Source organism: Rhodospirillaceae bacterium (assembly GCA_028819475.1).
Lineage (GTDB): Bacteria > Pseudomonadota > Alphaproteobacteria > Bin65 > Bin65 > Bin65.
The window spans coordinates 1-113,629 of record JAPPLJ010000019.1; the positions used below are offsets into that span (position 1 = coordinate 1).

Sequence of the window (113,629 nt, forward strand, 5' to 3'; positions counted from 1 at the left end):
ATTCCCCACTGCTGCCTCCCGTAGGAGTCTGGACCGTGTCTCAGTTCCAGTGTGGCTGATCATCCTCTCAGACCAGCTACGGATCGGAGCCTTGGTAGGCCGTTACCCTACCAACAAGCTAATCCGACGCGGGCCCGTCCCAAGGCGATAAATCTTTCCCCCGTAGGGCACATACGGTATTAGCAGCCGTTTCCAGCCGTTATTCCGTACCTCAGGGTAGGTTCCCACGCGTTACTCACCCGTGCGCCACTTTCCACCGCCCCGAAGGGCGGCTTCTCGTTCGACTTGCATGTGTTAGGCCTGCCGCCAGCGTTCGTTCTGAGCCAGGATCAAACTCTTAGGTTGAGTTTGAAGAACCGGGGAAAGGAAACCCCGGTCCATAAACTGACAAGAACCTGCTCAATTGAAGCGTCACATAGAGCGAGCATCTCCCGGCAGCGGACTGCCGGAAAATGTCGATCGTTCCTGGATGCACAATCGAGCGGTTCTCCCCATGCGGTCGCGAGCGCGCCCCGCGCCGAAGCGCCGGACAAGCCCGGACACGCGCCAGGGCCGATGAACCGCCGCCTGCGCATCCCTTTCCAATATCCACAATGTCAAAGAGCGCGCCGCCTCTCCGGCGGATCTTCCAAATCCACCGCTCACAAGATCAACTTGCGTAAGCGCGAGCGCACGGCCGGGCCTTCGGCCCAGCCGAGAACGCGGGTTATATGTGGCGCCGCGGCGCGGTGTCAAACGCTTTCGCCAAGTTTTTGCGGTTTCTTTTCGCTGTGGCGCGGATGCCGCACCTGCTGCCGCGGGATCGCCGCCCCGATAATTCATCCTCCGCGCCCGGCGGGGCTTTCGGCGCGGCCCGGGAGCGTTTGCCCCGCGGGAACCGGGCAATTTCGTCCGGCCGGGCCGAGGGTTGAGGCCGCTGAACGGGTTTCGTTGCCGGGACGGCGGCCATGGCGGCGCGGCGGGGGACACGCCGTCCGGCCGCCGTCGCGCCACGATTCCCCGCTTGACAATCCGGCACGGGTAAACCAGTAAATTCGAAACAAACAGCGGGCCGGCGCGGTTTGCGGAGCGTCGGCATTGCTTTTGGCGGTTGCGGTTGTCGTAGCCAGCCGGGGGCCGGTCGATCGAACGTCGACGATCCGGTCGGCGACATAGCGGGGTCGCTCCTGCCGGCAACTGCTTCGGAAACCGGGCAGTCTGGCTTTGGCATATTGGGGGAGATGCAGACGCGGAACGCCTTTGGAGGGCGTATGGTCGATCGTCGCATTTCTTATAGTTCTGGCAATTTTTCCTCGATTGAGCGGGGAGACGCCGGCCTACCGGAAACCGGGCCTGAACCCGAGCACACCGGAACGCCGGACCGCAGCGCAGACCTGAGGGATACCGGGCCGGGTACGACCGCCGGTCCGATCGGCCGGACGGGCCGGCGGCGTGCACGGATTCGCGATGTGGCCAATATGGGCGCCGCCCTGGGCGCGGCCAGAATGACGCCCGAGGAGCGCAAGCCGGTCGTCCCCGCGGCATCGGAGTCTCCGGATGCCGACCGTGGCGGACCGGCCGCGAACCCGCAAATTCCGGAAACCGAAGGGTCCCGCGGCGCGCCACCGAAAGCACCGCAGGGCGACCCTGCGGCGTCCGTCGTCGCGGCTGCGCTGGACGGCGCGGTTTCGGGCGGCGACGGCCCCGGTTCCGGCCCCGGCTCTGACCGCGGTGACGCCGGAACCGGCCGGGACTTTCCCCCGCCGGAGGACGCATCGCCGCCCGTCGTCGCCGAGCTCGACGAACCGTCGGGCAAGCAACTCGACCTGGCCGAATTCGTGATCCAGGCCGCAGTTTCGGGCGACGACGACGGGGCCGTCCAGATACCCTGGATGCCGGAGCCGGCCGACCGGGCAGGAAACCGGGCAGGAAGCCGGACAGGAAACGGCGCCATGACCGCCCGCGGCGGCCGATCCGGGGCTCCGGGCACCGGAGCGGGACAGGCGCCGAAATCCAGCGAAGCCGCGAGGGCCGGCCCGGACGCCGCCCGCTACGGGACCGGCGCCCTGGATGCCGGCGGCGGCGGAGTCGACGGGAACGGTTTTCCCGCCCGCCGCGACATGGACAATCGCAACGCCGGGCCCGCCAGGGGACCGGTTCCCTCCGGCAACGGCCCGGTCGACTACAGCAACGTCGGCCCTGATCTGAGCATCCCGATCGCCGGTGAGGAAGATATCCCGTCTGTTCGGGCCCACTACGAGGAAGAAACCACCGCCTGGGAGACCGGCCCCACGGAGTCCGGAATTGCGGGCTCGGGCGCGCCGGACGCGAAAACAGCCGCTGCGGGCGCGGAGTCGCTCCGGGCGCCGGAGCCGGCCGCGCCGGACGATGCGGCGCCAAAGTTTTTGAGGTCCAGGGAGCGGTCGGGATTTCGCCCGGGCCGGTCCCCGCTTCTCCGCTCGAAGAGGTCCGCGCCCGGCAGGGACGTACCTGCCACGGGGGCGTCCGCTCCGGCAGCTGACCGGGATCGGACGGCGGCGGCGAGCGCGCCCGAACCGGACCGGACAGCGCCCGAAGAGACGTCGGGCGCCGCGACCCGCCGGACCCGGAAGGCGCGCAAGACCGGGAAGGCCGTGGCGGCAGGCGACGACGGCGCGCTGCGCGGATGGAAACGGCTGGCGGCGCGGCCGGAAAGCGTCGAGGCCGACCGGCGGGCGAATATTCTAAGCGGCCTAGGGATCGCTGCCGCCCTCGGCGCGGTCGCGTGGTATGTCGCGACCCCGGGGCCACCGTCGACGCGGATTGTGGATGCCGGAAAGACCGACATTGCGGCGCCGAAAGCCGGCAAGAAAGCGGATGCGAAGACTCCCGGCAGCACCGCCGGCGCCGGCGGACTCCGGAAGCCCCTGATCTACCGGCCCGCGAAAAAAATCGAACTGGCGGCGGCGAGCGCTGTCGGCGATCTCGAATACCGGATAACCCCGAATACCGTCGACCGGATGGTCGTCTCCGCCCGCGGCGACAATTTCGGCAAAATGCTGCTGCGCGCCGGGGTCGGAGCCGAGGAGGCGGCGCGGGCGGTCCGGGCCCTGCGAAAGACCTACAATCCGCGCAGGCTGCCGATCGGTCTCGAACTCAAGGTGATTTTCGAGGCGCCCGGCGTCGGGAATCCCCGTTTCCTGGGCTACCGGTTCGATTCGTCGAGCGACCGGATGGTCCATGTCTCCCGGGAGGCGACCGGCGGCTTTACCGCAAGGAAGGTCGAGAAGATCGTCACGCACGTCTATTCCCGGGCAGACGGGCAGATCGAGACCAGCCTGTTCGGCGCCGGCGTCAAGGCCGGCGTCCCGCCGGGGATCATGCTCCAGATGGTCCGCCTGTTCAGTTTTGCCGTGGATTTCCAGCGCGACCTGCATGGCGGCGAGAAATTCCAGATTATGTACCGCTCGCAGAAGGACGAATCCGGCCGCATCGTCCGGCACAGCGACATCGTCTATACGTCGCTGACCGTCGGCGGGAACGCCCGGAAGCTGTACGTCTACGAGCCGCCGAAAGGCGCGGTGCAATATCTGAACGAACGCGGGCAAGGCAACCGCCGGACGCTCATGAAAACGCCGATCGACGGCGCCCGGCTGACGTCGCGGTTCGGTTATCGCAAGCATCCGCTTCTCGGATTTACGAAGCTGCACGCCGGTGTGGACTTCGGCGCCCGCCCCGGTACCCCGATCTATGCCGCCGGCAACGGCACCATCGTCAAGATCGGCTGGTTCGGCACATATGGACGCTACATCCGCATCCGGCATGGCAGCGTCTACCAGACCGCCTACGCCCATATGAGCCGGTTTCAGCGCGGTCTCAGGGTCGGCTCGCGGGTCAAGCAGGGCGATACGATCGGTTATGTCGGAAATAGCGGACGCTCGACCGGCCCGCACCTGCACTACGAGGTGATCCGCAACGGCCGGCAGGTGAACCCGATGAAGATCGCCCTGCCGGCGCGCAAGAACCTCAAGGGCCGTGAACTCAAGCGGTTTCTCGCCTATCGCAAGGAGGTCGACGCCCGCTACGCCGCCCTTGGCCTGGCCAATGAGCGCCTGCAGCAGGGCAAGGTGCAGACCGTCGGGTCGAAAGGGGCTCCCGGCTGCAAGACCGGCGCGAGCACTGACGGGCAGGGCGGCCGGGCCTGCAACTGAACTTCGGCGGTTCGACCGGTCGACGCCGGGGCCGGCACGGCAGCGACGCACCCCGCCGGCCCTAAGGCCAGCCGTATCGAATTCAGACGTGCTGGCCGCCGTTTATGTGGATCTCCGCACCGCTGACATAGGCCCCGACATCCGTCGCCAGCGCGTAGATCACCGACGCGACCTCGTCCGGCAGGCCGAGCCGCCGCATCGGAATTTCCCGTTCCACCAGGTCCTCGGTGCCCGGTGACAGGATCGCGGTGTCGATTTCGCCCGGCGCAATCGCGTTCACCCGGATGCCGAAGGGGCCGAAATCGTTGGCCATCTCGCGGGTCAGTGCGGCCAGCGCCGCCTTGGAGGTCGCATAGGCGGCGCCGGCGAAGGGATGCACGCGGCTGCCGGCGATCGAGGTGACGTTGACGATCGATCCCCTGCCGTCGCGCAGTTCCCGCATCAGGCCGCGCGCCAGCAAGAGCGGCGCAAAAAAGTTCACCGTCATCACCTCCTGCCACTGGGTCAGGCTCGTGTTGACAGTGCCCATGCGCTCGCCGTCCCGGCCCTTCGGCGAGATGCCGGCATTGTTGACCAGCGCGGTCAGCGGCCGGCCGGCCAGCTTGTGTTTCAGGACGGCGAGGCCTTCTGCCAGCGCCACAAGGTCCGACAGGTCGATCCGGACATGGTTGTCCGCGCCGTGCTCCCACGGGCAGGCCTTGTCGAAGGACTGGCGGGAAATGGTGATGACCCGCCAGCCGGCATCGTGGAACCGCTTGACCGTGGCGTGGCCGATGCCCCGGCTGGCGCCGGAGATGATCAGGGTGCGGTCGCTGTAGTCGGTCGCCGGGTCGAGCCTGGCGCCGGTTACCGGGCAGACCTGTTCCATCGGGGTCCGTCTCCTGCCCGGCCCGACCGATTCCGGACCATGTCCGGGCGGCAGCCTGCCGGGTGCGGGGTCGAACCGGGGATATAGCCCGGATTTCTCCCCGATGTCACGGCCTGCGTCGCGTCCTGTCAGGCCGGTGTCCCGTTGCGGCGGTAGCCCAGATAGGTGCAGCGACGGCCTTCCTTCAGCGCCTTGGCTTCATAGCGCGTCTGCGGCCAGTCCGCCGGCCGTTCCAGCCAGTCCGCGGCCCGCCGGGCGGTCCAGTCGAACCAGGGCTGCTCCCCCATGATCCGGAGCGTCCAGCCCAGAAAGACCGGGTGATCGGTCGCGATGCGCAGCGTGCCGCCCGGCGGCATCAGTTCGGCAAAGCGCCGGACCGTCGCGCTCTGGACGAAGCGGCGGCCGCGATGCCGGCGTTTCGGCCATGGGTCCGGGTGGAGCAGGAACAGCCGCTCGATCGTCGCCGGGGCCAGCGCCGTCAGGAGCAGCCTCGCGTCGTCATCGAATATCCGGATATTGGCGAGCGACCGTTCCTCGACATGGCGCAGCAGGGACGCCACGCCGTTGACGAAAGCCTCGCAGCCGAGGAAGCCGATTTCGGGATGGGTCTCGGCCTGCCAGGCCAGGTGTTCGCCGGCGCCGAAACCGATTTCCAGCCAGAAGGCCTTCCGGGGCGTCCCGAAAAGCGCCGGCAAGTCGAGCGTACCGTCCGCCGGCAGCCGGACCCGCAGTTGCGGCAGCAGGGTTTCGACCAGCGCAGCGCGGCCCTTGCGCAGGGGCCGGCCCCGGCGGCGGCCGTGGAACCGCTGCTCAGCGCTGCGGCCCGGATGCGATTCTTTGGGCCCCGCCGGCCCTTCGCCCGCTTCCGGACCCGGCCTAGAAGGCTCCTTTGAGGTCATCGACCAGATCGGTCCGTTCCCAGGAAAACCCGCCGTCGCCATCGGGCTCGCGGCCGAAATGCCCATAGGCGGCGGTGCGCGCGTAGATCGGCTTGTTGAGGCCAAGATGCTCGCGGATGCCGCGGGGCGACAGGTTCATCAACTCCTGCAGGACATCGGACAGCTTTTCCTCGTCAACCTGCCCGGTCCCTGCGAAATCGACATAGACCGAAAGGGGTCTGGCAACGGCGATCGCGTAGGCCAGCTGGATCACGCATTTTTCCGCCAGGCCTGCGGCCACGACATTCTTTGCGAGATAGCGCGCGGCATAGGCTGCCGAGCGGTCCACCTTGGTCGGATCCTTGCCGGAGAAGGCGCCGCCGCCGTGGGGCGCCGAGCCGCCATAGGTATCGACGATGATCTTGCGCCCGGTCAGGCCGGCGTCGCCGTCGGGGCCGCCGATCACGAAGCGGCCGGTCGGATTGACGTAGAATTCGTCCTCGTCGCACATCCAGCCGTCCGGCAGCACGTTGACGACATGGGGCCGCACGATCTCGCGCACGGCATCGGCGTCGATCTTTTCCGAATGCTGGGCGGAGACGACGACCGAAGCCGCGCCGACCGGCTTGCCGTTCTCGTAGCGCAGCGTCACCTGGCTCTTGGCGTCCGGGCCGAGCAAGGGCAGGGCGCCGGAATGGCGCGCTTCGGCGAGCGACATCAGAATCTGGTGCGAAAACTGGATCGGCGCCGGCATCAGCGCCTCGGTCTCGGTGCAGGCGTAGCCGAACATCAGGCCCTGGTCGCCGGCGCCCTCGTCCTTGTTGCCGGCCGCGTCCACACCCTGGGCGATGTCGCCGGACTGGCCGTGCAGATGCACGGCGACGTCAGCCTTCTGCCAGTGGAACCCCTCCTGCTCATAGCCGATGTCGCGCACGGCAGCCCGCGCGATCTCCGCGATGTGGCCCTTGTCGACGTTGCCCTCGGCATCGACCAGCGGCGCCGGGCCGCGGCATTCGCCGGCAATGACGACCCGGTTGGTCGTCGTCAGGGTCTCGCAGGCGACCCGGGCTTCCGGGTCGGCGCCCAGGAAGGCATCGACGACGGCGTCCGATATCCGGTCGCAGACCTTGTCCGGATGGCCTTCGGATACGGATTCGCTGGTGAACAGATAGTTTGCACTGGGCACAGATATTCTCCTCCCGATTGCCGCGGCCCGTCCTGGAACGCGGCACCGGGCCGGACATTAATGAGCGCGAACGGGCGGCGCAACCCGAGGGGCCGGCGTGGACGGCATGGCAGGCCGGCGTCCCCGTCCGGCGTTGTAGGGGAAGGCCTGAAACCCTCACCTACGGATCGGAGGGCGGGTGCGGTTCCGGCGTCGGACGGCACGGCGCGAGGCGGACGAGCGCCGCAACCGCCAGCAACAGCAGCAGGAATACGAAGTCACCGTAGCGCGCGTAGAGCGTCGGAGGGCGGGCTCTGGGCAGGTCGGCGTCGAGCACGCCGCGGGCGCCGAGCGGCAGGAGGCCGGTCACGCGGCCCCAGGGATCGACCACCGCCGAAATCCCGGTGTTGGCGGCGCGCACCATCGGCAGGCCCTGTTCGATCGTGCGCAGGCGCGCAGCGGCGAAGTGCTGGTATGGCCCGGCGCTGTTGCCGAACCAGGCGTCGTTGGTCAGGTTCAACAGCCAGCCGGGCCGGGTCGCGCCGACGGCTTCGGCCGGGAAGATCGCCTCGTAGCAGATCAGCGGGCTGGCGTCGGGTGCGCCGGGCACCGCGATGCTGCCCGGCCCCGGGCCGAAGGCGTAGTCCCGGCGCCCGTGGGCAATCTTCGTCACCCCGATCCGGCCGAGAAAGGCTCGCGCCGGCACATATTCGCCGAACGGGACCAAATGATGCTTGTCGTAGGTGCTGACCGGCTTCCCCGATTTATCGACGACATGGATGCTGTTCCAGGTGTCGGGCCCGGCGTCGCGGTTGGCGCCGGTGATCAGAACCCCGCGGTCCGGAACGGCGGCGAGCAGGAGTTTCCGGACATCGCCCTCGACGGACACGACCGCGTGGCGGGTCTGAAGCCGGTAGGGCAGCGCCGTTTCCGGCCAGACGACGTGGGTGATCCCGTCAAAGCCGTCCGACCGGGTGAGCGCCGCATAGCGCAGCAGGATCGGCCGGCGGGCGCCGGGCCGCCATTTCAGGCTCTGGGCGACGGCGCCCTGCACGATACGCAACCGGACGCCGGGCACCGCCTCGACCGCGGCCGGAATGGTAAAAAAACCGATGACGAGCACGGCGGCCGTTGCCGCCGTCAGGCCGCCCGTCCAGGCGAGCGTGCGCCGGTTCCGCGCCGCCTTGCCGATCAGTGCAGCCGGGAGCGCGGCCAGGGCGACGGTCACCAGGCTCAAGCCGAACGGCCCCCACCAGGCCAGGGACTGCGCCGCGCCGGGGAACTCGGCCCAGACCGCCGCGGCAAGATTCCAGGGAAACCCGGTGAGGATGACGCCGCGCACCCATTCCAGCGCCGCCCAGGCGGCGGCCAGCGCCAGCACGCGCCGGACGCCGCCGCCGGGCGCGGCCCGCCATGCGATGCCGGTCGCAACGGCGGTCGTCGCCGCGAGCACGGCGCCGAGCCCGAACACGTTGAACGGGATCATCCAGGTGAACCGGCCGGGCAGAACCGCGACGGCGAGCGCGATCCAGAGCGCCAGCACAAGGGCGGCGGCGACGGCGCCGACCCATCGACGGCCGATCCGCCTGCGGCCGGCCAGCCGCGCGCCGAGAGCGCCGGCCGCGATGGCCGCCGCCGGGAAACCGGCAAGCCCGGCGACGAGCAGCAGGTCCCTGTCAAAATCGCCGGGAACGTCGATCACCACCGGCAGGCCGAGCCAGTAGAGACCGGCCGAGAAATAGCCGATGCCGAACAGCCATCCCGCGGCCAGGGCCGGGCCGAGCCGGTCTATCGCCCCCAGCCGCAGGAACAGCAACCCGAACCCGATGAACAGCAGCGGCAGGAGATGCAGCGGCGGCTGGGCCAGGGCACAGAGCGCGCCGGCGACGATCGGCAGGACGGCGTCGCGCCAGCCCGTTCGCGGGATTGGCCGTCCGGCGCCGGGTTCGGCCGGTTCAGCGGTTTCCGTGCGGTCGGGCAGCACGGTTCCGGCGGGAAAAATCGGCGGGCGGCGGGGCCGTCAATGTGCGCTGCTGTCTTCCGCCCGCCGCGCCGGCAACCTGCGCAGCCGCACCCGATGGATGCGCCGCGGATCGGCCTGCAGCACCTCCAGCTCGATGCCGCTCGAATGGGAAATCAGTTCGCCGCGGGTCGGCACGCGGTTGGCGAGAAGAAAGACCAGCCCGCCGATGGTATCGATATCGTCGCGTTCCTCGTCGGTCAGCAGATCGCCATACAGCGCTTCCAGATCTTCGAGCCGGGCCCTGGCATCCGCCTCGGCGATCCCGGGGCGGACTTCCTCGATTTTCGGGCTTTCGGCGTCGTCGTGCTCGTCTTCGATCTCGCCGACAATTTCCTCGACCAGATCCTCGATGGTGACCAGCCCGTCGATCCCGCCATATTCGTCGACGACCAGCGCGAGATGAATCCGGGTGTCGCGCATCTCCGCCAGCAGATCGAGCACGCTCATCGACGGCGCCGCGAACAGCGGCTTGCGCACGATTTTCTCAAGCTTGAAACTGCGCCGCTTGCTCCAGTAGGGCAACACATCCTTGATGTGCACCATGCCGGCGATCTCGTCGAGCGTGCCGCGGTAGACCGGCAGGCGGGAATGGGTCTCGCTGCGCGCCAGTTCGATCAGCTCCGGCAGGCCGGTCGACAGGTCGACCGCCGTTATGTCCGCCCGGGGCACCATCACGTCGCGTACCGTCAGATCGTGCAATTGGAGGATATTGTGGATCAGCCGCCGTTCGTCGGCCGCCATGGGCGCCTGCGGGCCGCCGGCGTCATCGAGCAGTTCGCCGATCGTATCCCGGATCTGCTCGCCGTTGCGCGGCCGGCGCAGACTGCGCAGAAAGCGCTGGATTGGGCCGCGCGCCGGCCTGGACGACGCGCCGGCAGGCGCGGCCGGTTCGCGATGGCCGTTGCCGGCTACGGCGGGCAGGCCGGCCGCCGGAGCCGGCGCGGCGGGGCCTCCGGCGGTCCGGCCGGTGCTACTGTCAGAGGACGCGCTTTCCTGCGCGTCGCCCGAATCTTCAGGCATTTTCCAATTCCAGATGCTCCAGGGGAGGCCCTGCCTCGTGTGAACCAGCATAGGGATTGGCGACGCCCAATCCAGCCAGAATTGCGATCTCCATCTGCTCCATCCGCGCGGCCTCGGAGGCGGTGCCGTGATCGTAGCCCAGCAGATGCAGCATGCCGTGAACCGCGAGGTGGGTCAGATGATCGGCGGGCGTCCGCCCGAGGCTGTCGGCCTCGCGCAGCACGGTCTCGCCGGAGAGGACGATATCGCCCAGCAGGCCGCCGGGAGGGCGGTTCCGATCCGGGGCGTCGCCCCCCGGCGCCGGCATATCGAGGGGGAAGGACAGCACATTCGTCGGCCGGTCGAGTCCCCGGTGGTCCCGGTTGAGGGCGCGAATTGCCCGATCGTCGGTGATCGTGAGCCCGAGCTCCCATCCGGCCAGGTCCAGGCCGGGCAGCGCCGCGGCCGCGGCGCGGACCGCCCTCCGGCACAGGGCTTCGGCATCGCCGTCGGCAATCCGCCAGCAGTTCGGGGCGAGATCGAACGCAATCTGCGGGGCCGTCATCGCGCCGGCGCTTCCTCTTCCGGTTCCAGGTTCAGCCTGCCCTGGGCATTGTCCCTTGCGTCATAGGCCTGAACGATTCTCGAAACGAGATCGTGCCGTACGACATCGACATGGCCGAAATGGGCGAAGCCCACGCCGTCCATGCCGTCCATGATGTCCACGGCGTCGCGCAGGCCGGAACGGACGCCGCGCGGCAGGTCGACCTGGCTGAGGTCGCCGGTCACGACCATGCGCGAATTCTCGCCGAGGCGCGTCAGCAGCATCTTCATCTGCATCGGGGTGGTGTTCTGCGCCTCGTCGAGGATGATGAAGGCGTTGGACAGGGTCCGCCCGCGCATGAAGGCGAGCGGCGCCACCTCGATCTCGCCGCTCTCCAGCTTCTTCATGACGCGGTCGCCGGGCAGCATCTCGTAGAGCGCATCGTAGAGCGGCCGCAGATAGGGATCGACCTTTTCGCGCAGGTCGCCGGGCAGGAAGCCCAGGCGCTCGCCCGCCTCGACCGCCGGCCGCGACAGGATCAGCCGCTCGACCTGCCCGCTCTGCATCATGTTCACCGCGCAGGCGACCGCGAGATAGGTCTTGCCGGTGCCGGCCGGGCCGAGTCCGAACGTCATTTCATAGGCCCGCAGCGCCCGGACATAGGCGGCCTGACCGGGCGAGCGGGCGCTCACCGTCCGTTTCGGCGTCCGGATCGTGACGTCGGCGGCCTCCTCAGGGTCCGGCGGCTGTCCGGCCATACGGATGGCGGCGTCGACGTCCGGCTGGGCGACCGCGCCGCCGTTGCTCGCGGCCCTGTAGAGGGACTTCAGGGCGCTGACCGCCGTGACCTGGGCGTCTTCCGGCCCGGTGACCGTGAGGCGGTTGCCGCGGGCGTGGATGGTGACGCCGGTCTTTTGTTCCAGCCGGGCCAGGTTGGCGTCGTGAGCGCCGCACAGGGCCGACATCGACGCATTGTCCTCGAAGCGCAGACTCGTGCCGCCGTCACGCGCGCCGGCCAGAACCGTTCCGGTCGCCGTCTTGCGGCTCACGCGGCCCGAACCCCTTCGGACCGGTCCGCGCCGACAGGCGCGCGCGGCGGCGCGGCAGGCGCAGCCGCCAGATGCCCGGCAAGACTGTTGGCGGTCGTCCGGTCGATCGCGATATCGGCGATCCGGCCGAAGCGGTCCGGCGGCGCCATGACATGGACCGCCTGCATCCACGGGCTGCGCCCGACCATCTGGCCGGGCTTGCGGCCGGCGCGGTCGAGCAGCACGGGCATCGTCCGGCCGATGCAGGCATGGTTGAAAGCGGCCTGCTGGGCCTCGAGCAGCTGCTGGAGCGCGGCCAGCCGGGCGGCCTTCTCCGCTTCGGGCACCTGGCCGTCCGCCGTCGCCGCCGGCGTTCCGGGCCGGGCGCTGTATTTGAAGGAATAGGCCTGGGCGTAGCCGACTTCGGTGACCAGCTTCAGCGTGGCCGCGAAATCCTTGTCGGTCTCGCCGGGAAAGCCGACGATGAAATCCGACGACAGGGCCAGGTCGGGCCGAGCGGCGCGCAGCCGGTCGACCGTCCGCCGGTAGTCGGCCGCCGTGTGCTTCCGGTTCATCGCCGCCAGGATGCGGTCCGACCCGCTCTGCACCGGCAGATGCAGATACGGCATCAGGGCCGGCACGTCGGCGTGGGCGGCGATCAGGTCGTCGTCCATATCCCGGGGATGCGAGGTCGTGTAGCGGATCCGGTCGAGCTCCCCGACCTCCGCCAGTTCCCGGATCAGCCGGCCGAGGCCCCAGGCTCTGTTCTTGACCTCGCCGCCGGCCCCGCTCCCAATCCCGCCGGGCGCTTCCCCGGCATAAGCGTTGACGTTCTGGCCCAGCAGGGCGATCTCCCGCGCGCCCCCGGCGACCATGCGCCGGGCTTCGGCGAGGATGGCCGCGGCCGGGCGCGAATATTCGGCGCCGCGGGTGTAGGGCACGACGCAGAAGGTGCAGAACTTGTCGCAGCCTTCCTGCACGGTCAGGAAGGCCGACGGGCCCTGGGAGGCACTTTCCTCGGGCAGGGTATCGAACTTCTCGTCGGCCTCGAATTCCTGGCCGATGGCGCTGCCGGTCCGCCGGGCCTCGGCCAGCAAATCCGGCAGGCGGTGATAGCTTTGCGGGCCGAACACCAGATCGACCGCGGGCGCGCGCCGGCGTATTTCCGCGCCTTCGGCCTGGGCGACGCAGCCGGCGACGGCGATCGTCGCATCCTTGCCGGCAGCGCGGCGTTCGCGCTTGATCCGCTTCAGCCGCCCGAGTTCGGAATAGACCTTTTCGGCCGCTTTCTCGCGGATGTGGCAGGTGTTCAGGATGACGAGGTCGGCATCCTCCGGCGCTTCGGCCTGCCGGTATCCGCGGGGCGCCAGAACGTCCGCCATGCGGGCGGAATCGTACACATTCATCTGGCAGCCGTAGGTCTTGATATAGACCGATTTCTGCATGCGGGCGTTATTACCGGCGGCGGCGCAACGGCGGCGCCTTCGAGGCCCAATACGGTAAGCGCGGCAACGGGTGTGTCAAGCGGCGGCCTTTCCCGCCCGATCCGGCCCGGCGGACGGCGCGGCTCCCCCGGCGTCGGTACGGACCGCCGGCAGTGGCGGCCCGACGCCGACGGGCTGGTCCCGCCCGGTCAGCGACCGGGCGACTCCGGCAGCGATCACGGCGTGGCACCAGGCCGACAGGTCCTTGCGCGAGGCGAACCGGTCGATGTTCACCGGATCGTGGAACCGGACCTCGACCCGCGACCGGCCGATGCCCAGCAGCTGCCAGAGATGCCCGGCCATCTCCATGTCGCCGTACCAGGCGAAGAACGGCCGTAGATGCCGGCCCATCGGAATGCCGTCCAGATGGGTGTAGGCCACGGAGACCGGCTGGACGACGACCGGCCTGTCGCCGATCCGGATGGCGGCGGCGCTGAACAGGGCGCTGCGGAACGGCAGGACGAAATTGCCGTCGCTGCTGGTGCCCTCGGGAAACAGGACCAGGCTGTCGCCCGCGGTCAGCCGCTGCTTCAGCAGTTCGGACTGGCGGACGGCAAGGCGCGGGTTACGGTCGACGAATACGGTGCCGCTGATCTTCGCGCAGAGGCCGAACAGCGGCCAGCCGGCGACCTCCGCCTTGGCGACGAAGCAGGCTTCGAGCAGCGCGCCGAGCACCGGGATATCCGCATAGGACGTGTGGTTGACGACATAGAGCACGGGGCCCTTCTTCACCGGTTTGCCGGCGACCTTCAGCCCGATGCCGAGCAGGCGGTTGAACACGCGATAGACGGTGATGGGCCATTTCCGTGCAAATTTCCGGCCCAGCGCCAGGTTGACCGCCTGGACGGGAATCAGCACCGCAAACCAGGCCATACAGGCGATCAGGCGAACGGTGGCGCGGACATGGGAAATATAGAGCATGCCGCCGCCGGCCCTCAGCAACCGGAGGCCGCGCCGGTCGCGTCGCCCCCAGCGTCACCCCCAGCGTCACCGGGAGCGCGCCGGCCCGGAATGTCGAGTTCGCGCGTGTAATGCTTGTAGTACCGGTCGGAGACGGCGGCGACATCGACGACGACGCAAACGTCCACCGTATTGAATTCATGGTCGATCACCGCGCCGTCGCCGATTCCGCCGCCGAGACGCAGATATCCCTTGATCATCGGCGGCAGATCGCGCAACGCCGCTTTCCTGTCGATCCGGTCGGCGGGCAGCAGATTCATATCGACGTAGCGGTCATTGACCGCGACGGGCCGGTACCGCTCGGGCGCCAGGTGGTTGTGGTGCAGATAGGCGAGCGGCCGCGCGACCTCTTCGGGGTCGGTGCCGTGCAGGCTGGCGCAGCCGAACAGGAAGGCAATGTCGTTCGACAGGACGTAGGCCGATACGCCGCGCCAAAGGATCTGCATGGCCCGTCTTGTCCGGTGGGCGGCGTCGATGCAGGAACGGCCCATTTCGAGAATTTCGCCGGGCTCGGCCACCAGCCGGTCGATGTCGTACTCCGCTGCGGAGTAGAAGCCGCCGACCCGCTCCGCGCCGGCCCGGCGCAGCATGCGATAGGTGCCGACGACGCCTTCCGGCCCGACGCCCAGATCTTCGTCCAGCACGATCAGATGATCGCAATGGGCGTCGAAAGCGTCGAAATCGCGCTTGAGCCGCGCCATCTCTCCGGTCGGCCGGGCGGCCATTTCCTCGTAGAAGATCCGATACCGGAGCGCGAGGGCGGCATCGATTTCCGCTTCGGTCTCGGCCAGCCGGACCCGCAGCCGGCCGACGCGCTCGTCGATCTGGCGCGCGGCAAAACCCTCGGCGTCACGCGGGTCGGCGATGGGGAACGGCGTCATCGACGGACCGGGCTACGCCGCCGCCCGGTTCCGCCGCGCGCCGGGTGCAGCGCCGGCGCAATGCATCATGCGCCCTTCTTCTTGCGGGCGTAGAGTTCGAGCCGGTGGTCGACGATTTCATACCCGAGTTCCGCCGCGATCCGGTCCTGTAACTGCTCGATCTCGTCGTTGCGGAATTCGATGACCTCGCCGGTCTGCACATCGATCAGATGATCGTGATGCTCCTCGGGCGTTTCCTCATAGCGCGAGCGCCCGTCGCCGAAATCGTGACGGTGCAGGATATTGGCCTCCTCGAACAGGCGAACCGTCCGGTAGACGGTTGAAATGCTGATGTTCGGATCACGCTCGACGGCGCGCCGGTAGACCTGCTCGACATCGGGATGGTCTTCGCTCTCGGACAGGACGCGCGCGATCGTGCGGCGCTGTTCGGTCATGCGCAGGCCGCGTTCGTTACACAGCTTTTCGATCCGGTCGGGCATCGTCCACCGGCGTGGCCTCGGAGGCGGCGGGGCCGCGCCCCGCCGCCTCCGCCGGCGCTGCGACCCATAGCGGCGACAGATTATCGCGTCAGCGGTGGAGACACGAGTCCTGAAAGCGAATCCTGAAAGCGAATTCCGCGGCAGCAAATCGCCGCCCGGCGGCCCGGCCTATTCGTTGCGCCCGCCGCCCTGGCTGCGCCCGCTGGTGCCCAGACCGATCTGCTTGGCGAGCTGGCTGCGGCGCTTCGCGTAGTTCGGTGCGACCATCGGATAGTCCGAAGGCAGGTTCCAGCGTTCCCGGTATTCTTCCGGCGTCATGTCGTAGGCGGTTTTGAGGTGCCGCTTCAGCATCTTGAGCTGTTTGCCGTCTTCCAGACAGACGATGTAGTCGGGCTGGACCGATTTCTTGATCGGCACCGCAGGCCTCGGCCGCTCGGGATCGAGGGACGCGGCATCGCTGCCCTGAGCTTCGAGCGCAGCATACGTTTCTTCGATCAGCCGCGGCAGGTCGCTCAGCAGGACTGTATTATTCGAAACATAGGACGAGACGATATCCACCGTCTGCGACAGCAGGCTTGCATGTTCGGTATTGTCTTGGTCGGACATTGCCGGTTCCGCAGGAAAATGGGCTAAAGATGGGGCCATCATACGAATTTCGCGGTAAATTGCAACCTTCTCAAAATATAATTCTGGATATTTCAAATAATGGATCGGGTAATTTCGAACGGAATTCTTGATTTTTGTTCGGTACTTGGCGTTCGTTACAGAGATTCACACATGTAAAGGCTGTGTAAGCCGGAACCCGCCCGGATCGAAGACTTTAGCTGATGGGGGCATGTCGGGCTCCTGTCATTTGAGTTGCGCGTTGCGGCGGGCCTCCGGCAGCTGGGCTTGCGGCGGCCGGAGGTAGAGCGGCCGCGGCATGGCAAGGCCGGCCCTCCCGTCCTTGCCGAGGGCCTCGAAACGCCGGGCGATCAGCGATGCGAAGGCCGCAGCACGGGGCGGACCCGCCAGCGAACCGTCCGGGCCTCGGTCTCCTTCCGTGCCGGCGTCGCTTGCAGCCGAAAAGGGGAAATCCGTTACCATCGGAACGCCTTCCGCCCCTGCCAGAGCGATGGCTTCATCCGGCGCGAGAATTCCGGGATCGCCGGCCGCCGCGCCGCCCGGACCGAACAACTGGCAATAGAGATCGTTGCGTTTGGTGTCGATGGCGACCATGCAGCCTGCCGGCGCCCGGATCGCCAGCGCCTCGAAGGTCGAAATTCCGATTGCGGGAATGCTGCGGGCGAGGGCCAGTCCGCGCGCCGCCGCCAGGCCGATGCGAATCCCGGTAAAGGCGCCCGGTCCGCGCGTGACGCCGACGGCGTCCAGCCGGCCCCAGGCCATCCCGGCCTCGGCCAGGGCCTCTTCGATCATCGGCAGGAGCCGCTCCGCCTGTCCGCGCGGCATCGCCTCGTAGCGTTCGGCGATCGCGCGATCCCCCGACCAGACCGCGACGCTGCACGCGCCGCAACTGGTATCGAATATCAGGAGCCTGGCCATGACCGTGGCGAGAATGCCGGGCTAGAGGATTTCGCAGGCCTCGTCGAAAGACATGCGCGGCGCCTGTTCCTTGAGGGCGGACCGGTCGCCGTAGCCGAGGCAGCACAGGAAATTCGACTGGAGCCGGCCGTCAGGGAAGAACTCGGCGTCGACCACGGCATTGTCGAAGCCGGACATCGGCCCGCAATCCAGCCCGAGCGCCCGCGCGGCAATAAGGAAATAGGCGCCCTGGAGCGTGCCGTTGCGGAACGCGGTGATGCCGGCGTGGGGCTTACCCTCGAACCACGACCGGGCACCGGGCGCCTTGGGGAAATAGCGCGGCAGATGTTCGAAGAAGCGGGTGTCGTGCGCGACGATGGCGACGACCGGAGCGGCCAGGGTCTTTTCGAGATTGGTCGCGGACAGGGCCGGGCGAAGCCGCTCTTTCTGATCCTGCGATTTCAGGAACAGGATGCGCGCCGGCTGGCCGTTGGCGCTGGTCGGCCCCCATTTCGTCAGGTCCCACACGGCGGCCAGCGTTTCGTCGGACACCGGCCTGTCGGTGTAGCGGTCGAAGGATCGGGCGCCGCGCAGGATCAGGTCGAGCGTCGCCGGGTCGGCGGTCATCAATAGACCGCCCGGACTTCGTGCACCTCCGGCACATAGTGGCGCAGCATGTTCTCGATGCCCGCCTTGAGCGTCATCGTCGAACTCGGACAGCCCGAGCAGGCGCCCTGCATGGTGAGATAGACCACGCCGCTGTCGAAGCCGTGGAACTGGATGTCGCCGCCGTCCATTGCGACGGCCGGGCGGACCCGGGTATCGATCAGCTCGCGGATCTGCTGCACCACCGGATCGTCGTCGTCCGCGCCGGGCATCTCGTCGCCCGTTTCGGCCCGCTCCGGCGCCATGACCGGCCGGCCGGCCGTGAAATGCTCCATGATCACGCCGAGCACCGGCGGCTTGAGCAAGGGCCAGTCGGAGTGGCCGGCCTTGGTGACGGTGATGAAATCCGAGCCCAGGAACACGCCGGCGACGCCGTCGATGCCGAATAGCGCCTCGGCGAGCGGCGAGCGCCCGTCCGCCGCCTCCGCTGTCGGAAAGTCGGCGGTACCCTGCTCCAGCACCGTGCGGCCGGGCAGGAATTTCAGGGTCACCGGGTTCGGCGTTTCGGCGGTCTGGATGAACATCGCAATCTCTCGCGGTCGGAGGGCCGTGGCGAAACTGCCCCCGGGGAGAGGGAAGCGGCCGATCGGAAGCTGCCGGGAAAGTGGTACAGCGGGCGATTGGCGTCAAGCAGACCGGCCGCGGGAACCCGCAGCGGGCATCGTCGCTGCGTGCGGACGCTCCGGCGGAGATCAGAGAGTCTGTGCGATCCCGCCGAGGGTGTGCGGCCAGAACAGCGTATCGAGCACCAGCTCGCCGAGGCTGAGGTCGGCGGTGAAGACCAGCACGACCAGCGTCACCGCCGCGCCGAACAGGTAGCAGCGGATCAGCACAGTCAGCGCCTTGCGGGCGCGGCGGCGCGCCTCGGCGATTTCCGGCGCCCGGTCGTCCGCGCCGCCGTCGCCGCCGTTATCGTGGGGAGGCCGAGCCATGCGCGGCATCATCCGGCAAAATCGAACCGGGCCGCAAGCTCCAGATGCGGCGACCAGAGGAACTGATCGACCGGCCGCAGCCGGGTCAGCCGGTAGCCGCTTTCGACAAGGATCCGCGCGTCGCGCATGAAGGTGCCCGGGTCGCAGGACACCGCGACGACGACCGGCACCCCGGACGCCGCGATCTCCGCGGCCTGCGCCTTCGCCCCGGCGCGCGGCGGATCGAAGACGACGAGGTCGGCCTCTGCCAGTTCGCGCGCCGGGACCGGCCGGCGCATCAGGTTGCGCGGTTCGGCGTGCAGCTTCGCCAAGCCGGCGCGCCGCGCCGCCGCACCGAGATTGGCGATGGCCGCCTTGTCGATGTCGGCAGCCGAGACGGAACAGCCGCGCCCGGCCAGCGGCAGGGCGAAGGCGCCGGAACCGCAAAACAGGTCAAAGGCCGAGGCCGCGCCCTCCGCCGCTTCCACGACGAAGCCGGTCAGCGCGGCCTCGCCGTCCGCCGTGGCCTGGGCGAAGGCGCCGGGCGCCAACGCTACGGGAAAGCCGCCGTAGACCGCCCGCACCGGCCGGGCCTCTGCGAGCACCTCGGCGCCGTCCTGCTTCGGATGGGCGCGCGCCACCCGGGCCAGATTTTCGCGGGCCAGCAGCTCGACCAGAGCGTCCCGCCCCGCACCACCGAGCCGGGCAGAGGTACGAACGAGCAGGTCGAGGCCGCTGTCGGTCATGGCGACATGGGCGTTCGCCCTGTCGCCGGCTTTCAACGCCGCTGCCGCCCAAGCGCGCAGCGGTTCGATCAGGGCGGTGATTTCCGGCAGGACCACCGGACAGGCGGCAAGGTCGACGACGCGATGGCTGTGGCGCTCGTTGAAGCCGACGATGGCGTCGTCGCGCCGCCGCCGGATCGCGAAGGCGGCGCGCCGCCGGCTGCCCGGCGGGCTGGAATGCAGCGGTTCGACGGTCGCGCCCTCCAGCCCGTTGCGGGCGAGCAGGCTGCGCAGCAGGTCCGTCTTCCACGCGCCATAGGCCTCGGGCGCCAGATGCTGCAGGGCGCAGCCGCCGCAGTCGCCGAAATGCCGGCACGGCGGCTCCCGCCGGTCCGGGCCGGCCTCCAGCACCTCCAGCAGCCGGCCGCGAAACCGACCGGGACCGGCTTCGGTGAGCGCGACCGCGACCCGGTCCCCCGGCGCGGTGGCGGGGACGTGGACGACCCCGCCTTCCAGGGCGGCCACGCCGTCGCCGCGCCAGCCGATGCTCTCGATCGTCACTTCGGCCCGGAAGCCGGTCATGTCAGCCGGCGCTTCCGCCGTCGTATCCGGCGCAGATCAGGAATTCGCGGTTGCCCTCCGGCCCGGTCACCGGGCTTTCCTCGATGCCGGCGACCGACCAGCCGGGCTGTCCGTCGAGCCAGGACCGCACGTCATGGCACACCGCCTCATGCACATTCGGGTCGCGCACCACGCCGCCCCTGCCGACCTGCGCGCGCCCGGCCTGGAACTGGGGCTTGATCAGGGCGATCAGCCAGGCGCCGGGCGCGGCGAGCGCCATGCCGGCCGGCAGCACGGTTTTCAGCCCGATGAAGCTGGCGTCGCAGACGACGGCGCCGGGCGGGTCCGGCACGAGATCGCGGGTAAGGTGCCGGGCATTGGTCTTTTCCAGCACGACGACGCGCGGATCGGTGCGCAGTTTCCAGGCAAGCTGGCCGTGGCCGACATCGACGGCGTAGACCTTCGCCGCGCCGCGATGGAGCAGGACGTCGGTGAAGCCGCCGGTCGAGGCGCCGATATCGAGACAGGTCCGCCCGGCGGGATCGACGGCGAAGCGCTCGATGCCGTGCGCCAGCTTCAATCCGCCGCGCGAGACCCAGGGATGGTCCTGTCCGCGCACCGTCAGCGCACCGTCGTCCGGAACGCTTGCCCCCGGCTTGTCGATGCGCCGCTCGCCCTGGAACACGACTCCAGACATCACCAGTGCCTGTGCCCTGCTGCGCGACTCGGCCAGGCCGCGCTCCACCAGCAACTGGTCCACACGTTTTTTGACGGGTTTGGCGGCGCTCCGGGCCATGCGCCATTCTACGCCTGCGCCGCCGGCTCTGGCGAGAGAGTGCCGGACCGGGTCATCCGGTTGAAGCGGGTGACGAAGAACACCGCCGTTGACGCCAGCCCCAGCGCAAGGCCGATCCAGATACCGACGGCGCCCCAGCCGGCGGCGAAGCCCAGGGTCCAGCCGATGCCGAAGCCGATGATCCAGTATCCGACGGCGGCGGCGACCATCGGGATCCGCGTGTCGTTGAGCCCGCGCAGCGCGCCGGCGGCGATGGCCTGCATGCCGTCGACGATCTGGAAGGCCGCGGCGACGTAGAGCAGGCTCGCAGCGAGGGCCAGCACCTCCGCCGATCCGGCCATGCCCCGGTCGAGGAACAGGCCGGCGAGCGTGGCGGGAAACAGCGCGATCAGCAGGCTCATCGCAGACATGAAGACGATGCCGATCCCGAGGGCGGAAAATCCGGCCCGCCGGATCCCGGCCGGGTCCCGGCGGCCGAGCGCCTGGCCGACCCGCACGGTCGCCGCCTGGCCGATCCCCATAGGCACCATGAAGGTGACGGCGGCGACCTGGATCGCGATGTGATGGGCGGCGATGGCCGTGGCGCCGATCCAGCCCATCATCACCACGGCGAAGGCGAAGACGCCCATCTCGATGAGATAGATGCCGGCGATCGGCAGACCGATGGCGAAGATCCGGCGGAAGACCGCCCAGTCCGGGCGCCAGAACCGCATCAGGATGCGATAGTCGCGCAGGTCCCGGCTGCTTGTGCTGAACCAGAGCAACCCGAGGAACAGGAAGGTCTGGACGATGGTGGTCGCCAGCCCCGCCCCGGCCAGTTCCATACGCGGTGCGCCCAGCTCGCCGAAGATCAGCGCATAATCCAGCAGCGCATTGAGCGGTATGCCGGCCAGCATCATCCACAGCGCCGGCTTTGGCCGGTTGAGCGCCGCGCCGAAACAGCGCAGCACGACAAAGCCGACGATCATCGGCAGGCTCCAGGCGACCATGGCGAGATAGTCCCCGGCGCCACGGACCGCGACGGCCGGCTGGTCCATCCAGAGCAGCACCGGCTCCATCGCCAGCAGGGCGAACAGGCCGGGCACCGAGACCAGGGCGGTCACCCACAGGCCCTGGCGCGTTACCCGGCGCACGCCGACCGGGTCTTCCGCGCCGAAGGCCTGGGCGGCGAGCGGCGCGACCGCCGTGACCAGCCCCATCCCGGTGACCGACCACAGGAAGATCAGCGTGCTGCCCAGCGCCGCGCCGGCCAGTGCCTCCTTGCCCAGCCGCCCGATCATCAGGACGTCGACGGTCGACATGGCGATCTGGCTGAGTTGCATCAGCGCCAGCGGCACGGCAAGACGGATCGTCTGCCGCGCTTCCAAAATCCAGATTTCCGGCCGGGCTTCCGGTCGTGCCGCTGTCATGGTCTTCGAGTTTGCGTTCGGATTGTGCGCAGGGCGGGCGGATATGGTGTCGTTACGGCCCCGCCTTCAAGGACTGGGCCTTCAAGGTCTGGCACGGCAGGGCAGCTGTGCTATGACCCACGGACACCGCCTGCCGCGAGATTACCTGCTTAGGGCCCTGCGATGTTGAGCGAAACCGCCGCCCGGACTGCCGCCGAACTGCTGCTCAAGGCCCGCGGCGATCACCGGCGGCTGGACAGGCTGCCGCCGGACTGCACGCCGGAGACCGTCGAGGACGGCATGGCGATCCAGAACGCGCTGGCGGACCTCTGGGGCCTGGAGGTCGCCGGCTGGAAGGTCGGCGCGGCGAGCGCGGCGGCGATGGAAATGCTCGGCACCGATGCGCCCTTTCCGGGCCGGGTCTTCGCGCCCTACCTGCTGGACAGCCCGGCAGGCGTCGCCGCCGAGGCCCTGCACAAATGCGCGGTCGAATGCGAGTTCGCCTTCCGGCTCGGCCGCGATCTGCCGCCGCGCGACGCCGACTACGGAATGGACGAGATCCGCGACGCGGTAACGGACGCCTATCCGGCCATCGAACTGGTCAACGATTACTGGGTCGACGGCTTCGCGCTCGGCGTCGCGCATTTCGTCGCCGACAACGGCTCGAACGGCGGCCTCGTGCTCGGCCCTCCGATCGGCGACTGGCGCGAGCGCGACCTCGCCGCAGCCGCCGTAACGCTGACCGTCGACGGCGAGGAAGCCGCCGGCGGCACCGGCGCCAACGTGCTCGGCCATCCGCTCAACACGCTGGTCTGGCTCGCCAACGACCTGTCCCAGCGCGGCATCGGGCTGGACGAGGGCGCGGTCGTCACGACCGGCTCGATGACGGGCATGACACCCTGCCGCCCCGGCGCAACGGCGGTCGGAGACTATGGGCCGATGGGCACCGTGCAGGTGACGTTTGAACCGTAAGGCCGCGCCATGACTCCCGACGCCGCAAGACTGGCCGCCCGAACGCTGATCGACGCCCGCAACGCGGTGACGGCGCTGGAGGACCTGCCCGCAGGCTGCATTCCGGCGACCGACGACGACAGTCGCGCCATTCAGGAAGCCATGGTCGGCCTCTGCGGCTGGCCGCTCGCCGGCTACAAGATCGGCTGCACCACCGCCGCCGCCCAGGAGATGCTGAATACGGACAGGCCGTTTCCGGGCCGGGTCTTCCGCCCCTTCCTGTTCCGGTCGCCGGCGGTCGCACCGGCGGGAAACTTCATCCGGCAGGGCGTGGAAGGGGAATTCGCCTTCGAACTGGCGGCGGACATTCCGGCGCGGCCCGATCCCTGGACCCGCGCCGAAATCGCCGATCGGGTCGCCTGCCTCTTCCCGGCCATCGAGATCATCGATACCCGCTTCACCCGCTTTGCCGAGGCCGGCATTCTCAGGCTGACGGCGGACACCGGCGCTAATGGTGGGCTGGTCCTCGGCGAGGCCGTGGCCGACTGGGCGGCGGTCGATCTCGAAGAGGCCGAAATCGTCATGTCCATCGAGGGTGCTGAAACCGGCCGGGGCCGCGGCCGGGATGCCCTGGGCCACCCGCTGGAAGCACTGACTTGGCTGGCCAACGATCTTTCGCAGCGCGGCTACGGGATGCTGGCCGGACAGGTCGTGACGACCGGCACCTGCACCGGCATGCAATATGTTCCGGACGGCGGCACGGCGACGGCCGATTTCGGCAGCCTCGGCACGGTCAGCATCACCTTCTCCGCATGACCGCTCGCAAGAAACCGCCCGCTTCCGCCCCGTCCGCGCCGGTGCGCGCGGACTTGCAGGCGGTCTGGCGCGTGCGGCAGGGGGCGCTGGACCGGGCGCGGCCGGAGGCCACGGCGAAGCGACATGCGCGCGGGCAGATGACGGCGCGGGAGAGCCTCGCCGCCTTCCTCGACGCCGGCAGCTTCGTCGAATACGGCCGGGTGTCCAAGCCGGTGCGCGAGGATATGGCCGGCGCGGCCGACGGCGTCGTCATGGGTCACGGGCTGGCGGACGGCAGGCCGGTCGCCGTCATGGCCTACGACTACACCGTCCATGCCGGCACCCAAAGCTTCACCAACCACCGCAAGACCGACCGGATTTACGCGCTCGCCGAGGCCCAGCGCTGGCCGATGGTGAGCTGGCTGGAGGGCGGCGGCGCCCGGCCCCACGACATGATCGCCTCGACCCGCGGCGACACGCGGACCTTCGTCAACTTCGCCCGCCTGTCCGGCCTGGTGCCGACGATCGGCATCGTCGCCGGGCGCTGCTTCGCCGGCAACGCCAACCTCGCCGGCATGTGCGATATCCTGATCGCGACGGAACGGGCGGTGATCGGCATGGCCGGGCCGGCGCTGGTCCAGCAGGCGCTCGGCTACACGCCGACGCCGGAGGAGATCGGCCCGGTCGACGTCCACGTCCGGGCCGGCGCGGTCGATATCCTGTGCAAGGACGACGCCGAAGCCGCCGGGATGGCGCGGCGCGTGCTCGGTTATTTCCGGGGCGCGGCGGAACCGGGCCGTACGCCGGACGTGGGGAAGCTGCGCGATATCGTGCCGGAAGACCCGATGCAGGCCTACAATGTCCGCCGGGTGCTCGACCATCTGTTCGACATCGGCTCGGTCCAGGAACTGCGGCCGAAATTCGGCGGCGCGGCGCTCACCGCCTTCGCGCGGCTGGAGGGGATCCCGGTCGGCGTCATCGCCAGCCAGCCGACCTTCCTGGGCGGCGCCATCGACAGCCCGACCTCCGACAAGATCGCCCGTTTCATCCAGCTCTGCGACGCCCACGACATTCCCATCGTCATCCTGTGCGATACGCCGGGCCTGATGGTCGGCCCGGAGGTCGAGACGACCGGCCTGGTGCGCCACAGCGCGCGTATTCTGGTCGCGCTGGCCAATGCGACGGTTCCCTGCCTCACCGTCGTCATGCGCAAGGCCTACGGCCTCGGCTATTACGTCATGGGCTCGAAGGCACTGGACCCGGCCCTGCTCGTCGCCTGGCCGACCGCCGAGTTCGGCGGCATGGGGCTGGAGGGTGCGGCCCGGATCATCTGGAAGAAGGACTTCGAGGCGATCGAGGACGAAGCGGCGCGCGAAGCCGCGATCCGGGAGAAGACGGCGTGGCTGATGGAGCAGAACACGGCGCTGGAAGTCGGCGGCCGCTTCGAATACGACGATGTGATCGATCCCGCCGACACCCGCGACATACTCACGAAAACCCTGCGCGCCCTGCCCGCGCCGCCGCCCCGCGCCGGCCGCAAGCGCACCGTCGATGCCTGGTGACCGCCCCATGACCCGCACCAACCACGATATCCGCTCGCTGCTCGCCCAGGCCGGCCACTATCTCGACCCGGCGACCGGGGCCGTCGCGCCGCCGATCCACGCTTCGGTCACCTATGCCCGGGATGCCGATTACGAGCCGATGGGCGACTATTTCTACACCCGCTACGGCAATCCCAGTTTCACCCCGGTCGAGGACCTGCTGGCCAAGCTGGACGGCGGCGCCGGCGCCATGCTGTTCGCCTCCGGCCTCGCCGGCGTGGCCGCGCTGGTCGAACTGGTCGAAACCGGCCGGCATATCGCGGCGCCGGAGATCATGTATTTCGGCGCCCAGGCCTGGATGCAGCGCATCGCCCGGACCCGCGGCATCGGCCTCACCCTGTTCGACCAGGCGCAGCCCGGCGCGCTGGAAGCCGCCGTGCGGCCCGGCGAAACCGCGCTGGTCTGGATCGAGACCCCGGCCAACCCGACCTGGGACGTCATGGACATCGCCGCGGCGGCCGAGGCCTCGCACCGGGCCGGCGCGATGCTCGCCGTGGACAGCACGGTCGCGCCGGGCCTGACCCAGCGGCCGCTGGATCTCGGCGCCGACTACGTCTTCCATTCCTCGACCAAGTATCTGAACGGCCATTCCGACGCGACCGGCGGCGTGGTGGTGACGCGGGAGAAGGACGCGCGCTGGGAGGAACTGGACACGGTGCGCAAATATTCCGGCGGCGTGCCGGGGCCGTTCGAGGCCTGGCTGCTGCTGCGCGGCCTGCGCACGCTCGCCCTGCGCTGGGACAAGGCGTGCGAGAACGCGATGGCCGTCGCCCGGCATTTCCGCGGCCATCCGAAGGTCGAGCAAGTCGCCTATCCCGGGCTGGAGGACCATCCCGGCCACGCTATCGCAAAGAAGCAAATGACCGGCGGCTTCGGCGGCATGCTCTCGCTGCTGGTCGCCGGGGGTTACGACGGCGCGAACACGCTCGCCCGCTCGACCCGCCTGTTCGTCCCGGCCACTTCCCTCGGCGGGGTCGAGAGCCTGATCGAGCACCGGGCGGTCGTCGAAACGCCGGAGTCGAAGACGCCGAAGAACCTGGTGCGCCTGTCCTGCGGCATCGAGACCGCCGCCGACCTGATCGCCGATCTCGAACAGGCGCTGGAACAAATCTGACGGCCGGGCGCAGGAGCGGGGGCGAAGGGGAAGCCATGGCGCAACGACTGTCCGCTCAGCGCGTCACGCTGATTTCGCTCGGCGTCGCCGACCTCGAACGATCCGGCGCCTTCTACAAATCTCTCGGCTGGCAGCCGGCGCAGGAATTGCCGGAAGTGACGTTCTACCGCCTCAAGGGCCTGATGCTCGGCTTGATCGGCAGGGACGCGCTGGCGGCCGACCAGGGGCGGCCCGGGGCGGCGCTCGGCTCCGGCGCCATCGCGCTCGCGCAGAACTACGGCTCCCCGGCCGAGGTGGACGCGGCGTTCGCCGCAGCGGTCTCGGCCGGCGCGGCAGCCCTGAAGCAGCCGCAGAAGGCCGACTGGGGCGGCTATTCCGGCTGCTACGCCGATCCGGACGGCCATGTCTGGGAGGTCGCGCACAACCCCTTCTGGCCGCTCGACGCGGACGGGTATCTCGCCGAGTCCGACGACCGATGAACCTTTCCGCCCCGCATGGCAGCGTGCCTGCCGCATTGCGCGCACCGGCCGGATCGTGAACGGCGCCGACAACACCGACGGCCTCGCGATCACCCTCGGCGTCGAGGAAGAGTTCTTTCTTGTCGATCCGGACAGCCGCGACCTGCTGGCCGACCCGGACCCGGCCATATTCCGGACCTGCGAGGAAAACCGGGGGCCGCACAAGATCGTGCGCGAGTTGATGCGCTCCCAGATCGAAACCAATACCCGGGTGTGCCGGTCGGTGGCCGAACTGCACGACGCCCTGCGCGACACCCGGCGAATCGTCGTCGAGGCGGCCGGGCGGCATGGCGCGGCGGTGCTGGCGGCGTCCACCCACCCCTTCGCTTCCTGGCGGGCGCAGGCGCACACGCCGCAGGACCGATACGAACGATTTACCATGTCGTACCAGGACATCGTTCGCCGTTTCATGGTCGGCGGCATGCATGTTCATGCCGGCTTCGGCGACGCCGACAGCCGCATCCGGGTCATGACGGCGCTCCGGCGCTACCTCCCCTTCCTCCACGCCCTGTCCGGCTCCTCGCCGTTCAACGCCGGACGCGAGACGGGGTTCAAGTCCTGGCGGCTCACCGTGGTCGGCAGCCTGCCGCGTTCCGGCTTGCCCGGACCGCTGGCGTCGCGGGCCGAATACGACCGGCTGGTCGCCGAGTACCGGAAGATGAAATTCGTCGAAAAGGGCAGCGAATTGTGGTGGGACATCCGGCCCTCTCACGCCTATCCGACGGTGGAATTGCGGATATGCGACATCTGCACCCGCCTTGAGGATGCGGTAACGATCGCGGCGCTCTACGCCTGCCTGATACGGCGGCTGATGCGCCTCGACCGGGACGGCGCCCTGCGGCCCGAGCCGCTTACCGAGATCGTCGCCGAGAACCGCTGGATCGCCCAGCGTTACGGCGTGCTCGCCTTCCTGGGCGATCCGGCGCGCGCGGGCGGCCGGATCGATATCGACGATTACGCCGCCGAACTGATCGAGGCGATCGCCCCCGACGCCCGCGCGCTCGGGTGCGAAGCCGAGGTCGCGCGGTCTATCCGGATTATCCGCGAGGGCGCCGGCGCCGACCGGCAGATCGACCTCTACCGCCTGCGCCTTCTGGAAGGCGACGGCGAGGCCGAAGCTTTCCGCCGCGTTGTCGATCAGGCGCTCGCCGAAACGCGCGAGGGGATCGACGAAACGCTCGGCTGACCGGGCCGTATGTCCGTGCCGCTTGCTCCCCTGCACAACGCGCCATAAGTTTTTGCCATGCTGAACGGCAAGACCATCCTGCTGATCGTCACCGGCGGGATCGCGGCCTACAAGAGCCTGATCCTGATCCGCCGCCTGCGCGAGCGGGGCGCCACGGTGCGCACCATCCTGACCGCGGCCGGCGAAAAGTTCGTCACGCCGCTCAGCGTTTCGGCGCTCAGCCACGAGACGGTCTACACCGACCTGTTCTCGCTGACCGACGAGGCCGAGATGGGCCATTTGCGCCTGTCGCAGGAGGCTGACCTGATCGTCGTCGCGCCTGCGACCGCCGATATCCTGGCGAAGATGGCAAACGGCCTGGCCGACGACCTGGCGAGCACCGTGCTGCTCGCCGCCGACGCGCCGGTCCTGGTCGCGCCGGCGATGAACCACCGCATGTGGCAGCACCCGGCGACCGTGGCGAACATGGCGGCACTGGAAGCCCGCGGCGTCCTGCGCATCGGGCCGGAGGACGGGCCGCTCGCCGAGGACGAGAGCGGGCCCGGACGGATGGCGGAGCCGGAGGACATCCTTGCCGTCATCGAACACGCGCTCGGTGCCGCCGCGCACCGGCCCCTTGCCGGCCGCCGCGCCCTCGTGACCAGCGGCCCGACCTTCGAGGCCATCGACCCCGTGCGCTTCATCGGCAACCGTTCGTCGGGCAAGCAGGGCCACGCCCTCGCGGCGGCGCTTTCGGCTCTCGGAGCCGAAACGGTGCTCGTCACCGGCCCGGTCGCGATGGCCGATCCGCCGGGACTCGAGACGGTCCATGTCGAGAGCGCGCGCGAAATGCTGGCGGCCTGCGAGGCGGCGCTGCCGGCCGACATCGCGATCTGCGCCGCCGCGGTTTCGGACTGGCGCGCCGAACGGGCGGCTGACCGGAAGCTGAAAAAGGAAGGCAAGGCCCCGCCCGCGCTTTCGCTGACCGAAAACCCGGATATCCTGGCGACTTTGGCGCGGTCGGCGCGGCGGCCTGCGCTGGTCGTCGGCTTTGCGGCGGAGACTGAGAATGTCGTCGCCAATGCACAGGCCAAGCGCGCGAAGAAGGGCTGCGACTGGATCGTCGCCAACGACGTGTCGGCTGCGACCGGCACCTTCGGCGGCGATGCCAACCGGGTCCACCTGATCCGCGAGGATGGAGTCGAGGACTGGCCGCGCCTGGCGAAGGACGAGGTCGCGCGGCGCCTTGCGGAGCGGATCGCGCAGGCGCTGGAGTCCGACGACCGGGATTCCTTCCGGGCCGAAGCGGCGGAATGACCGGCGCGGCTGCGGGGTCGGTAACGGTCGCCATCCGCCGCCTGCCCCACGGCGCCGCCCTGCCCCTGCCCGGCTATGCCACGGCCGGCAGCGCCGGCGTCGACCTGATGGCGGCCATTGCAAAAACCCGAAACCTGGCGCCCGGCGCACGGGATGCGGTGCCGACGGGCATCGCCATCGCCCTGCCCACCGGCTTCGAAGCCCAGATTCGTCCCCGCTCCGGGCTCGCCCGAAGGCACGGCATCGGGATCGTCAACGCGCCGGGCACCATCGATTCGGACTATCGCGGCGAGATCGAGGTGCTGCTCGTCAATCTCGGCGACGCCGGATTCGCCGTCGAACCCGGCATGCGCATCGCCCAGTTGGTGATCGCGCCGGTGGCGCGGGCAGTCTGGCGCGAAGCCGATACGCTTGACGGAACCGGGCGCGGCGCGGGCGGTTTCGGCTCCACGGGCACCGCCGCGGAACCGGCCTGACCGCGCCATGGCCATCACCGACGCCCAGCTCGAGCGCTACGCCCGCCACATCATCCTCGACGAGGTCGGCGAGGAGGGGCAGGAGGCGCTGCTCGCCGCGCGGGTGCTCGTGGTCGGCGCCGGCGGCCTCGGCGCGCCGGTGCTCCAGTATCTCGCCGCGGCCGGCGTCGGCACCCTGGGCGTCGTCGACGATGACACCGTCGACCTGTCGAACCTGCAGCGCCAGATCGTCCATACGACCGGCCGGGTCGGACAGCCCAAGGTCGACAGCGCCGCGGCGAGCCTGGCCGCGATCAATCCCGAAGTCACCGTCGTACGGATCGGCGAGCGGCTGACCGCGGCGAACGCGAAACGGCTGGTCGCGGACCATGACATTGTGGTCGACGGCTCGGACAATTTCGCCACCCGCTACCTGCTCAACGACGCCTGCTTCTTCGCGCGCAAGCCGCTGGTCTCCGGCGCGCTGCTGCGCTTCGAGGGCCAGGTCGCGACCTTCCGGCCGTGGCGGGACGGCGACAGCAATCCCTGCTACCGCTGCCTGTTTCCCGAGCCGCCGCCGGCCGGCCTGATCCCGCGCTGCGAGGAGGTCGGCATCTTCGGCGCCGTCGCCGGGGTGATCGGCACGCTCCAGGCCGCTGAGGTGCTGAAGCTCGTCCTCGGGCTCGGCGAGCCGCTGACCGGCCGGATGCTGCTGTACGATGCGCTGGGCAGCGGCTTTCAGGAGCTGAAGGCCCGCAGCGACCCGGACTGCGCCCTGTGCGGCAACCAAGCCACGATCACGGACCTGTCGGGTCATGCGGGGTAGGGTTCGGCGTCCGCCTCATTCCTCCCGGAACCGGCGCGCCATCAGGCTGTCGACCATGGCCTGCACGGTCTCGCCGCGATGCAGGACCGCGTTGACGCCGGCGCAGATCGGCATTTCGACGTTCAGCTTTTGGGCCATTTCGATGACCGCGGCGGCGGTCCAGAAGCCTTCGGCGAGACTGTCGCGCGCTGCAAGAACGTCGTCCGGCGTCCAGCTCCGGTCCGGTTCGGCGCCGAGCGCTGCGCCGAGCGACATGTTCCGGCTCTGGAAGGAGTTGCAGGTCAGCATCATGTCGCCGATGCCCGACAGGCCGGCGAGCGTCTGCGCCCGGCCGCCCCTGGCGACGGCCAGGCGGACGGTCTCGGCGAGGCCGCGGGTGACGACGGCGGCGCGCGCATTCTCGCCCAGCCCCGCGCCGACGACGATGCCGCAGGCGATGGCGATGACGTTCTTGACCGCGCCGCCGATCTCGACCCCGACCGGATCGTCGGACAGGTAGATCCGGAAGCGCTGCGCGGCCAAGAGTCCGGCGGTCCGTTCCGCCAGCCGGCGATCCGCGCTGGCGACGGTCACAGCCGCGGGCAGGCCGGCCGCGACTTCGCCGGCAAAGGTCGGGCCGCTCAACACGGCAGTCGGATGGCCGGGCAAGGCCTCGGTCACAATTTCGGTCATGAGCCGGCCGCTCGCCCGCTCGATGCCCTTGGCGCAGATGACGAGCGGCGGGCAATCCGGCAGGGCAGCAAGCCGGGCGGCCACCGCGCCGACATGCTGGGCCGGCGCGACCAGCAGGGCAAGTTCGGCCCCGGCCGCCGCTTCCCCCAGGTCGCACGTCGGAAAGACATTATCGTCGACCGCATGGTCCGGCAGGAACGGGGCGTTGCGCCGGTCGCGCCGGATCGCCTCGACGACCTCCGGTTCGCGCGCCCACAGGCCGACCGTGCGGCCGGCGCGCGCCGCCGTCATGGCAAGCGCCGTACCCCAGGCACCGGCGCCGATCACCGCGATCCGGCTCATACCGCTCGCCTCACGCGGCGCGGCCGCCGGAAGGAGTCCGGGCCGCGTCTTCCAGGGACTCGAGCGGCCAGCGCGGCCGCGGCGCGAAATCGAGCGGTGAGGTCAGGCCGAGCGCCAGCCGCTCGGCCCCGGCCCAGGCGATCATCGCGGCGTTGTCGGTGCAATAGCGCTGCGGCGGCACGGACAGGTCCAGCCCTTCCCTTGCGCACAGATCCTCCAGCGCGCGGCGCAAACGCCGGTTCGCGGCGACTCCGCCGGCGACGACCAGACGCCGCAGGCCGGGTTCGCGCTCCCGCGCCATCGCGAGGCCGTTGCCGGCGCGCTCGGTGAGGACATCCGCGACGGCTTCCTGAAATGCTGCCGCCATGTCCGCCGCGTCGTGCGGATCCGGCGGAGTATCGAGCGCGTGCAGCCGGTGGAGCACGGCGGTCTTGAGGCCGGAGAAGGAGAAGTCGCAGCCGGGCCGGCCGCGCATCGGCCGCGGCAGGTCGAAGCGGGCCGGATCGCTCGCCCGCTCTGCGGCGGCCTCGACCGCCGGCCCGCCGGGATAGCCGAGGCCGAGCAGCCTGGCGACCTTGTCGAAGGCTTCGCCGACAGCGTCGTCGACGGTCGTCCCGAGCAGGCGATAGCGGCCGACGCCGCGCACCAGAAGGAGCTGGCAGTGACCGCCCGAAACGAGGAGCAGCAGGAAAGGGAACGCGGCCTGGCCGGTCATGCAGGCGCTCAGCGCGTGGCCTTCCAGGTGATTGACCGCGAGGAACGGCTTGCCCGCCGCCGCCGCGATCGCCTTGGCCATGGTGGCGCCGACCATGACGCCGCCGATCAGGCCGGGGCCTGCTGTCGCCGCCACGCCGTCGAGGTCGCAGAAATCCAGACCGGCCGACGCCATCGCCCGCCCGATCAGCCCGTCCAGATGATCGATATGCGCGCGCGCGGCGATCTCCGGCACAACACCCTCGTAGGGCCGGTGATCGGCGATCTGGGAGAGCAACGCCTCGGCCAGAATTTCCGGCGCGCCGTCGGATTCCCGCCGCACGACCGCCGCGGCGGTCTCGTCGCAACTGGTCTCGATGCCCAGGACCGTCAGCGGGCCGCCGGGTTCAGCGGTCATCGATTTCCTTCCGGGCCGCCATCCGCGCCGCCGGCCGCCGGTAGGCCCGGCCGCTCTCCACCCGGCCGCCGCCCAGGGCGCGGCGCAGGCGCCAGAACGGATCGCGCGACCGCACGACCTTCCTTGCCCCTTTCTTGCGCTTTCGCTTGATGGCCATCGGTGGGATTTCGGTTCGCGTTTCGATGTCTTCGGCCGGCACCCGATTCGGCCGGCACCCGGTTCGGACGGGCGGCTCCGGGCCGGCAGGTGTGAAGGCAGAAAGATAAGCGCCCCTCTGCGATGCGCCACCCCGCCGCCTTGCCGGGGCAACGCGCGCCGCTACCTCGCCGTTCATGTCCGGTTCGACGGCGCCGCCGCTGGAAGAACGATCCCTGCGCATCGGCACGCGGGGCAGCCCGCTGGCGCTCGCCCAGGCGCATCTGGTGTCCGAAGCCCTGGCCGCCGCCCATCCCTCCGCACCGCCTGCGGAAATCCTGCCCATCGTGACGACGGGCGACCGCATCGCGGACCGGCCGCTGGCGGATATCGGCGGCAAGGGCCTGTTCGCCAAGGAGATCGAGGCGGCGCTGCTGGCCGGCGCGATCGACTGCGCGGCCCATTCCGCGAAGGACCTCGAAACCCGCCTGCCCGACGGGCTGACCATCGCCGCCGCCTTGCCGCGCGAGGATCCGCGCGACGCCCTGATCTGCCCAGGCGCACGGACGCTGGCCGACGTGCCCCGGGGGGCACGCTTCGGCACGGCGTCGGCGCGGCGCCGGGCCCTGGTGCGCACGCTGCGGCCGGATCTGAACGTCGAACCGATCCGGGGCAACGTCGGCACCCGGCTCGGCAAGGTCGCGCGCGGCGAGTTCGACGCCACCCTGCTTGCGATGGCCGGCCTGATCCGGGCCGGATGCGTCGGCGACGCCGCGCCGCTTGCGGTGAACGACTTTCTCCCGTCGGCCGGCCAGGGGATCGTCGCGGTTCAGTGCCGGTCCGGCGACACCGCGGTCCGCGGCCATCTTGCCGCGATCGACCACGCGGTATCGATGGCGGCGCTGCGGGCCGAGCGGGCCGTGCTGGCGGTGCTCGACGGATCGTGCCGCACGCCGGTCGCCGCCCATGCCGAACAGGAGCGGGGCCGGATGACGGTCCGCGGCCTCGTCGCCGATCCCGATGGCGCTGGAATCTGGCGCCATTGCGAAACCGGCCCGGCCGGCGATTTTCTCGCACTGGGCCGGACGGTCGGGCAGGCGCTCAAGGCCGCGGCGCCGCCGGCGATCCTGGCGGCCTGAATGACGGCGCTGATCGTCCGCTCCGAACCGGGCGCCGGCGACTTCGTCCGGCGGCTTGCCCGGGAGGGGGTCCCGGCCGTCGCCTGTCCGGTCACGACGATGCATCCGCTCGATACCGCGTTCTCGGTTCCCGAAACGGCGCAGGGCGTGGCGTTCACCAGCGTCAACGCGGTCCGATTCTATGCCGGAAGGAGCGCGCGCACCGATCTCCCGGCCTATGCCGTCGGCGCCGCGACGGCGGCAGCCGCGAAGGCCGCCGGATTTACGGTCGTACACAGCGCCGATTCGGACGTACGCGGGCTGGGATCGCTGATCGCCGGGCGGTGCCGGCCGTCGAAGGGGGAACTGGTTTATCCGACCGGGCGCGACGTTGCGGGCGACCTGGGGCGATCCCTCGAATCGGTGGGCTTCGCGGTCTTGCAAACCGCCCTGTACGAGGCGCGGGGCGCGGAAAAACTCCCGGAACCGGCCGCAAACGCGTTGCATACGCGTACGGCAACTGCGATGGCTTTGTTTTCTGTACGCAATGGTTTAGAATTCGCCAGGTTGATCCTTGCAGCCGGCCGGGAAGATGCCGTTTCCGAACTGTCCGTCTGTTGCATCAGCGAATCGGTGGCGGCGGCGTTCGGGAACGAGCGCCGGTTGCCGGCCGCGCGGCGGACCGTCGTTGCCGCGTCGCCCGATGCCGACGCCGTGGCCACCGCGCTCGGGGCGTTGCGTCTCGCTTAGCGAAGCCAGCGCGGGCCGCGGCTGCGACGGGAAGCGAACCGGCAGGACGCAGGCCATGGCGGAACCAATACGATGAGCGATCCGGTCCCCAACGACGCCGCCCGCGTCATCGAAGCGTTCGGCGGCATCCGGCCGATGGCGAAGAAGCTCGGCGTCGCCGTGACGACCGTACAGGGGTGGAAGGAACGCAACGCCATTCCGATCCGGCGGCTGGACGAGCTCCGCGCCGCCGCGCAGCGCGAAGGAATCGACCTCGGCGCCCTGGCCGTCCCGACGAACGACGCGCCGGACGACCCGTCGGTCGGCGCGAGCGCAGCACCGTCCGGCCGGGAGGCGCCGCCCGCGGCTTATCCGGCCCGGGACAATCAGGCCCCCGATAAACCGGACCGGGATAATCAGGCCGATGCCGGCCCGGTCGAAGCCGAGCCGATGCGGGCCGAAAAGGTGGTGAATACGCCTTCGGGCGTGCGGGAATCGGCCGGCACTACAGCCGGGCCGACCGTGGATGCAGCGCCGGCACAGCCGGCAGGCCGGAACCGGGCGTTCGCTTTCGGCCTGGGATTTGCAGGAATGCTGGCGCTCGGCGCCCTGATCGGCTGGGCGGTCGCGGCCCAGTTCGGCGGAACGGGTCCGGACCGGGAGACGGCGGCAGCCTTGGAGCAACGGATTGCCGCGGCGGAGAATTCTGCCGCCGAGGCCCGCTCGGCCGCCACCGACGCCGGTTCGCAGGCCGCTGCGCTGGCGCAACGCCTCAAGGCGGCCGAGACGGCAGCCGAGGCGCTGGCCGGAAAGTTCGAGGCGCGGAACGACGGCGCGGCGCTGAAGGCGCTCGGCGATTCTGTCGCAGCGTTGAAGGCCGATCTTGAGGCGCTGCGCCGGACCGTTGCGGCGGTACAGGCGGACGAAAGGCCGGCGAAGCTTGCCGCCGACCTGGCCGGCCTCCGGGAGAGTGTCGCCGAACTCAGGAAGGCGGCGGCGGAAGCGGCCGGGCGGACGGCCGGGCGCGACGGCGAGGAAAAGGCGGTCAGAGCCGCGCTCGGCGACCTGTCGCAAGGGCTGGAGGCGCTGTCGGACCGGGTCGCAGCCCTCGACCCGAACCGGCTCGCGAATGCGGAAAAGGCGCTGTCGGGCCTCACCGCACGGCTCGCCGCTGCGGAAACCCGCATGGCCGCGCTGAAGGCCGGCGGCGGCGCGGCCGGAACCGTCGTCGCGCTCAGCCAACTGCGCGCTGCCGCGGCGTCCGGCCGTCCCTACGGCGCAGCCCTCGCGGTGGCGCGGACTCTGGCCGGCGGCAACGAGTCGGCGACCGCCATACTCAAGGCCCTGGAGCCGGCTGCGGCCGGCGGGGCACCGGTACTGCCGGTCCTGCAACGCGAGTTCGACGCGCTGTCCGCCCGCCTCGTCGCGGCAGCCGACCCGGCGCAGGGCGAAAGCTGGGCCGGCCGTGCCTGGAACAGGCTGAAATCGACGGTCGTCGTGCGCCGGACCGGCCGCCGCGTTACCGGCGACTCGATCCCGGCGCTGGTCGCACAGGCCGAAGTCAGACTGGCGGACGGCGACCTGCCCGGCGCAATCGCCCTTGTGCGCCGGGCGCCGGAAGCGGCGCAGAAAACCGCCGCCGAATGGCTGGCCGCCGCCGAGCGACGCGCCGGCGTCGACGCCGCGCTCGCCCGGCTGGACGCCCTGATGCCGGTGCTGTCCGGAACGGTTTCGGGCGCGAAGAGCGAATAGGCGGGGGCGGGCTGCGATGACCCTGTTCATCCGGGTATTCCTGGCGCTTGTCGCCCTCGCCGCCGTGGCGACGGTCGCGGCGTGGCTGGCCGAGACGCCGGGCGCGGTCACGCTGGCGTGGCGCGACTGGCGGGTCGACACGTCGGTGGCAATGCTGGCCCTCCTGGTCGTCCTGCTCTTCCTCGCGGGCGCCGGCATCTACCAGCTCTGGCGGCTGTTCCTGCGCGCACCGAAGGCCGTAATGGAAAACCGGGCGGCCCGGCGGCGCGAGAACGGCTATCTGGCGCTGACCCGGGGCATGGTCGCTGTGGCGGCGGGCGACGCGGCGGAAGCCCGGCGCCAGGCGAGGAAGGCGAGCGAAGTGCTCGGCCGCCCGCCGGGCGCGCTGCTCATCGGCGCCCAGGCGGCGCAGATGGACGGACGGCCCGACGTTGCGCGCAAATTCTACGAAGCGATGCTGGACACGCGCGAAACCGAACTGCTGGGACTCCGGGGCCTGTTGACGCTTGCGGAGCAGGCCGGCGACGACACCGCGGCATTGGAACTGGCGGAAAAGGCGCGCAGGCTCAACGCCCGGGCGCCCTGGGCGCTGACGCGATTGTTCCAGCTCCATATCAAGGGCCGGCGCTGGGAGGAGGCCGAGGCCACCCTGCGCGACGCGATGGCGGCCGAGGCGGTGTCGGCGACGGAAGGGCAGCCGCGCGACGCGGCCCTGCTGGTCCAGCTCAGCCTGATGGCGGAGCGGGCCGGCGATCGCCGTCTCGCGCTGGAGCGGGCGCGCAAGGCGCAGAAGACGGCGCCGGCGTTCCTGCCGGCCACCCTGCAACTGGTCGCCCTGCTGCACGCCGACGGCAAGAACCGCGCCGCCCGCAAGGCCGCCGAGCAGGCCTGGCAGGCCGAGCCCCATCCCGACCTCGCCCGCCTGTATCTCCAGGTCGAGGGCGGGGCCGATCCGACACGCCGGCTGAAGGCTGCCGAGGCGCTGGCGGCGCTGGCGCCGAAAGCGCGGGAAACCCAGCTGACCATGGCGCGCGCCCTGCTCGAGGCGAAACTGTGGGGCCAGGCGCGCCGCCATCTGGAAACCGCCGGCGGCGACCCCGATGCGGCGTTCTGCCGGCTGTTCGCCGAACTGGAGCAGGCGGAAAACGGCGACGCGGCCCTGGCGCGCGACTGGCTGTCCCGGGCATCCGACGCGCCGCGCGAACCGGCCTGGCTGTGCAGCAACTGTGGCGCGACGGCGCATGAATGGTCGGCGCTGTGCGGCCATTGCGGCGCCTTCGAGACCCTGCGCTGGACCACGCCGCCGCGGGTCGTGCCGCACGACGAGGCGGCGCAGGAGGGCAAGCCGGCCGAAACGGCGGTGGGCGTCGAGCCGGCGCCGGCCGGAGCAGGGCTAACCGTGGCCGGCGAACCGCTGGACGCGCAGCGCGCCTGAACGCCGGAAGGCGGAGCGGGACGGCGGGACGGTGCGGCGTCGCAGCCGGCCGTAGCCGGGGACGCTTCATTGACCGGCGCCGCCCGGACGGCTAAATGCCTGCGGTCTGCAGACCGGCGCGCAAGCCGGCGCGCACCGGGGCCGCAGACGCCGGATCGGGGCCGATGTAGCTCAGTCGGTAGAGCAACGCATTCGTAATGCGTGGGTCGGGGGTTCGAGTCCCTCCATCGGCACCAGTCTCCCGATTGTGTGACCCGCGATCGTGTCACCGGCGGCCCGGCGCGCCGGCTGCCCGATCTGCCCGGCAGGGCCGGGACGGCCGGCCGAGGACGAAACCGCCATGCGAATCTGGTATCAGAGCTTCACCCACGAGGACGAATCGAAAGCCTATCTGGACCGGCTGAAGGCCCATCTCGGGTCGGTCGCCGATCCGGACACCGAGATCGTCGTCCATACCCTGTATCCTTCGGCCACCAACGTGCATCCGATCACGGAGATGCGCCTCGGCGTGCAGGTGGTGAAGAATGCCGTGCGCGCGCAGGAAGAAGGCTATGACGCCTTCGCCGTCGGCCATTTTCAGGATTCCGGCCTGATGGAATCGAAATCGGTCGTCGATATCCCGGTGCTCGGTCTCGGCGAGACGACCATGCTCCACGCCTGCACCCTGGCCCGCAAGACCGGCCTGGTCACCATCCACCCGGTGTTCATCCCGTGGCACGAGGACCAGATCGCCGCCTACGGGCTGGGCAGCCGGATGACCGGCGTGCGCGCGATGACGACCTCGCCGCTCGATTACGTCGCCGCACTTTCCGACCGGTCGGTCTACGAAGGCATCCGCGACCAGTTCGTCGCCCAGGCGCAGCCCTTCGTCGACGAGGGCGTCGACGCCCTGATCCCGGCCGGCGGCCTGCCGATGCTGCTCCTGGCGTCCGAGCACGGCTTCAATGTCGGCGGAGCGCCGGTCCTGAACGGCATCAACATCCTGGTGAAGCAGATCGAAAGCGCGGTCAGGCTGAAGGCGATCGACGGTACGACGGTCAGCCGGCGGTCCAGCTTCGCCCGGCCGAGCGACGGCGCGATGAACGATTTTCTCGGGCAATGACCGACCCGACGGTCTACGGACTCTTCAGGGCCGCCGCCGCCGAGGCGCCGGACCGCGCGTTCCTGGTCATTCCGCCGTCCGCGTCCGGGGCCTATGCGCCCGGTGGCGTGACCCTGACCTATGCCGAGGGACTGGCACGCATCGAAGACAGGCGCGCGGCCTATGCCGCCGCGGGCTACGGCCACGGCCATCGTGTCGCGATCCTGCTGGAGAACCGGCCGGACTTCATCGTCCACTGGCTGGCGCTGAACGCGCTGGGCGTCTCGGTCGTCCCGGTCAATCCCTACTACCGCAGCGCGGAGCTGACCTACCTGCTCGACCACAGCGACTGCGTCCTGGCCGTCGGTGTGCCGGAGCGCGTCGCCGACCTCGAGACGGCCGCCGCGGCGGCCGGCCGTTGCCTCCCGGCGGTCCGCGCAGACGATCCGCCGCCGGAAGCGCCACCGCCGCCGCGCGGCGACGCGCCGACGGGGGCGAGCGAATGCGCCCTCATGTACACCTCCGGCACGACCGGCCGGCCCAAGGGCTGCATGCTTTCGAATGACTATTACGCCGGGGTCGGCCGCTGGTATGTCGACCAGGGCGGGCTGGCCGCGGTCGAATACGGCAGGGAACGGATGCTCACGCCGCTGCCGCTGTTCCACATGAATGCCATGGCCTGCTCCGTCGTCGCTATGCTGCTGGCGCGCGGCACGCTGATCCAGCTCGACCGGTTCCATCCTTCGACCTGGTGGTCGGACGTGCGCGATACCGGCGCGACCATCGTCCACTATCTCGGCGTCATGCCGGCCATCCTGCTCAACCTGCCCGAGAACCCGGCGGAGCGGGACAACCGGGTGAAGTTCGGCTTCGGCGCCAATGTCGATCCGGCCCAGCATATCCCCTTCGAGGAGCGCTTCGGCTTCCCCCTGATCGAGGGCTGGGCGATGACGGAAACCGGCGCCGGCGCGACCATCGTGGCCAACCGGCCGCCTCACGATCCGGGCAAGCGCTGTATCGGCCGGCCTGACGGCTGCGAGGCGCGCATCGTCGACGACGATGACAACGAAGTGCCCGACGGCACGCCCGGCAGCCTGATCGTCCGCAAGTCCGCGGACGATCCGCGCCGGCTGTTCTTCTCCGGCTACTACAAGGACGAGGCGACGACCGAGCGGGACTGGCGCGGCGGCTGGTTTCACACCGGCGACGTGGCGATGCGCGCGCCGGACGGCCGCTTCTATTTCGTCGACCGCGACAAGAACATCATCCGCCGGTCGGGCGAGAATATCGCGGCGCTGGAGGTCGACACGGAACTCGTCAAGCACCCGGCCGTGGCGCAGGTCGCGGTCATCGCGGCGCCGGACCCGGTGCGCGGCGAAGAGGTCATGGCCTGCGTCGTGCCCGCTGCCGGCCCTGAACGCGACGGGGAACGCGACGGGGAACGCGACGGGGAACGCGACGGGGAACGCGACGAAGCGACGGCCCGCAGCCTGGTCGAGTGGTGCCTCGCCCGGCTCGCCTACTACAAGGCGCCGGGATGGGTTCTGTTCCTGGACGAACTGCCGGTCACCGCGACCAACAAAATCAGGAAGGCCGACCTGAAGGATCTGGGCGGCGATCCGGCGAAGAACCCGGCCGCCATCGACCTGCGCAGCATGAAGAAGGCGCCGCGCCCGGCGGCGTGACGCAACGGCCGGCCGCCACCCGGGCTATACCGGCGCCAGATCGAGCAGCGATTTGCCCAGACGGGTCACGCTGACCAGCACGACGATCCCGAAACAGACGATCGCCACGCCGGAAATCCGGTTGATCGTCTGCATCCGCGCGTCGTTCAGGCCGGTCCGGAACAGGCTGGTGAGGGCTGCGAGGGTGAGCCACCACAGGGTCGACCCCGCAAAAACGCCGAGAATGAGCGTCCAGGCGCGCGGGAGATCGCCTTCCGGCACGATGGCGCCGAGGGCCGGAAACACGACGACAAGGCTGGCGATCGTCGCCGGGTTGGTGATGGTGAGCACAAAGGTGCCGACGAAATCGCCGAAGCTGCGGGTGACGGACAGGCGCGGCGTGGCGTCCGTCTTGACCGACTTGAGCGCCGTCAGCAGGCCGAGCAGGATCAGCAGGATGCCGCCGCCCAGGCGCAGGCTGGGCTCGATCTCGTGCAGGAAGGCGGCGACGAAGGTGATGCCGAAGGCGGCGATCGCCCCGAAGACGGTATCGGCCAGCGCGCCGCCCGCGCCGGCGATCAGCCCGGCCGGAATCCCTTTCGACAGGGTGCGCTGGGCGACCATGATCCCGACCGGGCCGACCGGCGCCGCAATGACGAATCCGGCGATCACGCCCTTGGCAAAAAGTATGAAATCCACAGGAGTCCGTCGTTATTCCGGTTTGTCGGCCCAGACGGGCACAGCGGCGAAACGTTCGCTCGGATCGACGATCTCCATTTGCGCCCGAACGAGCGCAAGGGAATCCCGGTTCAGCTTCTGCGTCGCCACAAATACGCCGTACATCGAGCTGACTGCCCGGTCGAGAGCGGCCCGGGCATCCTGCAGGTCGAAATAAGCGCCGAGGAACAGGGCGGCAAATGTGTCTCCCGCGCCATGGGACGGAATGTCGACCAGCGGCGTCGTTATCTTCCAAACCTGCCGGGCGGTGACCAGCAGCACGCTGATTTCGGTTTCGTGCCGCAGACCGGTAACGACAACGACCGACGGGCCGCGTTCCATGAGGGACGTTGCCGCACGCACCGCCGCTTCGTCATTTCCCGCCGCCTGGTCGGAAAGCAGGGAGAGTTCATACCGGTTCGGCAAGACGATATCCGCGCGTGCCAGGGCTTCGTCCCGGAAAAATTCGGCAATGCCGTCCGCGACATAGATGCCGCGCTCGGCATCGCCGATGACCGGATCCAGAACGTACAGCGCCTTCGGATTGGTGCGCTTGATCCTGTCGACCGCGCTGAGCAGCACCGGCCCGGTCGCCGCAGCGCCGAGGAAGCCGCTCAATATTGCGTCGCAGCGATGGAAGGCGCCGCGCCGTTCCAGCTCGTCCAGAATCTCCGCGACATCGCTGGCGTGGTAGACGCCGCCCCGGTAGCTGCCGAAACCCGGATGGTTGCTGTAGTTGACCGTGGCGACCGGCCACACCTCGTGGCCCAGCCGCTGCAGCGGAAACGTCGCCGCCGCGTTGCCGACATGGCCGTAGGCTACCGAGGACTGGATCGAAAGAACGTGCATTGCGCTCCGTGATCCGGGGCTGCGGCGAGGCCGTCCGGCCGCTCTCGCCCCACTAAAAAACGGCCGACGGTACGGCCGCGGGAAACACCAGCGGGCCGGTCGTGCGCCCGGCGTTCCGCTCCGGTCGCCGGACGAACGCGCCGTGCTGTGCGGCCTTGTGTCAACGTGCCGGGCCCGGCGGGCGGTCGCTAGATGGACACAGCTTTTCTTCGGGACCCTGCCGTCGTCAATGGATTTTACGCCCGCTCGCCGCGTTGTGAATAGGGCAAGGCCGCGCCGCTCGGCTCTCTACATGCCCGGCGCCAACGCCCGCGCTCTCGAAAAGGCGCAGAACCTTCCCGCCGACGTCCTGATTCTCGATCTGGAAGACGCCGTTGCGCCCGACGCCAAGGAGACGGCGCGCGCGCAGGTCTGCGCCGCCGTTTCCACCCGCCGGTACGGCGCGCGCGAAGTCGTCGTCCGGATCAACGGCCTCGATACCGGCTGGGGCCATGCCGACCTGCCGCCAGTCGCCGGCTGCGGCGCCGACGCCATCCTGCTGCCCAAGGTGGAAAGCGCCGAGCAGGTTCGGCATCTGGAGGCGCTGATGGCGGACTGCGGCGCGCCGGACGATATGGCGGTCATGTGCATGATCGAAACGCCGATGGGCGTGCTCCACGCCGAAGAGATCGCCGCGTCCGGCCCGCGCCTGAGCTGCCTGGTGATGGGCACGTCCGATCTGGCGAAGGACCTGCAGGCCCGGCATGTGCCGGGGCGCGAGCCGCTGCTGCCGAGCCTCGGCCTGGCGCTGCTCGCCGCGCGCGCCCACCGCCTGGCGATCCTCGACGGCGTATCGCTCGACCTGGGCGACGACGCGGCCCACGAAGCGGCCTGCCGGCAAGGCCGCGACCTGGGCTTCGACGGCAAGACGCTGATCCACCCGAAACAGATCGCCGCCGCGAACCGGGCCTTCGCGCCCGGCGACGCCGAGATCGCATGGTCGCGCCGGATCATCGCCGCCCATGGCGAAGCGGAAGCGGCCGGCGCCGGCGTCGTGCTGGTCGACGGCAAACTCATCGAGGCCCTCCATGTCGAAGAGGCGCACCGGACGGTCGCGCTCGCCGAAGCGATCGAACGCCTGGCGGCCTGACGGCCCGAACGGTCCCGAAAGCTCCGGCCGCGAAAGGCGCCGCCATGACGCTGGCTGAACCGGCCGTCCGCCTGCTGCGCCTGCTGCCGCCGGAAGCGGCTCACCGCTGGACGGTCCGCCTGCTGCGCGGCGCCGACGCGCTGCGGCTGCCCCTGGAAGGCGGCCCGCACCGCAGCGCGCCGCAGCGCGCGTTCGGCCTGGATTTTCCCAACCCGGTCGGCCTCGCCGCCGGCTTCGACAAGGACGCCGAGGCGGTGCGCGCAGCCTTTGCGCTCGGCTTCGGTTTCGTCGAGGTCGGCTCGGTGACGCCGCAACCCCAGCCCGGCAACCCGCGGCCGCGGGTGTTCCGCCTGCCGGAAGACAGCGCGGTCATCAACCGCTACGGCTTCAACAGCAAGGGGCTGGACCGCGCCGAGCGGCGGCTCGCCGGCCTGCGGCGGCGGCCGCTGCCGGGGCCGCTGGGCGTCAATTTGGGCGCGAACAGGGGGAGCGACGATCCGGCGGCCGACTATGCAACCGGCGCGCGCCGGCTGGCGCCCTACGCCGATTATCTCGTCGTCAACGTCTCCTCGCCCAACACGCCGGGCCTGCGTGCGCTCCAGGATGCGGCGGCGCTGCGCGGCCTGCTGGAGCCGATGCGGGCCGCCCTTGAGAATTCGGGGCCGGCACGGCGGCCGTTGCTGCTGAAGGTGGCGCCGGACCTGGAGCCGGCGGACATCGACGATATCGCCGGGATTGCGCAGACGCCGTTGCTCGACGGGCTGATCGTCAGCAACACGACCGTGGCCCGTCCGCCCGGTCTGCGCTCGCCCCTGGCGGGCGAGGCCGGCGGCCTGTCCGGCCGGCCGCTCATGGCGCTTTCGACCGCCGTGCTCGAGGCCTTCCGCGAGCGGGTCGGCCCGGACCTGCCGATCATCGGCGTCGGCGGCATCGCGAGCAGCGCGGACGCCGCCGCCAAGCGGGCCGCCGGCGCTACGCTGATCCAGCTCTATACCGGCTTGGTCTACGAAGGCCCCGCCCTGATCCGCGCCGCCGCCGAAGGGTTCCGCGACGCGGCGCCGCGAAACGGCGTGCCAAGCCCACCGCGGGAGCAGCCGGAACCGTAACGGCTATGGCGGTCCGACATCCGCCAAATCGGGTATCCCCTTCCGGTACCCGGACCGCAGCGCGCCGCCGTTGAGCCAATTCACGGCATCTTTCCGGACACGCCGCGCTCCGGTCCGGGACAAGGCCCGTTCACGATCGATGAGGTCGAGCCTGAGGTCGGCGCGAATGCCGGCATTGTCGGTCCGGCGGTAGGCGGCGTAGAGCCAGAAATAGGCCGCCGGCCCGGACCGATTCGCCGGGCTGCCGCTCAGACCGTATCGATAGCCCAGGTTGCGCATGGCGGCGACGTTCCTCCGGTCCGCCGCAGCCGCCAGAAAATAGGCTCTGGCGCGGCGCGTATCCTTGCCGACGCCGAGGCCGTTCAGATACATCACACCCAGATTGTTCAGGGCATGTCGTACGCCGGCCCGGTAGGATTTCCGGTACCAGTACAGCGCCCTGCGATAATCCTGTCTGACGCCCTTTCCGTGGCGGTACATCCAGCCCAGGTTGAGCATTGCGTCTTCGAATCCGAGGCGGGCGCTGCGGCGGTACCAGGCGATCGCTTTTGCCGTATCGCGCAGATCCGCAGGTCCTTCGTCATAGACGTATCCGGCCCTGAACATTCCAAAGGCATCGCCGGCTTCCGCGGCGCGGAGATACCATTTCAGGGCCTTCTCCCAGTTCCGCTCCACATATGTGCCGAACTGGCGATACATCCCGACCTTCACCATCCCTTCCGCGCAGCCCTGCCGGGCCGCCTTCAGGTAGAGGAAGTAGGCGGCGCCCTCGTCGGCCTGCCACACGATGCCCTCCTCGTAGGCGTATCCGAGCAGCACGACCGCATCCGGGCTTCCGGCGGCGACTGCCCGTTCGGCAAGCCTGACCAATTCCGGAAGTTTGTCCCGGCCGTTCCATGCGCGGTAAAGAAAATCGGCCCGTGAATAGAGGGCGAGCGGATCGTTCTCCAGATCCGGCGCGGACAGCAGCCGGCCGGCTTCTTCCCTTTTTCCTGCATTGAACAATACGGTCGCGATCGCAACCCGCAGCGAGGTGTTGCTCGGGTTTCGCCGGATGGCGGGCGCACAATTTTGCGCCGCTTCCTGGTACCGGGCAGGGTCGAGCGGCTTGAGCCGGTAGGTCCTGCCCCAGTGTTCCGCCGGCAGCGATTCCAGACAGCGATCCGGCAATGGGCGCGACGTACAGAGGCTGGCCCCAGCCTCGAACGTCGCCGTGAGCCACATGAGGCAGATCGGGGCAATGCAGATAAGGGTTCGGAGAAACACGGTGCACCGCCGGCCGGTGGCAGTTCGAACAAACCAGCAACTTATAGGCCGTTAAACGGATTGACGCAAGGCTTTTACCAGCGGCTACGAATGTCCTGGGGCGTTGCGCCGGGCACCGTCATTGCGCTCCGGCCCCTCGGCCGGCATACGCAAGCAAAAGCTGCCGCCTCTGCCGCACGACGCTCCGATTTATTGCCTGCGGCGCAATGTCCCCTCGCACAATCGGCAATTTTTCCCAGCGCATCGGCGTTCCGGAAGTATATTTCGGACACCGGCGAAAACGCGCAGAATTTTTCATATTTGCGCCGAACAATGGTAATTATATTTTTTTCGTTAGGCGGAGCTTACGAATTTCGACGGAAATATAGGAATTATTTATGCGCCGCGAGCCGAACGGCGATTCGGCGTGCCTCGACCGGCCGGCATTCCTCCGAACGGTTTCGCAGCCGCCGCCATTTCGGCCGCGGCAGACGCCCCGCCGAACCGTTTCGACGGGGCGCGCGCGACTTGACAGCACTATCGATTTAGTAAAGCATCCGCGCCGTGATCGCTCGCAGGCCCTGCTAGGTCGGGTCACCCGCTGAATAGAACAGCCTGATGCCCGACGCGGGATAGCTTCCTGCGTTCAGGCGAATAAGCGGGACATCTCTGCATTCTCTGCGAGTTGGTCACAATGGCCCGGCGCCCTCGGCCGGGCCCAGTCGGTTTGTGGCCTGGCTGGAGGGGATGTCTTGACCTATGTCAAGCGGAAGCCGTTTTTTCGCTTGATTTTGCGGGCGGCACCGGCGGTCGGCGCAATCGCGCTGACCGCCGTCTTATGCACGACTCCCGCCCGGGGCGAGGATTATCTCTGGCCGGTGACGCGGGTGATCGACGGCGATACGGTCGAGGTCAAGGTTCCGGGCCTGCCTCCCGAATTAGCCCACATCAGGGTGCGGCTGCGCAGCGCCGACACGCCAGGGATTGGCCGTTATGCAAAATGTCCGTCAGAGAAGAGGATCGGCCAGGCGGCCAGAGACTTTACCGAGATGCAAATTACCAAGGCTGAACGAATCCTCGTGCGGAATCCGGAATGGGAAGGAGGTAGGGGGCGCGTGAAAGCCGATCTGATCCTAAACGGAAAGACGCTCTCGGCTCTACTGATCGAAGCGGGCCACGGCAGACCGTATCGCCGCGGCCAGCGGCAGAACTGGTGCCCTGATTCAGAAGATTAACGGTCGACAGCAGGGCAGCCTGAAATTTCCGCCGCTCTAGTCGACCATCCACCCCAGCGTCTCCTCGGTAACCCGGCTCGGCACATATTCCGCGGCGCACCAGCCGTCGTAGCCGAGACGGTCGAGCGCGGCGAAGACCGCGGGAAAGTCGATCGCCCCGGTGCCGGGCTCGTGCCGGCCGGGATGGTCGGCGAACTGGATATGGCCGATGCGCGGCAGGATCTCTTCGAGCCGCGGGACCAGCCGGCCCTCCATGATCGCCATGTGATACAGGTCGTGCTCCAGCGCCAGGTTCGGATGGCCGGCCCGGTCGATGGCTTCGAGCGCCTGTTCGCTGGTCGACAGCAGGAAACCCGGCCGGTCGACGGTGTTGACGGCCTCGACGACGACGCCGATGCCGATCCCGCCCATGAGGTCCGCCGCGACGCGCAGATTCTCCGCCAGCGTCGCCAGGCAGCGCGCCCGCCCGAAACCGTGCAACTCGGGAAAACCGGCGAGCACGTTGACGTTGCGCGGCCGGAGCACCGCCGCGACGTCGCGCGCCGTCTCCGCCGCCCGGCGGAAGGCGGCCTGCCGGCCCGGCGTCGCGGCGAGGCCCGGCCCGCCGTCGAGCATGTCGCCGACCGGGACGTTGATGACCGAGACGGCGAGCCCCGCCGCCCCGATCGCCCGCTGCCAGTCTGCGGCCGGCCGGTCGTAGGGAAACTGGATCTCGACGGCCCCGAACCCCGCCGCAGCGGCGGCGGCCGGCCGGTCGAGCCAGTCGCATTCGGCGAACAGCATCGAAATGTTGGCGGAAAAACGGGGCATGGCGGGGTCTATGGCTTCGGCAAGAGGCGGTTACCGGCTTCCCAACCCAGGAAGCGGTGCAGGACGAGGCGGTTTTTGGGTGAACCTCGTCCGATGGCGTTCAGGGCGCGGGGACCGTCGACGCGGACGGGCGCGCTTCGGCTGGCGTTATCTTCTCAAGTTCGTTCTTCAACTCCCGTTCCGCCCGCCGCAGATCGTAATTCTGCTGCATCCTCAGCCAGAGTCCCGGACCGTTGCCGACGAGCCGGCCGACCCGCAGCGCCATTTCCACCGAGACGGGATGCGTACAGGACAGAATCCGGTGAAGGTGCTGGCGCGAAACCCCGAGCCGCCGCGCCGCCGCGCTGACCGACAGCCCCAGCGCCGGCAGGACATCCTCGCGCAGAACCTCTCCCGGATGGACTGCCGGACGCCGGAGCGGCCTTTCTACGCTGTGTTCCGTCATTCCTTCTCCTCCTCAATGATACTGCTCGAGATCGACGCGCAGCGCCTCGCCGTCCCGCCATTCGAAGGTGATGCACCAGGGGCCGTTGACATGGATGCTGAAGCGCCGGGGCGACCCGCGGAGACCGTGAAAATCGAATCCCGGCACGCGCAGGTCGGCCAGCGATTCGGCCTGGTCCAGAACTTCCAGCCGGCGCAGGCAGCGCGCATGGAGATCCTGCCGGACATGGCGGCTGCGGCCCCGTCCGAACAACTCGGAAAGACCCTTGTGCCGGAAACTCCGGATCATGTTGGATAGTAACACATTATGTTACATCGTCAAGACAGTTCCTTCGCTTGGGCCTGCCGGCGGCAGGGATGCAGAATCGGAGGCACGGCAAGGTCCGGCCCGGCTCCCTTCCAAACCCACCCCGCGCGCCCCTGCGTTGCGTTTTGGGCCCTTCCCGTGCGGTCGCCGGGCGGCTATGCCCGCGCCATGCTTATCGAGAATCCCTGGTTCTGGGCGGCGGCCGTCCCTGCTGTGCTGATCGTCGGCATATCGAAGGGCGGGGTCGGCGGCGGGCTGGGCACGGTCGGCGTGCCGATCCTCTCCCTGGTCGTCGACCCGCGCATCGCCGCCGCGGTGCTGCTGCCGGTGCTCTGCCTGATCGACCTGATGTCGCTGAAGGCCTACTGGGGCCGCTGGCACCGGCGCAACATGCGCATCCTGATCGCCGCCGCGATGATCGGCATTCTCGCCGGCGCGCTGACCTTCCGGCACCTGGACGCCGACGCCATCCGGGTGCTGATCGGCGTCATCGCGATCCTGTTCGCGCTGCGAACCTGGCTCGGCGCGCGGCGGTCCGGCCGGCCGGCGCGCGCGCCGAACGTCCTGCGCGGCGGCCTGTGGGGCGCGGTCGCCGGCTTCACCAGCTTCGTCTCCCACAACGGCGGGCCGCCGGTCGCGGTCTACCTGCTGCCGCAGAAGCTGGACAAGACGCTGTACCAGGCGACGACGGTCGTGTTCTTCGCCGCGATCAACTATGTCAAGCTGGTGCCCTACTGGCTGCTCGGGCAGTTCCCGGCGACCAATCTCACCGTATCGGCGGCCTTGTTCCCGCTGGCCGTGGCCGGGACGCTGCTCGGCGTCTGGCTGCACACCCGGATCTCCGACCGCCTTTTCTTCATTGCGGCCTATGTCCTGCTGTTCGGCATCGGCATCAAGCTGGTATATGACGGCACGACGGGCCTGCTGGCCTGACCGGAGGAGGAAAAACGCCATGGCGGAGAACGGAGCAGCGCGACGGGAAGAACGGGGCCGCGCCGTCGCGGCGGCGGTGGCGGACATCCGCGCCATCGAGCGCGACCATGGTGTCACGCGCGACGGGCTGGCCCGGATGAAACGGCTGCTGCTCGACCTTGCCGAACGGACGGACCTGTTCCCGGCGGAGGACTTCCCGCCGCCGGACGGGGATGTCGAATTTCCGGCCAACGTCTACCGGATCGCGGAGGACGACGACCATCGCTTCGCCCTCTACGTCCAGTCGGCGCGCGGCGCGCTCGATACGCCGGCGCACAACCACACGACCTGGGCGGTGATTGCCGGCATCCGCGGCGACGAGCTGAACCGCTTTTACGAGCGCACCGCGGACGGCGGCGTGGCGGAGACCGGCTGGCGGGTGGTGCGGCAGGGCACGGCGGTCGCCTTCCTGCCGGACGAACTGCACTCCATCCATGTCGGGACCGGTAACCGGGTCGTCAACTTCCACATGTATGGCCTGGCGCTGGACCGTCTCCACGAGCGGGAGTATTTCCGGGACGACGACGGCAGCTGGCGCAACTTCCCGGCCCAGGAGGGCATCATCGAGGCGCGCGGCGCCTGATTTCCCCCGGAAATTTTCCCGGAACGATCCCCCGGAACATGCCATGAGCCTCTACATCTCCCCGGCGGACCTGCACGCCGCCCTGCAGGACGGCGACGAACTCGCGCTGATCGACGTGCGCGAGCAGGGCGTCTTCTATCATTCCCACCTGTTCTGGGCAGTCTGCATTCCCCTGTCGCGCCTGGAGCTGCTGATCCTCGACCTCGTGCCGCGCAAGAGCGTGCGCATCGTACTGTGCGACGACGGGCCGTCCGGGATCGCCGGCGCGGCGATGGAGGTTCTGGACGCGCTCGGCTACGGCGATCTCCGCATCCTCGAAGGCGGCACGGCAGCCTGGGCGGAGGCCGGCTACGAACTCTATTCCGGCGTCAACGTACCGTCCAAGGCGTTCGGCGAATTCGTCGAACACGCCTACGACACGCCGCGCGTGCCGGCGCCGGAACTCGACGAACTGATCCGCTCGGGCCGGGACATGGTGATCCTGGACAGCCGGCCGGTCGAGGAATACCGGCGCATGAACATCCCCGGCGGCATCGACGTGCCGGGGGCGGAGCTGGTCTACCGGGTCCACGAGATCGCGCCCGAGCCGGAGACGCTGGTGATCGTCAACTGCGCCGGGCGGACGCGCAGCATCATCGGCGCCCAGAGCCTGATCAACGCCGGCATCCCCAACGAAGTCGCCGCCCTGAAGGACGGCACGATGGGCTGGGAACTGGCCGGATTTTCCTGCGAGCACGGTGCGGAGCGCTTCGGCCCCGATCCGTCGCCGGATGCCGTGGCGGTAGCGCAGGAGCGTGCCGCAGCGGTCGCCAAACGCTTCGGCGTCCGTTTCGCCGGCAAGGCCGCGGTCGAGGGCTGGCAGGCCGAACAGGGCGTACGTACGCTTTATCTGCTGGACGTACGTACGCCCGAGGAGTTTGCAGCCGGCCACGTCGCCGGCGCGCGCCACGCGCCGGGCGGGCAGCTGGTCCAGGCGACCGACGAGTATGTCGCGACCCGCAACGCCCGGATCGTCCTGTTCGACGACGAGCGGGTGCGTGCGGTGATGACCGCCTCCTGGCTGATTCAGCTCGGCTGGACGGACGTCCACGTCTATGGCGGCGCGATCGGGGACTGGCCGGTCGAGACCGGACCGCGCCCGCCGGCGGCGCCGGAGATCGAGCGGTGGGAGACGATCGGCCCGGACGACCTGGAGCCGGACGATCACATCCTCGACCTGTCCGACAGCCTGACCTACCGCCGCGGCCACATCCCCGGCGCCTGGTGGGGCCTGCGCAGCCGGCTCGACGAAGCGCTGCTGCCCGACGATGCGCGGATCGTGCTCTACGCCGACGACGACCGGATGGCCCATCTCGCGGCAACGACGCTGTCCGGCCTGGAGATCGAGGACGATTTCGCCGTGCTGGCCGGCGGGCTCGAGGCCTGGCGCGCAGCCGGCAAGCCGGTCGAGCCGGACGACGGCCGGATGACCCTGGCGACGACGGAGCCGAACGACGTCTGGTACAAGCCCTACGACACCGACGAGGAGGTCCGGGCGAAAATGGAGGAATATCTGGTGTGGGAGGTCGCGCTGGTCGAGCAGATGGCGCGCGACGGCACCGTGAGCTTCCGCACCTACCCGTGACGCCCCCACGATGATCCAGACCATGGAAGCCCGCGGCATGGACGCGGGCATGGATCCCTCGGACATATCCGCGCCGCTGCTGTCCGCCACCGTCCTGCTGCTGCGCGACGGCGCGCGCGGACTCGAAGTGTTCATGGTCGAGCGCAGCGGCCGGGTCGGCGCCTTCGCCGGCGCGATGGTGTTCCCCGGCGGCAAGGTCGCGCCCGAGGATTCGTCGGCCGAATTGCGCGCGCTGGCCGACAATGGCGGCGATCTGGACGACGCGGCCTTCGGCTTCGCCGTCTCCTCGGTGCGCGAGGCCTTCGAGGAATGCGGCGTCCTGCTGGCCCACCGAAACGGAGCCACGCTGACCGACGCCGAACTGGCGCCGCTTGCCGGGTTCCGGGACGCGATCGGCCGCAACCGGATTCCCTTCGCCCGCTTCCTTGCCGACCACGGCCTGCGCCTGGACATGGCCGGGCTGGCGCCCTTTTCCCGCTGGGTGACGCCGGTGTTCCGGCCCAAGCGGTTCGACACGATGTTCTTCCTCGCCGCCGTGCCGCCCGACCAGACGCTGAGCCACGACGGCAGCGAGACGGTGCACGGCCTGTGGACGCGGCCGCAGGACGTCATCGACGCCGCCGACCGGGACCGGAAATATTCGCTCTATTTCGCCACCCGGCTGAACCTGATGGACCTGGCGCTGAGCGGAACCGTGGCCGACGCGCTCGCCCGCGCCGCCGGGCGGACGCCGCCGCAGGCCATGCCGTGGCGCGAGATGACGCCGGACGGCCCGCGGCTGCGCATCGACGCCGATTCCGGCTATGCCCTGGTGCAGGCCAGCCTAGAGGTCGCCGGCGGCATCGCCCCCTTGCCGAACTGACGTTCGCCCTTATATTAGAATTACTCTAATCTAAAACGGAGCGGGCCGAAAATGAACGTGCTGACGCGCGCCGACATCATGGCGATGGCCGACTACGGGACGGTGCGCGCGGAAAAGCGCCGCGAGATCGCGCAGGTGAAGAGGAACCGGCGGGTCGAGGTCGGCCCCTTCGCGACATTCTACTTCGAGAACCGCGCCACCATGTGGCACCAGGTCCACGAGATGCTGTTCATCGAGAAGGGCGGCGAAGACCAGATCGCCGACGAGCTGGCGGCCTATAACCCGCTGATCCCGAACGGCCGCGAACTGGTCGCGACGGTGATGATCGAAATCGACGACGAGCGCCGGCGGCGCACCGTCCTGGGGCGGCTCGGCGGTTTTGAGGAAACCATGTTCATCCGATTCGGCGAATACGAGGTCGCCGGGATCCCCGAAGACGATATCGACCGCACGACGGCCGACGGCAAATCCTCTTCTGTCCAGTTCGTGCATTTCCCGTTCACCGATGCCCAAGCCGCCGCCTTCAAAGCGGGCACGTCCGGCGCGGGCGAGGCCATCGTCGGCGTCGGCCATCAGAACTACGCCCACATGGCCGTGATGCCGGCGGCGGTGCGGGAGTCGCTGGCGGCCGACCTGGATTAGCGCATGTTCGTAACCGACGGAAACGGGGTGTCGGCAGGCGGAGCGAGCGATGTCAGAGTCAGAGATCATTTTCGAAGTCAGCGAAGACGAACTCGACGGTGGCTATTCGGCGAGCGCGCTCGGCTTCGGCATCCACACCGAAGGCGACACACTGGATGAGCTTCGCCGAAACGTCCGGGAAGCCGTGGACTTCTACTTCGACGACAGCATGAACCGGCCGCGCCTGATTCGCCTTCGCTCCGCGGAGAGGAGAACGGAGCCCGCGACGGCAGAATCGTGATGAGTCGCGCCTGTCGCGACGCTCGCACCATCCCCAACCGTCATTTCGACCGTAGCCCCGGATTGAATCCGGGGCGAAGCGGAGAAATCTTTCTCGCACGGTGCTACGAACCCGGCTCCGTGGAAGAAAGATATCTCCGCTCCGCCGCCCATTCGGGCGGCTCCGGTCGATATGACGGGTGGTATTGCTGCAGGGCAGGCGTCGGTCTGAATGAGGATGCGGGGATATTGCGGGGCCTTGCCGCCGAGTTCGACCACCCGGTCAGCGGCCGCCCTCGTCCGCCTCCGCGTCGATCGTCCCGGCTGGCTTCGTGCGCACCTTGCCGCCGGTGGCGTTCGCGCCGGGGCGGATCGGTACGCTGCGCACGGCCTCCTCGACGGCGGGGCGTGCGAGATCGATGCCGAGTAGGCCGTTTTCGAGCGCGGCGCCCTCCACCTCGATCCCGTCGGCCAGCATGAAGGTGCGCTGGAACTGGCGCGCGGCGATACCGCGATGCAGGTAGACCCGGTCATCGCGCTCGGCCTGCCGGCCGCGGACGACGAGTTGGCGGCCTTCGACGGTGACGGCAAGATCGTCCATCGTGAAGCCGGCGACGGCCAGCACGATGCGCAGCGCATTCTCGCCGGTCTGCTCGATATTGTAGGGCGGATAGCCGTCGGCGGAGGCTTTCGCGATCCGGTCGACGGTCTGTTCGAACTCGTCGAAACCGAGCAGGAACGGGCTGTTGAACAGGGACAGGCGGGCCATGCGCACGCTCCCTTGCCGAAGCACCGGCCGGGGTGCCGGTTCCCGAAACTGGTGCCTGACCGGCGGCCGATCAAGGCGGCCCGGCGCGCGTTTGCCGCGGACCGCGCGCGCCGCCGCAACGCCGGGCCGCAAGCACCGATTCGCGCGTTGCCAACGGGGCGTTCCGCACCGAAGTAAGGCCGATGACCGACAACCGCTCCCCGGGCCGGCAATCCGCTCCTGCGGCGCAAATCGACCGCGGACCGTCCGAGGATCCGTTCGACAGGCCGTTCGGGCGGATAGCGGCGTGGCTGGAATTGCTGATCCTCGATCACGGTTTTCTGCGCCTCGCCTACCGCCACTGGCACGAAGTTGCGCCCGGCCTGTACCGCTCCAACCAGCCCGCGCCGTTCCAGGTCCGCCGTGCCGCTCGGTCCGGCATCCGCACCGTCGTCAACCTGCGCCGCGCCAACGCGAGCGGCCACTATCTCCTGGAGCGGGAAGCTGCCGCGAAAGCCGGGATCGCCCAGGTCGATTTCCATCTCTCGTCGCGGGGCGCGCCGCGCCGCCAGCAGCTTCTGGACGCCGCCGGGATGTTCGACCGGATCGACTATCCGGCGCTGATCCATTGCAAGTCCGGCATCGACCGGACCGGCCTGATGGGGGCGCTGTATATTCTCATGCGCGGCGGCGCGGCCGGCGACGCGCTGAAGCAGTTCGGCTGGCGCTACGGCTATATCGGCGCCGGGCCGACCGGCATCGGCAAGGCCCTCGTGCTGGAATACGGCCGGGCGCAGGCCGAAACCGGCGTCGATTTCCTGGCCTGGGTTACCGAGAGTTACGATCCGGTGGCGCTCGAAGCCGCTTTCCGGCCGCGGCCCCTCGCCACCGCCCTGGTCGATTTCGTGCTGCGCCGGGAGTAGCTGCGGCCCTTCGCGCGCGGCGCGGCGGCGATCCGGCGCTTTGGGACATAGGGACGCGCGCTCGCCGGCGATTCTGCGTCTGAGTGCGCCGACATGATAGAAAACCGCCCGATCGAAACCGTCAGGAGCCGCCGTTTGGCCGCCGGATCGAAATCCGCAGGGAGACTGCCGCTCGACGCCAGGACGCTGCCGATGGTGAAGCGGCTCGTCCGCGACTACCTGCTGCGCTACTGGCTGCGCATCGTACTGGCCTTTGCGCTGCTCGGCCTGGTTTCGGCCTGCACGGCAACGATTCCCTTCATCCTGAAGGAACTGCTGGACAGCGCCTTCAGCGGCGGCGCGGCGGTGGAGAGCGCCTGGCTGACCCGGGCGATCGACGGGCTGTTCTCGCCCGATCCGCGCTACAACCAGCTCTATTTCATTGCGCTGGCGACGGCGCTGGTGTTCGTCGTCAAGGGCGGAGCGGCCTACGGCGCGGTGACGATGATGGCCTATGTCGGGCACCGCTCGGTCGCCGACATCCAGGACACCATGTTCGCCCGCCTGATGCGCGCCGACCTGGGATTTTTCCACAACACGCCGACCGGCCGGCTGATCTCCGCCTTCACCAACGACGCCAGCGCGATGCGCAGCCTGTTCTCGGACACGGTGGTGAGCATCGGGCGGGACATCGTGACGGTGATCGCGCTGGTGGCGGCCATGTTCTGGATCGACTGGATCCTGTCCTGCATCACCTTCTTCGTGTTTCCGCTCGTCGCCCTGCCCGTGTACCGGATCGGCCAGCGCATGCGGAAGGTCTCCGCCAATACCCAGGCGGAGATGGCCCAGTTCACCACCCTGCAGGACGAGAGCTTCCAGGGCATTCGCCACGTCAAGGCCTATGGCATGGAGGATTACGAGACCGGGAGGGCGACATCCGTCATCCGGCGCATCTTCCGCCTGAACTACAAGGCCGAGAAGATCCGGGCGATTACCGAGCCTCTGCTCGAAGCGATCGCCGGCGTGGCGATCGCCGCCGTCCTGCTATATGGCGGCTACCAGGTGATCGCCGAGGCGCGCACGCCGGGCGACTTCGCCGGATTTCTCGCCGCCCTGCTGCTGGCTTACGATCCGGTGCGCCGGCTGGCACGGCTCAACGCCAATCTCCAGAAGGGGCTGGCCGCCGCCGAACGGGTGTTCGCCACGCTGGATATCGAGCCCGAAATCGTCGACCGGCCGGGCGCCGGTCCGCTGGTGTCCGGCGCGGGCGGCATCCGGCTCGACAATGTCGTGTTCGCCTACGACCGGAGAGGGAGCGTGGCGACGCCGGCCCTCGGGCGCGGCGGCGAGGGCGTGACGCTCGATGTGCCGGCCGGCAGGACGGTCGCGCTGGTCGGCCCGTCCGGCGCCGGCAAGACGACGGTCCTGAACCTGATCCCCCGCTTCTTCGATGTCGACAGCGGCACGGTGCTCATCGACGGACAGGACGTGCGCGACGTGACCCTGGCGTCCCTGCGCGCCCGGATCGGGCTGGTCAGCCAGGAAACCAGCCTGTTCGACGACACGATCCGCGCCAACATCGCCTATGGCAGACGGGGCGCTTCCGAAGAGGACATCGTCGCCGCCGCCACCGCCGCCGCGGCGCACGATTTCATCATGGAGTTGCCGCAGCGATACGACACCCGCGTCGGCGGCCTCGGGATTCAGGTGAGCGGTGGCCAGCGCCAGCGCATCTCGATCGCCCGCGCCATCCTGAAGGACGCGCCGATCCTGCTGCTCGACGAGGCAACCTCGGCGCTCGATACGGAATCGGAGCGCCAGGTGCAGGCCGCGCTGGATTCGCTGCGCCGGGGCCGGACGACAGTCGTCATCGCCCACCGGCTTTCCACCATCGCCGATGCCGACATCGTCTATGTGCTGGACGAGGGCCGGGTCGTGGAATTCGGCAGCCATAGCGACCTCGTGGCGGCCGGCGGCGCCTTCGCCCGCCTGCATGCCGAACAAACGACCGGGGGACAGATGGGCGGGGGGCAGATGAGCGGTACGGGGCAGACCTGAGCCATGCTGCTCGGCCTGTATCGCGGCCTCGGCCGGCTTGCGCCGCCGGTCGCCCGGCTCGTGCTGCTGCGCCGGCGCGCCCGCGGCAAGGAGCATCCGGAGCGGTATCGCGAGCGGATGGGCAATCCGCGCCGGAACCGGCCCGACGGCGCGCTGATCTGGCTTCACGCCGCGAGCGTCGGCGAGGCCCTGTCCGCGCTGCCGCTGATCGGGCGGCTGCTGACGCGCCTGCCTTCGGCGCATGTCATGGTCACCTCGGGCACCGTCACCTCGGCGAAACTGATGGACGAACGCCTGCCGGAGCGCGCCTTCCACCAGTTCGTCCCGGTCGATTGCCCGGCCTGGGTGGGGCGCTTCCTGGACCACTACCGGCCGGACCTCGCCCTGTGGGTGGAAAGCGAATTGTGGCCGGCCCTGCTTGCCGGAACGGTGGAGTCCGGCACGCCGGCGATCCTGCTGAACGGCCGCATGTCGGCGCGGTCGCTCCGGCGCTGGCGGCGCTTTCCGGGCGCGGCGCGCCGGCTGATCCGGTCGTTCGACGCGGTCCTGGCCCAGTCCGAAGCCGATGCCGGGCGTTTCCGCCGGCTCGGCGCCCGGCGCGTCGAGACGCCGGGCAACCTCAAGATGGCGGCCGCGCCGCTCCCGGCCGACCCGGCGGCGCTCGCCAGCCTGACAGATGCGGTTCGCGGGCGCCCGGTCTGGCTGGCGGCGAGCACCCATCCGGGCGAGGAAGCGGCGGTCGCCGAGGCGCACCGGGCGGTGCGCCGGCAGGTCGGCGGCGCGCTGCTCGTCATCGTTCCGCGCCACCCCGAGCGCGGCCCCGCCATCGCCGAGGCCCTGCGCCGCGCCGGTCACGCCGTCGGCCTGCGCAGCGCCGGCGACGCGCCGGATGCTGAAGCGGACATCTACATTGCCGACACGCTGGGCGAACTGGGCCTGTTCTACCGCGCTGCGCCGGTCGCCTTCGTCGGCGGCTCGCTGGCGCCCCATGGCGGCCAGAACCCGATCGAGCCGGCGCAGCTCGGCTGCGCGATCCTGCACGGCCCGCATGTCGGCAATTTCGCCGGCATCGCCGAGGCCCTGCGGGCGGCCGGCGCCAGCGAGACGGTCGATTCCTCCGGCGCGCTGGCGGCGGCTGTCGGCCGCCTGCTCGCCGATCCGGCCGAAGTCCGGGACAGGGCGGACCGGGCGGCCGTTGCCGCGGAGGACAGCGCCGGCATCCTCGACCGGGCGATGGCGCTTCTCGAACCCTGGCTCGCGGCCCTGCCCGGCGGCGTATCCGGCGCGGTATCCGGTTCTGCGCCGCCGGCCGGCCCGGACAGCACATGATGCGTGCGCCGGACGCCTGGTCGCGCAAGGGCGCGGTCTCGACCATGCTGCTGCCGGCGTCGTGGCTGTACGGACTCGGCACGGCCCTGCGGGTGGGCCGGGCGCCGCGCTATACGCCGCCCGTGCCAGCGCTCTGCATCGGCAACCTCACCGCCGGCGGCGCGGGCAAGACGCCGGTCGTCCTGTCGCTGGCGCGGCTGATGCGCGACCGGGGCCGGTGGCCGTTCGCTGTCAGCCGCGGCTATGGCGGCCGCCTGGCCGGGCCCGTGCGAGTCGATCCGGCGCTGCACACCGCCCGGGAAGTCGGCGACGAGCCGCTGCTGCTGGCCGGAGCCCTGCCGACCGTCGTCGCCCGCGACCGGGCCGCCGGCGCGCGGGCCGCCGTCGACGCCGGCGCGGATATCCTGCTGCTCGACGACGGCCACCAGAACCCGGCGGTCGCCAAGGCCCTGTCGCTGGTCGTCGTCGACGGCGGCTTCGGCTTCGGCAACGGCCGGATCATCCCGTCCGGCCCGTTGCGCGAGCCGGTCGGCCGCGGTCTGGCGCGGGCGGACGCCGCCGTCATCGTCGGCGCAGACAACACGGGCGCCGCCCACCGGTGCCGGCGGGAAGCCGGCGGACTGCCGCTGCTCGAAGCCCGCTTCGTGCCGGCCGAGGAGGCGATGGCGCTGCACGGCCGCAGGGTCGTCGCCTTCGCCGGCATCGGCCGGCCCGACAAGTTCTTCGACACGGTGAAGGAGATCGGCGCCGACCTGGCCGAGGCGATGGCCTACCCGGACCATTACCCGTTCCCGGAAACCGAAATCATGTTCATCTGCGAGCTGGCCCAGGAGCGCGGCGCGATCCCGGTCTGCACCGAAAAGGACTATATGCGCCTGCCGCCCGACGCCCGCCTCATGGTGACGCCCGTCCCCGTCGCCCTCGAATGGCGCGACCCCGATGCCCTGGACCGGCTGCTGGCGCCGGTGCTGGAAGGCGGATCGGGAAGGGAGCAACAAGGCTCCTGACCGTTTGCCGCCGGCCTCGGGCCTCGTGCGCGGCGCGGCCGACGCGAGGGGTGGTCGCTACACCCGCTTGGAAATCCAGATCGCGGTGCGGGAGATGTCCCTGATGGCGCGGGTGAGCAGCGGATAGGCCGGCGCGGCTTCGGCGTTGCGGGCGAGCGCAGTGTCCTTGTGGGCCAGCTCGTCGGCGCGGAATTCCTCGACTGTCTTCTTCAGTTCCGCCTCGCTGTCGTCGAGCCGCGCCGCCTGGTCGGCGTAATGTTCGTCGATCACCTCCTCGACCGCGACGGTGCAGGCCATCGCCGCCTCCCGGCCCATCAGCGCCGTCGCCGCGCCGAGCGCAAAGCCCGCGATATGCCAGACCGGCGTCATGACGGTCGGGCGGACCTGCCGCTCGGCGATCATCCGGTTGAAGGTATCGAGATGTTTCTGTTCCTGTTCCGCCATCTCGCGCAGCACCGGCCCGTCCTCGCCGTCGCCGAGCACGGCGAGCTGGCCGGCATAGATGCGCGCTGCGCCGTATTCCCCGGCCTGGTTGACCCGGATCATGCTGTGGATCAGCGCTTCGCCGGCCAGGTCGCCGGGCATCGGCCGGCCCGGTTTCCCGGGCGGTTTTTCGGATTCCTTCCCGGTCATTGCGCCGAATTCCGGAAAGCGCGCATGCCCGAAGTCAGTGCAAAAACCGCCATCGCCGCCGAGATCAGCGCGTTCCAGCCGGCCATGGAAATCCCGGCCAGAGACCAGGGGATGGCGTCGCAGCGCGCGGGCGCCGCTGCGCCGATCATGTCTTTCAGATTGCCGGCGGTAATCTTGCCTGCGTCGAACCCGCCGCCGCCGCTGCAGGTGCCGGGGCCGGTCCACCAGGCATATTCCACCCCGGCATGATAGACGCCGACCCCTGCCGTCACCGCGAGCGCCGCGGCGATCAGGAGCAGGAACAGCCCGGTTCCGCGCTCCCGCAGCACGAACAGCCCGAGCAGCGCCAGCGCGACGACGACCATGTGCGGCCAGCGCTGGACATGGCACATCGGGCAGGGTGTCAGGCCCTCGACATACTGGAATTCGAGGGCGGCGAGCAGCAGTCCGCCGCTGCCCAGCAGCAACAGGTAGAGGGAGATCCGGCCGGTCGTCATTGCCTCCGGGAAATAGGTTCGCCGCGCCATTCGTTCCGCACGCCGATCGCCGCATCGCGGTCTTCGGCCGACGGTCCGGCCGCCCTAGGCCGGATCGGGCGCGACGCGGATCATGCGTTTGCCGCGGTTGTCGCCGGCGAGCAGGCCGATCAGGCCCTTCGGCGCATTTTCCAGCCCGTCGAGAATATCCTCCTCGACGACCAGTTTCCCGTCGGCGAACCAGCGGCCCATGTCGCGTTCGGCCTCGGCGTCCCGGTCCGCGAAGTCCATGACGATGAAGCCCTCCATGCGCAGCCGCTTGAAGACATGGATGCCGGGCACGCCGCGCGGGCTGGTCGTCTCGGTCGTGTCGTACTGGCTGATCGCGCCGCAGCAGACGATCCGGCCGCGCAGCGCCATGTTGAACAGGGCTGCCTCCAGGACCGCGCCGCCGACATTGTCGAAATAGATGTCGACGCCGTCGGGCGCGAGTTCGGCGATGCGCTTGCGCAACGGCTCGGCCTTGTAGTCGATGCAGGCGTCGAAGCCGAGCGTATCCGTCACCCAGGCGGATTTCTCCGGCCCGCCGGCGATGCCGATCGCCCGGCAGCCGAGATTGTTCGCGATCTGGCCGACGAACATGCCGACCGAGCCGGCCGCGGCGGAGACCAGCACCGTCTCGCCCGCCTGCGGCCGGCCGACATGGACCAGGCCGTGATAAGCCGTCTTGCCGGCGATGCCGTAGAGCGAGATCAGGTGGCTGAGCGGGCGCGCGCCGCCCGGCAGCTTCTGCAGGCGTCGCGCCTTGTGCAAGGAGCAGTCCTGCCAGCCGAGCGCGCCGCCCACGATGTCGCCGGGCGCAAACCCCTCCGCCGCGCTCGCACTCACGACGCCGACGCCGTAGCCGTCCATGACGTCGCCGGCGCCGATTCCCTTGCGGTAGGTGTCGCCCTGCATCCAGGCCCGGTTGGCGGCGTCAAGCGAGAGCAGGATCGTTCGGACCTGCACCTGGCCAGCCTGCGGCGCGGAAGTTTCCCCGGACCTCATCTCGAAATGGCCTTCCTGCAACTTGCCGGCCGGCCGTTCGACAAGAATGATTTGGCGGTTCGGTTCGGGCATCGGGCGCTTCCTCCGTATTCGACGCGGCGCAAGGCTCCAGGCGAGATGCGCTTCGTCCGTACCCATACACGCTTCTTTTTTCACCGCCATCTTTCTTGTTACCCCGGACGGAGCGCAGCGACGATCCGGGGGCCAGAGTCGTCCGGCACGGTTTCGCCTCATGACCCCTTCGACAGGCTCAGGGCAGGCCCCTGGGCCCCGGATCGGGTCCGGGGCGGCAATTTGGGTTTTAGGATATCGACAGACCGGGCGCGAATTGACCGGGCGCGAATTGGCCGGGCGCGAATTGACCGGGCGGGCGTTTTCCGCTTGATCGCCGGCCCGTCCCGCTCTTTGACACGCCCTCATGGCCGACAAGACGCCCGATACGCAAGGGGACAAGCCCCTCTTCCGCAGGCTCTGGGTGCTGTGCCTGATCGTGTTCATCGACATGGTCGGCTTCGGCGTCATCATCCCGTCCCAGCCGTTCTGGACCAAATCCTTCGGCGCGACCGCCTTCGAGGTCGCACTGGTCATGTCGGTCTATTCCGCCTGCCAGTTCGTCTTCGCCTTTCCGCTCGGCTGGCTGTCCGACCGGGTCGGGCGCAAGCCGATCCTGCTGTTCAGCCTCCTGGGCTCGGTCGTCAGCTTTACCCTGGTCGGTCTCGCCGATACGCTGCTCATGATCGTGCTGGCGCGCGCGCTGGGCGGTGCGATGAGCGCCAACATCGCGGTCGCCTACGCCTATGTCGCCGACGTGACGGGCGGCGAAGAGCGCGCCCGCGCCATGGGCCTGCTCGGCGCCTCCATCGGCGCGGGCTTCGTGCTCGGCCCGTTCATCGGCGGGGTCGTGGCCGGCCCGGACCCGGCCAATCCGGGCCAGATCGCCTTCTTCGTCGGCGCCGCCATCAGCGCCTTCGCCCTAGTCGCCGCCATCCCACTGCTGAAAGAGCCGGAGAAACACCGTTCGAGCGCCGAGACCGGCGGGTTCCGGGCGCGGCTGCGCGGCTTCGGCCTCGCCCTGTCGATCCCGATCGTCCTGATCCCGATCGCCGTCGCCGGCATCGCCGGCCTCGCCATGGCCGGGCTGGAGGCGACCTACGCCCTGTGGGTCAACGAGGAACACGGCTGGGGCGCGCGCGAGACCGGCCTGTTCTTCGGCTATATCGGCGTGCTGCTGGTCATCGTGCAGGGCGGCCTGGTCGGGCCGGTGACCCGCGCGATCGGCGAGCGCGGCATGCTCTATCTCGGCCTCGCCTTCGTGACCGCGGGCATGGCGGTGGTCGCCGTGTCGGATACCATCCCGCTGGTCTTCGTCAACGGCGCGCTGATCGCCTGCGGCTACGGCTTCATCGACCCGGCGGTGAGCAGCCTGATCTCGCGCAACACGCCGGCGGGCCGGCAGGGCGCGATCATGGGCGTGCTGCAATCGGTCGGCAGCCTTGCCCGGATCGTCGGCCCGGCGGCGGCGGGCCTGCTGTTCCACGAGCTGGGCCATAACGCGCCCTACGTCGCCGGGGCCGGCGTGGTCGCCTTCGCGCTGGCCTTCGCCTGGCGGCGGCTCGCCGGCGTCGAGATGCCGCCCTCTCCGCGGGCGCGCACCCGGGCCGCGGCGGAGGCGCCGCCCGAACCGCAGGCGGAAGTACGGGCAGAGGCACAAAGCCCGCCGCGCTGACCGGGCGGCGGATTTTACTGGCGGGCGAATCGCGCTATGAACCCGCCCAGTACGATCAGGGGAACGATCAGGGGAACAGTTGGGAGGGAACCCGATGGATCTGAACGGACATTCGGCAATCGTGACCGGCGGCGGCTCCGGTCTGGGCGAATCGACGGCGCGCCTGTTGGCGGCCAAAGGCATGAAGGTCGCGATCTGGGACCTGAACCTGGACGGCGCGAACCGCGTCGCCGGCGAGATCGGCGGCGTGGCGGTCCAGTGCGAGGTGTCGGACGCGGGCGCGGCCGAAGCGGCGCTCGAGCAATCGCGCGCCGCCATCGGCACCGCCCGCGTGCTGGTCAATTGCGCCGGCATCGGCCCGGCCCGCACCATCGTCAGCCGCGACGGCGAGCCGATGCCGCTCGAAGCCTTCGCGAAGATCGTCCAGGTCAACCTGATCGGCACCTTCAACTGCCTGCGCCTCGCCGCGGCCGACATGTCGAAGGCGGAGCCCCTCGACGGCGGGGAGCGCGGCGTCATCATCAACACCGCCTCGGTCGCCGCCTTCGAGGGCCAGATCGGCCAGGCGGCCTACGGCGCGTCCAAGGGCGGCGTGGTCGGCCTGATGGTGCCGGCGATGCGCGAGCTCGGCCGCCACGGCATCCGGCTGATGACGATCGCGCCGGGCTATGTCGAGACGCCGCTGCTGGAGGCCGTGCCCAAGGATTTCCAGGAAAACCTGAAATCATCGCAGATCTTCCCGCGCACCCGCTTCGGCCAGCCGGAGGAGTATGCCGAACTCTGCGTCCATATCTGCGAGAACCAGCTGCTCAACGGCGACACCATCCGCCTCGACGCCGGCACAAGAATGCCGCCGCGGTAAAGGGTGGGAGCACCAGACTTACCCGTCATATCGACCGGAGCCCCGGATTCATCCGGGGCGGAGCGGAGAAATCTTTCACGCGCGGAACCGGGTCCGAAGCACTTTACCGGAAAGATTTCTCCACTACGCGGCTTCGCCGCTCCGGTCGAAATGACGGGTGGGGCCTGCTATAGACCGTATCTCGAAGCGCCGCGAAGGGCGGCCCCTTTCGCCGCGTTGCCATCGGCGGGTTCCCTGTTTATGTCCCACACGCCTGCGCGCCAGTAGCTCAGCCGGATAGAGCGTCGCCCTCCGGAGGCGAAGGTCAGGGGTTCGAATCCTCTCTGGCGCGCCACTTTCCCGCCGCTGCCGAACGCCCGAACCCGGCGCGCCGATTGCGCCCACAGCCCCTTTCGTGGCATGGTTTTGCCATGCAGCGGCGCGCTTCGCTCCGATGCCGGACGGCCCTGCCGCGCGACGGCCTTCGACACACGGGAAAGGAGAAGGCGGATGACCCAATCGACAGCGGCGGTAAACGGTGGCCATAAGGGCACGGCCATCGTGGTCGGCCCCGAAGAGGGCGACAGCTACTGGCAGCCCCTGCCCTCGACCGGGCATATCACCGCCAAGATCACGCCCTACACCGCGCCCTACGACGATTTCGCCTCCGGCATCCAGGTGCTGGAGCCCGGCGCGGCGATCCGCGAGCACGGCCACCAGCGCGCCCACGAGCTGATCTTCGTCTACCAGGGCACCGGCCACGCGATCATCGACGGCGAGCGCCATGAGCTCAAGCCGGAGACGCTGATCGTCGTCGGCCGGCGCGTGCTGCACTATCTGGAGAATGAGGGCGAGGACCAGATGCGCATGCTCTGGGTCATCTTCCCGCCCGGCCTGGAGGACTGGTTCCGCGCCATCGGCCGGCCGCGCACCCCCGGCGACGGCCCGCCCCCGGTGTTCGAGCGGCCGGACAATGTGCGCGACATCCAGGACCAGCAGAAGTTCCTGCGCCCGGAGGATGCGGCGGCGGGGTGAAGTCGCCAATTCTCAAGAAAGTCTCGTTCAACCCCGCCTTCCTGACGGACCGCCGCGCCGCCGAGGGCTTGTCCTGAGCCTGTCGAAGGGCCTGCCGGTCCGAGGCGCCGCGCCCGGGCCGGATAACGGTCTCAGCGCCGGGGGCCGATGAGGATTTCGCCGACCACGGAGATCGTGCCGTCGCGCCCGATCCCGAGCAGCAGAACCTCGCCCGAGGCGACGCCGAGGCCGGTGAGCGCCCGGATGTTCACATAATGGGTGACGAGGATGACGGTCTCTCCCGGCGGCAGGCCGGACAGGAACTGCTGCAAGCCGGCGGTCTGCCGGTCGGAACGGGCCGGGTTCCGGAAGAACGAGTTGAGCGCGGGCAGGTCCTCGACCGGGCCGAGGCCGAGGAGCCGGGCCGTGTCGCGGCAGCGGCACCACTGGCTGGTGAGGACCCGGTCGACGCGCACGCCGGCGGCCCGGATCGCCGCGCCGATCTCCCGCGCCTGTTCCCAGCCCCGCGCGCCGAGATTGCGCTGGGTGGCGCAGTCGTCGAGCGCGAACGAGGCGGAGTCCCCGGTTCCGGGCGCGTCGGCGTGGCGCATGATGGCGACGATGCCGGGCTCGGACAGGCGGGCGAAGCGCGCGTCGGCGGCGGCCGGCGCAGACGAGAGCAAGAGGGCCGCCAGAGAGGCGACGGCGAGAAGCCGGCGCGTCATCGGCAGGTGAAGGAGGCGAAGGGACATTCGGGTCTTTTACAGGATATCGCCGGCGATGCCGACCACGCCGCGCGCCGCCGGCGCCCGAGCCGGTCGGCGGCGGCGCCCGAGCCGGTCGTCGTCAGCCGGGACGCAGTTCCGCGATTCATCGCCTTGCGTTGCCTGGGGGTTGACGGGCGCGATAAAGAACATTAAATGAACAAAGGGCGGCACGGATCGGCCTGCCCGCCGGTCACGCCATGACGAATCATGACATTTCCTGACATCGCCGCACATCCCCTTCAAGGACCCCGTTCGAGTTCCCCCTCCCCTTGGGGGAGGGGGTTAGGGGGAGGGGTATGCGGCGGCGGGCAACCCCTCCCCCAAGGGGAGGGGGATTCGGTCAGCGCCCCTTTTGCAGAGGAATCCAACGCGCGGGCGTCGCCGGACCTGAGGCCCGGAATTTGGCCGGAAACGGAGAAACATGACGAATCATGACAAAACATGACACATCATGACACCCGCAGGCGGCTACCGCCCCTGTTGCCCCAGGTGGCGCAGCCAGTGGTCGGCGAGGACGCAGGCCATCATGGCCTCGCCGATCGGCACCGCGCGAATGCCGACGCAGGGATCGTGCCGGCCCTTCGTGACGGCGGTGGCGTCCTCGCCGGCGACCGTGACGGTGGGCCGCGGCAGGGGCAGCGACGAGGTCGGCTTGACGGCGAATCGCACGACCAGCGGTTCGCCGTTGGTGATGCCGCCCAGCGTGCCGCCGGCCCGGTTGCTGTCGAACACCATGGCGCCGTCTTCCATATGCATGGTGTCGTGGGCGTCCTCGCCGGGCAGCGCCGCGCCGGCGAAGCCGTCGCCGATCTCGACCGCCTTGACCGCGTTGATCGACATCATCGCCTTGGCGAGGTCGGCGTCCATCTTGTCGTAGACCGGCTCGCCCAGGCCGGCGGGCACGCCCTCGCCGTGGATTTCCAGCACCGCCCCGGCCGAGGAGCCGGCCTTGCGCACGTCGCTCAGGAAGCGCTCCCACTCGGGCACGGCCGCCGCGTCCGGGCACCAGAAGGGGTTGTCGGCGACGATGTCCCAGTCCCAGCGCGCGCGGTCGATGTCCAGCGATCCCATCTTCACCATCGCGCCGCGGATGCGGAAGGCGCCGCCCCAGGCCGCCTTCAGGACCTGCCGGGCGACCGCACCGGCGGCGACCCGCATGGCGGTTTCGCGCGCCGAGGCCCGGCCGCTGCCGCGATAGTCGCGGATGCCGTATTTCTTCCAGTAGGTGAAATCGGCGTGGCCGGGCCGGAACAGGTCCTTGACCTCGGCATAGTCCCGCGGGCGCTGGTCGACATTCTCGACGATCAGGCTGACCGGCGTGCCGGTGGTCAGCCCCTCGAAGGTGCCGGAGAGGATGCGCACCTTGTCCGGCTCCTTGCGCTGGGTGACGAATTTCGACCCGCCCGGCCGGCGCCTGTCGAGCCAGGGCTGGATATCGTCCTCGGTCAGCGGCAGGCGCGGCGGCACGCCGTCGACCACGCCGCCGATGGCGGGCCCGTGGCTCTCGCCCCAGGTGGTGAACCGGAACGCCGTGCCGAAGGCGTTGCCGGGCATGGTCAGTCCGTCCCGCGCGCTTCGGCGATCAGGTCGGGCGCGTCGATCGCCTTCATGCCGACGACGTGATAGCCGCTGTCGACATGATGGACCTCGCCGGTCACGCCGGTCGACAGGCCGGAAAGCAGATACAGGCCGGCGCCGCCGACCTGGTCGGTGGTCACGTTGCGGCGCAGCGGCGCGTTGTCGGCGTTCCATTTCAGGATATAGCGGAAGTCGCCAATGCCCGAGGCCGCCAGCGTCTTGATCGGCCCGGCCGAGATGGCGTTGACCCTGATGCCCCGGTCGCCGAGGTCGACGGCGAGATATTTCACGCTCGCCTCCAGCGCCGCCTTGGCGACGCCCATCACGTTGTAGTGCGGCATGACCCGCTCGGCGCCGTAGTAGGTCAGCGTGAGCAGGCTGCCGCCGTCGTTCATCATGGCGGCGGCGCGGCGGCAGACGTCGGTGAAGGAATAGCAGGAGACCAGCATCGAGCGGACGAAATTGTCCTTCGAGGTCTGGAGATACTTGCCCTTCAGCTCGTCCTTGTCGGCGTAGGCGATGGCGTGGACGACGAAATCGAGGCGGCCCCAGGCACGCTCGACCGCCGCGAAGGTCGAATCGAGGGACTCATCCTCGGTGACGTCGCAGGGCAGGACGAGCGTCGCGCCGACGCTTTCCGCGAGCGGGCGCACGCGGCGTTCGAGCGCCTCGCCCTGGAAGGTGAAGGCCAGTTCCGCGCCCTGGTCCGCCACGGCCCGGGCGATACCCCAGGCGATCGACCGGTCGTTGGCGACGCCCATAACGAGGCCGCGCCTGCCGGCCATAAGTCCCGCTTGTGCGGTCATGTAGCGAATTCGTCCATGCTGCCGAAAAGCGGGTGCATCCTACACCGCGCGGACCACCGGTCAATCGGAGGGCGGTCAATCAGAGGGCGGTCAATCAAAGGGCGGTCAATCGGAGGGCGTTCTATCGGCAGGCGCTCGATTGCGCGACACGGCCGGCGAAGCGGGGTATGGTCGCTTGCCGGTCCAATCGGGGAGAACCAGCGCGCCGGGCATGACGGAAGCCGGAGCCAGCAGCGAAAGCCGCAACGAAAACCGGGGCGCCGCCGCAGGGCGGGTGCTTCGGGCCGCGGGCGATTTCTGCGCCTATCTCTGCCTGCGTTTCTGGAAGGACCACAATTTCAGCGCAGCGGCCTCGCTCAGCTACACCACCCTGCTCGCCGTCGTGCCGCTGGCCGCCATCGGCTTCTCGATCCTGGCCGCCTTCCCGGTGTTCGACCGGATCCGGTCCGACCTGCTGGCCTTCATCCTCGAGATATTCCTGCCGCAGAATGTCGAGGCGGTGCGCGGCCAGTTCGACCTGTTCCTGCGCAACACGCGGGAGTTGACCGCGGTCGGCACAGTCGCGCTGGCGGTCACGGCGGTCATTCTGCTCGATACGGTCGATACCTGGTTCAACCGCATCTGGCGCCAGCCGGAGGTCCGGCCGCTGGTCCAGCGCATGACCATGTACTGGGCGGTGCTCACGGTCACGCCGCTGCTCGCCGGCGGCAGTATCGCGATCTCCACCTACCTGTTCGCGCAGGCCAATCTGGGCATCGCGGAGGGCAACTGGATCCAGAGCACCGCCGTCAGCTGGCTGCCGCCGCTGCTGCTCTTCGGGTCCTTCGCCGTGGCCTACATGGTCATTCCCTACCGCAAGGTCCGGCTTGGCTACGCCGCGCTCGGCGCGCTGGTCGCGCTGCTGCTCTACGACGGGCTGAAATGGGGCTTTTCCCTCTATTTCCGCGCTTTCCCGTCCTACGAAACGCTGTATGGCGCGCTGTCCTACATCCCGCTGCTGCTGATCTGGATGTATCTGGTGTGGTGCGCGGTCCTGTTCGGGGCGCAGACCGCAGCGGCGCTGCCCGAATGGCTGGCCCTGCAGCGCCACGGGCCGCCCGGCGAGGGCCGCATGACGCGACGGCTCGTCCAGGCGATGGTCATCCTGCACGGGCTCTACCGCGCCGGCGAGACCGGCCGGCCGGTCGATACCGAGACGCTGCTCGACCCGCTGCCCGATTCCGCCGAACTGCTGGAGCCGTTGCTCGAGCAGCTCGAAGCCCTGCACTACGTCGCGCGCTCCAACGAGGACGCCTGGATTCTGTCGCGGGATCCGGCCGCGCTGACCGTCTACGAGATCGCCCGCGACCTCGGAATCACCATCCGGCCCGGACTGGGCGAGCTGGAAGAAGAGGCAGTCTGGACGGACCGGCTGGACGGCCTGATTGCGCGCTCGGAAACGGCGCAACGGTCCGCGCTGGACGTATCGCTGCGCGATCTGTTCGGCGCCGGCGGAACCGGCGGGTCGAACGAGTCGGCGAAACCGGAAGGGCCCGGATAACCGGCTCCCGGCGGGCCGGGCGGCTATCGCGGCAAACGCACCCGGTTCAGGTGGCGACGACCGACCAGGGGCGTCCCTTCGTCCGGCAGCGGCGGCCTTCTACGGTTTCCGTCCGGCCGTCGGAGAGTTCCGTCGTCTCGGTGAAATTGCGGCAGCGCCAGACCCTGCCCCGGCGGTCCTTGAACCGGTACGGCGGCGAGGTCGGGGTGACGAACCCGCGGTTGCCCGAACGCTTGTTGCGCCAGCCATGCCGCCGGCCGGTCCTGCCCCGCTCCATCGCTTCCTGGGCGTTCGAATCCGCCATTTCGCGGTCCTTGCGGTCGAGCGCGGCGCCGATCCGGCTGCCGATAAAGCCGCCGACCAGTCCGCCGATCGCCGCGCCGGCCAGGCGGCCGCTCGTGTCGCCCTTGCGGGCCAGCGCCGCTCCGGCGAGTCCACCGATCACGGCGCCGCCCGCCGCCCCGGCCATTTCCTTGTTCGCCGTGCAGCCCGCAAGGACGAGGGCAGCGCTCAAACCAACGGCCAGAAACGTGTTGCGCACCGTTCGATCTCCCGTTTTCCAAGCGAATCCGGCAGGCTGCGCGAACCGCACGGCATCCGCGGTCCGCTGCCTGTTTGATTTGCTGTACGCAGGAAGCGCCGATAACCGTCGCCGGAAAACACGCGGGAGGCAGTCACCCGTCCGCCGCGGCGTTCCCCGGGCTTTCCCACCGGTATCCCCGGAGGTGCGGATCGGCCTATAGTATCCGCCATGAGCATCGAGCCGACCGACGAACCGATCGACCTGTTCCACGCCTGGTTTGCCGAAGCGGGCGAAACGGAGCCGAACGACGCCAATGCGATGGCGCTGGCCACCGTCGGCGCGGACGGCATGCCGTCGGTCCGGATGGTGCTGCTGAAGGGCGCGGATATCGGCGGCTTCGTCTTCTACACCAATTTCGAGAGCCGCAAGGGCGCCGAGCTGCTGGCCCATCCCCAGGCCGCGCTGTGCTTCCACTGGAAGTCGCTGCGCCGCCAGGTCCGAGTCGAAGGGACGGTCGAGACCGTGAGCGACGAGGAAGCCGACGCCTATTTCGCCAGCCGGGCCCGGGGCAGCCAGATCGGCGCCTGGGCCTCGCAGCAATCGCGACCGATGGCGGGCAAGGCCGAGTTGCTGAAGCGGGTCGGCGCCTTCACCGCGAAATTTGCCGTCGGCAAGGTCGCCCGGCCGCCCCACTGGAGCGGGTTCCGGCTGGTTCCGCGCTGTTTCGAGTTCTGGAAAGACGGGCAGTTCCGCCTGCACGACCGCCTGGTTTACCGCCGCGAGGGCAAAAGCTGGCGCACGGACGTGCTCTATCCCTGAGACGATCCCGGCTCAGCGCCGATCAGCCTTCCTTCTCGGGCTTCTCGACATGCTCCATGACCTCGTCTAGGTCGGATTCGTCCTCGCCCAGGTCCGACGCATCCTCAAGAACGTCATCGTCGTCGTCCCCGTCGCCGTCGACACTGACATCTTCGAGTTCTTCCGGCAGCGTCACTTCGTCGTCGCCCGCTTCACTGTCGCCAGCCGGCTTTTCGGCGTCCTTCTCCTTGGTGTCTTCCTGCGTCGGCGGCTTCCGGTTGCGGCCGCGTATCAGGTCGTCCGGGTTGAACACCGCGCCGCAATAGGGGCACTCTGCCGGCACTTTCAAGAGATCGTAGAATTTGCCGCTGCACGAAGGGCAGGCGCGTTTCTGTCCGAGGTCGGCGTCAGCCAAGGCAGGTCTCCGGGTCGTGGCGAGAATCCTGTGCGCATTCTTTCGGCAGGAGTGCCGGGCGGCGGCAACCTGCGCCGTGCGAAATTCTGGTGAGGCGGCTATGTGGTAGAGAGGCGCCCGCCGTCAAGACCCGAATTGCCCGTCCAATACGGCCCGGCCGCTTCACCGGCCCGGCCAAATGTCCAACCGCACCGCCCACCGAGCCCCCGCCCGATCGCCACCCGATGTCCGCTGCCCCGCCCGAATATTCCGACAGTGCGGCCCGCCCGGCCATCGCCCGGCCCGCCGCGCGGCTCGACGGCGTGGCGGCGCTGCCCGGCGACAAGTCGATCTCGCACCGCGCCCTGATGCTTGGCGCACTTGCCGTCGGCCGGACGCGGGTCACCGGCCTGCTGGAAGGCGCGGATGTGCTGGCCACAGCGAACGCCCTGCACCATCTGGGCGTGACGGTGGCGCGGCAGCCGGACGGCGCCTGGACAATCGACGGCGTCGGCATCGGCGGGCTGGTTGCGCCGGATTCGGTCCTGGACATGGGCAACGCGGGCACCGCAGCTCGGTTGCTGCTCGGCATACTTGCGAGCCACGACCTGCGCGCCGTGATGACCGGCGACACCTCGCTGTGCCGGCGGCCGATGGCGCGGGTGACCGAACCGCTGTCGCAAGTGGGCGCGCGTTTCGACTGCGCCGAAGGCGGCAGGTTGCCGCTGACTGTCTGGGGCGCGCGGGCGCCGGTTCCCATCGTGTACGCCCTGCCCGTCGCGTCGGCCCAGGTCAGCTCGGCCGTGCTGTTGGCCGGCCTCAACACAATGGGCGAGACTTCGGTGATCGAAACCGCGCCGACGCGCGACCATACCTTCCGCATGATGCGCCATTTCGGCTGCAGGATATCCTCGGCGCACGGAAGAACCGGAACGCGCTATACGGTCGACGGCTGGCAGGAATATTCCGCCGCCGATCTTCGGGTGCCGGCCGATCCGTCGTCGGCCGCCTACCCGTTGGTCGCGGCCCTGCTGGCAGGCAGCGGCGCCGTAACCGTTCGCGGCGTTTGCCTCAATCCGCTGCGCGCCGGCCTGTACGATACCCTTGCCGAGATGGGTGCCAACCTTGCCATCGAGAACCGGCGCGAGGTTTCCGGCGAGCCGGTCGGCGACCTTGTGGCGGAGGCGGGCGCGCTGAACGCCGCCGCGGTGCCGGAGGGGCGCGCGGCCTCGATGATCGATGAATATCCGGTCCTTGCCGTGGCGGCCGCGCTGGCGAACGGCACCAGCCGGTTCGACGGGATCGGCGAGTTGCGCGTCAAGGAAAGCGACCGCCTGGCCGCTACCGCGGACGGCCTCGCCCGCTGCGGCGTATCCGTGCGGAGCGGCGACGACTGGATGGAGATCGACGGCTCCGGTGGACGGCCCGTCGCCGGCACCGGCCCGGACAATCCGGTCGCCACGATGCACGACCACCGCATCGCCATGAGTTTCCTGGTTCTCGGCCTCGCCAGCAGGGATGGCGTGGCCGTGGACGATACGGCTATGATCGGCACCAGCTTTCCAGGCTTCGTTCCGCTGATGCAGTCGCTGGGCGCGCCGATCGAAGACCTTGGAGATCCGGCTGACCGCCCGACCGGAGAATGAGCATGACCACCGTTACGGCCATCCGCCCCTTCGGCAACGTCCGCAACCGGGTATCCGACGAGGAATGGGCCGTTCGCGTCGATCTTGCCGCCGCCTATCGGCTGGTCGCCCATTACGGTTGGGACGACCTGATCTACACCCATATCTCCGCCCGGGTACCCGGTCCGGAACATTATTTCCTGATCAACCCCTACGGGATGATGTTCGAGGAGATCACCGCCTCCAGCCTGATCAAGATCGACATGGACGGCGAGCTTGTCATGGAGAGCGACTACGGCGTCAACAAGGCCGGATTCACCATCCACAGCGCGGTCCACGAGGCGCGGGAGGATGCCCGCTGCGTCATCCATCTCCACACGCTGGACGGCATGGCGGTGTCGACCGACAGCCGCGGCCTGCTGCCGCTCAACCAGACTGCGCTGCTGATCCGCGACCTGATCGCCTGGCACGAATATGAAGGCGTCGCGGTCGATCTCGACGAACGGCCGCGCCTGCAAAAGGACCTGGGCGACCGGAACTACATGCTGCTGTGGAATCACGGAACGCTGACCTGTGGCGCAACCGTCGCCGAAGCGTTCCAGCGCATGTATTTCCTCGAGCGTGCCTGTTCGATGCAGGTGCGGACGCTTTCGACCGGCGCCGAGATCCACCCGCCAAGTGAGGAAATTATCGAAAGGACCGCGCGTCAGGGGGACAATGACGAGTATTTCGCCATGCTTTCCAACACCATGGCCTGGCCGGCGCTGCTGCGTATGCTCGACCGGCGCGATCCGTCCTTCCGGGAGTAGGGGAAGACAGTTCCGCCGCGACGCCGCTGTAACGGTTCCATAGAGAGGTCCGGTCCCGGACCGGGAGGAGTCTCGTGGGCGTTATAACCAATGTGATCCTGCCGCTGGCGCTGGCGCTGATCATGTTCGCCATGGGGCTGGGCCTGACGGGACGCGATTTCGCCCGGGTGTTCGCCCAGCCGAAGGACTTCCTCGCGGGCGCCGGGCTGCAGCTGATCGTGCTGCCGGCGGCCGCCTTCGCACTGGCGTCGGTCTGGCCGATGGCCGCGATCCTGGCGGTTGGCCTGATGATCCTCGCGTCCTGCCCGGGCGGGACGACCTCCAATCTGATGACCCTGATCGCCCGGGGCGACGTTGCGCTCTCGATCTCGCTCACCGCGGTAATCAGCCTGCTCGCCGTCCTGACCGTGCCGCTCATCGTCGGCAACAGCCTGACCCATTTCCTGGGACAGGACGCACCGCCCCTGCCGGTACTGGAGACCGTGCTGAAGATCACCGCCATCGTCGTGGTGCCGACGGCCCTCGGCATGCGGGTGCGCCGGCTCGCGCCGGCCTTCGCCGAATGGGCCGGAGGCCACACCCGGTTGCTGTCGACTGTTGTGTTCATCCTGGTCGTGATCGCCGGCCTGATCTCGTCGCGCGAAGACATCCTTCCCTTCTTCGCCCAGGCCGGGCTGGTCTGCCTGGTCTTCAACCTGCTGATGCTGGCGATCGCCCACGGCATCGCGACCGGCCTGCGCCTCAAAAGGCCGCAGCGGATCGCCGTCACCATCGAATGCGGCTTCCAGAATGCGACGCTGGGCATCGTCGTCGGGACCACACTGCTCAACGATGTCCGCTTCGCCATCCCAAGCGCCGTTTACGGCCTCATCATGCTGTTCACCGGCCTGGGCTACAGCATTCTGGTCGCACGCCGCAGCGCGGCCGAAGACGCCGGACAGGACAGGACCGGCTCTTGACCCACGAACCGACGGGCCGTGCCCCCGGGAAACCCGCTACGGCGCTCGGCGCGGCAACTGACGCCCTGTTGCGCGACCATGCGGTGTTCCGTCTGGTCTTCAACCGGTTCCATCGCGTGTCGCCGCGCCTGTTCCGTTCCGGCCAGCCGACGCCGGCCCAGTTGCGCCGCTGGACCCGCCGCCACGGGCTCAGGACGGTGATCAACTTGCGCGGCCGGCATCCCTTTTCCACCTACGGCCAGGAAATCGCCGTATGCCGGGAGCTCGGTCTCGCCCACATCGATTTCCGGCTCGACTCCCGCGGCGCGCCGCCCAGGGACCGGCTGCTGCAACTGCTCGATATGGCCGGCGGGCTGGACTACCCGATTCTCGCTCACTGCAAGACCGGGGCCGACCGGGCCGGCCTGTTCGCCGCCGCCTTCCTGCACGGCGTCGAAGAGCAGCCGATCGGGCTGGCGCAACGGCAGCTCAGCCTGCGCCACGGGCATTTCCGCCAGGCCAAGACCGGCATTCTGGATTTCTTCTTCGAGCGCTATGTCCGGGACACCGGCGGGCAGGGGTTCCGCCGCTGGATCGAGGAAGATTACGATCCCGCCGCCCTGAAGGCCGATTTCATGAGCCAGTGGTGGGCGAGCCTCCTGGTCGACCGGATTCTGCGCCGCGAATAGCGCATCGCGCTGCCGTCGGACAGGCGTTCGGCAGGCGCCCGGAGGCCGTGCCAGCGCCGCGTGCCATCCCTTGCACGCACCCCGCCGCCGCACCACTTTCCCGCCATGCCCGACGCTTCCTCCGCCGCGGCCGCGCTGCCGGACGACATCGTACCCGCCGTCCGGGTCCGCGGCCTCGCCAAGACCTATTGCGGCTCGAAGAATTTCGCCCCGAGCCGGGCGCTGAAGGGAATCGACCTCGATATTCCCAAAGGGTCCGTCTTCGGACTGCTCGGGCCGAACGGGGCCGGCAAATCGACCCTGATCAACATCCTGGCAGGCCTGGTCAACAAGACCGCCGGATCGGCTTCGATCTGGGGCATCGATATCGACCGCCATCCGCGCCGGTCGCGCGCCGCGATCGGCGTGGTGCCGCAGGAGTTGAACATCGACGCCTTTTTCACGCCGCGCGAACTGCTGGATTTCCAGGCCGGTCTCTACGGGGTGCCGGCGCGCGAACGGATAACCGAGGAATTGCTCGCGGCCGTCCAGCTGAGCGACAAGGCCGAAAACTACTCGCGCACCCTTTCCGGCGGCATGCGGCGGCGGCTTATGGTCGCCAAGGCAATGGTCCACAAGCCGCCGGTGCTGGTGCTGGATGAACCGACCGCCGGCGTCGACGTCGAATTGCGCCAGCAGTTGTGGAGCCAGATCCGGGCCCTGAACCGGTCGGGCACGACCATTCTGCTGACGACCCATTATCTCGCGGAAGCGCAGGAACTGTGCGACCGGATCGCCTTTATCAATCATGGCGAGGTCATCGCCTGCGACACCACAGAGGCGCTGCTCGAGCGGGTGGACCGCAAGGAAGTCACGTTCCTGTTGGGCGAGCGGCTAAGCGAGCTGCCGGCGGGGCTGGCGCATTACAGTGCCGAACTCATCCCGCCGCGCCGGCTGATCATCCGCTACCGCCCGAGCCGGACGCGGTTTCGCGATCTTATCAACGACGTGCGCGAGAACGGCCTCACTATCGTCGATCTGTCGACCCACGAAAGCGATCTCGAAGACCTGTTCCTGCAGCTGACCGCTGCGCCGGCCGAGGGCGCCGCCGGCGAAGGCGGCCCGGCCCGGTCCCGCTGAGGCTGCCGCGCCGCCGGATCAAGCGCCCCAGCCGGCTCCGCACACCTTGCCGAAATGGCGGCCTTCGGGGAAGGCGCGCAGGGCCTCGGCGACATCCTCGAAGGCAAATCCGTGCGCTTCGTCCACCGCCGGCCGCGTGCCGAACAGGGCGAGTGCCCGGTTCATCGCCTCGAACATGGTCCGGCTGCCGACCGTCACGCCCTGGAGCCGGACATTCTGGGTGACGACCGGACCGAGATTGAGCGTGCCCGCCGCGCCCGAAAGCACGCCGATCAGGCTGATCGTGCCGCCCGGCCGCACCGCCCGCAGCGACTGCTCCAACGTGCCGCCGCCGCCGACCTCGACGATATGGTCGACGCCGCGGCCCAGCATCGACCGCGCCGCCTTCCCCCAATCCGGCGTTCTGCGGTAGTTGATCAGGTAATCGGCGCCCAGCGCCTCCGCTTTCGACAGCTTGTCGTCGCTCGAAGAGGTCGCGACCACTTCCGCCCCGTGCATCTTGGCGAACTGCAGGGCGAACAGGGAAACGCCGCCGGTACCCTGGACCAGAACGGCATCGCCGGCCCTGACCTGCCCTTGTTCGACAACGGCGTTCCACGCGGTCACGGCGGCACACGGCAGCGTCGCCGCCTCAACCGCCGTCATGTGCGCCGGCGCCTTGACGACGCCGTTCTCGGAGAGGAGCATCTTCTCCTGCACGGTGCCGTCGTTGGGGCCGCCCAGCGTGCCGCCCCAGCATTCTTCCCGGAACGTGCCGTCGATCCAGTTCTGGCCGAAGATCGGGCAGACCAGATCGCCGAGCGCGACCCGGCCGACGCCCTCGCCGACCGCTTCGACCGTCCCCGCACCGTCGGACAACGGCACCAGAGGCAGCTCGCCGGAGCGACGGCCGTAGCCGCGGTTGACCATGACCGTATCGCGGTAGTTGATGGACACCGCCTGCATCCGCACGACGATCTCGCCCGGACCGGGCACCGGATCGGGCCGTTCGGCCAGCCGGATATTGTCGAGGCCCCAGTCCCCCTCGATCTGCATGACGCGCATGGCGGTTGTCCCCCGGTTTGGAAATTGTCATTCGAGGCGGACCTTAGCGGCCGCACACGGCGGGTCAACCGGCCTGCGAACCGGACAGGATAAACGAATAAATTGCCGTTCCAGGGCCGCTCTGCTATCGCCGGTTCATGGTTGCGCGGGTTAAAACGATTGCCTTTCACGGAATCGACGTGCTGGACATCGATGTCCAGGTGCAGATTTCCAGCGGCATGGTCGCCTACAAGATCGTCGGGCTGCCGGACAAGGCCGTGGGCGAATCCCAGGAACGGGTGCGCAGTGCGCTGAGCGCGCTGGGTCTTGCGCTCCCGGCCAAGCGGATCACCGTGAACCTGGCGCCGGCCGACGTGCTGAAGGAAGGCAGCCATTTCGACCTGCCGATCGCAGTCGGCATGCTGATGGCGATGGGCGCCCTGCCGGCCGATGCGCTGGACGGCTACACGGTGGTCGGCGAACTGGCGCTGGACGGCCAGATCGCCCCGGTCGCCGGTGTATTGCCTGCGGCGATGGCGGCGGTCGGCGAGGGACGGCGCGGCATCGTCTGCCCGGCGGCCTGCGGCGGCGAGGCGGCCTGGGCCGGCGATCTGGATGTGCTCGCACCGCGTTCGCTGATCGCCCTGGTTAACCATTTCAAGGGCACCCAGGTGCTGAGTCCGCCCGCGCCGGCGCTGGCAGACGACGACGGCCGCTATCCGGACCTTGCCGATATCAAGGGGCAGGAGACCGCCAAGCGTGCGCTGGAAATCGCTGCGGCGGGCGGCCACAACCTGCTGATGATCGGCCCGCCCGGCTCCGGCAAGTCGATGCTGGCGGCGCGCCTGCCCGGCATCCTGCCGCCGCTCGACGCCGCCGAGGCGCTCGAGGTCAGCATGATCCACTCGGTCGCCGGCATGCTGGAGAACGGCCGCATCACAAGGCGCCGGCCGTTCCGCGACCCGCACCATTCGGCGTCGCTGCCCGCCCTGGTCGGCGGCGGCCTGCGCGCCAGGCCGGGCGAAGCCTCGCTCGCCCATCTCGGCGTGCTGTTCCTCGACGAACTGCCGGAATTCAACCGCCAGACCCTGGAGGCGCTGCGCCAGCCGGTCGAATCGGGCCGGGCGGTCGTGGCGCGCGCCAACCATCATGTCACCTATCCGGCGCGCTTCCAGCTCATAGCCGCGATGAACCCCTGCCGTTGCGGCCACCTCGACGATCCGGCGCTTGCCTGTTCGCGCGCGCCGCGCTGCGCCCGGGAATACCAGACGCGGATCTCCGGCCCGATGTTCGACCGGATCGACCTGCATGTCGACGTTCCGGCGGTGAGCGCCGCCGATCTGTCTCTGCCGCCGCCGCGCGAGAGCAGCACGGACGTGGCGCAGCGGGTGGCTGCCGCGCGCGCTGGCCAGAAGGCGCGTTATGCCGGGCAGGGCATCCGGACCAATGCCGAAGCCGACGGCGACCTGCTGGAGGAGGCTGCCGGGCTGGATGCAAGTGGCCGGGCCTTACTCACGGAGGCGGCCGGGAAACTGCGGCTCAGCGCCCGCGGCTATCACCGGGTCCTGCGCGTCGCGCGAACTCTGGCGGATATGGACGGGGCCGGCGCCGTCGGTCGCCTCCACATCGCCGAGGCCCTGAGCTACCGCCGCATCGCGCCGGGCGCGGGATAATACCCCTTGACCCCCCGACGGTTCTCCCAGTCGGGGACGGAACCCGGAACAGGCACCCGCAGCGGCAAATCGGTTTCCGGCTCGACAAGGTCGAAACGGGGTCGCGACCTGCCCGCCCAATGTGCCGGTCGAAATCGCTAACCCTGTGCCGGCGCACCCGCCCTCTGCCCGGCCGGGCCATCGCTCTCGTCGAACAGGGCGGCGAAGCGGCGGCGGGTCCAGGCGCTGGTCGGGCGGCGTTCGGCGCGCTCGGCGATCAGCGCCTTCGCCCGCGCCGTCCGTCCCGCGCGGATCGTAGCCTCGATCTGCATCTGGACGAACAGGTCGCGCTGGGCGTGGCTGCCGCCGATCCGCCGCAGCTCGTAGCGCACGCCGTCCAGCAGGTCGGCAGCGCGGCCGTAGTCGCCGGTGTAGTAAGCCGCCGCAGCCTCGCACAAAGGAGCCGCGACATCCCGGTAGACCGGCGCCTGGCTGCCGTCGGCCCGGGCCGCTTCTCCGATACCCGCCCGATGGGCCGCCACCGCTGTGCTGTCGCCGGTCCGGGCGATGGCGACGGCATAGTGGGCATCGACGAAGGCGAGCAGCAGGTCGGTCGCGTGCTCGGCGCAGTGGCCCGCCACTTCGGCCCAGCGGTCGCCGACATCGACGCCCTCCGATTCGAGGCGCCACAACAGCGCCACCGCGTTGGTCAGGTCGAGATAGTCGGCCGATTCCTCCTCGCGCACGCCGCGGTCGTAAAGGTCGAGCACCGCGTCGAAGTCGCCGAGTTCGAAATGGAACAGCGCCCGGTGCCACCAGAGGTGGAAGCGGAAATTCTGGACCTGGCTCCAGTGCGGTTCGAGGCCCGACAGCCAGGCGATGCCTTCGGCCTGCCGGCCTTGCATCTCCATGACATGGGCAACGGCATGGGTGCCCCAGGGATCGTCCGGGTTGATGCCGACGGCCTCCCGGCCGCGCTGCTCGGCGCGGGCATAGTCGCCGTCCTCTTCCAGCGCGAAAGCGTAGCAGCCGGCGACGAAGCCGTAGTCCGGCACCGTCGGGTCCCAGGCATGCATGATCCGGGCGAGCGAATCGCGCATGGCGGTGCTGTCGCCGCTGTAGAAATGCGTGTAGTGCGCCAGCCGCATCGCGAGAAGATCGAGCGGATGGTCGGTCAGGATGCCGTCCCACAGGGCAGTCGCGCCCGCCATGTCGCCGTCGGCCCAGCGTTCGAGCGCCGCGATATGGGCGGATTCGCGCCCGGTGACCGGGCGGTCGGCCGCGGCCTGCTGCGCTTTCGCCAGGGATTTGCGTCCGGCCGACCAGCGGCCCGCCTCGCTGAACAGCAGCATGAAATAGCCGCGCAGGCAGTGCGCCATCGCCATGTCGGCATCGGCGGCGTAGGCCTCCTTCAGCCGGTCGCCGGTGTCGCGCCGCATGCCGAGATAGCTGCGCACCGTGCGGTCCCATGCCTCGACCGCCTCGGGCGATGCGGCCGTCAGCGCAAGGCCACGGCAATCGCGATGAATATCCGCCATTCCTGTCTCCTTGCCGGTTTTCCAGCCGGGACCGACGCACCCGCGCTCAGGAGAGCGGCAGCATGATGTGTTTCCGGAAGGCCGGGCGTTTCTCTAGCCGGTCCATCCAGTCGGCGATATGGAGCAGTTCGGGCCGCTCGATATGCAGGTTGAGATAGCGCCAGGTTGCCGCCCCGATCGGGATATCGCCCATGGTGAAACGGCTGCCGGCAATATAGTCCCGGCGCGCCAGAGCGGCATCGAGAATCTGGAAGACGTGGCCGGACTCGATGGCTTTCTCGGTGATCAGGCCCATGTCGCGCTGGTCCGGCGGCGTGCGCACCAGCCCGAAGAACACCGGGATCAACGCCCCGATGACGGTGGTCTGCATCCAGTCCATCCACATGTCCGCCGCCGCCCGCTCGGCGAGGTCGGTCGGCCACAGGTCGCCCTCGCTCCATTTCGCGGCCACGTAGCGCACGACGGCGTTCGATTCCCAGACAACGGTATCGCCGTCGATCAGGGTCGGAACGCGGCGGTTGGGATTGAGCCGGCCGTAACTCTCCGTATCGAGCTGGCCGAACTCGAGGCCGGCGTCGATCCGGTCGAACGGCACGCCCGCTTCGTCGAGCGCCCAGATCGCCTTCTGCACATTGAGCGAATTCTTGCGGCCCCACACAGTGACCATGCCGCGGTCTCCTCCCTGAAACGACGTTGTCCCACGACGATAGCGCCGCTGCCTCCGCCGCCCAAGGGAAATACTGACTCGAAACACGGACCTGCATAACGGGTTTGACCTGCCGCACCGGCACCGGGCATGGTCGGATGCGATTGCAGACCGTCGACAGCGCCTTATTGGGAAAGCCGGAACCTTGGACTTCTGCCTGTTTCACCTGCCGACCTGGCGCAGCGCCTATCCGGTGACGCTGAACCGGTTCTACGAGGAGTTGATCGGCTCGGTGAAGCTGGCGGACGATCTCGGCTGGCGCAGCTACCGGACGACCGAACACCACTTCCACTATTACGGCGGTGCGGTGCCCAACCCGGCGCTCTACCTGACTGCCCTCGCCCGCGAGACAAGGCAGATTCGGCTGGGCACGGCCGTCTCTCTGCTGCCGCTGCGCCATCCGCTCCAGGTCGCCGAAGACCTGGCCTCGCTCGACCAGTTTTCCGGCGGCCGGGCCGAGATCGGCCTGTCCCGCGGCTTCGTGCCCCACGAATTCGCAGCCTTCGGCGTGACAAGGGAGGAAAGCGCCGAGCGGATGTACGAGGGCCTGGAGGTCATCGAGAAATTCTGGGCCAGAGAGCCTTTCGCACACGCCGGCCGCTTCTGGTCGTTCGACACGGTCGAGCCTTGGCCGGCGCCGGTTCAGCCCGCGCCTTCGGTGTGGATCGCGGCGTCGAACGACCGCAACAGTTTCGAGGCGGCCGGCCGGCGCGGCTACAACCTGATGATGAACCAGTATCCGATGAGCCTGGAGAGCCTGACGCAGAAATTGCGCTGGTACCGCAACGCGCTCGCCGGCGCGGGCCATCCCGACGTGAGCCCCGGACCGGGCGGGCGCAAGGCCATGGTCGCCCTGCTGACCGTGATTGCCGATACCGAGGAGGAGGCCGTGGCGATCGGCCAGCCCGCGGTGCAGGAGCATGTCGCCGCCTTCGGCAAGGTGCTGGCGGGCGACACCTGGAACCGGGATTTCGCCGCCAGCGAGGCGGCGCTCACCGGCAGCACCGGGATCGACGACCTGACCACCCTGTTCCGCGAACGCTGCCTCATGACGACGGCGGACCGGGCGGCGGAAAAGATCGCCGCCTATCGCGATCTGGGCTTCACCGAAACCGCCTTCATCGCGCGCTTCACGAGCATATCCGCCGAACGGGAGCGCGAGACCGTCGAGCGGCTGACCCGGGACGTGTTGCCCCTGCTGGGCGTGGAGGCCGCAGCGGCCTGATGCCGGCCGCACCGCGGCGCGGTCCCTTCCTGCTGACCTGCCGGTTCCCTGCTTCCCTCCCCCGTCATTTCGACCGGAATGGCCCGCAAGGGCCATGAAGCGGAGAAATCTTTCCGCTATGGCGCCCTGGTCCTTGCGTTCCGCGTGAGAGATTTCTCCACTCCGCCCCGGATCAAGTCCGGGGCTACGGTCGAAATGACGGGGTTGGGTAGTTCCGGGCACAGCGTTCAAAACGGGAGACCACCGGCGGTTCGCATTTGTTGACGCCTCGGCCCGCGCTTCCTACGCTCGTTTGAACCGGGCCTGAGAGGAAGGGAAGTTCATGCCGCTCGATAGCGCACATCCTGCCGCCGGAACCGCAACGGCGCCGGCCGCCGGCGCGGTCGCGACCGTCCGCTCCGCCTGCCCCCACGATTGCCCGAGCGCCTGCGCCCTGGAAGTCGAGCGCCTGTCGCCGACGCGCATCGGCCGGATCAGGGGCAACAAGGAATTGCCCTACACGGCCGGCGTCGTGTGCGAGAAGGTCTCGCGCTACGCCGAGCGCGTCCACCACCCGGACCGGCTGGGCCGGCCGCTGCGCCGCACCGGCACCAAGGGCGAGGGCAATTTCGCCCCGATTTCCTGGGACGACGCCCTGGACGAGATCGCCGAGGCCTTTCTGCGCGCCGAGGCCCGCTACGGCAGCGAGACGGTCTGGCCCTATCATTCCGGCGGCACCCTGGGCCTCGTCAGCCGCTGGGGCCTCGACCGGCTGCGCAACGCCAAGCGCTATTCGAAACAGCGCTCGACCATTTGCGTCGGCCCGTCGTCCTCGGGCTGGAAGGCCGGCGTCGGCATGCTGACCGGCCCCGACCCGGCCGAGGCGACGAAATCCGACCTGGTCGTCGTGTGGGGCGGCAATCCGGTCGCCACCCATGTCAACCTGATGAGCCACATCCGGCGCGCCCGCAAGGAGCGCGGCGCCGAGTTCGTGGTAGTCGACGTCTACGACACGCCGACGGTGCAGGCGGCCGACCGGGCGCTGATCCTGCGCCCGGGCACCGACGGCGCGCTGGCGCTGGCCATGATGCAGGTGATCCTGGCCGAAGGGCTGGCAGACCGGGCCTATCTCGCCCGGCTGACCGACTTCGACCCGGAAGTCGAGCGCCATATCCTCAGCCGGACGCCGGCCTGGGCGGCAGAGATTACCGGCCTGCCGGAGCAGGACATTATCGATTTCGCCCGCCTGTACGGCCGGACCAGGCGGAGCTTCCTGCGCCTCGGCCTCGGCTTCACCCGGTCGCGCAACGGCGCCGTCGCCATGCACGCCGTGAGCTGCCTGCCGGCCCTCACCGGCGCGTGGCAGGAGGAGGGCGGCGGCGCCTTCTATGCCCGGCTGGAGGACTGGGGCCTGGATCTCACCCTTGCCCACGGCCTCGATCTTGCCGATCCGGCGATCCGCTCGCTCGACCAGTCGCGCATCGGCCCGGTGCTGACCGGCGCGCCCGGCGCGCTGGAAGGTGGTCCGCCGGTCACGGCGATGCTGATCCAGAACGCCAATTCCGCCGAGGTGGCGCCGGACAGCCGCGCGGTGCGCGCCGGGCTGGCGCGGAACGACCTGTTCCTGTGCGTCCACGAGCAGTTCATGACGGCGACCGCCCGCTACGCCGATATCGTGCTGCCGGCGACCACCTTCCTGGAGTGCGACGACTTCTACATGGGCTGGGGCCATTCGGCGTTGACCATCGGCAAGCGGGTGCTGGAGCCTTTCGCCGAAACCCGCAGCAACCACGACGTCGTGTGCGGGCTGGCCAAACGGCTGGGTGCCGAAAGCCCGGCCTTCGACATGAGCGCTTGGGAGCTGGTAGACGCCACGCTGCAACGCTCGGGCAAAGGCAGCGCCGACGCCGCGGCGGCCAAAGGCTGGATCGACTGCAACCATCCGTTCGAGGACGCGCATTTCCTGAACGGCTTCCCGACCGCGGACGGCAAGTTCCACTTCAGGCCGGACTGGGCGGCCGTCGGCCCCTACCATGCCGGGATGCCGGCGCTGCCCGACCATTGGGCGGTCACCGAGGCGGCCGACGACGCCCGGCCCTTCCGCATGGTGGCGCCGCCGGCCCGGACCTTCCTGAATTCCAGCTTCACCGAGACGCGGGGCTCGCAGCGGCGGGAAGGTGCGCCGACCGTCCTGATCCTTGCCGACGACGCCGCGGCCCACGGCATCGCCGACGGCGCCCGCGTGCGGGTCGGCAACGGCCGGGGCGCGGTCACGCTGACGGCGCGTATCGCTGACGGCCTGTTGCCCGGCACGGCGATCGTCGAAGGCATCTGGCCGGGCGACAGCTTCAGCGATCCGGCGGACGAAGGCATGGGCATCAACCAGCTTGTCTCGGCCGAGGCGGTCGGTCCGGTCGGCGGCGTGGCGTTCCACGACACGGCGGTCTGGATCGAGCCGGTAGAGCGCGAGGCCACCGGGACGGCCTGACGCGCCGGCCCGGATCCTGCGTATCGTGCGGCAGATCGGGGCTTGCGCCGCTCCGGGCCGCGCGACATCTGAAGAGCCCCGGTCGCCAACAGCCTTCCCGCCCGCTCGCCCGCCATGTCCGACGCCGCCCCGAAACCGCCGATCCAGGCGGTGATGATTCCGGTCACGCCGTTCCAGCAGAACTGCTCGCTGCTCTGGTGCACCGAGACCATGCGCGGCGCGGTGACCGATCCCGGCGGCGACCTGGAGCTGATCGAGCACGCGATCGCCGAGCGCTCCGTCACGGTCGAGAAGATCCTCGTCACCCACGGCCATCTGGACCATGCCGGCGGCACGAAAGACCTGGCCGAGCGCCTGAAGGTGCCGGTGGAAGGCCCGCACGAAGCCGACATGTTCTGGATCGGCCAAATGGAGGAGCAGGGCCGCATGTTCGGCCTCGCCGGCGCCCGGGAATTCGAGCCGGACCGCTGGCTGAACGACGGCGATACGGTCAGCTTCGGCAACGTCACGATGGACGTGATCCACTGCCCCGGCCACACGCCCGGCCATGTCGTCTTCGTCCATCGCGCGGCCGGCTTCGCCGTGGTCGGCGACGTGCTGTTCCAGGGCTCGATCGGCCGGACCGACTTCCCGATGGGCAATCACGACGACCTGATCGCCAGCATCCGCAACAAGCTGTTCCCGCTCGGCGACGACATCGCCTTCATCCCCGGCCACGGCCCGCCGTCCACCTTCGGGCAGGAACGGCAGACCAACCCCTTCGTCTCCGACATCGCGCTCGGCCTGGCCTGACGCCGTTCGCCGGATCGAGCCGGACCCATCGACCCGCTCCGCCTGGCCGGGATGACGGATGGGCGGCAGGAGAGGGGTTCGCGGATGTCATGATGTGTCAGGAAATGTCATGATTCGTCATGTTTCTCCGTTTCCGGCCAATTCCAGGCCTCAGGTCCGGCAGTCCCTTCCCCATGGATTCCTCTGCAAAATGGGCACCGACCGAATCCCCCTCCCGTTGGCGGCGGGGACTCGAACGGGGCCGTGAGGGGGGATGTGCGGCGATGTCATGAAATGTCATGATTCGTCATGATCGCCTCCCTCCTCGCCCTCTCCCGTCATTCCGACCGGAGCAGTCCGCAGGACTGCGGAGTGGAGGAATCCCGGCGCCGAACTCCGGGTTCCTGTCGGATAGATCGAGCTGAGTTCCCTCCACTCGCTGGCGCTCGGTCGGGATGACGGGAAGGGGAGCGGCCGGTCGGGACGACGGTTCGGGTCCGGGCGGCTGCCGGTGCCTCGCAGGGTGTCATGAAATGTCATGGCACATGGCGTTCGCGTTTCTATAATTTATTCCTATTTTGTCATTAATCTGTTGAATTTTAGACATTTTATATTGAGAATTCAGACCCAACTAATTGTTTCTTGCATTTGCGTAATCGTCTCGCAAGCAGATTCTTTCAAACCGGAGAGCATAGTAGCGCATGGCTGTCCATCAATCCGCCCGTAAAGGCACGACCGAGCAGTAGGTGGCCGATAGACTTTAGCCATCGGGCGGGTTCGATTCCAATCCTTTCGGAAGATCCGGTGCTCAGCGGTCTTTTTTGACTCACCAACACAAAGGGACTGGGATAGGCACAGTGCCTGGCCTGGAGGTCGCGCAACGAGCCTGTGCCGAGGCGGCGGCGGAGTACAATCGCATCGCTGTGCACAATTCGCCGTCAGGAGCGGCGATTGGAGAACGGGGATCGGACACATCACATCCAGAAAATCGTAGGTTCAAACCCTGCCCGCCCAACCACCGAGACCGAATTTCCGGATGAGGGGGTGTCGGTCTCTGTCGTTTCGGGCCCTTTCCGACCTAGCCTAGGATCTTCTTGATGTCAGCCCCGGTTGGCCTCGACCTCTTGACGTCGACCGGCTCGCATTCGGCGAAGTCAGGCACGTGGCTGCGTCGACCGGCAGAAGACGATGAATTTGTACAATACCTGCGGCTGTTTCGACCAGTTACACCGTGCAATGGCGAACGTCGTCCTGCAGGCGTATAGCCTTGAAAACAAGAATTCGGAGGCGGGTTCATCGGGGATGAAGAACCGGACCTCCTGACCCGCGACCTGGACCTCGTGACGCGCCACCCGACCGCCCTGCCGGTGGTTTCTGGTCATGGTGTTCGCGGTCTTCCGGATCGTCGTCTTCCCCGATACCGTGATGTTCCTGCCCGACAGCATGGCCGGTCCGCTGCGGTGACACCGGCGGCACTGCCGCGGCAGCTTCGTGGCGAAAACTGCTTTAACGATGGTCGAGGGTCGTCGCGGAATTCGTGTGGGCGAGTGTCGCGGCCGCCAGGTCTGCAAGCGCGGTTCCGGTGGCCTTGAACAGCGTGATTTCCCGCCCGGCGGTTCGGCCGGCGGCAGTTCCCCGGCACAGGCCGAACAGATCGCCGGCAATCTCCTCCTCGGTCAGGGCACCGGACCGGATCGGCGCGATGAGATCTCCGCTCTCCTTCAAAGCCGCTTCCGTATCGATGTAGACGCGCGCGCGGCGTATCGCGTCGTCGTCGGCTTCGCGCATGCCGGGCGTGAAGCTGCCGATCAGATCGAGATGTTGTCCCGCCTTCAGCCAGGCACCCCGGATCAGCGGCTTGGTCGCCAGTGTCGCGCAACTGACGATATCAGCGTCTGCGACCGCGGCCTCGAGGTTCGTCGCGGCCGAAGCGCGAAACCCCGCGCCGGTGAGCCTTTTCGTCAGCGTTTCGGCCAATCCCGCATCGATGTCCCAGATGACGACGTCCTCGATCGGGCACACCGCCCGAAAGGCCTCGGGCAGGTTGCCGGCGACGCGGCCGGCCCCGACCACGAGGAGCCGGCGCGCATCCGCGGGGGCCAGGTAGCTCGCAGCCAGAGCCGCGGCAGCGGCTGTCCGCCGGTTGGTGATCTCGCCACCGTCCAGCATTGCCAGATGCCGGCCGGTCTGCGCATCGAACAGCAGGTAGGATGCGGAGACTGCGGGCATTCCGGCAGCCGCATTTCCCGGGTTGACGTTCACGAACTTGACTCCGCCCAGCCCCTCCGGGTTCCACGCGGGCATCAGGAGCAGCGTCGCGTCGGGCTGTGCGCCGAGCGGAATGGTGTGGTGTTGGCGCAAGGGTGCGGTCGCTCGGGCCCTGAACATCTCCCGAAGGGCTTCGACAAGCGCGCTGAACGGCAGCAGGTCTCGGGTTTCTGCGGCACTGAAGATGCGCATCGTTCCGTTCCTCGTTCACGTTGCAGGCGATCCGACATTCGTGGTCGCGGGGACCGCCACCCGGGCGCCGTCGTCCGCCAATTTCTCGCAGTACAGCACCCCGGCATCGCCGCGATAGAGGCACCCGTCGATATGGCCCGACACGATGGGAACCAGCCGATCCGCCCCCATCATCCGGGTCGTCTCGACGACGAACTCCATCGCCATTCGCTCGCCCCCGGTTCCGTTGGCACCGGAGAGAACGCGCCGTTCGTGATCGCTCAGGTTCATGGCCGGCCTCGGGTTGCTCGGTTCAGTGTGCGGCCCGCGCCCCGTTCACGGCCGATCGCCGAGCGCGAGGAGAGCGGCGTTGCCGCCGGCAGCCGTAGTGTCGGTCGAGACCGTGCGCTCGACGGCAAAGCGGTGCAGGTAGCGGGGACCGCCGGCCTTCGGACCGGTCCCGGAGAGTCCCTCGCCGCCGAACGGCTGGCTGCCGACGACGGCGCCGATCATGTTGCGGTTGACGTAGATGTTGCCGACACGGGCGCGCCCGGCGATGCGGCGGGCCAGCGAATCGATCCGGGTATGGATACCGAGCGTCAGGCCGTAACCGGTCGCCTCGATCTCGTCGATCAGCGCGTTCAGCCGGTCGCGCCGGAACCGCAGGACGTGGAGTACCGGGCCGAATACTTCGCGCTCCAGCACCGACATGCGGTCGATCTCGACCAGGGCGGGCGCGACGAAGGTGCCGTGTCGGGTGCCGTCGTCGAGCTCGCAGCGGTACAGGATGCGTGCCTCCCCCGCCATTCTCGTCATGTGGTCCTCGATCGTACGCCGCGCGTCCTCGTCGATCACCGGGCCGACATCGGTCTCGATGAAGGCGGGATCGCCAATGCTGAGTTCCGCCATAGCGCCGGTGAGCATTGCGATGACCCGCTCGGCGATCTCCTCCTGCAGGCACAGCACGCGCAGCGCCGAGCAGCGCTGGCCCGCGCTGGCGATCCCGGAGCGGATGACGTCCGCCGTCACCTGTTCCGGCAGCGCCGTCGAATCGACGATCATGGCGTTCTGGCCGCCGGTCTCGGCAATGAGCGGCACGATTGGGCCCTGTCGGTTGGCGAGGATGCGGTTGATGGCCCGGGCGGTTTCCGTCGAGCCTGTAAAGGCGACTCCGGCAAGGCGCGGGTCGGCGACCAGCCGGGCACCGACTTCTTCCCTGGTCCCGGGCAGGAGTTGCACGACGTCGGGCGGAACCCCGGACCGGTGCAACAGCCTCACCGCGAACGCCGCCATCAGCGGCGTCTGCTCGGCCGGCTTGGCGATCACCGCGTTGCCGGCGGCCAGTGCGGCGGCGACCTGGCCGCAGAAGATCGCGAGCGGAAAATTCCAGGGCGAGATGCAGGCGAAGACGCCCCGGCCGTGCAACGCGATGCGGTTCGTCTCGCCGGTCGGCCCCGGAAGATCGGCCGGATCGGCGAAGTCCGCGCGCGCCCGTTTTGCATAATAGCGGCAGAAATCCACCGCCTCGCGGACCTCGGCGACTCCGTCGGCGAGGGTCTTGCCGGCCTCGAGGACCGCAATCGCCATGGCCTGCGCCATGTTCGCCTCGAGGAGGTTGGCGGCGCGTTCCAGGCAGACGGCCCGTTCGCCGGCCGGCGTCGCCGACCATCCGGGCGCGGCCTGCCGTGCGGCCTCGAGCGCGGCCTCGACATGGCCGGCCTCCGCTTCGACCACCTCGCCGACGACCTTGCGCCGGTCAGCCGGATTCACGATGCTGCGGACCCGTCCGCCCGGCGCACCGCTGCCGGGCGCCGCGCGCCAGGGCATGCCCGCGGCGGCCTCCGCCATCTCGCCGGCAAGCCGGCCAAGCGTATCCGGGTCTTCGAGATCGAGGCCCTCCGAATTGCGGCGCGAGGGACCGAACAGCGCCGCTGGCGACGCGATGCCCGGATGTGGCCCCGCATCCGCCGCCGCGACGGCGTCGACCGGGTTCTCGACCAGTGCGTCGATCGGCAGGGCGTCGTCGGTGATGCGGTTGACGAACGAGGTGTTGGCGCCGTTCTCCAGGAGCCGGCGGACCAGGTAGGAGAGCAGGTCTTCGTGGCTCCCGACCGGCGCGTAGACGCGGCAGAAGACGCCGCGGCCCACATCGGCGGCCGCCTCGCGGTAGAGCGCCTCGCCCATGCCGTTCAGGCGCTGGAACTCGAAACCCTCGCGTTCGTCGCCTGCCACCACCAGCATCGTCGCCAGGGTCTGGGCGTTGTGCGTTGCGAACTGAGGGTAGAAGGAGGCCGGCCGCGCCAGCAGCCGGCGGGCGCAGGCGATGTAGGACACGTCCGTCGACGCCTTGCGGGTGAATACCGGAAACCCGTCGAGGCCGCGCTCCTGGGCGCGCTTGATCTCCGTGTCCCAGTAGGCGCCCTTGACCAGGCGAACCGGGATCCGCCGGCCGGTGTCCCGCGCCAGTTCGTCGAGCCACGCGATGACGTGGACGGCACGCTTCTGGTAGGCCTGCACCGCGAGGCCAAGCCCGTTCCATCCGGCGAGCGACGGCGTACGGGCGGCGGCCTCGAAGACATCGAGCGACAGGTCGAGGCGGTCGGCCTCCTCGGCGTCCATCGTGAGCGCGACGCCGGCGGCGCGGGCGCACTCGGCGAGATCGACAAATCGCGGAACCAGCTCGCAGCGTACCCGATCGCGTTGCGCCGTCTCGCAGCGCGGATGCAGGGCGGAGAGCTTGACCGACACGCCTGGCCCGGAAAGCGGGCCGCTCGTCTGCGCGGCCTTTCCGACACGGTCGATTGCATGGCGGTAGGCCTCGAAATAGCGCGCCGCGTCACTTGCGGTCAGCGCGGCCTCACCGAGCATGTCGAACGAGTATCGCTCACCCTGCACCCGAGATTTGTGCGCGCGCTCGAGCGCCTCTTCGATCGTGCGCCCCATCACGAACTGCTGCCCGACGATCCGCATGGCGTGGATCATCGCCTCGCGGATAACCGGCTCGCCAAGGCGGCTGACCAGGCGGCCGATCAGCCCGCCCGCGCCATCGCCCCATTCGGAGTCGGGGCGGACGATCTGCCCGGTCAGCATCAATCCCCAGGTCGACGCGTTAACGAACAGCGAATCGCTGTCGCCGAGATGACGCTTCCAGTCCGCCAGGCCGATCTTGTCCCCGATCAGCCGCTCCGCGGTCTCCGGGTCAGGAACCCGGAGCAGGGCTTCGGCTAGGCACATCAGCGCCACGCCCTCCTTGGTCGAAAGGTCGTAGGCATGCAGGAAAGCGTCGATGCCGCCGGCGGTCCTGCGCGCCGCCCGGACCTGGGCGACAAGCCCGCGCGCCAGCTGCTCCACCCGGTCCACGTCCGTTGGTGGGAGTGCTGCTTCGATCAGCAGCGGCCGCACCGCGTCGGACTCGTCGCCGCGGCAGGCGGCGCGGACGCGCGCGCGCAGCGCACTCACCTCTTCGTCAGCTTCGCGAAAGACGAATCGCATGCCCCGAAGCCTTTGTTCCGGTCGACCCGGCAACGTTTGGTCTTCCGCGGCGCTTTCCTGCGGCGCTTCGGTCGCCGGTGTCCCCGCCGTTTACGCGATGCTGCCCTCGGAGGTGTCGGGGCGGGGGCTGAACAGGCCGGTCTGCATGTAGATGATGCCGATGACCGGCGCCGTCCAGCAGGCGAAGGCCAGCAAAATGCGAAGCAGGACGTTGCGCCCCCGTCCGCTAGGCTCAGCCCGAGCGCCCCCATCGCAAAAGCGCCGCCGGCGCTCCAGGGCGCCAGCGGAGACATCAGGGTGCCGCCTTCCTCGATGGCGTGCGAGGGATAGACATCGCCGGACGCGACATTGGCCGCGAACGAGCTGACGATGGCGTTGGTCTGCAGGCCCCCGAACCCTTTGATCATCCGCATGATGGCGTCGACGATGGATTCGAGGCAGCGGATACGCTCCAGCTGCATCTCTCAATAGGTTGTCCATCCGGGACTGACCTGGGAAGCTGATGGGTGACGAATGCCTGTCAGCGAACCGAGAAGAGAGCCCCGGGTGAACGTCCACAAGAATGCAAAACTCAGGCCGTGCAGTCGAGCCGAGATCGTGCGGCGGGTCGGGACCGGAAAAGGCGTCGTCGAGATAATGCATGATGATGCTCGCTTCGACGAACACCCGTCCGTCATGAACATGCATCGGCATCACGCCTTGCGGATTGAGGGCGCGGTAGGCCGGCGTGTTCAGCGCTCCGGCGTCGCGGTCGAGCACCCGCGAAAGATAGTCGACGCCCTTCTCCTCGGCGGCGAGACGCGCCTTGAGACTGCAGGTCGCCGTTGGGAAAACAGTAGAGTTCGAGTATTTTCCTTCCTGATGTAGCTGCGGTGCGCCCCTTGCAGAAATGGGGCCGTCTGCACATGACAGCGCCGCTATACCGACGCCTTCGTTCTTCGACGTCTCAAGCGGTCTTCCCAGGCCAACATGAGTCTCGAGGTCGCATAAGTCAGAGCGAAATACATGAAGGCGACAACGGTATACACCTCGATCGGGCGGTAGGTTCGGGTGTTGAGCTCGTCGCCCCGACGCATGAGCTCATCTACGGCGATTACCGAAACGAGGGAGGAATCCTTGATGAGGGAAATGAAGATGTTGCCGAGGGCAGGCAGGATAATCACGATGGCCTGCGGCAGGATGACTCGGCGCATGACTGTGAAACGAGACATCGCGACCGAAAGGCCCGCCTCTATATGCCCGACGGGGACCGCCTGTATTCCGGCGCGAAAAACTTCTGACAGGAATGCGCCGGCGTTGAGTCCGAGCGCTATTGTGCACGAGACCTCGCCGGGAATTTGCACGCCGAGCAGGATCGGCATGCCAAAAAAAAACCACATGATCTGCACGAGCGGGGGCGTGCCGCGGAAGAACTCCACATATCCGACCAGGACCGGTGTCAGGATTGGCACCTTGGCCAAGCGGATGATCGCCGTAATTAGTCCGATTACGACTCCCATGCTCAAGGCAAGACTGGTGATGATCAAGGTGAGCCGTACCCCTTCCAACAAGAAGGAGAAATTCGAGAAAACAACATCGAAGCGAAAGTCGTACATGCACGCCTCCACACAAGGGCCTGCGGCCCGGCACACCCGTTTGGGCGTCCGGGCCGCATACAAGTCCATCTTCTATGTCAGTTGTCTCCCCAGCCCCTTACCAGAATGGTCTCGGGCAAGCCGTACTTCGCGGCGAGCCGCTTATACACGCCGGTGTTCTTCATCTTTGTGACGAAGAGGTTGAGCCAGTTCAGGAACTCGATGTCGCCTTTTGCCACGGCGTAGCCGTTGCCTTCGCCGTGCGTTGCAAACGGCACTGAAATGATCGTCAAACCGGCTTCCGGATGCGCCTTGGCGAACATCGATGTGCTCACAACGTCTTCTATCCACGCGGTCGCCTGGCCGCCGATCACCGACTGCCCGCAAAGAGTAAGCTCCTTCAGCGGCAATACTTTGGCGCGCTTGATGGAGTCGGCATGGTCCCGGGTAAGGGCTAAGTGCGCCGCGCCGCCCAACACGCTGCAGATCACTGCACCGTCCTTGTCCAGATCGGCCCATGCCTTGATGTTGTCGCTCTTTCGCACCAGGGCATGCTCGGTCAGCGATACGTAGGGCTCGGTGAAATTCACGGCCATTGCGCGCTGGAGCGTGCGCTTGCTGCCGCTCATCACGACGTCGTACTTGTTGGCATGCAACCCGGCGAAGAGGGTCGCCCAGGTGCCTTCAACAATCTCGAGTTTGACATCGAGCTCTTTCGCGAGCCGCGCCGCCATCTCGACTTCGAGCCCCTCGAGCTTGTTCGTGCTCGGGTTCTTCGAAACGAAGGGCGAAAATTGTGCCATGCCCACGCGAACCTTACCGGCTTTCTGGATCTGTTCTAATTTGCCTCCGGAATCTTGGGCATGAGTGGCATTCATCCCCGCACCAGACCATCCCAAGCCAACCGCTGCGATTAAGGCAAGCAATCCGGCCTTAACTGTCTTGCGTGTCATTTTCTTTCTCCTCGCTTTCGATTGAGTCAGATTTTTCTGACCGTTTTGAGCCAATCGCGTTTTGAAGCTATGGCTCTGAAGCACAAACCTTCATGTGTCATACCTCCCTTTCGTAATATCCACGAACCGCTACCCAAGTATTCTGGACAGGAATTGCTTTGTCCGTTCATGTTCGGGGTTACGGATCACCTTATCGGGCGGGCCCTCTTCCAAAATGATACCGTCTTCCATGAAAAGGATCCGGTCGGACACCTCCCGTGCGAATTCCATGAGGTGCGTAACGATAATCATCGTCATGCCCTCATTGGCGAGGACTTTCATCGCGTCCAGCACTTCGCCGGTTAACTCGGGGTCAAGCGCCGAAGTCGGTTCGTCGAACAGCATGACCTTCGGAGACATTGCCAGGGCGCGTGCGATCGCGACACGTTGCTGCTGCCCGCCGGAGAGCCGCTCCGGATATTCGTGAAGTTTGTCCGACAATCCGACTTTGTCGAGCAGCGCCTCGCCGATTTCGACAGCTTCCTGGCGACTCATCCCCTTTACCATGCGTGGCGCTTCGATCACGTTCTCCAGCGCCGTCCTGTGCGGCCACAAATTGAACAGCTGGAACACCATGCCGACCTTCTGCCGCATCGCGTAGATCTCCTTGCGCGGCGAACGCACAAGGCTCCCGTCCGGGGTCTCCCGGTAACCGAGGAGTTGTCCTCCGATGTAAATTCGGCCTTCGGTCGGTTCTTCGAGAAAATTCAGACACCGCAGGAGCGTGCTCTTGCCGGAGCCGCTCGAGCCAATCAGCGACACGACCTCCTGGCGCGCGATCCGCATGTCGATGCCCTTTAGAACCTCCAGAGCGCCGAAGTGCTTATGCAAATTGACGACGCGAACAATGGCCGAATTCTCATCTCGAGTGGCGCGGGTTGTGCTTGCCATCACGATGCACCGAGCTCAATTTCAGGGGCGCGGCACCAGATTTCCGCACGCTGCCGCGCGATCGCATGACACTTTCTTTCGTCGCCAGTACTTCTTTGCGTCTCGGTTCTCATAATCTCGCGCACGATAGCCGAGTGCGATCGATCGTTACCTGGTGTGGCGGCCCGCATCCTCGGGTGCCCGGTGCCGTTCCGGGGCAAGTTGGTTCATCGAGTCTTGCGCGCGTCGAGCGGGAGATCGTGAGGCCGAATCGCCAAAACCGCCGCCGCCAGCCGTCGCCAGATAGAGCTTGCTGCCGCGTTTTACGTGGCGCGTTACCTTCGGGGGCAGGGCGAACTGCCGGCCGCCAGGCAGGGTGAGGAGGCATTGTGCGGCTCCGCCCGGACCTCCGCCGAACAAACCCCAGGGGCGAACCACGTGGCGGTCGGAGACGATGCTGATCGTGGAGTCCGCCTCGAAGGCAATCTCTCTGAGCAGACCGAGGCCGCCACGGAACTCGCCGGCGCCACCGGAGCCGTCGACCAAGCCATAACGGAGAACGCGTAGCGGATAATATCGTTCGATGACCTCGGCCGGGGCATTGCGTGTATTGCTCGTTGTGCTCTGCATCCCATCCATTCCGTCATGGCCCTGTGCGGCCCCCTGACCGCCGCCATAGGCCTCGATGTAGGCGAATGGCTCGCCGCGCCGAGGGTCATGGCCGCCGATGGTCACCACGTTCATGGTCCCGGACGATGCGGCGGTCACACGGCTTGGAAAGATCTCGCTTAGTGCGCCGAACAGCACATCCACGATGCGCAAGCCAAGAATGGAGGAATTGTTCGACATCGCTGCAGGGAAGCGCGCATCCACGATCGAGCCCGGCCTGGTGATCACATTGAACGGCCTGAAAATGCCTTCGTTCGCCGGCACGGAGGGATCGAGGATCGCCTTCGCCGCAAACCCGACGCAGGCGAGCGTGAAAGGGCGCGCCGCATTTATGGGACCGCGCACCTGACGGCTCGAGCGACTGAAGTCAAAACTCAATCGGCCGGGCCCGGCCGATACGGTGACACGGATGGGGATGCGTCGCCGCGTTATGCCGTCGCCTTCCAGAACGTCCTCGAATGAGCTGGCTGCAACGGGAAGCGCCGCCATGGCCGCGCGCATGCGCCGCTCGGCGTAGGCGATCACATGACGCATGTAGGCGACCAGCGTTTCGGCGCCATAGCGCGCGATCAAGTCGCGGATCTTCTGTTCACCGGCGTTCAATGCGGCAATCTGGGCGTAGCAGTCGCCGCGGTTTTCTCGCTCGGTGCGCGTATTGGACAGCAGAAAATTCAATATATCTTCGTTCACCTGTCCCTTCCGGACGATCCGAACAGGCGGAATCCGTATGCCCTCCTGGAACGCCTCTTGGGCGCCGCTATAGAGGCTGCCCGGGGCGAACCCGCCGACATCGACATGATGGGCGAGATTCGCCACGATCCCGACTAGGCTGGATCCGCAAAATACGGGCTTGACCATCAGGATGTCGGGGAAATGCGCCCCGGTTACCTGTGTGTCATTGACCATGAATATGGTGTCAGGCTCGAGTGCATCCGCCGGCAGGCACGCAAGCAGATTCTTGATGCCCCACGACAGTTGACCCAAATGCAGGGGAATGTGTTCGGCCTGCGCAACCAGCGAGCCATCGGCCGCGTAGACGGCGCAGGAAAAGTCCAACCGGTCCTTTATGTTGGTGGAGTAAGCCGTCCGCTGGAGAGCCGTTCCCATTTCTTCCGCGACCGTGGCAAATGCATTCTGCATGACCTCGAGGAGAATCGGGTCGGGCCCGTCGACGCGGGAGTCGGCCTGAGCGGACACTGCGGTCATCCTACGTTTCCCTGTCATTGAGCGTGATCAGCAGAGCGCCGGCGCGGTCGGTTCGACAGGTTGCCCCGGCCGGAATCAGCGTTGTCGAATCCTCGCCCTCGATGATGGCTGGCCCTTGCACGTCCGCCTCACACGGCAGTCGATCCCGGGCAAAGACTCCGGCGATTTCATCTCCGGATTCGAATCGAACCGGCCGCTCATCGGTCTGCGCTGCCTTCACGTCGATCGCGGCGTGCCCCGGCCGCGAGTACTGGAACTCCGACATACCGCCCCTTGCCGTCACGCCGATGTTGACGAGCTCGACGGCTTCCTCGCGCATTGCGAATCCGTAACGGCGCTCGTGCGTATCGTGGAAGGCTTCGCCGAGCGCCAATTCAGGGCTGTTCAGCAGTCGATCGTCGACCGGCCTGATAGCCAGCTCGAATCCCTGGCCCCGGTACCGCATCTCGATCCAGCGCTCCATGGCAACGTCGTCGGGTCTAAAACCCTCCCGTTCCATCACGCGCAGCGCCTCGTCCTCGACCGACGCAAAATCTTGCCGAATGCCGTCTGCGGTGAGATCGGCCGCAAGCGCGATCCGCGTTCGAACGAAATCGTGCTTGATGGCCGTCGTCAGCATGCCCAGCGCCGAGAGTACACCGGCGGCCGGCGGAACCAGGACCTTCCCGATGCCAAGGGATCGCGCCAGCGCGACAGCGTGAAGGGGACCGGCACCGCCCAGGGCAATGAGGGCGAAGTCTTTCGGGTCCAGGCCCCGCTGAACGGTGAGGACGCGAATTGCGCGCAGCATGATGGCGTTGGCAACGTCAAGAATGCCGGACGCCGCATTGGCAAGCGGCAAATTCAACGGGGTCGCGATTTCCGCAAGAATGCCATCTGCGGCGGCTTCGGCGTCCAGCGCCACGCAGCCACCGAGAGCGGCTTCCGCGCCTATGTTTCCCAAGACCACATGCGCGTCGGTCAGCGTCGGCTCCGATCCGCCGCGGCCGTAACAGATCGGCCCCGGATCTGCGCCGGCACTATGGGGCCCGACACGCAATGCGCGGCCGCTATCGATCCAGGCAACGCTGCCGCCTCCGGCGCCGACCGAATGGATTTCAAGGAGCGGCACGCGGATCGGCAACCCGCCAATGAAACCATCGCGGGCCTCCTCGAGACGCTGCCCCACGATGACTCCGACGTCGGCACTGGTTCCACCGACGTCCAGCGTCACGGAATTCTCCAGACCGGCCCGTCGAGCAAAGTATTGCGCTCCGATCAGGCCGCCCGCCGGCCCGGAATACATCGTGTGAACGCTCTTTTTTGCGGCAACCTCCGGTCCCATGGCACCGCCATTGGATTGCATGATGTAAATCTGGCATCCGCCCCGAAAACTTTGGAATTCGCGCTTGAGCCCGGAGACGTAGCGTACAACCAGTGGCATGACGCTGGCGTTCACGACCGTGGTGCTGGCGCGCTCGTATTCTCCAATCTCGGGACAGATTTCAGAGGACAGGCAAACCGGCAAATCCGGAAGCAATCTCGCCAAAGCGTCCCGGATCGCGATTTCATGGGCCGGGTTCACATAGGCGTGGATTAGGCAGATGGCAGCTGATTCCACCGCTTCGGATTTCAGGCGGCGCGCAATTTCCCCAACCTCATCCGGCGCAACGGGTTTCTCAACCTCTCCGGACCATGCGATGCGTTCGTCAAGCTCGAAGGTCAGGTGTCTGGGCGCCAGCGGCGCAGGGTGCCGGGCGCCGAGATCATAAAGGCTGGGTCGCGCCTGCCGACCAACGTAAAGTATATCCTTGAATCCCTTGGTAACGATCAGCGCTGTTTTGGCCGTCTTGCGCTCGAGCACGGCGTTTGTGGCGATCGTCGTGCCATGGCGCAGCGAAGCCACATCTTTCAGGCCGTACCCGCTTTCGCGGAGCGCGATCCGGATCCCCTCAAGCACACCAAGCGAGGGTGCCTCGGGCGTCGACAGAGTCTTGGCTATTGCGGTGCGGCCATCGGAAGTACTGTGCGCAACAACATCGGTGAAGGTGCCACCGACGTCGACAGCGACCTGAACCCCGTCGCTCATAAATGCACCTTTTTCCTTCGCAACATTCGAGCGCCTCAACTAGACCGTCCGGCCGTCGCTGCAGTCTGCGCAGTCCGGGAGCGCTTCACGTCTCATTGACCGCCCGTCCAGCGCAGCGAGGTGATCTCGCGTTCGATGCCGCTTTCTCGAATGAAGGTCCGCATAACTTCTTGTGTCGCCGAGATAAGGTCGGTCTCATCGACAGTCGTCACACAACCTTCGGCAACCACGCGCCGGCCGTCGACATAGACATCAGAGACGTCATGCCCGGTGGCCGAATAGATAAGGTGGTTGATCACGGTCGGACGAGGCCGGTCGAGCAGCGGCACGAAATGGGCGCCATCGAGCCGAATCGTTATGACGTCTGCTTTCTTGCCCACCTCCAGAGAACCGATCACGTCATCCATCCCGAGCGCGCGGGCCGGAAGGCAGGTTATCATCTCCAGCGCCTGTTCCGCCGGCAGGATCTCTGCGTCGAAGGGGTAGACCACCTTTTGCAGCACCGCTCCCAATTTCGCTTCTCGGAACAGATCGGCCGAATTGTTGACGCAGGTGGCGTCGATAGCCGTGGCGACGCATACGCCATCGGCAAGCAAGCGGGCCACCGGCGGGATACCGTCGGCCATTTTCGTCTCTGAGGACGGACAGTAGCTGACCGCGACATCGCGCTTCTTTATGACGGCAATGTCACGTTCGTTCACCCAGCAACAATGGGCTGCAACGACACGGTTATTCTCGAGCAGGCCACAGCTCTCGACGTATTCCAGGACAGACTTGCCATGGATCCGTTTGACGAGATTACACCCCTCGAGGGTTTCCCCCAGATGGATCTGGACTCCCGCATCCCATTCCCGTGCCAGGTCGCCCGATCGGCGCAACAGTTCAGGTCCCGCTGAGAGATCGGTAAAAGGCGCGGGCCAGACGGCAATTCGGTCGTTTCCCGCACCGTGCCACCCTTCTCGCAGTTCCTTGACCTCTTCTATCGCCTCGTCTGTAGTCGTGATGACCGGCCGTTCCTCGCCGCCGAGCCATGTGTCCATCATGGCCGGTGAAACGATGCCCCGGATTCCGCTGTCGACCATTGCCTTGGCCGTGGCCTGGGGCAGCAGGTAGGCGTCGGCGACTGTCGTCACGCCGTTTTTCAGCAGTTCCAGGCATGAGAGAAGTGACGCGTAGTACACATTCTCCGGGTTCATCGCCCGCTGGCCGGGGAACAGGAAACGCACGTCGTGTTCGAGGAGCGGCAAATCGTCAATGTAGCCACGGAACAGACTGCACGACAGGTGCATGTGGCTGTTGACGAGACCCGGCAACACGGCAAGGTGCGTGCCGCCCGACTCCGAGATGCCTGGGAAACGCTTGCGTATCGATTCGATCGAATCGACCGCGACGATCTCGGATCCTTCCAGAACAACGCCGGCGTCCTGAAGGATCTGCCGTTCTCCATCCATCGTCAGCAGGTATCGTCCCCACACAGCTTCCATAGCGACTCCTCTCTCTTCTTCTGACGGACTTGATTTTCGACCTGTCCAGGCCACGCAATGCAATCGTGGTCGATTAGGGTTCCGTCCCGGGATGCGTGCTGTCTCTACTGACGATGTGCGCCGGTCTCCATACTTACGCGAGCGAACCTGATTTCGTGGCCGGCAGTTCGGCCATCTTATCCGTCCGCGATATCTCGGAATAGAGTTCCGGCCGACGGCGCCGGGCCAAAGAGAAGGTGGATTCGACGCGATGCCGGAGTGAGAGGTCGATCTCGCCAACGAGAAGTTGCCGCGCGTCCGGCCCCCATCCCCCCTGCGCGATCACCTGCCCGAGCGGCGAAATGATGCGGCTGCCGCCGAAGAATTCGATGCCCCCCTGTTTCCCCGCCGAATTCACCGCCAACCAGTAGACATTGTTGTCGACTGCCCGGGTCGGAGAAGCGCTGCAATGGTTCCAGATGCGCTCGGCGAGATCGTCGCCGTCGACCTGCCAGGGCGAGCGAAAATCGCCGGAACTCACACACACGATTTCTGCGCCCCTCAATGCCAGCACGCGGGCCGGCTCGGGACAGGTCGCGTCCGCGCATATGAGAAGGCCGAAACTGCCGAGGGCGGTCGGGACGACTTCATGCCCGTTGCCCCGCGCCAACCCACGGGTCTCCAGTCCCGGCGTCAGCATGGTCTTCCGGTGCCGCAGAAGCAGCGAACCATCGGGGCCGATCAGCATCGACGCGTTGTAGATTCGGCCCGACTCGTCGTCCTTTTCCAGCTGCGTGAAGACAACATGGACAGCGTGTGATTTCGCCATCCTGCAAGCTTCGTCGCTGATGGGACCCGGTATCGGTTGCGCGGAATCACGAAACGCCGGCAACACTTGGCGGTCGCCGCGCCAGCCGCTCAACAACTTGTGAAAGCCCGGAAAGAACAGCTCCGGAAATACAACAAGGTCTGCGCCCCGAGACGCGGCGCGTGCAATCCAGTCCGCCACCTCTTCGCAAATCTCGTCAGCTTGCGGCGAGGGCGAGCTCTGGACCAGGGCGACGCGAACTCGTGCCATGGGAACAGAAACCTCCCGATACTGGGCGTCAAATCCTGAAAGACGTACGAAGGGCGAAAGAGGCCTGCCGCAGGAAATCCGTCAATCGATGACGCGCATACGACTTTTTGAGTGAAACGGTATGTTTAAGTCCGTGGGTTGTCAACTAAAATATATAATGATATATCTTTTGTTATGCGACAACCGTTCTACCGTAATATCGCCCATCAGATCGAAGCGAGAATCGCTGCCGGCGATTACGCTCCGGGTACGTCGCTTCCGTCGGAAGCACGATTGGAGCGAGAGTTCCACGTAAGCCGGATCACGATCCGCAAGGCCCTCGGCCTCTTGAAGCACCGCGGGATCCTGTACTCGCGGTCAGGCGCGGGGACCCATGTCCGGGCCTCAATCTCCGACCCCACGTCCATGCGCGCCACCGGCTCGCTGGAAGATCTCTCCTACTATGCGGCGGAAACCGCATACCAGGCCGTAGATCGCCGGCTGGTCGTGCCGCCTTCCGAGATAGCAGCGACATTGGATATCCCGGAGGACGAACATGTCCTCTGTTTTCGTGGGATTCGAAGCAAGGGCGACACAACCAAGATCGCATTCGAGGAAATCTACGTGCCCGAACCCTTGGGTAGGGCGATCGATAACGCAGGTCTCGGCAGCCGGACGCTCTTCAGCATCATCGAAGAGGTGAATTGTCTTGCGATTGCGGAGGCTCGCCAGACGATCACCGCGGTCACGGTGCCTGCAGCCGTCGCGCGGCACTTGGGGATTGCGCGTCGAACGCCGATGCTTCGGGTCACGCGCGCCTACATGGTCGCGAGCGGGCAAACCGTCGAAGTTGCCGTCAGCTACTACAATGCTGCAATGTTCCAGTATGTGATGACGCTTTTTCCGGCTTGAGTTTAAGTCATGCGTCGGGTGACCGTGAATTCGTCCATCCATACCTCTGAGGACAGAAGCGGGGGAAAGACATGGAAACCATGACCGTGCTGGCGCCAACCGGGACACTCGGTTACGGCTTCGACCCTGATGCCCTCGCTCGCGGCATGACCCTCGAGCCGGCGCTCATCGTGGTCGACGCCGGGTCCACCGACCCCGGTCCCCACTATCTCGGCACCGGTGAGTCTCTGGTCCCGAGGATTTCGATCGAGCGGGAGCTCGAACTGCTGTTGGCCGCGGCGCTCGACCGCGGAATCCCGCTTGTCGTCGGAAGCTGCGGCGGCAGCGGACGCAACGATCAGGTCACCGAGACGGCCAAAGTGGTGCGTGATCTGGCTCACAGACACGGCTGGCATTTTCGTATGGCAACCATTGAGGCGGAGATTCCCAATCGGGTTGTCCTTGAGGCCTTACGGGACGGACGGGTCTTCGATTTCGAGGCAGGCGCCTTGCCGAGCGAGGCCGAGGTGGAGGCGAGCACGACGATCGTCGCCCAAATGGGCCCTGAACCGATCATGGCCGCCATCGAGGCTGGAGCCCGGGTCGTGCTGGCCGGACGGGCCTGCGACGATGCCTTGATTGCCGCGGTTCCAATTCTCAAGGGTTATGACCGTGGCTCGGCGATACACATGGGCAAGATCCTGGAGTGCGGCGCATTCTGTGCGGACCCCTTTGCCATGGATGTGATCCTCGGCACATTGGATGACGAAGGCTTTACGCTCGAACCGGGAAGCCTCGGGCGACGCTGCACGGTCGCCACCGTTGCCGGACATTCGCTCTACGAGCGTGAAGACCCGTACATACAGGTTGGGCCCGGGGGCCGCGTCGACATGACGAAGACGCGGTTCAGCCAACTGGACGATCGGCGCGTGCGCGTGACGGGGACGCGGTTCGTACCCGAGGACCGTTACTGCATAAAACTCGAAGGCGCGCGCCGGGTCGGCTATCGGACCATTTCCATTGCCGGGGTTCGCTGTCCGACGATGATCGAAAGGATCGATCCAATACTCGAGGATGTCCGCCGGAGAATTGAAGATTATTTCTCGGATGAAACCTCATTTACCCTCCTTTTCCATCAGTACGGCAGGGACGCGGTAATGGGGCAGCTGGAGCAAAATCGTAACTGGCTTCCTCACGAGCTCGGACTAGTGACCGAAGCAATCGCGCCCACGCAAGATCTGGCCCACGCGATCTGCCATGTGACGACGGGAACCCTGCTGCATTACAGCTACGATGGTCAGAAGAACAACGCCGGGAATCTCGCCTTTCTCCACTCTCCGTCGGAAGTCGATGCTGGACCCACCTACGAGTTTTCGCTTTACCACTTGATGGAGGTTTCCGATCCCACGGAATTTTTCCCAGTCGAGATCGAGGACATCTGATGTCGACGCGCACCCTGGGCGAACTCGCCCAGATCATCCGCAGCAAGAACGCAAAGCCCTTCCGCCTAACTTTCGACATCGTGTTCAGCGATGCGGCCACCTACGAGCGGGTCAAAGGTGCGCGGGTGTTGACGCGCGCATCGATCGCCAGACTATACGGGGTCGATCCTGACGAGATCATGTCCGTGCACGAATTCGATCCCGGCCTTGCCATCAAGTTCACGTTGAAGCGGCGAATCCGCCAAGGCAATGCCGGGGACACCGACATCTACGGCTGTCAGCAGCACGCGCCGTTGCTAGAAATCGAAGTTCCCTGGACCTGACCTTGCTTTGCCGTGCAGACGGACGAGCAAGACGGGTGCGCACGTCCGTGCCGTCAACTGCCACTACGTTATCTCCACTAGTACATAAATCGACTGTGCGGCATTGAGGTTTATTTTATTGCATTATTTCAATAGATTAGACAACGATAAGTTAGCAATTTCCTAGCGTCGCTATTTCCTGGTACCGGATAGGTACCGCTTTGATTCCAATTCCTGCACATCCCCGCACGGGAGGCTCTGCCGTCATCCGGCATACCGGTCGGATCGCCAACTTCTTGACGGTGCCCGACGCTAGGGTGTCAGGAGCAGATACGCAGCGACAGCCCTATGCCGGGAAGGAAAGTGCCGAGAGGAGCCGAGCGCATGCCCGATCCGCATGGTGAAACCGGATCGCGACAGCATAAGGACTCTGGTCTGGATTCGATCCAAGCCGGACGACGGGGTGCTGACGCGGAGGCCGCACATCGAGGGTTATGCCGGGCGATCGCCGACGCGAAACCCGCAATCGCAACGCCGGGCGGTGGCAGCGATTCAGTTTCCAACTGGCACTGGTAGTCCCGTTAACGGGCATCGGGACGACCCAAAATACGCCATCGCCAGCGAGGTGTTGGACAATATGAGGGTGCAGGTGAGCGGTCAATACCAAGCTGGTGTGACAACGGACCCGACGTCAAGCGGCATAACCTCATGAATGGCCACACGCAGTCTGGAGTCTGAACGCAACTGCTTCCGGCATGATGACGGGCGTCCGCGCCTGTTTTCGCGAGTGAACGAAGAATCAAGAAATTCCGCAGAGTTGAGCGGGCACTCTAGGCGCCAGATCGCGGCACCTTACATGACCCGCATATGCCGGTGTCGGGTTGGGATCGGCCTGTTGTTCGGCACATGCGTTGCACGCTGATCGGCGTGCCAAACGATTGAGGTGCTACAGTCTCGTGGGGTCAAAGGCCTGCGCGGAACAACAGATGCGAATTCAGCCTTTTTGGCGCTCGCGACAGACTTTCAATCTCAGTCACGCGGGCACCAGAGAATACCAGGTGCAACGCACGATACGGATCGGCCGAAGCTTCCCCGCATGTCACGGTTTGGACCGAACGCCATCGGAACAGTCCGGCTATGCCGAAAAATTGGCGCGTAACGTCCATACCTGTTGGCGGCGCCGCGCTTCATCGCCACCGCAGGAAGTAGCGTTCTGCCGAAGCCGTGGCCCAGAATACGAGGAGGCCAAGCATCATGCTCACGATGATCGTTGCCCATAAGAGTTCGAGCTCTCTGAGGGAAGCGGTGTCAAGAATGAGATAACCGAGACCATGGTTGCCCGTCAGCCACTCGGACAACATGGCCCCGAGGACGGCGATCGGGGCGGCCGTGCGCAAGCCTGAAAAGATATACGGAAAGGCGAAAGGAAAGCGGAGGAGGTAAAGCATCTGCCATCGGCTCGCGCCGTAGAGGTGCATGAGTTCGACATGGGCCTGGCGGGCTCCGAGAAACCCTCTGAGGCTGGTCACCAGAATGGGAAAGAAGGACGCGATAACGACTACGGTCACCCCGGTCCAGAAACCGCGACCGACGATCAGCGTGATGATCGGCGCGATGGCCACGACAGGAACGCTGCGCATCGAAATGGCGAAGGGGAAGGTCGCCTGGGCCGCGGCCGGCGAAACGACGAACACGCCAGCTGTGCCCACCGCCAATACCGTGCTGATCGCAAGGCCGCAGACTCCCTCTCCCAGCGTGAACAGCAGGTGGCCGAAGATCATGGAACGATTGAGTATCAGCGATTCGATCGCTGCCTGGGGCAACGGCATCAGATACGGTTTGATGTCCTGCAGAACCACGAAACCGTGCCAGAAGGACAGGAACAACAGCGCAAAGATCGCAAAGGATACGAAGGGCCGTGCAGCGGCGTTCGACCAGACGGACCGCCACGCATCGGTAAACCAGAGCCTGTCTCTTCCAACGACCACTGAGCTATGCTCCCGACGTCCGGTTCGCTCTTCTTTCCCGCCTGAACCCTAATCAGCTATCATCTCGGCAGGCCGCTCCCAGTGGACGACCCATTTCTCGACGAGGCCGACGAGCGAGTACGCCAGTATGGCGCTGACGATCGAGACGATGAGCGTGAGCCACACCAGCGCCACGTTGAACGAGAAAAGGGCGTAGGCCATCATAAGGCCGAGACCTTTCTCCGCACCCACCCATTCCGAAATGATGGCGCCCAGGAGCGCGCTGGCGGCTGAGATCTTAAGGCCGGCGAAAAGGTAGGGCAGCGCGCTCGGCAGGGCCAGAAGCCGGAACTCCTGCAGCTTGGAGGCCGAGAGGCAGTGAAAGAGTTCCGCAGCCTGCCGGTCGACGGCGCGGAGACCCTGGATCGCGCCGACCAGGACGGGAAAGAAGCCGGCAATCGCGGCGATGATGATCCGGACCGTCGAGCCGACACCGAACCACATGACCAGGATCGGCGCCGACGCAATGAGGGGAATGCTGTATATGACGACGGCGAAGTTGTAGACGATTCCTTCCGAGCGTTTGACGAGAACCGCAAGCATCGCGAGCGCCATCGCCGTGGTGCACGCGAAGAAATAGCCGACGACCGTCGCCCACAGGGTCGGCTTGAGATGGAACCACAGATCGTCGGCGTGGGCGACAAAAGTCGCGTAGATCTCGCTTGGCGCGGCGATGGAAATGGGGAACACGCCCAAGGCCCGCATCAGCTCGACGAAGCCGAGAAATACGACGAAGACGCCGCTGGCAAAGGCAAAGCGAAGCAGCGAACGTACGGAACTTCGCTTTCCCGCCAGTGTCCCATGAAGCGCGCGCATGCCCCGAAGCCGTTCGTCTAGCCTTGCGGCAAGCCGGATTCGGACGGCGACTCGTCGGAGTAGAGCGCGTCGCGCACGAAGTTGACCGTCTCGAAAAAGGGTTGCGAGCGCATCATGTCGAGCGTTCTTGGGCGGGTCAGCCGCACGTGTCTTTCCGCCTTGATCTGCCCGGGTCCCGCGGTCAGCACGAACACCCGGTCCGCCATGAAAACGGCTTCGGCGATGCTGTGCGTCACCAGAAGGGCCGAGGTCTGGCTCTCCGCCCAGATGCGCAGAAGCTCCAGATTCATTCGCTGGCGCGTAATCTCGTCGAGCGCCCCGAAAGGTTCGTCGAGCAGCAAAACCTGGGGATTGAGAACCAGGGCCCGTGCGATCGCAACGCGCTGCTGCATGCCGCCGGAAAGCTGGGAGGGCATCGCCTTCTCGAAACCCGTAAGGCCGACCAGATCGACGAGTTGCTGCGGACTGCGTTCCAGCTGCCGGTTGCTGTCGCGCAGGATGATCAGCGGCAGCTTTATGTTGTCGATCACGTTGCGCCAGGGGAGCAGGGTGGCGTCCTGGAAAACGAAACCGATGAGCTGATTCAGCCGGATCTCGGCCGGCGGCCGGTCGCCGATCGAAATGGAACCGTGGGTCGGCTGAATGATGTCCGCAACGACCCGCAGGAGGGTCGATTTTCCGCAGCCGCTCGGACCGATGATCGCGCCGAACTCTCCTGGCGCCAGCGACAGGCTCACATCCTTGAGCGCGGTGAGCGTCTCTTGGCCGAGGCGAAATTCGACGGTCACATTACTGAGCTTGAGATGCTCCGCCATTGTCAGGGCAATGCCACCAGCCAGACCGTCTCGCGCGAGCGATTCCGACGTCTTCGCTGACCGCGAACGGCGTCACGAACCCCCGGTCGAGGGTTCGTGATACCGTGAGCGGCATGACCCGGCAAGCGTGGGCGTCCGGCACGCCCGCGGGTCGGCGCCTCACATCCCGAGCGCTTCCTTGACGAGGGACTGGTCGACGAGGTCGGCGACGGGGATCTTTTTCTTGATCAGGCCGGCGCTCGCGCCCAGTTCCATTCCCTGCTCGAAAATGTCGGTGCCGATCCAGAGGGGCCCCTTGGTCTTCGCGTCGCCGCCAAGGATGTAGGGCCCGTAGGTCTTGGACTCGACTTTCTGCTGAGCCAGGTTGAGGCCCCGCTGCCCGTATTTTTCGACCGTGATCTTGGCCGTCGCCTCAGGGTTCTCCGCGAACCACTTCCAGCCCTGGATCTCCGCTTTCAGCCACCGCACGATCAGGTCCCGTTTCTCCTTCAGGGTTTCCTCCAGAGCGAAGAAGACCATCGCGTAGGTGACGTCGCCGAGGTCGTTCAGGGAGACGATATGAAGGTCTACCCCCCGCATCCTCAGCATCACGCCCTGGTTGGTCGCCCAGCCGAAGTAGGCGTCGACCTGTCCGGTCGGAAGAATGCCGGGATCGGTTCCCGTGGGCACGAACTTGACGCTGTTGACGTCGATGCCGCCCGCCTTGAGAAGGGCCCTCATCGTCGGCCGCCTCTGCGAGGGGATGGCGATCGTCTTGCCGGCCATGTCCTGCAGGTTGCGGACCGGCTTCGATTTGAGGCTCATCATCGAGTAGGGATTCTGCTGAAGTGCGGCGGCAAAGGCCTTGATCGGAATCCCCTTGCTCCTCGCGAGAATGATGTTGGTCGAATCCCGGTCCCCAAGCATCGAGTTCTTGGATGCGACCAGGTTGATCGAATCGATGCCCGGACCGCCCGATATGATCTCGGCCTCGATGCCCTGCTTCTTGAAATAGCCGTTCTCCTGAGCCACGAAGTGACCGCCGAACTGGACGCTCTTGACCCAGTTCAGGACGATCGAAACCTTCTCGAGCTTGCCGCTCTGGCCCAAAGCCGCAGGTGCGAACGCCGAAAGACCGACCGACGCCGCAGCCGCGCCGCCGGCAAGCCCGACGCCCGCCCGCAGGGCATCGCGCCGCGAAACGCCTTCGATTGCCGGGGTCCCCCGGGAAAGGGCACGAAGTTTTTTCTCCTGATTCATCGCTAGTCCTCCCATAGGCCCGTAAGGTCGAGAGCCTGTTGATTATCGGCATGGAAAAATGTGCCCCGTTTTGGGGCCGCGAACCGCACAGAGCAAGGCGTCAGCCACGTCTCTCGTCCGCCCATCGGTCGCGCTCGCCTGCAGAGATTTCGGCCCGGCACCGGGTTCCGGCGCATAGGGCCTGAGGTTCAAATCGGGTCCACGACGTATGAGCACCAGCAGAGTTCAATTGGCCCGAAAAGTCAAGTAACTTGACTGATGGGAACGATTTTGGCATGCTCGGCGCACTTGTTGAGATTCTGGCTTCGGGAGAAGAATGTGCAGATCAACATTCCCGGAGTGTTGGCCGAGCTGACGGAAGCGTTTCGCGGCTACGAAGACGCGTTGTCGTCCAATAAACCGGAGAGGCTCAACGGCTATTTCTGGAAATCGCCGCATGCGGTCCGCTACGGAGTCGCGGAAAATCTCTACGGCCACGACGAGATTGCCGCGTATCGTCTGCGGAGGGCACAGGTCGGCGGCGCACCGGACCGAGAGGTGATCCGCGAGGTCATCACAAGCTACGGGCGGGATTTCGGCACGACCTGCATCGATTACGTGCGCACCGAAACCGGCCTTGCGGGCCGGCAGTCGCAAACCTGGGCGCGGATGCCCGAAGGCTGGCGAATCGTTGCCGCACACGTCTCGCTGCTGCAGGAGGCCGACTGAGTTCGGCGCCTCGATGCCGAGTGCCGGGAGTCTAGGAATGGGCCGGCTTTACACCGCATACAAGTTCCCGATGTCCGCTCCGGACGACGTCACCGGTCTGGAGGCGCTGCTGGATGACGGCACGGTCGATGCCGAGGAGGTAGTCTGTTTAATCGGCAAGACCGAGGGCAACGGCCGGGTCAACGACTATTCGCGGCCGTTGGCCCACCGGTGCCTGCGCGATCTCCTTTCCCGGCGCATCGGGCGGTCCGCCGAAGAAACCGACAGGCGCGTCGCGTTCGTCATGTCGGGCGGATGCGAGGGAATAATTTCGCCCCACGCCACGGTCTTCGTCAGCAGGCAAACCACGTCGAGCGGCGCGCGCGGGCAGAAAAGACTCGCTTTCGCGATGGCAAACACGCGGGAGCTTCTGCCGGAAGAGATCGGCACGATCGTGCAGGTCGAGCTCGTTGCGGAAGCCGTGAAGGCGGCTCTCGAGAGCGCGGAAATCGCCGGCACGGAGGACGTTCACTACGTGCAGGTAAAGTGCCCCCTCCTGACGACGGAGCGGATCAATGCCGCCAAAGCGCGCGGATCCATGACCGTGACCGAGGACACGCTGAGATCCATGGGCTATTCGAACGGCGCCTCCGGTCTCGGTATCGCCGTCGGCCTCGGCGAGGTCGCCGCCGTCGATCCCGCAGACATCTGCACCAACCCGGACATATTCACGACTCGGGGCGGCTCGTCGTCGGGAATCGAACTGATGAATTGCCAGGTGTTCGTTGTCGGAAACTCGGTTCGTTCGGAGAGTCCGTACGTTGCCGCCCACTGCCGCCTCGACGACCTAATCGATGCCGACGGGGTCCGCCAGGCGCTCAGGAGAGCGGGACTGCAGGTCGAAGGTTCGGTCGATGAATCCGCCCGCCCGCGGGTGCTCAACGTGTTCGCGAAGGGCCAGGTGCCGCTCGATGGCCTGCTGCGGGGCTGGCGCACCACATTGTTGACGGATTCCGATCTCAACACGCGCCCGGCCCGCGCGGTCCTCGGCGCCGTGGTGGCGTCCGTTGTCGGCGATCCGGCAATCTACGCCTCGGCCGGCTGGGGATACCACCAGGGGCCGACCGGCGGCGGCGTGGCGGCCGCCATCGTCCGGGCCGCGGACGACTGATACGGCCCTTATTTCTCAGAGTTCCTAACGGCCAGAAACCGCGCGAGTTCGACCGCCCGCTCGAGCGTTTCGAAGTCCCGGCCGCGCGGCGCAACGAGCGACAGGCCGATCGGGCAGTCCTCGACCTGCCCGCCGGGCAAGGTGACTTGCGGCAGGCCGCCGAGAGTGGCGACACAGGTCAGCGGCAGGATACGCTGGCGGATCGGCTCCAGCGCTTCGGCGTCCAGGCGCGGCGGAAGCGCAATGCAGGGCGTCGTCGGCCAGAGCAGGACCCTGTCGTCCCCCAGGATGTCGTCGAGATAGGCCCGTGCTTCCCGGCATGCCGAGAGCGCGGTTTCATATTGCGCCGCGGTAACCGTACTGGCCCAGGCGAACCTCTCCCCGATGGCCGTCCCGAAGCCGGGTTGCGCCTCGCGAATCCATTCTCCGTGGGCTTGCCAGGCTTCGAAAGCCTGAAGGATGCGCATCGTGGCCGACCATGCGCTGAGATCGCGCTCCCATACGGCCGTCTGGACCGGCGTATGCTCCGCGATACGACCGATCGCGCGCTCAAGGGCGGTGCGCACCGGCTGATCGCAGAGGTCGAATGCCGGTTCGGCGACGAGGAAGGTTACCGGAGCCGAACCGGCTGTCTCCGGGGTCAGCAGAACCCGGCCGACATCGCGGAGCAATTCGGGTGAATCCGCGAGCCATCCCACGGTGTCGAAGCTCGGGGCAAGGGGAACATAACCCTTCGCAGACAGCCGTCCGTGCGTCGGGCGGATGCCATACAGTCCGCAATAGCTCGCCGGCAGGCGCACCGACGCGGCGGTGTCGGTGCCGATCGCAAAGTCGACGACACCTCCGGCAACGGCGGACGCCGAACCGCTCGAAGAGCCGCCGGGGATTCGGTTCGCGGCGCGCGGATTGACCGGTGTCCCGAAATGCACGTTCTCACCGTTGACGCTGTAGGCGAGCTCGTCGGTGTGTGTCTTCCCCACAAGGGTCGCGCCGGCGTCAAGCAGGGTGCGAATGACGGGCGCCGTCCGGACCGCGGGCGGATGGTTTCGTTCCCAGTCGGGATTGCCGCAACCGGTCACGTACCCCTGAACGTCGAAGAGATCCTTGGCCGCGAAGCGAAATCCCGAAAGCGGGCCGGAGGACCGGCCGGGCACAGCTGACCCGAATATCGTGCGAAAAGCGCCGAGCGGATCCTGGGCAGGCGTGTCGGCAGTTCCTGCGGCGGGCACAATTCTCTTCCGATTCCAACGATGCGTCGATCGGCAGCGCGGTTGATTCGTCGGCAGTTCGACCGCGGGAAAATCGAGGGAACGGGTTAAGTCGTCAAGTATATTGACTTCTCGACATGCGCCTGTAGTTGAAGCCGGTCAAAACGGGCGACTGAATGATGAGTGCCAGACCAGCGACTAAACGGAAAATCTCGCGCAGGGACTTGCGTTCGACTCGCGCGAACCCGGTACCGCCGACCGAAATCAGGATCGGCATCCGCCTCAAACACGCAAGGCTGACGAAGGGTCTTGGCCTGCGCCAGCTCGCGGATGAGGTCGGATGCTCGGAAAGCTTTATCTCGAAGATCGAGAACGACAAGGTGCGCCCGTCCTTCTCGACGCTTCACCGGATCGTCGCCGCGCTGGAGATGAACGTCGCGCTGCTGTTCGCGGAGGAGACACCGGAGTCCGGCCGGGTATCCATAATGCGACCGAGCACGCGCCCCGTGATCCGGGTCGATCCGGTTTGGCGGGGCGAAGGAATCACGCTCGAGCGACTGATTCCGGGCGCCGCCGGAACCTTGCTTCAGGCCAACATTCATCACATCGACCCGGGCGCGAACACGGACGGTCCCATCGAGCACGACGGCGAGGAATTCGGATTCGTGCTGGAAGGGACGCTGCAGCTGGTGGTCGAGGATATCTCCTACGTCATCCGCGCCGGCGAATCGTTCTCCTTCTCCTCTCATCTGCCACACGGTTACAGCAATCCCGACAAGACCATCGCCAAGGTCCTGTGGGTCAACACGCCGCCGACCTTCTGACCTCCGCTTCCGCCGTCA

106 protein-coding genes, 2 tRNA genes and 1 rRNA gene (1 of these 109 cut by a window edge) are annotated in these 113,629 nt (G+C 67.8%); 52 read left to right on the top strand and 57 right to left on the bottom strand.

The window, feature by feature from the left end; genetic code table 11:
- Positions 1–345, bottom strand: a 16S ribosomal RNA gene (locus tag OXM58_03895); the annotation flags it as partial.
- A gap of 1,112 nt (positions 346–1,457) precedes the next feature.
- On the opposite strand from OXM58_03895, the gene OXM58_03900 reads away from it, so the two are divergent.
- On the top strand, positions 1,458–4,169 hold the full coding sequence (locus OXM58_03900) for a peptidoglycan DD-metalloendopeptidase family protein (GenBank protein MDE0147492.1): 2,712 nt from the start codon (positions 1,458–1,460) through the stop codon (positions 4,167–4,169).
- A gap of 82 nt (positions 4,170–4,251) precedes the next feature.
- Here OXM58_03900 and OXM58_03905 read toward each other — a convergent pair whose 3' ends face one another.
- The 19 genes from OXM58_03905 to OXM58_03995 all read right to left on the bottom strand — a co-directional run bounded on the left by OXM58_03905 (position 4,252) and on the right by OXM58_03995 (position 22,067).
- Positions 4,252–5,037 (bottom strand): SDR family NAD(P)-dependent oxidoreductase, encoded by a 786-nt coding sequence (locus OXM58_03905; GenBank protein ID MDE0147493.1) that lies wholly within the window; start codon positions 5,035–5,037, stop codon positions 4,252–4,254.
- Between the two features lie 128 nt (positions 5,038–5,165).
- Entirely contained in the window at positions 5,166–5,936 is a 771-nt protein-coding gene (locus tag OXM58_03910; GenBank protein MDE0147494.1) for a tRNA (guanine(46)-N(7))-methyltransferase TrmB, read from the bottom strand.
- A complete protein-coding gene (gene metK, locus OXM58_03915; GenBank protein ID MDE0147495.1) occupies positions 5,914–7,101 on the bottom strand; it encodes a methionine adenosyltransferase in 1,188 nt (395 codons plus the stop codon). Before metK ends, OXM58_03910 begins: the two co-directional genes overlap by 23 nt.
- 160 nt (positions 7,102–7,261) lie before the next feature.
- Positions 7,262–9,064: an apolipoprotein N-acyltransferase gene (lnt, locus tag OXM58_03920; protein ID MDE0147496.1), complete on the bottom strand. Its 1,803-nt coding sequence runs from the start codon at positions 9,062–9,064 to the stop codon at positions 7,262–7,264.
- Positions 9,065–9,100: 36 nt separating this feature from the next.
- On the bottom strand, positions 9,101–10,123 hold the full coding sequence (locus OXM58_03925; protein MDE0147497.1) for a hemolysin family protein: 1,023 nt from the start codon (positions 10,121–10,123) through the stop codon (positions 9,101–9,103).
- Positions 10,116–10,667, bottom strand: coding sequence for an rRNA maturation RNase YbeY (ybeY, locus tag OXM58_03930; protein ID MDE0147498.1), 552 nt, complete (start codon positions 10,665–10,667; stop codon positions 10,116–10,118). Before ybeY ends, OXM58_03925 begins: the two co-directional genes overlap by 8 nt.
- Positions 10,664–11,611 carry a PhoH family protein gene (locus OXM58_03935; protein ID MDE0147499.1) on the bottom strand — a complete coding sequence of 316 codons (948 nt, stop codon included), beginning with the start codon at positions 11,609–11,611 and terminating at the stop codon, positions 10,664–10,666. The genes ybeY and OXM58_03935 overlap by 4 nt, the downstream gene beginning before the upstream one ends.
- Positions 11,612–11,691: 80 nt before the next feature.
- The gene (miaB, locus tag OXM58_03940) at positions 11,692–13,119 is read right to left on the bottom strand and encodes a tRNA (N6-isopentenyl adenosine(37)-C2)-methylthiotransferase MiaB (GenBank protein ID MDE0147500.1); all 1,428 of its coding nucleotides are present in this window, start codon (positions 13,117–13,119) and stop codon (positions 11,692–11,694) included.
- 75 nt (positions 13,120–13,194) lie between these two features.
- Positions 13,195–14,079: a lysophospholipid acyltransferase family protein gene (locus OXM58_03945; protein ID MDE0147501.1), complete on the bottom strand. Its 885-nt coding sequence runs from the start codon at positions 14,077–14,079 to the stop codon at positions 13,195–13,197.
- Positions 14,080–14,093: 14 nt separating this feature from the next.
- Entirely contained in the window at positions 14,094–14,999 is a 906-nt protein-coding gene (locus tag OXM58_03950; protein MDE0147502.1) for a GNAT family N-acetyltransferase, read from the bottom strand.
- A 65-nt stretch (positions 15,000–15,064) separates the two neighbouring features.
- Positions 15,065–15,478 (bottom strand): Fur family transcriptional regulator, encoded by a 414-nt coding sequence (locus OXM58_03955; GenBank protein ID MDE0147503.1) that lies wholly within the window; start codon positions 15,476–15,478, stop codon positions 15,065–15,067.
- Between the two features lie 168 nt (positions 15,479–15,646).
- Complete coding sequence (locus OXM58_03960) at positions 15,647–16,084, bottom strand: MucR family transcriptional regulator (GenBank protein ID MDE0147504.1); 438 nt, start codon at positions 16,082–16,084, stop codon at positions 15,647–15,649.
- Between the two features lie 243 nt (positions 16,085–16,327).
- Positions 16,328–17,020: a tRNA (adenosine(37)-N6)-threonylcarbamoyltransferase complex dimerization subunit type 1 TsaB gene (gene tsaB / locus OXM58_03965; protein ID MDE0147505.1), complete on the bottom strand. Its 693-nt coding sequence runs from the start codon at positions 17,018–17,020 to the stop codon at positions 16,328–16,330.
- A 21-nt stretch (positions 17,021–17,041) separates the two neighbouring features.
- Positions 17,042–17,626 (bottom strand): malonic semialdehyde reductase, encoded by a 585-nt coding sequence (locus OXM58_03970; protein ID MDE0147506.1) that lies wholly within the window; start codon positions 17,624–17,626, stop codon positions 17,042–17,044.
- Complete coding sequence (locus OXM58_03975; GenBank protein MDE0147507.1) at positions 17,626–18,189, bottom strand: NifU family protein; 564 nt, start codon at positions 18,187–18,189, stop codon at positions 17,626–17,628. The genes OXM58_03970 and OXM58_03975 overlap by 1 nt, the downstream gene beginning before the upstream one ends.
- 168 nt (positions 18,190–18,357) lie before the next feature.
- Positions 18,358–18,597 (bottom strand): hypothetical protein, encoded by a 240-nt coding sequence (locus OXM58_03980; protein MDE0147508.1) that lies wholly within the window; start codon positions 18,595–18,597, stop codon positions 18,358–18,360.
- Positions 18,598–18,605: 8 nt separating this feature from the next.
- Positions 18,606–19,883 carry a class I SAM-dependent RNA methyltransferase gene (locus OXM58_03985; protein ID MDE0147509.1) on the bottom strand — a complete coding sequence of 426 codons (1,278 nt, stop codon included), beginning with the start codon at positions 19,881–19,883 and terminating at the stop codon, positions 18,606–18,608.
- Position 19,884: 1 nt separating this feature from the next.
- The gene (locus OXM58_03990) at positions 19,885–20,658 is read right to left on the bottom strand and encodes a TlyA family RNA methyltransferase (GenBank protein ID MDE0147510.1); all 774 of its coding nucleotides are present in this window, start codon (positions 20,656–20,658) and stop codon (positions 19,885–19,887) included.
- An 8-nt stretch (positions 20,659–20,666) separates the two neighbouring features.
- Positions 20,667–22,067, bottom strand: coding sequence for an MATE family efflux transporter (locus OXM58_03995; GenBank protein ID MDE0147511.1), 1,401 nt, complete (start codon positions 22,065–22,067; stop codon positions 20,667–20,669).
- 162 nt (positions 22,068–22,229) lie between these two features.
- On the opposite strand from OXM58_03995, the gene OXM58_04000 reads away from it, so the two are divergent.
- Genes OXM58_04000 through moeB form a run of 9 tightly spaced genes read left to right on the top strand, consistent with a single transcriptional unit; the run spans position 22,230 to position 30,788 of the window.
- The gene (locus tag OXM58_04000) at positions 22,230–23,018 is read left to right on the top strand and encodes a fumarylacetoacetate hydrolase family protein (protein ID MDE0147512.1); all 789 of its coding nucleotides are present in this window, start codon (positions 22,230–22,232) and stop codon (positions 23,016–23,018) included.
- A gap of 9 nt (positions 23,019–23,027) precedes the next feature.
- Positions 23,028–23,813, top strand: coding sequence for a fumarylacetoacetate hydrolase family protein (locus tag OXM58_04005; protein MDE0147513.1), 786 nt, complete (start codon positions 23,028–23,030; stop codon positions 23,811–23,813).
- On the top strand, positions 23,810–25,354 hold the full coding sequence (locus OXM58_04010; GenBank protein MDE0147514.1) for a hypothetical protein: 1,545 nt from the start codon (positions 23,810–23,812) through the stop codon (positions 25,352–25,354). The genes OXM58_04005 and OXM58_04010 overlap by 4 nt, the downstream gene beginning before the upstream one ends.
- 7 nt (positions 25,355–25,361) lie before the next feature.
- Entirely contained in the window at positions 25,362–26,507 is a 1,146-nt protein-coding gene (locus tag OXM58_04015; GenBank protein ID MDE0147515.1) for a PLP-dependent aspartate aminotransferase family protein, read from the top strand.
- Between the two features lie 35 nt (positions 26,508–26,542).
- Positions 26,543–26,986: a VOC family protein gene (locus OXM58_04020; protein ID MDE0147516.1), complete on the top strand. Its 444-nt coding sequence runs from the start codon at positions 26,543–26,545 to the stop codon at positions 26,984–26,986.
- Positions 26,987–27,041: 55 nt separating this feature from the next.
- Positions 27,042–28,211, top strand: coding sequence for a carboxylate-amine ligase (locus OXM58_04025; protein MDE0147517.1), 1,170 nt, complete (start codon positions 27,042–27,044; stop codon positions 28,209–28,211).
- Between the two features lie 57 nt (positions 28,212–28,268).
- Positions 28,269–29,507 (top strand): bifunctional phosphopantothenoylcysteine decarboxylase/phosphopantothenate--cysteine ligase CoaBC, encoded by a 1,239-nt coding sequence (coaBC, locus tag OXM58_04030; GenBank protein MDE0147518.1) that lies wholly within the window; start codon positions 28,269–28,271, stop codon positions 29,505–29,507.
- Entirely contained in the window at positions 29,504–29,983 is a 480-nt protein-coding gene (gene dut / locus OXM58_04035) for a dUTP diphosphatase (protein MDE0147519.1), read from the top strand. The genes coaBC and dut overlap by 4 nt, the downstream gene beginning before the upstream one ends.
- 7 nt (positions 29,984–29,990) lie before the next feature.
- Positions 29,991–30,788, top strand: a complete 798-nt coding sequence (moeB, locus tag OXM58_04040; protein ID MDE0147520.1) for a molybdopterin-synthase adenylyltransferase MoeB — start codon at positions 29,991–29,993, stop codon at positions 30,786–30,788.
- A gap of 15 nt (positions 30,789–30,803) precedes the next feature.
- On the opposite strand, the gene OXM58_04045 is transcribed toward moeB, so the two are convergent.
- The 3 genes from OXM58_04045 to OXM58_04055 are packed head-to-tail and all read right to left on the bottom strand — an operon-like array spanning position 30,804 to position 33,070.
- Entirely contained in the window at positions 30,804–31,802 is a 999-nt protein-coding gene (locus tag OXM58_04045) for an NAD(P)-dependent glycerol-3-phosphate dehydrogenase (protein ID MDE0147521.1), read from the bottom strand.
- Positions 31,803–31,812: 10 nt separating this feature from the next.
- Entirely contained in the window at positions 31,813–32,889 is a 1,077-nt protein-coding gene (gene tsaD / locus OXM58_04050; protein ID MDE0147522.1) for a tRNA (adenosine(37)-N6)-threonylcarbamoyltransferase complex transferase subunit TsaD, read from the bottom strand.
- Positions 32,890–32,902: 13 nt separating this feature from the next.
- Positions 32,903–33,070 carry a hypothetical protein gene (locus tag OXM58_04055; protein ID MDE0147523.1) on the bottom strand — a complete coding sequence of 56 codons (168 nt, stop codon included), beginning with the start codon at positions 33,068–33,070 and terminating at the stop codon, positions 32,903–32,905.
- 175 nt (positions 33,071–33,245) lie between these two features.
- Between OXM58_04055 and hemC the strand changes: the two genes are divergently transcribed.
- From hemC to OXM58_04090, 7 genes are all read left to right on the top strand, one after another.
- On the top strand, positions 33,246–34,187 hold the full coding sequence (gene hemC / locus OXM58_04060; protein ID MDE0147524.1) for a hydroxymethylbilane synthase: 942 nt from the start codon (positions 33,246–33,248) through the stop codon (positions 34,185–34,187).
- Positions 34,188–34,916: a uroporphyrinogen-III synthase gene (locus OXM58_04065; protein ID MDE0147525.1), complete on the top strand. Its 729-nt coding sequence runs from the start codon at positions 34,188–34,190 to the stop codon at positions 34,914–34,916. It abuts the gene before it with no gap.
- 72 nt (positions 34,917–34,988) lie between these two features.
- Positions 34,989–36,647 (top strand): mitofilin family membrane protein, encoded by a 1,659-nt coding sequence (locus OXM58_04070; protein ID MDE0147526.1) that lies wholly within the window; start codon positions 34,989–34,991, stop codon positions 36,645–36,647.
- Between the two features lie 16 nt (positions 36,648–36,663).
- Entirely contained in the window at positions 36,664–38,082 is a 1,419-nt protein-coding gene (locus tag OXM58_04075; protein ID MDE0147527.1) for a heme biosynthesis protein HemY, read from the top strand.
- Between the two features lie 160 nt (positions 38,083–38,242).
- A tRNA-Thr gene (locus OXM58_04080) sits at positions 38,243–38,318 on the top strand.
- Between the two features lie 104 nt (positions 38,319–38,422).
- Positions 38,423–39,184 carry an aspartate/glutamate racemase family protein gene (locus OXM58_04085; GenBank protein MDE0147528.1) on the top strand — a complete coding sequence of 254 codons (762 nt, stop codon included), beginning with the start codon at positions 38,423–38,425 and terminating at the stop codon, positions 39,182–39,184.
- Positions 39,181–40,848 carry an AMP-binding protein gene (locus OXM58_04090; GenBank protein MDE0147529.1) on the top strand — a complete coding sequence of 556 codons (1,668 nt, stop codon included), beginning with the start codon at positions 39,181–39,183 and terminating at the stop codon, positions 40,846–40,848. Before OXM58_04085 ends, OXM58_04090 begins: the two co-directional genes overlap by 4 nt.
- Before the next feature lie 24 nt (positions 40,849–40,872).
- On the opposite strand, the gene OXM58_04095 is transcribed toward OXM58_04090, so the two are convergent.
- Entirely contained in the window at positions 40,873–41,526 is a 654-nt protein-coding gene (locus OXM58_04095; GenBank protein MDE0147530.1) for a LysE family transporter, read from the bottom strand.
- 12 nt (positions 41,527–41,538) lie between these two features.
- On the bottom strand, positions 41,539–42,393 hold the full coding sequence (pdxY, locus tag OXM58_04100; GenBank protein MDE0147531.1) for a pyridoxal kinase PdxY: 855 nt from the start codon (positions 42,391–42,393) through the stop codon (positions 41,539–41,541).
- Between the two features lie 229 nt (positions 42,394–42,622).
- Here pdxY and OXM58_04105 point away from each other — a divergent pair, with 229 nt between their 5' ends.
- Both OXM58_04105 and OXM58_04110 read left to right on the top strand, forming a co-directional pair.
- Positions 42,623–43,522: a CoA ester lyase gene (locus OXM58_04105; protein MDE0147532.1), complete on the top strand. Its 900-nt coding sequence runs from the start codon at positions 42,623–42,625 to the stop codon at positions 43,520–43,522.
- 44 nt (positions 43,523–43,566) lie between these two features.
- Positions 43,567–44,628, top strand: a complete 1,062-nt coding sequence (locus OXM58_04110) for a quinone-dependent dihydroorotate dehydrogenase (GenBank protein ID MDE0147533.1) — start codon at positions 43,567–43,569, stop codon at positions 44,626–44,628.
- A 3-nt stretch (positions 44,629–44,631) separates the two neighbouring features.
- Here OXM58_04110 and OXM58_04115 read toward each other — a convergent pair whose 3' ends face one another.
- Entirely contained in the window at positions 44,632–45,798 is a 1,167-nt protein-coding gene (locus tag OXM58_04115) for a tetratricopeptide repeat protein (protein ID MDE0147534.1), read from the bottom strand.
- An 827-nt stretch (positions 45,799–46,625) separates the two neighbouring features.
- Between OXM58_04115 and OXM58_04120 the strand changes: the two genes are divergently transcribed.
- On the top strand, positions 46,626–47,108 hold the full coding sequence (locus OXM58_04120; protein ID MDE0147535.1) for a thermonuclease family protein: 483 nt from the start codon (positions 46,626–46,628) through the stop codon (positions 47,106–47,108).
- A gap of 36 nt (positions 47,109–47,144) precedes the next feature.
- Here the strand turns inward: OXM58_04120 and OXM58_04125 are convergent, their stop codons facing one another.
- From OXM58_04125 to OXM58_04135, 3 genes are all read right to left on the bottom strand, one after another.
- On the bottom strand, positions 47,145–47,918 hold the full coding sequence (locus OXM58_04125; GenBank protein MDE0147536.1) for a TIM barrel protein: 774 nt from the start codon (positions 47,916–47,918) through the stop codon (positions 47,145–47,147).
- A 100-nt stretch (positions 47,919–48,018) separates the two neighbouring features.
- Entirely contained in the window at positions 48,019–48,363 is a 345-nt protein-coding gene (locus tag OXM58_04130; protein ID MDE0147537.1) for a HigA family addiction module antitoxin, read from the bottom strand.
- A 12-nt stretch (positions 48,364–48,375) separates the two neighbouring features.
- Complete coding sequence (locus OXM58_04135) at positions 48,376–48,651, bottom strand: type II toxin-antitoxin system RelE/ParE family toxin (GenBank protein ID MDE0147538.1); 276 nt, start codon at positions 48,649–48,651, stop codon at positions 48,376–48,378.
- 156 nt (positions 48,652–48,807) lie between these two features.
- Between OXM58_04135 and OXM58_04140 the strand changes: the two genes are divergently transcribed.
- The 6 genes from OXM58_04140 to OXM58_04165 are packed head-to-tail and all read left to right on the top strand — an operon-like array spanning position 48,808 to position 53,632.
- Complete coding sequence (locus OXM58_04140) at positions 48,808–49,602, top strand: sulfite exporter TauE/SafE family protein (GenBank protein MDE0147539.1); 795 nt, start codon at positions 48,808–48,810, stop codon at positions 49,600–49,602.
- 19 nt (positions 49,603–49,621) lie between these two features.
- Positions 49,622–50,224 (top strand): cysteine dioxygenase, encoded by a 603-nt coding sequence (locus tag OXM58_04145; protein ID MDE0147540.1) that lies wholly within the window; start codon positions 49,622–49,624, stop codon positions 50,222–50,224.
- 43 nt (positions 50,225–50,267) lie between these two features.
- Positions 50,268–51,848 carry a rhodanese-like domain-containing protein gene (locus OXM58_04150; GenBank protein ID MDE0147541.1) on the top strand — a complete coding sequence of 527 codons (1,581 nt, stop codon included), beginning with the start codon at positions 50,268–50,270 and terminating at the stop codon, positions 51,846–51,848.
- Between the two features lie 10 nt (positions 51,849–51,858).
- On the top strand, positions 51,859–52,710 hold the full coding sequence (locus OXM58_04155) for a hypothetical protein (protein MDE0147542.1): 852 nt from the start codon (positions 51,859–51,861) through the stop codon (positions 52,708–52,710).
- 51 nt (positions 52,711–52,761) lie between these two features.
- Positions 52,762–53,352 (top strand): DUF3501 family protein, encoded by a 591-nt coding sequence (locus tag OXM58_04160; protein MDE0147543.1) that lies wholly within the window; start codon positions 52,762–52,764, stop codon positions 53,350–53,352.
- Between the two features lie 49 nt (positions 53,353–53,401).
- The gene (locus OXM58_04165; GenBank protein MDE0147544.1) at positions 53,402–53,632 is read left to right on the top strand and encodes a type II toxin-antitoxin system HicB family antitoxin; all 231 of its coding nucleotides are present in this window, start codon (positions 53,402–53,404) and stop codon (positions 53,630–53,632) included.
- A 261-nt stretch (positions 53,633–53,893) separates the two neighbouring features.
- Here OXM58_04165 and OXM58_04170 read toward each other — a convergent pair whose 3' ends face one another.
- Positions 53,894–54,379, bottom strand: a complete 486-nt coding sequence (locus tag OXM58_04170) for an Hsp20 family protein (protein MDE0147545.1) — start codon at positions 54,377–54,379, stop codon at positions 53,894–53,896.
- Between the two features lie 182 nt (positions 54,380–54,561).
- On the opposite strand from OXM58_04170, the gene OXM58_04175 reads away from it, so the two are divergent.
- From OXM58_04175 to lpxK, 4 genes are all read left to right on the top strand, one after another.
- A complete protein-coding gene (locus OXM58_04175) occupies positions 54,562–55,281 on the top strand; it encodes a sulfur transferase domain-containing protein (protein MDE0147546.1) in 720 nt (239 codons plus the stop codon).
- Between the two features lie 93 nt (positions 55,282–55,374).
- Positions 55,375–57,318, top strand: coding sequence for an ABC transporter ATP-binding protein (locus OXM58_04180; protein ID MDE0147547.1), 1,944 nt, complete (start codon positions 55,375–55,377; stop codon positions 57,316–57,318).
- 3 nt (positions 57,319–57,321) lie between these two features.
- On the top strand, positions 57,322–58,647 hold the full coding sequence (locus OXM58_04185) for a 3-deoxy-D-manno-octulosonic acid transferase (GenBank protein MDE0147548.1): 1,326 nt from the start codon (positions 57,322–57,324) through the stop codon (positions 58,645–58,647).
- Positions 58,644–59,654 carry a tetraacyldisaccharide 4'-kinase gene (lpxK, locus tag OXM58_04190; protein MDE0147549.1) on the top strand — a complete coding sequence of 337 codons (1,011 nt, stop codon included), beginning with the start codon at positions 58,644–58,646 and terminating at the stop codon, positions 59,652–59,654. The genes OXM58_04185 and lpxK overlap by 4 nt, the downstream gene beginning before the upstream one ends.
- Before the next feature lie 57 nt (positions 59,655–59,711).
- Here the strand turns inward: lpxK and OXM58_04195 are convergent, their stop codons facing one another.
- Genes OXM58_04195 through OXM58_04205 form a run of 3 tightly spaced genes read right to left on the bottom strand, consistent with a single transcriptional unit; the run spans position 59,712 to position 61,882 of the window.
- Positions 59,712–60,239 carry a demethoxyubiquinone hydroxylase family protein gene (locus OXM58_04195; protein ID MDE0147550.1) on the bottom strand — a complete coding sequence of 176 codons (528 nt, stop codon included), beginning with the start codon at positions 60,237–60,239 and terminating at the stop codon, positions 59,712–59,714.
- Positions 60,240–60,283: 44 nt separating this feature from the next.
- Positions 60,284–60,814, bottom strand: a complete 531-nt coding sequence (locus tag OXM58_04200) for a disulfide bond formation protein B (GenBank protein MDE0147551.1) — start codon at positions 60,812–60,814, stop codon at positions 60,284–60,286.
- Positions 60,815–60,868: 54 nt separating this feature from the next.
- On the bottom strand, positions 60,869–61,882 hold the full coding sequence (locus tag OXM58_04205; protein ID MDE0147552.1) for an NADP-dependent oxidoreductase: 1,014 nt from the start codon (positions 61,880–61,882) through the stop codon (positions 60,869–60,871).
- Positions 61,883–62,228: 346 nt separating this feature from the next.
- Between OXM58_04205 and OXM58_04210 the strand changes: the two genes are divergently transcribed.
- The 4 genes from OXM58_04210 to OXM58_04225 all read left to right on the top strand — a co-directional run bounded on the left by OXM58_04210 (position 62,229) and on the right by OXM58_04225 (position 65,412).
- Positions 62,229–63,536, top strand: coding sequence for an MFS transporter (locus OXM58_04210; GenBank protein MDE0147553.1), 1,308 nt, complete (start codon positions 62,229–62,231; stop codon positions 63,534–63,536).
- A 94-nt stretch (positions 63,537–63,630) separates the two neighbouring features.
- Complete coding sequence (locus OXM58_04215; protein MDE0147554.1) at positions 63,631–64,398, top strand: SDR family NAD(P)-dependent oxidoreductase; 768 nt, start codon at positions 63,631–63,633, stop codon at positions 64,396–64,398.
- Positions 64,399–64,655: 257 nt separating this feature from the next.
- A tRNA-Arg gene (locus OXM58_04220) sits at positions 64,656–64,732 on the top strand.
- Positions 64,733–64,887: 155 nt separating this feature from the next.
- The gene (locus OXM58_04225; protein ID MDE0147555.1) at positions 64,888–65,412 is read left to right on the top strand and encodes a cupin domain-containing protein; all 525 of its coding nucleotides are present in this window, start codon (positions 64,888–64,890) and stop codon (positions 65,410–65,412) included.
- 131 nt (positions 65,413–65,543) lie between these two features.
- On the opposite strand, the gene OXM58_04230 is transcribed toward OXM58_04225, so the two are convergent.
- From OXM58_04230 to fabI, 3 genes are all read right to left on the bottom strand, one after another.
- The gene (locus tag OXM58_04230) at positions 65,544–66,116 is read right to left on the bottom strand and encodes a histidine phosphatase family protein (protein MDE0147556.1); all 573 of its coding nucleotides are present in this window, start codon (positions 66,114–66,116) and stop codon (positions 65,544–65,546) included.
- Between the two features lie 510 nt (positions 66,117–66,626).
- Positions 66,627–67,712 carry a chorismate synthase gene (gene aroC / locus OXM58_04235; protein MDE0147557.1) on the bottom strand — a complete coding sequence of 362 codons (1,086 nt, stop codon included), beginning with the start codon at positions 67,710–67,712 and terminating at the stop codon, positions 66,627–66,629.
- Between the two features lie 2 nt (positions 67,713–67,714).
- Positions 67,715–68,542, bottom strand: coding sequence for an enoyl-ACP reductase FabI (gene fabI, locus OXM58_04240; GenBank protein ID MDE0147558.1), 828 nt, complete (start codon positions 68,540–68,542; stop codon positions 67,715–67,717).
- Positions 68,543–68,753: 211 nt separating this feature from the next.
- Here fabI and OXM58_04245 point away from each other — a divergent pair, with 211 nt between their 5' ends.
- Positions 68,754–70,082, top strand: a complete 1,329-nt coding sequence (locus OXM58_04245; protein MDE0147559.1) for a YihY family inner membrane protein — start codon at positions 68,754–68,756, stop codon at positions 70,080–70,082.
- Between the two features lie 46 nt (positions 70,083–70,128).
- On the opposite strand, the gene OXM58_04250 is transcribed toward OXM58_04245, so the two are convergent.
- Complete coding sequence (locus tag OXM58_04250) at positions 70,129–70,623, bottom strand: glycine zipper 2TM domain-containing protein (protein ID MDE0147560.1); 495 nt, start codon at positions 70,621–70,623, stop codon at positions 70,129–70,131.
- Between the two features lie 210 nt (positions 70,624–70,833).
- On the opposite strand from OXM58_04250, the gene pdxH reads away from it, so the two are divergent.
- Positions 70,834–71,424 carry a pyridoxamine 5'-phosphate oxidase gene (gene pdxH, locus OXM58_04255; protein ID MDE0147561.1) on the top strand — a complete coding sequence of 197 codons (591 nt, stop codon included), beginning with the start codon at positions 70,834–70,836 and terminating at the stop codon, positions 71,422–71,424.
- Positions 71,425–71,446: 22 nt separating this feature from the next.
- Here pdxH and OXM58_04260 read toward each other — a convergent pair whose 3' ends face one another.
- Entirely contained in the window at positions 71,447–71,818 is a 372-nt protein-coding gene (locus OXM58_04260; protein ID MDE0147562.1) for a TIGR02300 family protein, read from the bottom strand.
- Positions 71,819–72,042: 224 nt separating this feature from the next.
- Here OXM58_04260 and aroA point away from each other — a divergent pair, with 224 nt between their 5' ends.
- From aroA to OXM58_04285, 5 genes are all read left to right on the top strand, one after another.
- Positions 72,043–73,443, top strand: coding sequence for a 3-phosphoshikimate 1-carboxyvinyltransferase (gene aroA / locus OXM58_04265; protein ID MDE0147563.1), 1,401 nt, complete (start codon positions 72,043–72,045; stop codon positions 73,441–73,443).
- Between the two features lie 2 nt (positions 73,444–73,445).
- Positions 73,446–74,231 carry a class II aldolase/adducin family protein gene (locus OXM58_04270; GenBank protein ID MDE0147564.1) on the top strand — a complete coding sequence of 262 codons (786 nt, stop codon included), beginning with the start codon at positions 73,446–73,448 and terminating at the stop codon, positions 74,229–74,231.
- 74 nt (positions 74,232–74,305) lie between these two features.
- Positions 74,306–75,190: a bile acid:sodium symporter family protein gene (locus OXM58_04275; GenBank protein MDE0147565.1), complete on the top strand. Its 885-nt coding sequence runs from the start codon at positions 74,306–74,308 to the stop codon at positions 75,188–75,190.
- Positions 75,187–75,858, top strand: a complete 672-nt coding sequence (locus tag OXM58_04280) for a protein tyrosine phosphatase (GenBank protein MDE0147566.1) — start codon at positions 75,187–75,189, stop codon at positions 75,856–75,858. Before OXM58_04275 ends, OXM58_04280 begins: the two co-directional genes overlap by 4 nt.
- Before the next feature lie 105 nt (positions 75,859–75,963).
- Positions 75,964–76,977, top strand: coding sequence for an ABC transporter ATP-binding protein (locus OXM58_04285; protein MDE0147567.1), 1,014 nt, complete (start codon positions 75,964–75,966; stop codon positions 76,975–76,977).
- Between the two features lie 18 nt (positions 76,978–76,995).
- On the opposite strand, the gene OXM58_04290 is transcribed toward OXM58_04285, so the two are convergent.
- Positions 76,996–78,021, bottom strand: coding sequence for an NAD(P)-dependent alcohol dehydrogenase (locus tag OXM58_04290; protein ID MDE0147568.1), 1,026 nt, complete (start codon positions 78,019–78,021; stop codon positions 76,996–76,998).
- A gap of 137 nt (positions 78,022–78,158) precedes the next feature.
- Here OXM58_04290 and OXM58_04295 point away from each other — a divergent pair, with 137 nt between their 5' ends.
- A complete protein-coding gene (locus tag OXM58_04295) occupies positions 78,159–79,673 on the top strand; it encodes a YifB family Mg chelatase-like AAA ATPase (GenBank protein MDE0147569.1) in 1,515 nt (504 codons plus the stop codon).
- Positions 79,674–79,810: 137 nt separating this feature from the next.
- On the opposite strand, the gene OXM58_04300 is transcribed toward OXM58_04295, so the two are convergent.
- Complete coding sequence (locus OXM58_04300; GenBank protein MDE0147570.1) at positions 79,811–81,190, bottom strand: tetratricopeptide repeat protein; 1,380 nt, start codon at positions 81,188–81,190, stop codon at positions 79,811–79,813.
- 46 nt (positions 81,191–81,236) lie between these two features.
- Positions 81,237–81,857, bottom strand: a complete 621-nt coding sequence (locus OXM58_04305) for a glutathione S-transferase (protein MDE0147571.1) — start codon at positions 81,855–81,857, stop codon at positions 81,237–81,239.
- A gap of 184 nt (positions 81,858–82,041) precedes the next feature.
- Here OXM58_04305 and OXM58_04310 point away from each other — a divergent pair, with 184 nt between their 5' ends.
- The 3 genes from OXM58_04310 (at position 82,042) to OXM58_04320 (ending at position 86,380) form a co-directional block, all read left to right on the top strand.
- Positions 82,042–83,121, top strand: a complete 1,080-nt coding sequence (locus OXM58_04310; GenBank protein MDE0147572.1) for an LLM class flavin-dependent oxidoreductase — start codon at positions 82,042–82,044, stop codon at positions 83,119–83,121.
- A gap of 322 nt (positions 83,122–83,443) precedes the next feature.
- Positions 83,444–85,588: a molybdopterin-dependent oxidoreductase gene (locus OXM58_04315; protein MDE0147573.1), complete on the top strand. Its 2,145-nt coding sequence runs from the start codon at positions 83,444–83,446 to the stop codon at positions 85,586–85,588.
- 141 nt (positions 85,589–85,729) lie between these two features.
- Positions 85,730–86,380 carry an MBL fold metallo-hydrolase gene (locus tag OXM58_04320; GenBank protein ID MDE0147574.1) on the top strand — a complete coding sequence of 217 codons (651 nt, stop codon included), beginning with the start codon at positions 85,730–85,732 and terminating at the stop codon, positions 86,378–86,380.
- Between the two features lie 1,485 nt (positions 86,381–87,865).
- On the opposite strand, the gene OXM58_04325 is transcribed toward OXM58_04320, so the two are convergent.
- The 3 genes from OXM58_04325 to putA are packed head-to-tail and all read right to left on the bottom strand — an operon-like array spanning position 87,866 to position 92,290.
- Complete coding sequence (locus OXM58_04325; GenBank protein ID MDE0147575.1) at positions 87,866–88,819, bottom strand: ornithine cyclodeaminase family protein; 954 nt, start codon at positions 88,817–88,819, stop codon at positions 87,866–87,868.
- 15 nt (positions 88,820–88,834) lie between these two features.
- On the bottom strand, positions 88,835–89,089 hold the full coding sequence (locus tag OXM58_04330; GenBank protein MDE0147576.1) for an aconitase X: 255 nt from the start codon (positions 89,087–89,089) through the stop codon (positions 88,835–88,837).
- Positions 89,090–89,134: 45 nt separating this feature from the next.
- Positions 89,135–92,290 carry a bifunctional proline dehydrogenase/L-glutamate gamma-semialdehyde dehydrogenase PutA gene (gene putA, locus OXM58_04335; protein MDE0147577.1) on the bottom strand — a complete coding sequence of 1,052 codons (3,156 nt, stop codon included), beginning with the start codon at positions 92,288–92,290 and terminating at the stop codon, positions 89,135–89,137.
- Positions 92,291–92,836: 546 nt separating this feature from the next.
- On the opposite strand from putA, the gene OXM58_04340 reads away from it, so the two are divergent.
- Positions 92,837–93,157, top strand: a complete 321-nt coding sequence (locus tag OXM58_04340; protein ID MDE0147578.1) for a hypothetical protein — start codon at positions 92,837–92,839, stop codon at positions 93,155–93,157.
- A 50-nt stretch (positions 93,158–93,207) separates the two neighbouring features.
- On the opposite strand, the gene OXM58_04345 is transcribed toward OXM58_04340, so the two are convergent.
- From OXM58_04345 to OXM58_04375, 7 genes are all read right to left on the bottom strand, one after another.
- Complete coding sequence (locus OXM58_04345) at positions 93,208–93,885, bottom strand: amino acid ABC transporter permease (GenBank protein MDE0147579.1); 678 nt, start codon at positions 93,883–93,885, stop codon at positions 93,208–93,210.
- 77 nt (positions 93,886–93,962) lie between these two features.
- Positions 93,963–94,817, bottom strand: coding sequence for an ABC transporter substrate-binding protein (locus OXM58_04350; GenBank protein MDE0147580.1), 855 nt, complete (start codon positions 94,815–94,817; stop codon positions 93,963–93,965).
- A gap of 129 nt (positions 94,818–94,946) precedes the next feature.
- On the bottom strand, positions 94,947–95,705 hold the full coding sequence (locus OXM58_04355) for an amino acid ABC transporter ATP-binding protein (protein ID MDE0147581.1): 759 nt from the start codon (positions 95,703–95,705) through the stop codon (positions 94,947–94,949).
- Between the two features lie 189 nt (positions 95,706–95,894).
- Positions 95,895–97,601, bottom strand: a complete 1,707-nt coding sequence (locus OXM58_04360; protein MDE0147582.1) for a hydantoinase B/oxoprolinase family protein — start codon at positions 97,599–97,601, stop codon at positions 95,895–95,897.
- 1 nt (position 97,602) lies between these two features.
- On the bottom strand, positions 97,603–99,669 hold the full coding sequence (locus OXM58_04365) for a hydantoinase/oxoprolinase family protein (protein ID MDE0147583.1): 2,067 nt from the start codon (positions 99,667–99,669) through the stop codon (positions 97,603–97,605).
- Positions 99,670–99,761: 92 nt separating this feature from the next.
- Positions 99,762–101,153 (bottom strand): amidohydrolase, encoded by a 1,392-nt coding sequence (locus tag OXM58_04370; GenBank protein MDE0147584.1) that lies wholly within the window; start codon positions 101,151–101,153, stop codon positions 99,762–99,764.
- Between the two features lie 133 nt (positions 101,154–101,286).
- Complete coding sequence (locus OXM58_04375) at positions 101,287–102,210, bottom strand: carbon-nitrogen hydrolase family protein (protein ID MDE0147585.1); 924 nt, start codon at positions 102,208–102,210, stop codon at positions 101,287–101,289.
- 174 nt (positions 102,211–102,384) lie between these two features.
- On the opposite strand from OXM58_04375, the gene OXM58_04380 reads away from it, so the two are divergent.
- The 3 genes from OXM58_04380 to OXM58_04390 all read left to right on the top strand — a co-directional run bounded on the left by OXM58_04380 (position 102,385) and on the right by OXM58_04390 (position 104,845).
- Entirely contained in the window at positions 102,385–103,101 is a 717-nt protein-coding gene (locus OXM58_04380; GenBank protein MDE0147586.1) for a GntR family transcriptional regulator, read from the top strand.
- 71 nt (positions 103,102–103,172) lie between these two features.
- Positions 103,173–104,522: an acyclic terpene utilization AtuA family protein gene (locus tag OXM58_04385; protein ID MDE0147587.1), complete on the top strand. Its 1,350-nt coding sequence runs from the start codon at positions 103,173–103,175 to the stop codon at positions 104,520–104,522.
- Complete coding sequence (locus OXM58_04390; GenBank protein MDE0147588.1) at positions 104,522–104,845, top strand: DUF4387 domain-containing protein; 324 nt, start codon at positions 104,522–104,524, stop codon at positions 104,843–104,845. Before OXM58_04385 ends, OXM58_04390 begins: the two co-directional genes overlap by 1 nt.
- Before the next feature lie 1,166 nt (positions 104,846–106,011).
- Here OXM58_04390 and OXM58_04395 read toward each other — a convergent pair.
- The 4 genes from OXM58_04395 to OXM58_04410 all read right to left on the bottom strand — a co-directional run bounded on the left by OXM58_04395 (position 106,012) and on the right by OXM58_04410 (position 109,721).
- Positions 106,012–106,812 (bottom strand): ABC transporter permease, encoded by an 801-nt coding sequence (locus OXM58_04395; protein ID MDE0147589.1) that lies wholly within the window; start codon positions 106,810–106,812, stop codon positions 106,012–106,014.
- 48 nt (positions 106,813–106,860) lie between these two features.
- The gene (locus OXM58_04400; GenBank protein ID MDE0147590.1) at positions 106,861–107,667 is read right to left on the bottom strand and encodes an ABC transporter permease; all 807 of its coding nucleotides are present in this window, start codon (positions 107,665–107,667) and stop codon (positions 106,861–106,863) included.
- A 17-nt stretch (positions 107,668–107,684) separates the two neighbouring features.
- A complete protein-coding gene (locus OXM58_04405) occupies positions 107,685–108,482 on the bottom strand; it encodes an ABC transporter ATP-binding protein (GenBank protein ID MDE0147591.1) in 798 nt (265 codons plus the stop codon).
- A gap of 159 nt (positions 108,483–108,641) precedes the next feature.
- The gene (locus tag OXM58_04410) at positions 108,642–109,721 is read right to left on the bottom strand and encodes an ABC transporter substrate-binding protein (GenBank protein ID MDE0147592.1); all 1,080 of its coding nucleotides are present in this window, start codon (positions 109,719–109,721) and stop codon (positions 108,642–108,644) included.
- 318 nt (positions 109,722–110,039) lie between these two features.
- Between OXM58_04410 and hpxZ the strand changes: the two genes are divergently transcribed.
- Positions 110,040–110,429 carry an oxalurate catabolism protein HpxZ gene (gene hpxZ, locus OXM58_04415; protein ID MDE0147593.1) on the top strand — a complete coding sequence of 130 codons (390 nt, stop codon included), beginning with the start codon at positions 110,040–110,042 and terminating at the stop codon, positions 110,427–110,429.
- 37 nt (positions 110,430–110,466) lie between these two features.
- A complete protein-coding gene (locus OXM58_04420; GenBank protein ID MDE0147594.1) occupies positions 110,467–111,579 on the top strand; it encodes a ring-opening amidohydrolase in 1,113 nt (370 codons plus the stop codon).
- An 8-nt stretch (positions 111,580–111,587) separates the two neighbouring features.
- On the opposite strand, the gene OXM58_04425 is transcribed toward OXM58_04420, so the two are convergent.
- Positions 111,588–112,808, bottom strand: coding sequence for an amidase (locus OXM58_04425; GenBank protein MDE0147595.1), 1,221 nt, complete (start codon positions 112,806–112,808; stop codon positions 111,588–111,590).
- Between the two features lie 203 nt (positions 112,809–113,011).
- Here OXM58_04425 and OXM58_04430 point away from each other — a divergent pair, with 203 nt between their 5' ends.
- On the top strand, positions 113,012–113,611 hold the full coding sequence (locus OXM58_04430) for a cupin domain-containing protein (protein ID MDE0147596.1): 600 nt from the start codon (positions 113,012–113,014) through the stop codon (positions 113,609–113,611).
- Positions 113,612–113,626: 15 nt separating this feature from the next.
- On the opposite strand, the gene OXM58_04435 is transcribed toward OXM58_04430, so the two are convergent.
- Positions 113,627–113,629: the 3' end of an amidohydrolase family protein gene (locus OXM58_04435; GenBank protein MDE0147597.1), read on the bottom strand. 1,488 nt of this gene lie beyond the right edge of the window; 3 of the gene's 1,491 nt are visible here — the last part of the coding sequence; its start codon lies beyond the right edge, outside the window; it ends in the stop codon at positions 113,627–113,629.

Excerpts from the sequence above, each read along its gene's own strand:
- OXM58_03900 (MDE0147492.1), top strand. The coding sequence starts at position 1,458 with ATGGGCGCCGCCCTGGGCGCGGCCAGAATGACGCCCGAGGAGCGCAAG.
- OXM58_03905 (MDE0147493.1), bottom strand. The coding sequence starts at position 5,037 with ATGGAACAGGTCTGCCCGGTAACCGGCGCCAGGCTCGACCCGGCGACC.
- OXM58_03910 (MDE0147494.1), bottom strand. The coding sequence starts at position 5,936 with ATGACCTCAAAGGAGCCTTCTAGGCCGGGTCCGGAAGCGGGCGAAGGG.
- OXM58_03925 (MDE0147497.1), bottom strand. The coding sequence starts at position 10,123 with ATGCCTGAAGATTCGGGCGACGCGCAGGAAAGCGCGTCCTCTGACAGT.
- ybeY (MDE0147498.1), bottom strand. The coding sequence starts at position 10,667 with ATGACGGCCCCGCAGATTGCGTTCGATCTCGCCCCGAACTGCTGGCGG.
- OXM58_03935 (MDE0147499.1), bottom strand. The coding sequence starts at position 11,611 with ATGTCGGCCCTGTGCGGCGCTCACGACGCCAACCTGGCCCGGCTGGAA.
- miaB (MDE0147500.1), bottom strand. The coding sequence starts at position 13,119 with ATGCAGAAATCGGTCTATATCAAGACCTACGGCTGCCAGATGAATGTG.
- OXM58_03945 (MDE0147501.1), bottom strand. The coding sequence starts at position 14,079 with ATGCTCTATATTTCCCATGTCCGCGCCACCGTTCGCCTGATCGCCTGT.
- OXM58_03950 (MDE0147502.1), bottom strand. The coding sequence starts at position 14,999 with ATGACGCCGTTCCCCATCGCCGACCCGCGTGACGCCGAGGGTTTTGCC.
- OXM58_03955 (MDE0147503.1), bottom strand. The coding sequence starts at position 15,478 with ATGCCCGACCGGATCGAAAAGCTGTGTAACGAACGCGGCCTGCGCATG.
- OXM58_03960 (MDE0147504.1), bottom strand. The coding sequence starts at position 16,084 with ATGTCCGACCAAGACAATACCGAACATGCAAGCCTGCTGTCGCAGACG.
- tsaB (MDE0147505.1), bottom strand. The coding sequence starts at position 17,020 with ATGGCCAGGCTCCTGATATTCGATACCAGTTGCGGCGCGTGCAGCGTC.
- OXM58_03970 (MDE0147506.1), bottom strand. The coding sequence starts at position 17,626 with ATGACCGCCGACCCGGCGACGCTCGACCTGATCCTGCGCGGCGCCCGA.
- OXM58_03975 (MDE0147507.1), bottom strand. The coding sequence starts at position 18,189 with ATGTTCATCCAGACCGCCGAAACGCCGAACCCGGTGACCCTGAAATTC.
- OXM58_03980 (MDE0147508.1), bottom strand. The coding sequence starts at position 18,597 with ATGGCTCGGCCTCCCCACGATAACGGCGGCGACGGCGGCGCGGACGAC.
- OXM58_03985 (MDE0147509.1), bottom strand. The coding sequence starts at position 19,883 with ATGACCGGCTTCCGGGCCGAAGTGACGATCGAGAGCATCGGCTGGCGC.
- OXM58_03990 (MDE0147510.1), bottom strand. The coding sequence starts at position 20,658 with ATGGCCCGGAGCGCCGCCAAACCCGTCAAAAAACGTGTGGACCAGTTG.
- OXM58_03995 (MDE0147511.1), bottom strand. The coding sequence starts at position 22,067 with ATGACAGCGGCACGACCGGAAGCCCGGCCGGAAATCTGGATTTTGGAA.
- OXM58_04000 (MDE0147512.1), top strand. The coding sequence starts at position 22,230 with ATGTTGAGCGAAACCGCCGCCCGGACTGCCGCCGAACTGCTGCTCAAG.
- OXM58_04005 (MDE0147513.1), top strand. The coding sequence starts at position 23,028 with ATGACTCCCGACGCCGCAAGACTGGCCGCCCGAACGCTGATCGACGCC.
- OXM58_04010 (MDE0147514.1), top strand. The coding sequence starts at position 23,810 with ATGACCGCTCGCAAGAAACCGCCCGCTTCCGCCCCGTCCGCGCCGGTG.
- OXM58_04015 (MDE0147515.1), top strand. The coding sequence starts at position 25,362 with ATGACCCGCACCAACCACGATATCCGCTCGCTGCTCGCCCAGGCCGGC.
- OXM58_04020 (MDE0147516.1), top strand. The coding sequence starts at position 26,543 with ATGGCGCAACGACTGTCCGCTCAGCGCGTCACGCTGATTTCGCTCGGC.
- coaBC (MDE0147518.1), top strand. The coding sequence starts at position 28,269 with ATGCTGAACGGCAAGACCATCCTGCTGATCGTCACCGGCGGGATCGCG.
- dut (MDE0147519.1), top strand. The coding sequence starts at position 29,504 with ATGACCGGCGCGGCTGCGGGGTCGGTAACGGTCGCCATCCGCCGCCTG.
- moeB (MDE0147520.1), top strand. The coding sequence starts at position 29,991 with ATGGCCATCACCGACGCCCAGCTCGAGCGCTACGCCCGCCACATCATC.
- OXM58_04045 (MDE0147521.1), bottom strand. The coding sequence starts at position 31,802 with ATGAGCCGGATCGCGGTGATCGGCGCCGGTGCCTGGGGTACGGCGCTT.
- OXM58_04055 (MDE0147523.1), bottom strand. The coding sequence starts at position 33,070 with ATGGCCATCAAGCGAAAGCGCAAGAAAGGGGCAAGGAAGGTCGTGCGG.
- hemC (MDE0147524.1), top strand. The coding sequence starts at position 33,246 with ATGTCCGGTTCGACGGCGCCGCCGCTGGAAGAACGATCCCTGCGCATC.
- OXM58_04065 (MDE0147525.1), top strand. The coding sequence starts at position 34,188 with ATGACGGCGCTGATCGTCCGCTCCGAACCGGGCGCCGGCGACTTCGTC.
- OXM58_04070 (MDE0147526.1), top strand. The coding sequence starts at position 34,989 with ATGAGCGATCCGGTCCCCAACGACGCCGCCCGCGTCATCGAAGCGTTC.
- OXM58_04075 (MDE0147527.1), top strand. The coding sequence starts at position 36,664 with ATGACCCTGTTCATCCGGGTATTCCTGGCGCTTGTCGCCCTCGCCGCC.
- OXM58_04085 (MDE0147528.1), top strand. The coding sequence starts at position 38,423 with ATGCGAATCTGGTATCAGAGCTTCACCCACGAGGACGAATCGAAAGCC.
- OXM58_04090 (MDE0147529.1), top strand. The coding sequence starts at position 39,181 with ATGACCGACCCGACGGTCTACGGACTCTTCAGGGCCGCCGCCGCCGAG.
- pdxY (MDE0147531.1), bottom strand. The coding sequence starts at position 42,393 with ATGCACGTTCTTTCGATCCAGTCCTCGGTAGCCTACGGCCATGTCGGC.
- OXM58_04105 (MDE0147532.1), top strand. The coding sequence starts at position 42,623 with ATGGATTTTACGCCCGCTCGCCGCGTTGTGAATAGGGCAAGGCCGCGC.
- OXM58_04110 (MDE0147533.1), top strand. The coding sequence starts at position 43,567 with ATGACGCTGGCTGAACCGGCCGTCCGCCTGCTGCGCCTGCTGCCGCCG.
- OXM58_04125 (MDE0147536.1), bottom strand. The coding sequence starts at position 47,918 with ATGCCCCGTTTTTCCGCCAACATTTCGATGCTGTTCGCCGAATGCGAC.
- OXM58_04130 (MDE0147537.1), bottom strand. The coding sequence starts at position 48,363 with ATGACGGAACACAGCGTAGAAAGGCCGCTCCGGCGTCCGGCAGTCCAT.
- OXM58_04135 (MDE0147538.1), bottom strand. The coding sequence starts at position 48,651 with ATGATCCGGAGTTTCCGGCACAAGGGTCTTTCCGAGTTGTTCGGACGG.
- OXM58_04145 (MDE0147540.1), top strand. The coding sequence starts at position 49,622 with ATGGCGGAGAACGGAGCAGCGCGACGGGAAGAACGGGGCCGCGCCGTC.
- OXM58_04150 (MDE0147541.1), top strand. The coding sequence starts at position 50,268 with ATGAGCCTCTACATCTCCCCGGCGGACCTGCACGCCGCCCTGCAGGAC.
- OXM58_04155 (MDE0147542.1), top strand. The coding sequence starts at position 51,859 with ATGATCCAGACCATGGAAGCCCGCGGCATGGACGCGGGCATGGATCCC.
- OXM58_04160 (MDE0147543.1), top strand. The coding sequence starts at position 52,762 with ATGAACGTGCTGACGCGCGCCGACATCATGGCGATGGCCGACTACGGG.
- OXM58_04165 (MDE0147544.1), top strand. The coding sequence starts at position 53,402 with ATGTCAGAGTCAGAGATCATTTTCGAAGTCAGCGAAGACGAACTCGAC.
- OXM58_04170 (MDE0147545.1), bottom strand. The coding sequence starts at position 54,379 with ATGGCCCGCCTGTCCCTGTTCAACAGCCCGTTCCTGCTCGGTTTCGAC.
- OXM58_04175 (MDE0147546.1), top strand. The coding sequence starts at position 54,562 with ATGACCGACAACCGCTCCCCGGGCCGGCAATCCGCTCCTGCGGCGCAA.
- OXM58_04180 (MDE0147547.1), top strand. The coding sequence starts at position 55,375 with ATGATAGAAAACCGCCCGATCGAAACCGTCAGGAGCCGCCGTTTGGCC.
- OXM58_04185 (MDE0147548.1), top strand. The coding sequence starts at position 57,322 with ATGCTGCTCGGCCTGTATCGCGGCCTCGGCCGGCTTGCGCCGCCGGTC.
- lpxK (MDE0147549.1), top strand. The coding sequence starts at position 58,644 with ATGATGCGTGCGCCGGACGCCTGGTCGCGCAAGGGCGCGGTCTCGACC.
- OXM58_04195 (MDE0147550.1), bottom strand. The coding sequence starts at position 60,239 with ATGCCCGGCGACCTGGCCGGCGAAGCGCTGATCCACAGCATGATCCGG.
- OXM58_04200 (MDE0147551.1), bottom strand. The coding sequence starts at position 60,814 with ATGGCGCGGCGAACCTATTTCCCGGAGGCAATGACGACCGGCCGGATC.
- OXM58_04205 (MDE0147552.1), bottom strand. The coding sequence starts at position 61,882 with ATGCCCGAACCGAACCGCCAAATCATTCTTGTCGAACGGCCGGCCGGC.
- OXM58_04210 (MDE0147553.1), top strand. The coding sequence starts at position 62,229 with ATGGCCGACAAGACGCCCGATACGCAAGGGGACAAGCCCCTCTTCCGC.
- OXM58_04215 (MDE0147554.1), top strand. The coding sequence starts at position 63,631 with ATGGATCTGAACGGACATTCGGCAATCGTGACCGGCGGCGGCTCCGGT.
- OXM58_04225 (MDE0147555.1), top strand. The coding sequence starts at position 64,888 with ATGACCCAATCGACAGCGGCGGTAAACGGTGGCCATAAGGGCACGGCC.
- OXM58_04230 (MDE0147556.1), bottom strand. The coding sequence starts at position 66,116 with ATGACGCGCCGGCTTCTCGCCGTCGCCTCTCTGGCGGCCCTCTTGCTC.
- aroC (MDE0147557.1), bottom strand. The coding sequence starts at position 67,712 with ATGCCCGGCAACGCCTTCGGCACGGCGTTCCGGTTCACCACCTGGGGC.
- fabI (MDE0147558.1), bottom strand. The coding sequence starts at position 68,542 with ATGACCGCACAAGCGGGACTTATGGCCGGCAGGCGCGGCCTCGTTATG.
- OXM58_04245 (MDE0147559.1), top strand. The coding sequence starts at position 68,754 with ATGACGGAAGCCGGAGCCAGCAGCGAAAGCCGCAACGAAAACCGGGGC.
- pdxH (MDE0147561.1), top strand. The coding sequence starts at position 70,834 with ATGAGCATCGAGCCGACCGACGAACCGATCGACCTGTTCCACGCCTGG.
- aroA (MDE0147563.1), top strand. The coding sequence starts at position 72,043 with ATGTCCGCTGCCCCGCCCGAATATTCCGACAGTGCGGCCCGCCCGGCC.
- OXM58_04270 (MDE0147564.1), top strand. The coding sequence starts at position 73,446 with ATGACCACCGTTACGGCCATCCGCCCCTTCGGCAACGTCCGCAACCGG.
- OXM58_04285 (MDE0147567.1), top strand. The coding sequence starts at position 75,964 with ATGCCCGACGCTTCCTCCGCCGCGGCCGCGCTGCCGGACGACATCGTA.
- OXM58_04290 (MDE0147568.1), bottom strand. The coding sequence starts at position 78,021 with ATGCGCGTCATGCAGATCGAGGGGGACTGGGGCCTCGACAATATCCGG.
- OXM58_04295 (MDE0147569.1), top strand. The coding sequence starts at position 78,159 with ATGGTTGCGCGGGTTAAAACGATTGCCTTTCACGGAATCGACGTGCTG.
- OXM58_04300 (MDE0147570.1), bottom strand. The coding sequence starts at position 81,190 with ATGGCGGATATTCATCGCGATTGCCGTGGCCTTGCGCTGACGGCCGCA.
- OXM58_04305 (MDE0147571.1), bottom strand. The coding sequence starts at position 81,857 with ATGGTCACTGTGTGGGGCCGCAAGAATTCGCTCAATGTGCAGAAGGCG.
- OXM58_04315 (MDE0147573.1), top strand. The coding sequence starts at position 83,444 with ATGCCGCTCGATAGCGCACATCCTGCCGCCGGAACCGCAACGGCGCCG.
- OXM58_04325 (MDE0147575.1), bottom strand. The coding sequence starts at position 88,819 with ATGCGCATCTTCAGTGCCGCAGAAACCCGAGACCTGCTGCCGTTCAGC.
- OXM58_04330 (MDE0147576.1), bottom strand. The coding sequence starts at position 89,089 with ATGAACCTGAGCGATCACGAACGGCGCGTTCTCTCCGGTGCCAACGGA.
- putA (MDE0147577.1), bottom strand. The coding sequence starts at position 92,290 with ATGCGATTCGTCTTTCGCGAAGCTGACGAAGAGGTGAGTGCGCTGCGC.
- OXM58_04345 (MDE0147579.1), bottom strand. The coding sequence starts at position 93,885 with ATGTACGACTTTCGCTTCGATGTTGTTTTCTCGAATTTCTCCTTCTTG.
- OXM58_04350 (MDE0147580.1), bottom strand. The coding sequence starts at position 94,817 with ATGACACGCAAGACAGTTAAGGCCGGATTGCTTGCCTTAATCGCAGCG.
- OXM58_04360 (MDE0147582.1), bottom strand. The coding sequence starts at position 97,601 with ATGACCGCAGTGTCCGCTCAGGCCGACTCCCGCGTCGACGGGCCCGAC.
- OXM58_04365 (MDE0147583.1), bottom strand. The coding sequence starts at position 99,669 with ATGAGCGACGGGGTTCAGGTCGCTGTCGACGTCGGTGGCACCTTCACC.
- OXM58_04370 (MDE0147584.1), bottom strand. The coding sequence starts at position 101,153 with ATGGAAGCTGTGTGGGGACGATACCTGCTGACGATGGATGGAGAACGG.
- OXM58_04375 (MDE0147585.1), bottom strand. The coding sequence starts at position 102,210 with ATGGCACGAGTTCGCGTCGCCCTGGTCCAGAGCTCGCCCTCGCCGCAA.
- OXM58_04380 (MDE0147586.1), top strand. The coding sequence starts at position 102,385 with ATGCGACAACCGTTCTACCGTAATATCGCCCATCAGATCGAAGCGAGA.
- OXM58_04385 (MDE0147587.1), top strand. The coding sequence starts at position 103,173 with ATGGAAACCATGACCGTGCTGGCGCCAACCGGGACACTCGGTTACGGC.
- OXM58_04390 (MDE0147588.1), top strand. The coding sequence starts at position 104,522 with ATGTCGACGCGCACCCTGGGCGAACTCGCCCAGATCATCCGCAGCAAG.
- OXM58_04400 (MDE0147590.1), bottom strand. The coding sequence starts at position 107,667 with ATGCGCGCGCTTCATGGGACACTGGCGGGAAAGCGAAGTTCCGTACGT.
- OXM58_04405 (MDE0147591.1), bottom strand. The coding sequence starts at position 108,482 with ATGGCGGAGCATCTCAAGCTCAGTAATGTGACCGTCGAATTTCGCCTC.
- OXM58_04410 (MDE0147592.1), bottom strand. The coding sequence starts at position 109,721 with ATGAATCAGGAGAAAAAACTTCGTGCCCTTTCCCGGGGGACCCCGGCA.
- OXM58_04420 (MDE0147594.1), top strand. The coding sequence starts at position 110,467 with ATGGGCCGGCTTTACACCGCATACAAGTTCCCGATGTCCGCTCCGGAC.